Annotated in this window: 96 protein-coding genes, 1 pseudogene and 2 riboswitches (2 of these 99 cut by a window edge); of the genes and pseudogenes, 51 read left to right on the forward strand and 46 right to left on the reverse strand. The window is 72.6% G+C overall.

The genetic code is table 11. The annotated features are described in order from the left end of the window. From ACIRJT_RS24865 to ACIRJT_RS24875, 3 genes are all read right to left on the reverse strand, one after another. A protein-coding gene (locus tag ACIRJT_RS24865) for an FAD binding domain-containing protein (protein ID WP_403912787.1) crosses the window boundary here: on the reverse strand, positions 1-361 show its beginning. It extends 641 nt beyond the left edge of the window; 361 of the gene's 1,002 nt are visible here — the first part of the coding sequence; its start codon is at positions 359-361; its stop codon lies beyond the left edge, outside the window. After that, positions 358-927 (reverse strand): 2Fe-2S iron-sulfur cluster-binding protein, encoded by a 570-nt coding sequence (locus tag ACIRJT_RS24870; RefSeq protein ID WP_403912789.1) that lies wholly within the window; start codon positions 925-927, stop codon positions 358-360. The genes ACIRJT_RS24865 and ACIRJT_RS24870 overlap by 4 nt, the downstream gene beginning before the upstream one ends. A gap of 61 nt (positions 928-988) precedes the next feature. Then, a complete protein-coding gene (locus ACIRJT_RS24875) occupies positions 989-1,378 on the reverse strand; it encodes a hypothetical protein (protein WP_403912792.1) in 390 nt (129 codons plus the stop codon). A gap of 232 nt (positions 1,379-1,610) precedes the next feature. Here ACIRJT_RS24875 and ACIRJT_RS24880 point away from each other — a divergent pair, with 232 nt between their 5' ends. Both ACIRJT_RS24880 and ACIRJT_RS24885 read left to right on the forward strand, forming a co-directional pair. Continuing rightward, positions 1,611-1,952, forward strand: coding sequence for a DUF6479 family protein (locus ACIRJT_RS24880; RefSeq protein ID WP_403912795.1), 342 nt, complete (start codon positions 1,611-1,613; stop codon positions 1,950-1,952). Between the two features lie 108 nt (positions 1,953-2,060). Further along, complete coding sequence (locus tag ACIRJT_RS24885) at positions 2,061-2,870, forward strand: VOC family protein (RefSeq protein WP_403912798.1); 810 nt, start codon at positions 2,061-2,063, stop codon at positions 2,868-2,870. A 6-nt stretch (positions 2,871-2,876) separates the two neighbouring features. Here ACIRJT_RS24885 and ACIRJT_RS24890 read toward each other — a convergent pair whose 3' ends face one another. Next, positions 2,877-3,470: a DUF6328 family protein gene (locus tag ACIRJT_RS24890; protein ID WP_403912800.1), complete on the reverse strand. Its 594-nt coding sequence runs from the start codon at positions 3,468-3,470 to the stop codon at positions 2,877-2,879. 203 nt (positions 3,471-3,673) lie between these two features. Between ACIRJT_RS24890 and ACIRJT_RS24895 the strand changes: the two genes are divergently transcribed. Then, positions 3,674-4,054: a VOC family protein gene (locus ACIRJT_RS24895; RefSeq protein ID WP_403912803.1), complete on the forward strand. Its 381-nt coding sequence runs from the start codon at positions 3,674-3,676 to the stop codon at positions 4,052-4,054. 83 nt (positions 4,055-4,137) lie between these two features. Here the strand turns inward: ACIRJT_RS24895 and ACIRJT_RS24900 are convergent, their stop codons facing one another. Continuing rightward, a complete protein-coding gene (locus ACIRJT_RS24900; protein ID WP_403912806.1) occupies positions 4,138-4,635 on the reverse strand; it encodes a GNAT family N-acetyltransferase in 498 nt (165 codons plus the stop codon). A gap of 32 nt (positions 4,636-4,667) precedes the next feature. Further along, entirely contained in the window at positions 4,668-5,072 is a 405-nt protein-coding gene (locus ACIRJT_RS24905; RefSeq protein WP_403912808.1) for a DUF1992 domain-containing protein, read from the reverse strand. 220 nt (positions 5,073-5,292) lie between these two features. On the opposite strand from ACIRJT_RS24905, the gene ACIRJT_RS24910 reads away from it, so the two are divergent. Beyond that, entirely contained in the window at positions 5,293-5,871 is a 579-nt protein-coding gene (locus tag ACIRJT_RS24910) for a hypothetical protein (RefSeq protein ID WP_403912811.1), read from the forward strand. Between the two features lie 86 nt (positions 5,872-5,957). Then, positions 5,958-6,395 carry a hypothetical protein gene (locus tag ACIRJT_RS24915; RefSeq protein ID WP_403912813.1) on the forward strand — a complete coding sequence of 146 codons (438 nt, stop codon included), beginning with the start codon at positions 5,958-5,960 and terminating at the stop codon, positions 6,393-6,395. Positions 6,396-6,463: 68 nt separating this feature from the next. Here the strand turns inward: ACIRJT_RS24915 and ACIRJT_RS24920 are convergent, their stop codons facing one another. Together ACIRJT_RS24920 and ACIRJT_RS24925 are read right to left on the reverse strand one after the other, a co-directional pair. Then, entirely contained in the window at positions 6,464-7,261 is a 798-nt protein-coding gene (locus ACIRJT_RS24920; RefSeq protein ID WP_403912815.1) for a tyrosine-protein phosphatase, read from the reverse strand. Between the two features lie 121 nt (positions 7,262-7,382). Beyond that, complete coding sequence (locus ACIRJT_RS24925) at positions 7,383-7,910, reverse strand: DUF6325 family protein (RefSeq protein ID WP_403912817.1); 528 nt, start codon at positions 7,908-7,910, stop codon at positions 7,383-7,385. 268 nt (positions 7,911-8,178) lie between these two features. On the opposite strand from ACIRJT_RS24925, the gene ACIRJT_RS24930 reads away from it, so the two are divergent. Genes ACIRJT_RS24930 through meaB form a run of 3 tightly spaced genes read left to right on the forward strand, consistent with a single transcriptional unit; the run spans position 8,179 to position 13,316 of the window. Next, the gene (locus tag ACIRJT_RS24930; RefSeq protein ID WP_403912820.1) at positions 8,179-10,041 is read left to right on the forward strand and encodes a methylmalonyl-CoA mutase family protein; all 1,863 of its coding nucleotides are present in this window, start codon (positions 8,179-8,181) and stop codon (positions 10,039-10,041) included. After that, complete coding sequence (gene scpA / locus ACIRJT_RS24935) at positions 10,041-12,266, forward strand: methylmalonyl-CoA mutase (RefSeq protein WP_403912823.1); 2,226 nt, start codon at positions 10,041-10,043, stop codon at positions 12,264-12,266. The genes ACIRJT_RS24930 and scpA overlap by 1 nt, the downstream gene beginning before the upstream one ends. Positions 12,267-12,278: 12 nt before the next feature. Further along, on the forward strand, positions 12,279-13,316 hold the full coding sequence (gene meaB / locus ACIRJT_RS24940) for a methylmalonyl Co-A mutase-associated GTPase MeaB (RefSeq protein ID WP_403912824.1): 1,038 nt from the start codon (positions 12,279-12,281) through the stop codon (positions 13,314-13,316). Between the two features lie 416 nt (positions 13,317-13,732). Here meaB and ACIRJT_RS24945 read toward each other — a convergent pair whose 3' ends face one another. After that, positions 13,733-14,518, reverse strand: coding sequence for an ABC transporter ATP-binding protein (locus ACIRJT_RS24945; protein WP_403912827.1), 786 nt, complete (start codon positions 14,516-14,518; stop codon positions 13,733-13,735). A 150-nt stretch (positions 14,519-14,668) separates the two neighbouring features. Between ACIRJT_RS24945 and ACIRJT_RS24950 the strand changes: the two genes are divergently transcribed. Continuing rightward, positions 14,669-15,676: an ABC transporter substrate-binding protein gene (locus tag ACIRJT_RS24950; RefSeq protein WP_403912830.1), complete on the forward strand. Its 1,008-nt coding sequence runs from the start codon at positions 14,669-14,671 to the stop codon at positions 15,674-15,676. A 105-nt stretch (positions 15,677-15,781) separates the two neighbouring features. On the opposite strand, the gene ACIRJT_RS24955 is transcribed toward ACIRJT_RS24950, so the two are convergent. Further along, positions 15,782-17,005 carry a M20 family metallopeptidase gene (locus ACIRJT_RS24955; RefSeq protein WP_403912833.1) on the reverse strand — a complete coding sequence of 408 codons (1,224 nt, stop codon included), beginning with the start codon at positions 17,003-17,005 and terminating at the stop codon, positions 15,782-15,784. A 136-nt stretch (positions 17,006-17,141) separates the two neighbouring features. Between ACIRJT_RS24955 and ACIRJT_RS24960 the strand changes: the two genes are divergently transcribed. From ACIRJT_RS24960 to ACIRJT_RS24970, 3 genes are read left to right on the forward strand one after another with little or no spacing between them, the layout of a single operon-like run. Then, complete coding sequence (locus ACIRJT_RS24960; protein ID WP_403912835.1) at positions 17,142-24,566, forward strand: amino acid adenylation domain-containing protein; 7,425 nt, start codon at positions 17,142-17,144, stop codon at positions 24,564-24,566. A gap of 5 nt (positions 24,567-24,571) precedes the next feature. Next, a complete protein-coding gene (locus ACIRJT_RS24965; protein ID WP_403912838.1) occupies positions 24,572-24,775 on the forward strand; it encodes an MbtH family protein in 204 nt (67 codons plus the stop codon). Continuing rightward, positions 24,772-26,247 carry a DHA2 family efflux MFS transporter permease subunit gene (locus ACIRJT_RS24970; RefSeq protein ID WP_403912840.1) on the forward strand — a complete coding sequence of 492 codons (1,476 nt, stop codon included), beginning with the start codon at positions 24,772-24,774 and terminating at the stop codon, positions 26,245-26,247. Before ACIRJT_RS24965 ends, ACIRJT_RS24970 begins: the two co-directional genes overlap by 4 nt. 87 nt (positions 26,248-26,334) lie before the next feature. Here ACIRJT_RS24970 and fes read toward each other — a convergent pair whose 3' ends face one another. Both fes and fhuB read right to left on the reverse strand, forming a co-directional pair. Next, a complete protein-coding gene (gene fes, locus ACIRJT_RS24975) occupies positions 26,335-27,639 on the reverse strand; it encodes an enterochelin esterase (protein WP_403912843.1) in 1,305 nt (434 codons plus the stop codon). 14 nt (positions 27,640-27,653) lie between these two features. Then, positions 27,654-30,032 (reverse strand): Fe(3+)-hydroxamate ABC transporter permease FhuB, encoded by a 2,379-nt coding sequence (fhuB, locus tag ACIRJT_RS24980; protein ID WP_403912844.1) that lies wholly within the window; start codon positions 30,030-30,032, stop codon positions 27,654-27,656. A gap of 99 nt (positions 30,033-30,131) precedes the next feature. Here fhuB and ACIRJT_RS24985 point away from each other — a divergent pair, with 99 nt between their 5' ends. From ACIRJT_RS24985 to ACIRJT_RS25010, 6 genes are all read left to right on the forward strand, one after another. Then, positions 30,132-30,962: a 2,3-dihydro-2,3-dihydroxybenzoate dehydrogenase gene (locus tag ACIRJT_RS24985; RefSeq protein WP_403912847.1), complete on the forward strand. Its 831-nt coding sequence runs from the start codon at positions 30,132-30,134 to the stop codon at positions 30,960-30,962. Positions 30,963-31,047: 85 nt separating this feature from the next. Continuing rightward, positions 31,048-32,253 (forward strand): isochorismate synthase DhbC, encoded by a 1,206-nt coding sequence (gene dhbC, locus ACIRJT_RS24990; protein WP_403912849.1) that lies wholly within the window; start codon positions 31,048-31,050, stop codon positions 32,251-32,253. Then, entirely contained in the window at positions 32,250-33,893 is a 1,644-nt protein-coding gene (locus ACIRJT_RS24995) for a (2,3-dihydroxybenzoyl)adenylate synthase (protein ID WP_403912851.1), read from the forward strand. The genes dhbC and ACIRJT_RS24995 overlap by 4 nt, the downstream gene beginning before the upstream one ends. Before the next feature lie 29 nt (positions 33,894-33,922). Beyond that, positions 33,923-34,555, forward strand: a complete 633-nt coding sequence (locus tag ACIRJT_RS25000; protein ID WP_403912853.1) for an isochorismatase family protein — start codon at positions 33,923-33,925, stop codon at positions 34,553-34,555. 5 nt (positions 34,556-34,560) lie between these two features. Continuing rightward, positions 34,561-34,791 (forward strand): phosphopantetheine-binding protein, encoded by a 231-nt coding sequence (locus ACIRJT_RS25005; protein ID WP_403912856.1) that lies wholly within the window; start codon positions 34,561-34,563, stop codon positions 34,789-34,791. Positions 34,792-34,889: 98 nt separating this feature from the next. Next, positions 34,890-35,342 (forward strand): hemerythrin domain-containing protein, encoded by a 453-nt coding sequence (locus ACIRJT_RS25010; RefSeq protein WP_403912859.1) that lies wholly within the window; start codon positions 34,890-34,892, stop codon positions 35,340-35,342. 66 nt (positions 35,343-35,408) lie between these two features. On the opposite strand, the gene pgm is transcribed toward ACIRJT_RS25010, so the two are convergent. From pgm to ACIRJT_RS25025, 3 genes are all read right to left on the reverse strand, one after another. Beyond that, positions 35,409-37,052 (reverse strand): phosphoglucomutase (alpha-D-glucose-1,6-bisphosphate-dependent), encoded by a 1,644-nt coding sequence (gene pgm / locus ACIRJT_RS25015; protein WP_403912862.1) that lies wholly within the window; start codon positions 37,050-37,052, stop codon positions 35,409-35,411. Between the two features lie 217 nt (positions 37,053-37,269). Further along, entirely contained in the window at positions 37,270-38,337 is a 1,068-nt protein-coding gene (locus ACIRJT_RS25020) for a chitinase (RefSeq protein ID WP_403912864.1), read from the reverse strand. A 199-nt stretch (positions 38,338-38,536) separates the two neighbouring features. Continuing rightward, complete coding sequence (locus ACIRJT_RS25025; protein WP_403913168.1) at positions 38,537-39,994, reverse strand: prenyltransferase/squalene oxidase repeat-containing protein; 1,458 nt, start codon at positions 39,992-39,994, stop codon at positions 38,537-38,539. Positions 39,995-40,149: 155 nt separating this feature from the next. After that, a riboswitch (cobalamin riboswitch) is annotated at positions 40,150-40,226 on the reverse strand. A gap of 149 nt (positions 40,227-40,375) precedes the next feature. Further along, a riboswitch (cobalamin riboswitch) is annotated at positions 40,376-40,449 on the forward strand. A 144-nt stretch (positions 40,450-40,593) separates the two neighbouring features. On the opposite strand from ACIRJT_RS25025, the gene ACIRJT_RS25030 reads away from it, so the two are divergent. Genes ACIRJT_RS25030 through ACIRJT_RS25055 form a run of 6 tightly spaced genes read left to right on the forward strand, consistent with a single transcriptional unit; the run spans position 40,594 to position 48,667 of the window. Beyond that, positions 40,594-43,389, forward strand: coding sequence for a prenyltransferase/squalene oxidase repeat-containing protein (locus tag ACIRJT_RS25030; RefSeq protein WP_403912866.1), 2,796 nt, complete (start codon positions 40,594-40,596; stop codon positions 43,387-43,389). Beyond that, positions 43,386-44,306, forward strand: a complete 921-nt coding sequence (locus ACIRJT_RS25035; protein ID WP_403912869.1) for a hypothetical protein — start codon at positions 43,386-43,388, stop codon at positions 44,304-44,306. Before ACIRJT_RS25030 ends, ACIRJT_RS25035 begins: the two co-directional genes overlap by 4 nt. 7 nt (positions 44,307-44,313) lie before the next feature. Then, positions 44,314-45,492, forward strand: coding sequence for an energy-coupling factor transporter transmembrane component T (locus ACIRJT_RS25040; protein WP_403913171.1), 1,179 nt, complete (start codon positions 44,314-44,316; stop codon positions 45,490-45,492). Further along, positions 45,489-47,240 (forward strand): ABC transporter ATP-binding protein, encoded by a 1,752-nt coding sequence (locus ACIRJT_RS25045; protein WP_403912872.1) that lies wholly within the window; start codon positions 45,489-45,491, stop codon positions 47,238-47,240. The genes ACIRJT_RS25040 and ACIRJT_RS25045 overlap by 4 nt, the downstream gene beginning before the upstream one ends. After that, positions 47,237-48,088: an ECF transporter S component gene (locus tag ACIRJT_RS25050; protein WP_403912875.1), complete on the forward strand. Its 852-nt coding sequence runs from the start codon at positions 47,237-47,239 to the stop codon at positions 48,086-48,088. The genes ACIRJT_RS25045 and ACIRJT_RS25050 overlap by 4 nt, the downstream gene beginning before the upstream one ends. A gap of 30 nt (positions 48,089-48,118) precedes the next feature. Continuing rightward, positions 48,119-48,667 (forward strand): hypothetical protein, encoded by a 549-nt coding sequence (locus ACIRJT_RS25055; protein ID WP_403912878.1) that lies wholly within the window; start codon positions 48,119-48,121, stop codon positions 48,665-48,667. 94 nt (positions 48,668-48,761) lie between these two features. Here ACIRJT_RS25055 and ACIRJT_RS25060 read toward each other — a convergent pair whose 3' ends face one another. Next, positions 48,762-49,178: a DUF6069 family protein gene (locus ACIRJT_RS25060; RefSeq protein WP_403912881.1), complete on the reverse strand. Its 417-nt coding sequence runs from the start codon at positions 49,176-49,178 to the stop codon at positions 48,762-48,764. After that, positions 49,175-49,801 carry a TetR/AcrR family transcriptional regulator gene (locus ACIRJT_RS25065; protein WP_403912884.1) on the reverse strand — a complete coding sequence of 209 codons (627 nt, stop codon included), beginning with the start codon at positions 49,799-49,801 and terminating at the stop codon, positions 49,175-49,177. The genes ACIRJT_RS25060 and ACIRJT_RS25065 overlap by 4 nt, the downstream gene beginning before the upstream one ends. A 175-nt stretch (positions 49,802-49,976) precedes the next feature. On the opposite strand from ACIRJT_RS25065, the gene ACIRJT_RS25070 reads away from it, so the two are divergent. Next, positions 49,977-50,951: a DUF3048 domain-containing protein gene (locus tag ACIRJT_RS25070; protein WP_403912886.1), complete on the forward strand. Its 975-nt coding sequence runs from the start codon at positions 49,977-49,979 to the stop codon at positions 50,949-50,951. A gap of 60 nt (positions 50,952-51,011) precedes the next feature. Here ACIRJT_RS25070 and eno read toward each other — a convergent pair whose 3' ends face one another. Continuing rightward, positions 51,012-52,316 (reverse strand): phosphopyruvate hydratase, encoded by a 1,305-nt coding sequence (eno, locus tag ACIRJT_RS25075; protein ID WP_403912889.1) that lies wholly within the window; start codon positions 52,314-52,316, stop codon positions 51,012-51,014. Between the two features lie 200 nt (positions 52,317-52,516). Here eno and ACIRJT_RS25080 point away from each other — a divergent pair, with 200 nt between their 5' ends. Together ACIRJT_RS25080 and ACIRJT_RS25085 are read left to right on the forward strand one after the other, a co-directional pair. Beyond that, positions 52,517-52,939 carry a MarR family winged helix-turn-helix transcriptional regulator gene (locus ACIRJT_RS25080; protein ID WP_403912891.1) on the forward strand — a complete coding sequence of 141 codons (423 nt, stop codon included), beginning with the start codon at positions 52,517-52,519 and terminating at the stop codon, positions 52,937-52,939. A gap of 390 nt (positions 52,940-53,329) precedes the next feature. Beyond that, complete coding sequence (locus tag ACIRJT_RS25085) at positions 53,330-53,857, forward strand: DinB family protein (RefSeq protein ID WP_403912893.1); 528 nt, start codon at positions 53,330-53,332, stop codon at positions 53,855-53,857. A gap of 33 nt (positions 53,858-53,890) precedes the next feature. Here the strand turns inward: ACIRJT_RS25085 and ACIRJT_RS25090 are convergent, their stop codons facing one another. From ACIRJT_RS25090 to ACIRJT_RS25130, 9 genes and pseudogenes are all read right to left on the reverse strand, one after another. Beyond that, positions 53,891-55,591 (reverse strand): ABC transporter ATP-binding protein, encoded by a 1,701-nt coding sequence (locus ACIRJT_RS25090; RefSeq protein ID WP_403913174.1) that lies wholly within the window; start codon positions 55,589-55,591, stop codon positions 53,891-53,893. A 211-nt stretch (positions 55,592-55,802) separates the two neighbouring features. Further along, complete coding sequence (locus tag ACIRJT_RS25095) at positions 55,803-57,596, reverse strand: ABC transporter ATP-binding protein (protein WP_403912894.1); 1,794 nt, start codon at positions 57,594-57,596, stop codon at positions 55,803-55,805. 97 nt (positions 57,597-57,693) lie between these two features. After that, a complete protein-coding gene (locus ACIRJT_RS25100) occupies positions 57,694-58,743 on the reverse strand; it encodes an iron-siderophore ABC transporter substrate-binding protein (protein WP_403912896.1) in 1,050 nt (349 codons plus the stop codon). Positions 58,744-58,851: 108 nt separating this feature from the next. After that, on the reverse strand, positions 58,852-59,745 hold the full coding sequence (locus ACIRJT_RS25105) for an ABC transporter ATP-binding protein (RefSeq protein WP_403912899.1): 894 nt from the start codon (positions 59,743-59,745) through the stop codon (positions 58,852-58,854). 36 nt (positions 59,746-59,781) lie between these two features. Then, positions 59,782-60,843: a FecCD family ABC transporter permease gene (locus ACIRJT_RS25110; RefSeq protein ID WP_403912902.1), complete on the reverse strand. Its 1,062-nt coding sequence runs from the start codon at positions 60,841-60,843 to the stop codon at positions 59,782-59,784. Further along, a complete protein-coding gene (locus tag ACIRJT_RS25115; protein WP_403912905.1) occupies positions 60,840-61,898 on the reverse strand; it encodes a FecCD family ABC transporter permease in 1,059 nt (352 codons plus the stop codon). Before ACIRJT_RS25115 ends, ACIRJT_RS25110 begins: the two co-directional genes overlap by 4 nt. A gap of 78 nt (positions 61,899-61,976) precedes the next feature. Beyond that, the gene (locus ACIRJT_RS25120) at positions 61,977-63,344 is read right to left on the reverse strand and encodes a lysine N(6)-hydroxylase/L-ornithine N(5)-oxygenase family protein (protein ID WP_403912908.1); all 1,368 of its coding nucleotides are present in this window, start codon (positions 63,342-63,344) and stop codon (positions 61,977-61,979) included. 230 nt (positions 63,345-63,574) lie between these two features. Continuing rightward, positions 63,575-63,787, reverse strand: a pseudogene (locus ACIRJT_RS25125) (hypothetical protein); the annotation flags it as partial. Positions 63,788-63,958: 171 nt separating this feature from the next. Next, positions 63,959-64,483 (reverse strand): MarR family winged helix-turn-helix transcriptional regulator, encoded by a 525-nt coding sequence (locus tag ACIRJT_RS25130; protein WP_403912911.1) that lies wholly within the window; start codon positions 64,481-64,483, stop codon positions 63,959-63,961. A gap of 165 nt (positions 64,484-64,648) precedes the next feature. Between ACIRJT_RS25130 and ACIRJT_RS25135 the strand changes: the two genes are divergently transcribed. Together ACIRJT_RS25135 and ACIRJT_RS25140 are read left to right on the forward strand one after the other, a co-directional pair. Continuing rightward, a complete protein-coding gene (locus ACIRJT_RS25135) occupies positions 64,649-65,161 on the forward strand; it encodes a nitroreductase family deazaflavin-dependent oxidoreductase (protein WP_403912914.1) in 513 nt (170 codons plus the stop codon). A gap of 90 nt (positions 65,162-65,251) precedes the next feature. Then, entirely contained in the window at positions 65,252-66,349 is a 1,098-nt protein-coding gene (locus ACIRJT_RS25140) for an NAD-dependent epimerase/dehydratase family protein (protein WP_403912917.1), read from the forward strand. 11 nt (positions 66,350-66,360) lie between these two features. Here the strand turns inward: ACIRJT_RS25140 and ACIRJT_RS25145 are convergent, their stop codons facing one another. Continuing rightward, positions 66,361-67,467 (reverse strand): sensor histidine kinase, encoded by a 1,107-nt coding sequence (locus ACIRJT_RS25145; protein WP_403912920.1) that lies wholly within the window; start codon positions 67,465-67,467, stop codon positions 66,361-66,363. Then, positions 67,464-68,261, reverse strand: a complete 798-nt coding sequence (locus ACIRJT_RS25150; protein ID WP_403912923.1) for a response regulator transcription factor — start codon at positions 68,259-68,261, stop codon at positions 67,464-67,466. Before ACIRJT_RS25150 ends, ACIRJT_RS25145 begins: the two co-directional genes overlap by 4 nt. A 118-nt stretch (positions 68,262-68,379) precedes the next feature. Between ACIRJT_RS25150 and ACIRJT_RS25155 the strand changes: the two genes are divergently transcribed. Genes ACIRJT_RS25155 through ACIRJT_RS25165 form a run of 3 tightly spaced genes read left to right on the forward strand, consistent with a single transcriptional unit; the run spans position 68,380 to position 70,723 of the window. Then, complete coding sequence (locus ACIRJT_RS25155; protein ID WP_403912925.1) at positions 68,380-69,147, forward strand: glycosyltransferase family 2 protein; 768 nt, start codon at positions 68,380-68,382, stop codon at positions 69,145-69,147. Next, positions 69,144-69,821: a DUF2064 domain-containing protein gene (locus tag ACIRJT_RS25160; protein WP_403912927.1), complete on the forward strand. Its 678-nt coding sequence runs from the start codon at positions 69,144-69,146 to the stop codon at positions 69,819-69,821. Before ACIRJT_RS25155 ends, ACIRJT_RS25160 begins: the two co-directional genes overlap by 4 nt. Beyond that, positions 69,818-70,723, forward strand: coding sequence for a class I SAM-dependent methyltransferase (locus ACIRJT_RS25165; RefSeq protein ID WP_403912929.1), 906 nt, complete (start codon positions 69,818-69,820; stop codon positions 70,721-70,723). Before ACIRJT_RS25160 ends, ACIRJT_RS25165 begins: the two co-directional genes overlap by 4 nt. A gap of 394 nt (positions 70,724-71,117) precedes the next feature. On the opposite strand, the gene ACIRJT_RS25170 is transcribed toward ACIRJT_RS25165, so the two are convergent. Then, positions 71,118-72,389 (reverse strand): molybdopterin-dependent oxidoreductase, encoded by a 1,272-nt coding sequence (locus ACIRJT_RS25170; RefSeq protein ID WP_403912932.1) that lies wholly within the window; start codon positions 72,387-72,389, stop codon positions 71,118-71,120. Positions 72,390-72,583: 194 nt separating this feature from the next. On the opposite strand from ACIRJT_RS25170, the gene ACIRJT_RS25175 reads away from it, so the two are divergent. After that, on the forward strand, positions 72,584-74,023 hold the full coding sequence (locus tag ACIRJT_RS25175) for a hypothetical protein (protein WP_403912934.1): 1,440 nt from the start codon (positions 72,584-72,586) through the stop codon (positions 74,021-74,023). A 271-nt stretch (positions 74,024-74,294) separates the two neighbouring features. On the opposite strand, the gene ACIRJT_RS25180 is transcribed toward ACIRJT_RS25175, so the two are convergent. From ACIRJT_RS25180 to ACIRJT_RS25190, 3 genes are all read right to left on the reverse strand, one after another. Then, the gene (locus ACIRJT_RS25180) at positions 74,295-74,711 is read right to left on the reverse strand and encodes a hypothetical protein (protein WP_403912937.1); all 417 of its coding nucleotides are present in this window, start codon (positions 74,709-74,711) and stop codon (positions 74,295-74,297) included. Between the two features lie 162 nt (positions 74,712-74,873). Then, positions 74,874-76,538: an ABC transporter permease gene (locus ACIRJT_RS25185; RefSeq protein WP_403912939.1), complete on the reverse strand. Its 1,665-nt coding sequence runs from the start codon at positions 76,536-76,538 to the stop codon at positions 74,874-74,876. After that, positions 76,535-77,533, reverse strand: coding sequence for an ATP-binding cassette domain-containing protein (locus ACIRJT_RS25190; protein WP_403912941.1), 999 nt, complete (start codon positions 77,531-77,533; stop codon positions 76,535-76,537). Before ACIRJT_RS25190 ends, ACIRJT_RS25185 begins: the two co-directional genes overlap by 4 nt. Positions 77,534-77,654: 121 nt before the next feature. On the opposite strand from ACIRJT_RS25190, the gene ACIRJT_RS25195 reads away from it, so the two are divergent. Continuing rightward, positions 77,655-78,161, forward strand: coding sequence for a GbsR/MarR family transcriptional regulator (locus ACIRJT_RS25195; RefSeq protein ID WP_403912944.1), 507 nt, complete (start codon positions 77,655-77,657; stop codon positions 78,159-78,161). 37 nt (positions 78,162-78,198) lie between these two features. On the opposite strand, the gene ACIRJT_RS25200 is transcribed toward ACIRJT_RS25195, so the two are convergent. From ACIRJT_RS25200 to ACIRJT_RS25210, 3 genes are all read right to left on the reverse strand, one after another. Beyond that, a complete protein-coding gene (locus ACIRJT_RS25200) occupies positions 78,199-79,077 on the reverse strand; it encodes a phosphotransferase (protein ID WP_403912947.1) in 879 nt (292 codons plus the stop codon). 156 nt (positions 79,078-79,233) lie between these two features. Continuing rightward, on the reverse strand, positions 79,234-80,442 hold the full coding sequence (locus ACIRJT_RS25205) for an esterase/lipase family protein (protein WP_403912949.1): 1,209 nt from the start codon (positions 80,440-80,442) through the stop codon (positions 79,234-79,236). 139 nt (positions 80,443-80,581) lie between these two features. Next, on the reverse strand, positions 80,582-80,800 hold the full coding sequence (locus ACIRJT_RS25210) for an OB-fold nucleic acid binding domain-containing protein (protein ID WP_403912952.1): 219 nt from the start codon (positions 80,798-80,800) through the stop codon (positions 80,582-80,584). Positions 80,801-80,858: 58 nt separating this feature from the next. Here ACIRJT_RS25210 and ACIRJT_RS25215 point away from each other — a divergent pair, with 58 nt between their 5' ends. After that, positions 80,859-81,320: a hypothetical protein gene (locus ACIRJT_RS25215; RefSeq protein WP_403912955.1), complete on the forward strand. Its 462-nt coding sequence runs from the start codon at positions 80,859-80,861 to the stop codon at positions 81,318-81,320. 643 nt (positions 81,321-81,963) lie between these two features. Then, a complete protein-coding gene (locus tag ACIRJT_RS25220) occupies positions 81,964-82,437 on the forward strand; it encodes a hypothetical protein (protein ID WP_403912958.1) in 474 nt (157 codons plus the stop codon). A gap of 879 nt (positions 82,438-83,316) precedes the next feature. On the opposite strand, the gene ACIRJT_RS25225 is transcribed toward ACIRJT_RS25220, so the two are convergent. The 4 genes from ACIRJT_RS25225 to ACIRJT_RS25240 form a co-directional block, all read right to left on the reverse strand. After that, complete coding sequence (locus ACIRJT_RS25225; RefSeq protein ID WP_403912961.1) at positions 83,317-84,324, reverse strand: DNA polymerase thumb domain-containing protein; 1,008 nt, start codon at positions 84,322-84,324, stop codon at positions 83,317-83,319. Then, complete coding sequence (locus ACIRJT_RS25230; RefSeq protein WP_403913177.1) at positions 84,321-87,812, reverse strand: DNA polymerase III subunit alpha; 3,492 nt, start codon at positions 87,810-87,812, stop codon at positions 84,321-84,323. Before ACIRJT_RS25230 ends, ACIRJT_RS25225 begins: the two co-directional genes overlap by 4 nt. A 283-nt stretch (positions 87,813-88,095) precedes the next feature. After that, the gene (locus tag ACIRJT_RS25235; protein ID WP_403912963.1) at positions 88,096-89,670 is read right to left on the reverse strand and encodes a DNA polymerase Y family protein; all 1,575 of its coding nucleotides are present in this window, start codon (positions 89,668-89,670) and stop codon (positions 88,096-88,098) included. Then, the gene (locus tag ACIRJT_RS25240; protein ID WP_403912966.1) at positions 89,667-90,326 is read right to left on the reverse strand and encodes a hypothetical protein; all 660 of its coding nucleotides are present in this window, start codon (positions 90,324-90,326) and stop codon (positions 89,667-89,669) included. Before ACIRJT_RS25240 ends, ACIRJT_RS25235 begins: the two co-directional genes overlap by 4 nt. Positions 90,327-90,824: 498 nt before the next feature. Between ACIRJT_RS25240 and ACIRJT_RS25245 the strand changes: the two genes are divergently transcribed. From ACIRJT_RS25245 to ACIRJT_RS25275, 7 genes are all read left to right on the forward strand, one after another. Beyond that, a complete protein-coding gene (locus ACIRJT_RS25245) occupies positions 90,825-91,673 on the forward strand; it encodes a phytanoyl-CoA dioxygenase family protein (RefSeq protein ID WP_403912969.1) in 849 nt (282 codons plus the stop codon). Between the two features lie 20 nt (positions 91,674-91,693). Next, on the forward strand, positions 91,694-92,254 hold the full coding sequence (locus ACIRJT_RS25250) for a DUF6309 family protein (protein ID WP_403912971.1): 561 nt from the start codon (positions 91,694-91,696) through the stop codon (positions 92,252-92,254). Next, positions 92,251-96,666, forward strand: coding sequence for an AMP-binding protein (locus ACIRJT_RS25255; protein ID WP_403912974.1), 4,416 nt, complete (start codon positions 92,251-92,253; stop codon positions 96,664-96,666). The genes ACIRJT_RS25250 and ACIRJT_RS25255 overlap by 4 nt, the downstream gene beginning before the upstream one ends. Positions 96,667-96,730: 64 nt before the next feature. Next, positions 96,731-97,999, forward strand: coding sequence for an aspartate aminotransferase family protein (locus tag ACIRJT_RS25260; RefSeq protein WP_403912977.1), 1,269 nt, complete (start codon positions 96,731-96,733; stop codon positions 97,997-97,999). Positions 98,000-98,094: 95 nt separating this feature from the next. Continuing rightward, positions 98,095-98,979 carry a TauD/TfdA family dioxygenase gene (locus ACIRJT_RS25265; RefSeq protein ID WP_403912980.1) on the forward strand — a complete coding sequence of 295 codons (885 nt, stop codon included), beginning with the start codon at positions 98,095-98,097 and terminating at the stop codon, positions 98,977-98,979. Continuing rightward, on the forward strand, positions 98,976-99,746 hold the full coding sequence (locus ACIRJT_RS25270) for an SDR family oxidoreductase (protein WP_403912982.1): 771 nt from the start codon (positions 98,976-98,978) through the stop codon (positions 99,744-99,746). Before ACIRJT_RS25265 ends, ACIRJT_RS25270 begins: the two co-directional genes overlap by 4 nt. A gap of 109 nt (positions 99,747-99,855) precedes the next feature. Next, positions 99,856-100,626: a class I SAM-dependent methyltransferase gene (locus ACIRJT_RS25275; protein WP_403912985.1), complete on the forward strand. Its 771-nt coding sequence runs from the start codon at positions 99,856-99,858 to the stop codon at positions 100,624-100,626. A 104-nt stretch (positions 100,627-100,730) separates the two neighbouring features. Here the strand turns inward: ACIRJT_RS25275 and ligD are convergent, their stop codons facing one another. The 3 genes from ligD to ACIRJT_RS25290 all read right to left on the reverse strand — a co-directional run bounded on the left by ligD (position 100,731) and on the right by ACIRJT_RS25290 (position 104,598). After that, positions 100,731-101,693: a non-homologous end-joining DNA ligase gene (gene ligD, locus ACIRJT_RS25280; RefSeq protein ID WP_403912988.1), complete on the reverse strand. Its 963-nt coding sequence runs from the start codon at positions 101,691-101,693 to the stop codon at positions 100,731-100,733. Positions 101,694-101,713: 20 nt separating this feature from the next. Beyond that, complete coding sequence (locus ACIRJT_RS25285; RefSeq protein ID WP_403912990.1) at positions 101,714-102,760, reverse strand: Ku protein; 1,047 nt, start codon at positions 102,758-102,760, stop codon at positions 101,714-101,716. Between the two features lie 242 nt (positions 102,761-103,002). Next, complete coding sequence (locus ACIRJT_RS25290) at positions 103,003-104,598, reverse strand: MFS transporter (RefSeq protein ID WP_403912993.1); 1,596 nt, start codon at positions 104,596-104,598, stop codon at positions 103,003-103,005. 112 nt (positions 104,599-104,710) lie between these two features. On the opposite strand from ACIRJT_RS25290, the gene ACIRJT_RS25295 reads away from it, so the two are divergent. The 3 genes from ACIRJT_RS25295 to ACIRJT_RS25305 all read left to right on the forward strand — a co-directional run bounded on the left by ACIRJT_RS25295 (position 104,711) and on the right by ACIRJT_RS25305 (position 107,962). After that, positions 104,711-105,205: a MarR family winged helix-turn-helix transcriptional regulator gene (locus ACIRJT_RS25295; protein WP_403913180.1), complete on the forward strand. Its 495-nt coding sequence runs from the start codon at positions 104,711-104,713 to the stop codon at positions 105,203-105,205. A gap of 483 nt (positions 105,206-105,688) precedes the next feature. Next, positions 105,689-106,903: a S8 family peptidase gene (locus tag ACIRJT_RS25300; RefSeq protein WP_403912996.1), complete on the forward strand. Its 1,215-nt coding sequence runs from the start codon at positions 105,689-105,691 to the stop codon at positions 106,901-106,903. Positions 106,904-107,158: 255 nt separating this feature from the next. Beyond that, a complete protein-coding gene (locus ACIRJT_RS25305; RefSeq protein WP_403912998.1) occupies positions 107,159-107,962 on the forward strand; it encodes a hypothetical protein in 804 nt (267 codons plus the stop codon). 126 nt (positions 107,963-108,088) lie between these two features. On the opposite strand, the gene ACIRJT_RS25310 is transcribed toward ACIRJT_RS25305, so the two are convergent. Next, positions 108,089-108,994: a type II CAAX prenyl endopeptidase Rce1 family protein gene (locus ACIRJT_RS25310; protein WP_403913000.1), complete on the reverse strand. Its 906-nt coding sequence runs from the start codon at positions 108,992-108,994 to the stop codon at positions 108,089-108,091. Between the two features lie 359 nt (positions 108,995-109,353). On the opposite strand from ACIRJT_RS25310, the gene ACIRJT_RS25315 reads away from it, so the two are divergent. The 5 genes from ACIRJT_RS25315 (at position 109,354) to ACIRJT_RS25335 (ending at position 112,466) form a co-directional block, all read left to right on the forward strand. After that, positions 109,354-109,500 carry a hypothetical protein gene (locus ACIRJT_RS25315; protein ID WP_371621870.1) on the forward strand — a complete coding sequence of 49 codons (147 nt, stop codon included), beginning with the start codon at positions 109,354-109,356 and terminating at the stop codon, positions 109,498-109,500. Between the two features lie 259 nt (positions 109,501-109,759). After that, positions 109,760-110,752 (forward strand): dihydroxyacetone kinase subunit DhaK, encoded by a 993-nt coding sequence (gene dhaK / locus ACIRJT_RS25320; RefSeq protein WP_403913003.1) that lies wholly within the window; start codon positions 109,760-109,762, stop codon positions 110,750-110,752. A 125-nt stretch (positions 110,753-110,877) separates the two neighbouring features. Continuing rightward, the gene (dhaL, locus tag ACIRJT_RS25325; RefSeq protein WP_403913006.1) at positions 110,878-111,489 is read left to right on the forward strand and encodes a dihydroxyacetone kinase subunit DhaL; all 612 of its coding nucleotides are present in this window, start codon (positions 110,878-110,880) and stop codon (positions 111,487-111,489) included. Further along, complete coding sequence (locus ACIRJT_RS25330) at positions 111,486-111,896, forward strand: PTS-dependent dihydroxyacetone kinase phosphotransferase subunit DhaM (protein WP_403913009.1); 411 nt, start codon at positions 111,486-111,488, stop codon at positions 111,894-111,896. Before dhaL ends, ACIRJT_RS25330 begins: the two co-directional genes overlap by 4 nt. A 66-nt stretch (positions 111,897-111,962) precedes the next feature. After that, positions 111,963-112,466, forward strand: a complete 504-nt coding sequence (locus ACIRJT_RS25335) for an NUDIX domain-containing protein (RefSeq protein WP_403913012.1) — start codon at positions 111,963-111,965, stop codon at positions 112,464-112,466. Here ACIRJT_RS25335 and ACIRJT_RS25340 read toward each other — a convergent pair. Both ACIRJT_RS25340 and ACIRJT_RS25345 read right to left on the reverse strand, forming a co-directional pair. Then, the gene (locus ACIRJT_RS25340) at positions 112,430-114,199 is read right to left on the reverse strand and encodes an ABC-F family ATP-binding cassette domain-containing protein (protein WP_403913014.1); all 1,770 of its coding nucleotides are present in this window, start codon (positions 114,197-114,199) and stop codon (positions 112,430-112,432) included. The two genes, ACIRJT_RS25335 and ACIRJT_RS25340, sit on opposite strands and share 37 nt — an antisense overlap. A 349-nt stretch (positions 114,200-114,548) precedes the next feature. After that, positions 114,549-115,343, reverse strand: partial view of an NAD(P)-dependent alcohol dehydrogenase gene (locus ACIRJT_RS25345; RefSeq protein WP_403913017.1) — the 3' portion only. 246 nt of this gene lie beyond the right edge of the window; the window shows 795 of its 1,041 coding nt (coding positions 247-1,041); its start codon lies beyond the right edge, outside the window; it ends in the stop codon at positions 114,549-114,551.

Genomic DNA, 115,343 nt, shown 5'->3' on the forward strand with positions numbered 1-115,343 from the left:
AGCGGCACCGGGTGCGCTGGAGCAGGTTGCCGCCGGTGGTGGCCAAGTTGCGGAGCTGGCCGGAGGCCCCGGCCAGCAGCGCCTGGGACAGCACGGGGTAGCTCTCCGTGACGTCGGGGTGGGCGGCGAGGTCGCTGTTGCGCACGGTGGCGCCGATGGCGAGGCCGCCGTCGGCCGTCCGGGTCACCCGGTCCAGCGGCAGCCCGGCGACGTCGATGAGGACCCGGGGCGCCTCCACGCCGAGCTTCATCAGGTCCACCAGATTGGTGCCGCCGCCCAGGAAACGGGCGCCGGCGCCTTCCGCGCAGAGCCGGACGGCCTCGTCGGTGGAGGCGGGGCGCACATAGCCGAACGGTTTCACTCGATCACGTCCTCGATGGCTTCGACGATCCTGGGGTAGGCCCCGCACCGGCAGAGGTTGCCGCTCATCCGTTCCCGGATCTCGTCCGCGGCGAGTGCGACGGGTCCGCCCGGTCCGGTGGCGGCGTCCGGGTCGGTGACGTGCGAGCGGTGGCCGTCCGCGGCCTCGCGGAGCATGCCCACGACGGAGCAGATCTGGCCCGGGGTGCAGAAGCCGCACTGAAGGGCGTCGCGCTCGACGAACGCCCGCTGCACCGGATGCAGGTTCCCGCCGTCGGCGAGCCCTTCCACGGTGGTGATCGTGGCGCCGTCCTGGGCGACGGCGAGCAGCAGGCAGCTGTTGACCCGCCGCCCGTCGACGAGGACCGTGCAGGCCCCGCACTGGCCGTGGTCGCAGCCCTTCTTGGCCCCGGTGAGCCCGAAGCTCTCGCGCAGCGTCTCCAGGACCGTGGTGCGGTGGTCGACGGTCAGCGTCGTCGGGTCGCCGTTGACGTTCAGGGTCACGGTGGAGTGTTCGTCGACGACCGGTTCCGGTTCGAGGTCGGCTCCCAGAGCGAGGGAATCCATACGTGCGCCTTTCGCTTCGCCGCGGGGCAGGGTCGCCCCGGTCGTGTTCTCCTCCGGGCCGTCAGCGGCTCTCCAGCCGCAGCCTGACCTCCTGCTCCTGGTCGCCGGCGGCCGTTCCGACGACGCTCACCGCGAAGGCCCCGGTGAGATGGCTACGCAGCCGGTCGACGGCCCAGTAGCCGCCCTGGGCGTCCACCGTGACCGGCGCGGTGAGGCGGGCGGGGGTGGCGTCCGCCCTCGGTTCCGACACGTCCACGGTGGTGACCCAGACGGTCGGGCGGGGGCCCGAGGCCGACGTGGGCGTCTCGCCCATCGGGTGGTCGGACGCGAAGGCGGTGGCGAGCACGTCGAACACGGTCCGCGCGTCCTGGGTGTCGCAGCGGCTGAGCGAGACCACCACCTCCCGGTCCGCCGGGTGATCCTCGCCGCTCTGCTCGGGGGTGCTGTTCACCGTGGTTCCTTCCGCTCGGGTGCCGCCGGCCTTCGGGACCACTCCAGGCTGACCCCGCATCCGGCCGACGGCGACACGGGAAGCGTCCGAAAGAGGACTTGAGCTCCCGGAGGCCGGGCAGGAGGGCGGTCCTGGCCCCCGGTCCTGAAACGCGTTTCCCCTGAGATACCCATAAAACATGAATTGCTGTGAATAGCTGACTGATGCACTTCTCCTGGGGTATGCGCATTACATGGATGTTCTGAATGCAGTCAATGCGGTCGACGTGTCGGCCGAGGTCCCGCTCGCGGCGAGCGCGGGGGCCCTCGGGGTCGTCATGCCCATCGTGGCGCTGGCCGTCGTCGCCCTGCTCATCGGCGGCTTCATCCTCAGCAAGCGCAAGCACGACGCCGAGCCGCCGCCGCCCCAGCCCCATGAGCAGCCGCGGCAGCCGGAAGGGCGCACCCACATCGACCAGCACGACCCGCACGCCTCCGACCACTTCCCCACGGACGGCCACGCCCTGTCCCCGTACGAGCTCAAGGACCACGGAAACGGTCCGCTGCCGCCCGACGAGGAGCAGCCGCGCGGCTGAGCGGAGCTCGGCCCGGCCCGCGTTGCGGGACCGGGCGGGCCGGTCGACGCTGGTTGCTGGACCGCAGCGGCCGAGCAGGGCGCCGCTCCCCGAAGAAGGCAGTGGACCATGACCGGAAGCGACCCCCGTACGGCCTCGGCAGCACCGCTGACGGGGCCGGCCGCGCCGTGCTGGGTCACCCTGATGACCCGGAACCTGGAGACCGCCGAGCGGTTCTACGCACAGGTCCTCGGCTGGTCGTTCCGCCCCGGGCGGCTCGGGGCCGACTTCTCCGTGGCCTACCGCGGCGATATTCCGGTCGCCGGAGTCTTCGCCGTCTCCTCGGCCTACCAGGTCGCGGTGGCCTGGACGCCGTACTTCGCGGTGGAGGACGCGGATGTGGCCGCCGCCCGGGTCCGCGAGCGCAGTGGGACCGTGGCGGTGGGACCGCTGACGCTCGGCAAGGGGCGCGGCGTGCTGGCGTCGGACCGGGACGGGGCGTCCTTCGGCCTCTGGGAGCGCACCGAGGCCTCCGCCTCGCCGCCGGCCCCGGCCGACCACGCACACGCCTGGCTGCGGCTGCGGACCCGTAACGCCTTCGACGCCGCGATCTTCTACGGCGAGGTACTCGACTGGGCGAGCGGGCGGCCGGGCTGCTGCGATGTCGCGTACGAAGGTGACGAAGTCATCGTGCGGTGCGAGGGGCATCCGCTGGCCCGGATCAGCTCCGGTGCCGTGGAGGCGGCTGTCGACCCTGTGGTGCGCCCGCACTGGCAGGTGCAGTTCCCGGTGGCGGACCTCGCGGCGACGGTCTCCGCGGCCGGACGGCACGGCGGCGCCCTCGTCGAGGAGCGCACAGGCTTCGGGGGCACCGAGGTCACCCTGCGGGATCCGGACGGCGCGCTGTTCGCGGTGACCGACGTGCGCAGCCCGGCCTGACACGCTTCAGGTGGCACCGCTCCCCCGGTCGGAGGACTCGCCCCCGGCCCCGTCCCTGTCACCGTCGGACTCTTTCCCTCCGTCACCGTCTCCCTCGGCCCCGTCCTCGACCTCGGTCTCGCGTCGGCCGGAGCGCCCCCGGGCCAGGGCCCATACCGGGAAGACGAACCAGCAGGCCAGGAACCACAGGGCCATCGCGCCGACCAGCCAGAGGGCGAGCTGGTTGTGCAGGGCGACGCGCAGGATCAGCAGGAGCGCGGAGCACATCGTGCAGAACAGCAGCACCAGGCCGAGCACGGTCATCCGGGAGGCCCAGATGACCGTCTCGGGCTTCATCCGGCGGCCGGTGAGCAGACGGTGATAGGACACAGGGCCGATGAGTGCCGCCGCGGTCGCCGAGCCCAGCATCACCGTGACGACGTAGATGTTCCGGTCGATGTCCCCCAGGTCCTCGAACCGCGACTGGAAGACCACCGCGAGCAGAAAACCGAAAAGGATCTGCACCCCGGTCTGGGCGACGCGCAGTTCCTGGAGCAGTTCGGACCACTGCCGGTCCGCCCGCTCCTCCCGGGTCTCCCGACGGCCTCTGCTGGATGTCACGTGGCGTCCCTTTCCCTGATGGGCCCGGCGAGGACGGCGGCGTGCCGATGGCCGGATCTCACGGGTTCCCCACGGGCACGGGCGTAACCCCGTGGACCGGTGTGCGCGGCACGCCTATGATCACGGCAGGGCATCGCGCGTCGGTCACCGGCCGGGTGAGGCGTGGAGGTAGCCCGTGAGATGCCCGTTGGAGGCATTCCACCGTGCCAGTCGAGTTGAACCACACCATCATCCATTGCCGGGACAACCGCGAGTCCGCCGAATTCCTGGCGGATCTGCTGGGCCTGACGGCCGGAGAGGAGTGGGGTCCGTTCGTCCCGGTCGTTCTCGCGAACAGCGTCACGCTGGATTTCGCGACGATTCCCGCCGCTTCGATCACCCCGCAGCACTACGCCTTCCTCATTTCGGAGGCGGAGTTCGACACGGCGTTCGCGAAGATCCAGGCTCTGGGGATCGACTTCTTCGCCGATCCCCATCAGAAGATTCCTGGCGAGATCAACCACAACGACGGCGGACGGGGCGTCTACTTCCCCGATCCGAGCGGTCATGGCATGGAGCTGATCACCCGCCCGTACGGCGGTTGATCGCCGCTTGAGGCACCCGTCCCGGAGCCCGGCCGCGCACCGCGGCCGGGCTCCGGTCGTCCCCGGCCCCGGCGGGGCACGCCTCAGCCGATGCGGAGCAGGAGTTCGGGGCGGTCCCACATCACCGCGGGCGGATCGGCCCGTACCGTGCCGACGGGTTCGGCGCCGATGCTCCGGTAGAAACCCTCCGCGGGAGGGTGGGACACGATCCGGATGTCCGCGAGCCCGGCGCTCCGGGCCTCCTCGCGCAGATGGGCGGCGAGCAGTCTGCCGATGCCGAGCCCCTGGGCGGAGTCGGCGACGAACATCAGGTCCAGTTCCGGCGGGTCGAGGAGCAGTGCGTAGAAGCCGATGATCCGGCCCGTGTCGCCATCGGCGGCGACGAAGACCCGGTGCGCCTCGATGTAGTCCGGCCCGACCCGGTAGCCCTCGACCATCGGGGCGTACGGCCCCTCGTAGGCGCCTGATGTGCGGATCAGCCGTGTCAGCCGGCCGGCGTCGCCCGCCGCGGCCCGGCGGACCGTCACGTCGGCACGCTGTGGAGCGCGCCCGCGCCGCCGCCCTGCCCTGCCCGATCCCATACGGCGAGTATGCGGCACCGTGGGTGGCGGTTTCAGGCCGGGCGTCGTGCCTCGCGCCAGCCGCGGACGGTCCCGTCCACGTCGAAGGGGACCAGCCGCAGCGGCGGGCCCTCGGGAGGCATCCGGACCGCCCGCTCGATCTTCTCGTTCACCTCGGTCAGGATGCGCCGCACCTCGGCCTCGGTGCGGGCCGCGGACACCGCGCGGGGGACGTCCTCCGCCTCCTTGCGCAGGGCCAACGCGGGCGGCAGCATCGACACGCCCTCCCGCTGCATCTTCTGCTTGATCCACCAGGCCTCGTCGTACGGGCGTTCCAGGCCGGCGATCGGCTTGCCGAAGCCCGGAAGCGCGGAGAAGTCGCCGCGCTGTTCCGCCTCGTGGATCTGCCGGTCGACCCAGGACTCGAAATTGACTCCGGGTGGTTTGCGCTCCGTCATCGCGTGTCCCTCCGACCTGCCGCCGATCCGACGCTTTCACCCTACACGGAGCGGTGTGCCGAACCCTTCGTCGGAGAGCCGCTGCCTCGAACGGGATTCCGGGGGTACACGAACCCCTGCACACCGCCCGGCGGTTGCCGCCGGGCTCGTACCGAAAGGGGTTGACCACTGTGCGACAGCAGAGCTACGTACCGGCCGATGAACGTCGGGGGCGGTAGCCATGACGACAGCGATCATCATCATCGCCGTGGTCGCCGTGGCGGCCATCGCCGCGTTCTTCCTTCTTCGTGGACGCACGGCCGGCGGCAGGAGCCTGCGTGGCCGCTTCGGGCCGGAGTACGACCGCGTGGTCGCCCGGCACGGCGGCGACACCGCGGCGGCCGAGCAGGAGCTCGGCGATCGGGTGAAGCGGCACGGACACCTCGACGAGCGCCCGCTGACCGAGGAGGCGCGCGCTCGGTACGCCGCCCGCTGGGCGAGCGCCCAGGAACTGTTCGTGGAATCGCCGGAGCGGGCGCTCACCGAGGCCGACGCGCTGCTGGCCGATCTGACGCGCGAGCGCGGCTTCCCGGGCGGCGAGGACTTCGAGGACCGTACGGACGCGCTCTCCGTCCACCACGCCGCGCACGTCGACGGCTACCGCCGGGTGCACGCCGCTCGCCACGGGAACGCGAGCACCGAGGAGATGCGCGAGGCCCTGATCGAGGCCCGCGGGCTCTTCGACGGGCTGCTCGCCGGCGGCCCGTCGGGGCGTGAGCACGGCAACAGGCATCTGGTGAAGGGAAACGGTACGTCATGACGCGGACACCGAACGGAAAGACAGGCCTGCCCGAGGGTGCGGGACCCATCGACATGGGTACGCCCGTGAGGGGGTCGGACACGCCCGTGACGCCTCCGAGGACGGTCACGGGCGAGGAGCCGGCCGGCCGCACCGGGGCGGACTCCCGTACCGCCCCCGGCCCAGCGGTCTCCGAAACCCCGGGTCACACGGCCCCCCGAGACGGATCGGACGCCGCCCGGGGAGGCGGGGGCGATCCGCACCCCGGCAGGCCGCTGTTCGCCCCCGAGGAGCAGGAGGCGTTCGCCGCCCGGATCCAGCAGGCGGTGACCGGCTTCGTGGAGGACCCGCACCGGGCGGTGCGGGAGGCCGACGCCACCTTCGACGAGGTCGTCGCGAGCCTCGGGGCCGCCCTGGAGGAACGCGGGCGGCGCCTGCGCGCGGGGAAGGACGGGAGCGACCCTGCCACCGGGGCGGAGACCGAGGATCTGCGGATCGCGCTCCAGCACTACCGCGACCTGACGGAACGCCTCGTACGCCTGTAGCCCCCGGCCCGACCGGCCCCCCTTTCCGCGTCCTCGCCCTTACGTCTCGGCACCGCGCTCCGACCGGTTCAGCCGCGGACCACCAGGCCGTCGCGCAGCCGCTCCAGTGCGGCGGCGGGCACGCGCAGCCCGTCGCGCACATAGCCGTCGAGGCCGCCCCAGCGCTCGTCCATGGCGTCGAGCGCCACGTCCAGGTAGCGGGGGCGGACCTCGATGATCGCCGTGGCGACGGCGGGGTCGCCGCCGCCGTCCAGGAACTTCGTCACGTACGGGGCGAAGGCGGCCCGTACGGCGGGGTTGACCGCGAGGAAGTCCGACCGCACCGTCGCGCGGGCCGCTCCCAGGAGCATCAGCAGCACGGCTGCCGCCCAGCCGGTACGGTCCTTGCCCGCCGTGCAGTGGAAGAGCAGCGGGCGCGCGGCGGGGTCGGCGGCCGTCTCCAGGAAGGCCCGGTAGGCGGCCGCGGCGCCCGGCGAGAGGACCATCTTCCGGTAGGTCTCGGCGAACAACTCCTCGGCCCGGCCGCCCCCCAGCGCCCGTTCCGCCTCGACCGGGTCGGCGAGCAGGGACCTCAGCCGGGCGGGCGCCACGCCCGGGTGGTCTCCCAGCACGTCGGCGACGAAGAGCCTGGCCCGGTCCGGCAGCCGGTCCGGGGCCCACTGGCGCTCGTCGGCTGTCCGCAGGTCCACGACGGTGCGGATGCCGAGCGCGGACACCGCCCGGTCGCTCGTGGGGTCGAGCTCGCTCAGCTGACCCGAGCGGAAGAGGACGCCCTGCCGCACCCGGCGGTCACGGCCCAGGGCGATGCCGCCCAGGTCGCGCAGATTGACAACGGTGGCGGCCGGAACGGTCCGGGCGGTCTGCACGATGAACTGCCTCTTTCCCTGATGAATTCCAGGAATTCCACATATCGGGATCAATGTCGTATGCAGCAAGGAAAGCACCACCGGAGAACGTCGGCCGGCACCCCGGGGCGCCGGCCGGACATCAGTCCGACAGAAGCTTCGCCTTCTGGTCCACGAACTCGGCGTCGGTGAGGACGTCCCGCTTCCACAGCTCGGCAAGCCGCTCCAGCCGGGTGATGATGTCGTCCCCCGCGACCTCCTGGTCAGCGGAATTACCGGGCCCACCGGCCCCGAGGCGCTCGTGTGCGACGAACGTGCCGCCGGCCTCGCGGGCCGCACGGGCGAGCCGCGTGGTCCACAGGTCCTCCCGGACGACGATCGCCACGACATCACGGACCGGCAGTCCGCGGTCGAGCCTTTCGAGGTCCTCCGCACCCAGCACCGCCGCCTCCCCGCCCTCCGCCGTATCGGCGGGAACCACTCCCCCGGGGTCCAGCTCCCGCAGTTCCACCGAGGCCGGCGCGCCGCCCTCGGCCCTACGGACGAAGGCCAGGTCTCCGGGGCGTACGGCTCCGGACGACGCGGCTTCGGCGAGCACGGGGGCGACCGACCCGGCGAAACGACTGCCGGGGAAGGCGATGACGAGGTACTCCACAGGTCCGACGGCCACGGTCGCGTCCTCTCCGTATCCCGGCGGCCACAGGGGCGCCGGGGTGGATACGGCATTCCAGGGATGGCATCAAGAAATCAGGAAACTTCACACATAATATGCATCTCTGTCCTGATTCATACCGATGTCGAGAACCGTCGTGTTGCCGCCGCCCGCCCGCCCGGCCGGTTACGCGACCGTATGTAGAGGATCAAGTACATCTCCGCGAGGGCAAGGTCACAGCCTGTGCCCCTGCTGCTGGTTCGACGCACTGGCCTAGCATCTGAGCATGACGGTCCAGCCTGCTGACGGGCTCTCTCCGGCCGCCGCGTTCCCCGACCCCTCCCATGACCAGTGGCAGACCCTCGTCGAAGGCGTACTGCGCAAGTCGGGCAAGGAAGTCTCGGGATCGGCCGCCGAGGAAGCGCTGTCCACCACACTGGAGGACGGGCTCACCACCCGCCCCCTCTACACCGCACAAGACGAGTCGCCGGACACCGGCTTTCCCGGCTTCGCCCCCTTCACCCGGGGCAGCAGGGCCGAGGGGAACGCGGCCGGCGGCTGGGACGTGCGCCAACGCCACACCCTGACCGACCCCGCCCGGCTCAACGAGGCGGTGCTCGGCGATCTGGAGAACGGGGTCACCTCCCTCTGGCTCACCGTGGGCGGCCCGGTGGGCGTCCCCGTCGACGGGCTCGCCCGGGCGCTGGAAAACGTGTACCTCGACCTCGCGCCCATCGCGCTCGACGCCCCGGCCGACCTGGACGCCGCCGCGACGGAGCTGCTGCGGCTGTACGGGGAACGCGGCGTCGCCAAGGACGAGGCGCGCGGCACGCTGGGCGCCGACCCGCTCGGCCACGAGGCCCGGACGGGCGTCGAGGCGGACCTCGCTCCCGCCGTACGCTGGGCGCGGGTGTGCGACGCGGAGTACCCGCGACTGCGGGCCGTCGCCGTGGACGCGCTGCCCTACCACGAGGCGGGCGGTTCGGCCGGCGAGGAGCTGGGGCTCTCCCTGGCCGCCGGCGTCGCGTATCTGCGGGCCCTGACCGGTGCCGGGATGAGCGTGGAAGCGGCTTGCGGGCAGTTGGAGTTCCGCTACGCGGCGACCGCCGACCAGTTCCTGACGATCGCCAAACTGCGCGCGGCACGCCGGCTGTGGGCGCGGGTCGCCGAGGCCTCCGGGGCCCCTGCCGCCGGGGCCCAGCGGCAGCACGCCGTCAGCTCGCCGGTGATGATGACGCGCCGCGACCCGTGGGTGAACATGCTGCGCACCACGTTGGCCACGCTGGGCGCGGGGGTGGGCGGCGCGGACTCCGTGACCGTGCTGCCGTTCGATCACGCGCTGGGGCTGCCCGACGCGTTCGCGCGGCGCATCGCCCGTAACACCTCGACGATCCTCATGGAGGAGTCGCACCTGGCGCGGGTCGTCGACCCGGCGGGCGGCTCCTGGTACGTGGAGCGGCTGACCGGCGAACTCGCCTCGGCCGCGTGGGCGTTCTTCCAGGAGACCGAGCGGGCGGGAGGGCTGCCCGCCGCCCTGCGCTCCGGGATGGTGGCGGAGCGGCTCGCCGCCACCTGGGCCGCGCGCAGTGCGAAGCTGGCCCGTCGCAAGGAGCCGATCACCGGGGTGAGCGAGTTCCCGCAGCCGGGCGAGCGCCCGGTGGAGCGCGAGCCCGCGCCCGACGCGTACGCCGGGGCTCCGGGCGGTCTGCCCCGGGTCCGGCGCGACGAGGCGTTCGAGGCGCTGCGTGCCCGCTCCGACGCGCACCTCGCGGCGACCGGGAGCCGCCCGAAGGTGTTCGTCGCCGCTCTCGGGCCGGCCGCCGCGCACACGGCGCGGGTCTCCTTCGCCGTCAACCTCTTCGGTGCGGGCGGGATCGAGGCGGTCCACGATCCGGTGTCGGTGGAGGCGGACACCGCCGCCGACGCGCTGACCGCCGCCGGGGCGACGGTCGCCGTGCTGTGCTCGTCGGACGCGCTGTACGCCGAGCGGGCGGAGCAGGTGGCCGCCGCGCTGAAGTCGGCAGGAGCGGCGCGGGTGTTCCTGGCCGGCCGGCCGGGCGAGTACGCCGAGGTCGACGCATACATCTTCGCGGGCTGCGACGCGGTCGCCGTTCTCACCTCCGTACTCGACCGCATGGGAGTGGCGTGATGACGACATCGCCCACGGATCGCCAACCCTCCGTTCCGGACTTCTCCGACGTGCCGCTCACGTCCACCGCGCCGCCCGCCGGCTCCGCCGGGGAGTGGCAGGCTGCCGTGACCAAGGCGGCCGAGGGCGCCGAGGCCCCGCTCTGGGAGACGCCCGAGGGCATCACGGTCAAGCCGCTCTACACCGGTGAGGACCTGGAGGGCCTGGACGCGCTGCACTCGTATCCGGGGATCGCCCCGTATCTGCGCGGGCCCTACCCGACGATGTACGTCAACCAGCCCTGGACGATCCGTCAGTACGCCGGGTTCTCCACGGCCGAGGAGTCCAACGCCTTCTACCGGCGCAACCTCGCCGCCGGGCAGAAAGGCCTCTCCGTCGCCTTCGACCTGCCGACCCACCGGGGTTACGACAGCGACCACCCGCGCGTGACGGGTGACGTCGGCATGGCCGGGGTGGCGATCGACTCCATCTACGACATGCGCCAGTTGTTCGACGGCATTCCGCTGGACCGGATGTCGGTGTCGATGACGATGAACGGCGCGGTCCTTCCGGTGCTGGCGCTGTACATCGTGGCGGCCGAGGAACAGGGCGTGCCGCCCGAGAAGCTGACCGGGACCATTCAGAACGACATTCTGAAGGAGTTCATGGTCCGCAACACCTACATCTATCCGCCCTCGCCCTCGATGCGGATCATCTCCGACATCTTCGCGTTCACCTCGCAGAGGATGCCGCGCTACAACTCCATCTCGATCTCCGGCTATCACATCCAGGAGGCCGGGGCGACGGCCGACCTGGAGCTCGCCTACACCCTGGCCGACGGAGTGGAGTATCTGCGCGCCGGTCGTGAGGCCGGGCTGGACGTCGACGCGTTCGCGCCGCGGCTCTCGTTCTTCTGGGCGATCGGCATGAACTTCTTCATGGAGGTCGCGAAGCTGCGGGCGGCCCGCCTCCTGTGGGCGCGTCTGGTGCGGCAGTTCGACCCGAAGAACCCCAAGTCCCTTTCCCTGCGCACCCATTCGCAGACTTCGGGCTGGTCGCTGACGGCACAGGACGTGTTCAACAACGTGACACGCACGTGCGTGGAGGCGATGGCGGCGACCCAGGGGCACACCCAGTCGCTGCACACCAACGCCCTGGACGAGGCGCTGGCGCTGCCCACCGACTTCTCCGCCCGCATCGCCCGTAACACGCAGCTCCTGTTGCAGCAGGAGTCCGGCACCTGTCGGGTCATCGACCCGTGGGGCGGCAGCGCGTACGTGGAGAAGCTGACGCGGGACCTGGCGGACCGGGCCTGGAGCCACATCGAGGAGGTCGAGGCGGCCGGCGGGATGGCGAAGGCCATCGACGCGGGCATCCCCAAGCTCCGGGTGGAGGAGGCCGCCGCGCGCACGCAGGCGCGGATCGACTCCGGGCGACAGCCGGTGATCGGGGTGAACAAGTACCGGGTGGAGACCGACGAGAAGATCGACGTCCTCAAGGTCGACAACTCCTCGGTGCGCACCCAGCAGATCGAGAAGCTGCGCCGACTGCGCGCGGAGCGCGACGAGGTGGCGTGCCAGGAGGCGCTGCGCGCGCTGACGGCCGCCGCCGAGCGCGACCCGGGCCCGGGCCTGGAGGGCAACCTGCTGGCGCTGGCGGTCGACGCGGCGCGCGCGATGGCGACGGTCGGGGAGATCTCGGACGCGCTGGAGAAGGTGTACGGGCGGCACGCCGGGCAGATCCGTACGATCTCCGGTGTGTACCGCAAAGAGGCAGGAGAGTCCCCTTCGGTGGACCGCACCCGTGCGCTGGTCGAGGCCTTCGAGGAGGCCGAGGGCCGTCGTCCGCGCATCCTGGTCGCCAAGATGGGGCAGGACGGCCACGACCGGGGGCAGAAGGTGATCGCCACGGCCTTCGCCGACCTGGGCTTCGACGTGGACGTCGGCCCGCTGTTCCAGACGCCCGGCGAGGTGGCGCGGCAGGCCGTCGAGGCCGATGTGCACATCGTGGGCGTCTCCTCGCTGGCGGCGGGGCACCTGACCCTGGTGCCCGCGCTGCGTGAGGAGTTGGCCGCCGAGGGACGCGAGGACATCATGATCGTGGTGGGCGGGGTGATTCCGCCGCAGGACATCGAGGCGCTGCACGAGGCGGGCGCCGCCTCGGTCTTCCCGCCGGGGACGGTGATCCCGGACGCGGCCCACGACCTGGTGACGCGGCTCGGCGCCGCGCTCGGCCACGAGCTGTGAGCCGCTGACCGGATGGCTGCGAAGATCGACATCGACGATTATGTACGGGGAGTACTCGACGGGAAGCGGGCGTTCGTGGCGCGCGCGATCACGCTCGTCGAGTCGACCCGCGCCGAACACCGGGTGCTGGCACAGCAGTTGCTGAGCCGGCTGCTGCCGCACGCGGGGGCGGCCCGGCGGATCGGGGTCAGCGGGGTTCCGGGCGTGGGCAAGTCCACGTTCATCGACGCGCTCGGCACGATGCTCACGGGGCTCGGGCACCGGGTGGCCGTACTGGCGGTCGACCCGTCCTCCAGCCGTACGGGCGGCTCCATCCTGGGCGACAAGACCCGGATGGAACGCCTGGCGGTGGACCCGGCCGCCTTCGTCCGCCCCTCCCCCACGGCGGGCACGCTGGGCGGGGTGGCCAAGGCGACCCGGGAGTCCATCGTGGTGATGGAGGCGGCGGGTTACGACGTGGTGCTGGTGGAGACGGTGGGCGTCGGGCAGTCGGAGACGGCGGTGGCCAACATGGTCGACACGTTCCTGCTGCTGACGCTGGCCCGTACCGGCGACCAGTTGCAGGGCATCAAGAAGGGCGTCCTGGAGCTGGCGGACGCCATCGCGGTGAACAAGGCCGACGGACCGCACGAACGTGACGCCCGCTCGGCCGCGCGCGAACTGGCGGGCGCGCTACGGCTGATGCATCCGGCGGACGCGGCCTGGACACCACCGGTGCTCACGTGCAGCGCACGCGAGTCGCTCGGCCTCGACACCCTGTGGGAGCGGCTGGAGCAGCACCGGGCGCTCCTGGAGTCGACCGGTCGGCTGGCGGCCAAGCGCCGCGACCAGCAGGTGGACTGGACGTGGACGATGGTCCGCGACGATCTGCTGGACAGTCTGCACAGCCACCCGGCGGTGCGGAAGCTCGCACCGGAGCTCGAACAGCGGGTCCGGGACGGCACGTTGACGGCGACGCTGGCCGCCGAGGAGATCCTCGGAGTGTTCCGCGGCGGCGATCCCGGTGCGGGCGGGTCGCGGCGCGGGGGCGGCGCGGGAGGGACCGGCTGAACGCGTCGGCGTCGCGTGCCGAGGCGGATGCCCACTGAGGGGCCCTGGAGTTCGCCACGGGCCCCTCGGTGTTTCCGGATATCGGCGCGCTTCCGCGGGCGGCGCGCGGGGGGCTCCTCAGAAGGGTTCGGCGGCCCGGAGGAGTTGCCGGGGCAGGCCAGTGCGCGTGCGTCATCGACTGCCACTCGCAGGTGGCCGTCCGGATGTTCTTCGACATGGACCGCACCCGACCCACGATCCGGCTGACGACGTCCTCCCGGGCCCTCGATACGACGGCCCCGGACACCTGATGACGGTCCATTCGCACGGCCACCGCCTCCGCCCCGGTCCTTGACCGCGTCTGGCCACGGACCGGGCGCCCCCTCCGACAGCCCGGCAGTCGTCGATCCAGGAGCGGGGGTGTCGCTCCGTCGGGGTCAGGCGACCGGTACGCGCACGGTCGGTACGACGACGGGCGCCCCGTCGGAGGTCGCGGTGAGGATCTCCGCCTCGATGCCGTAGAGCTCGTGGACCAGTGCGGTGTCCACGGTCTCGCGGGGCGGCCCCGAGGCGACGATCCGCCCGTCGCGCATGGCGACCAGCGTGTCGGCGTACCGTGCGGCGGCGGCGAGGTCGTGCAGCACCATCACGATGGTGCGGCCCTGCGCGGCGACTTCGCGGACCAGGTCCAGGACCTCCACGGCGTGGCCGATGTCGAGGGCGCTGGTGGGTTCGTCGAGCAGGACGACGGGAGTCTCCTGGGCGAGGGACATGGCGAGCCAGCAGCGCTGGCGCTGGCCGCCGGAGAGCTGGTCGAGCCGGCGTCCGGCCAGAGCGGCGGTACCGGTGGCCTCCAGGGCGCGGGTGACGGCACTCTCGTCCTCCTGCGACCACTGGCGGAACAGCCCCTGGTGCGGATGGCGTCCGTAGCGCACGAGTCCGGCGACGGTGACCGCCTCGGGTGCCTGCGGGGCCTGGGGCAGCAGGGCGATGCGGTGGGCGGCGTCGCGCTGGCGCAGTCGCCAGACGTCGGCGTCGCCGACGAACACCCGGCCGGAGCTGGGCTGGTGGAGGCGGGCCATGGAGCGCAGAAGGGTCGATTTGCCGCACCCGTTGGGGCCGACGATCGCCACGACCTGTCCGGAGGGGACCGTCAGGTCGACCTGATCCACGGCGGTATGCCCGGCGTATCCAGCGGTGAGCTGTTCGACTCGGATTTCCACGGGGACCGGCCTTTCCGAAGGACAGGGGCATCACTTTGCCCGCTGCCGCTAAAGTAAGGCTAACCTTAGCTCGCTCACGAGCCGACGTCCGCATCCGCGTGACCGTGCGGCCGTCGCCCGCTTCATGTCCCGTTGAACCCGGAGCCCTTGATGATCCTGCACCGCCGCCCCGCCCTGACCGCCGCCCGAAGAGCGGCGCAAGCCGTCGCCGTGCTCGGGGCTGCCACCCTGCTGCTGACGGCCTGCGGTTCGGACTCCGCACCGGGCAAGTCCGCCGGGAACAAAGCCGGGAAGGCGGACTCCGCCTCCTCCGCGACCCGTACGGTCAAGGACGCCACCGGCAGGGCCGTGGAGATCCCGGCGCAGCCGAAGCGCATCGTCACCCTGACCCAGGAAGACCTGGACGCGGTACTGGCGTTGGACATCAAGCCGGTCGGTATCACCAACGGGCAGGGGCTGGACAAGCCGCCGGCCTACCTCGCCGACAAGGTCGCGGGCATCGACGTCGTGGGCAACCTGCTCCAGCCGGTCATGGACAAGGTCGTCGCCGCGAAGCCCGACCTGATCCTCGCCGGTGACATGCAGGACGAGCAGGTACTGAAGCAGCTGCGGGAGATCACCCCGGCCACGCTGGTGACGATGGCGCCGACCGACGACTGGAAGCTGTTCTTCCGAGGTGTCGGCAACGCCGTCAACAAGCTGGACGACGCGAACAAGTTCATCACCGGCCACGAGGCCGCCGCCAAGGCCGCCGGTGAGAAGCTGGGCGCGAACAAGGGCGCCGAGATCTCCATCGTCCGCTGGAACCCGGACGGGCCGAGCTGGATGGAGAACAAGCAGTTCGCCAGCGGCGTCGCCCTGGAGATGGGGCTGAAGCGGCCCGCGTCCCAGAACAAGGACGGCAACGCGCACACGCCGTCGCTGAGCCTGGAGAAGATCAACGAGATCGACGGCGACTGGCTGTTCCTGTCGACGCTGACCTCGGACGGCGAGAAGGCGCTCAAGGACGTCCAGTCCAAGCCCGCCTACAAGGAGCTGGGCGCCGTCAGGAACGACCACGCGGTGACCGTCGACGGCTCGGTGTGGTCCACCCGCGGTGGCCCGCTCGCGGCGGACGCCGTCCTGAACGACTACGTCGAGGCGCTCTCGGCCAAGTGACCTCCGGGTGACTTCCACGCCGTGCGGCTCCGAGCTGCAGTTGCCGGTCGGAGCCGCACGGCGTCGGACGCCCCGGCAGATCCCACCGGGCCCCATAGGACTCTGTCAGGCCACGCCGGACGGACCGCCTGCTCCGGAGAGCCGGGAAGCCGCGAAGTCCGCGGCCGTCCACGCCATGCCCACCGCCCCGTCGAGCAGGGCCTGTTCGGCCGCCGGGGAGATGGCGGCCTCGGCGAACGCCGCCTCGTGCGGGCCGCAGGCCCCGCCAGTGATGTCGAGCACCGGGTGGATGGACGGCACCACGTGCGAGACGTTGCCCATGTCGGTGCAGGCGAACGGCGGACGCTCGACCGGTTCGGCGCGGCCCAACTCGCGGGCGTTGGCCGTCCAGAGCCGGATCAGCTCCGGGTCGCCCCGGAAGTCGAGGTAGTCGGGCTCGGGCCGCTCCAGCGTCACCTCGCAGCCGGTGGCGAGCGCCCCGGCACGGAAGCAGTCCTCGACCCGCTGCCGCAGCTCCCGCAGATCCTCGGCGGCCAGCGCCCGTATCTCGTAGGTGGCGGTGGCCCGCTCGGGTATCGCGTTGGGCGCGGTTCCGGCGGCGGTGGTGATGCCGTGCACCCGCCACTGCGGCGGCAGTTGCTGACGCAGGAGGCCCAGGGCGACCTGGGCGACGGTCAGCGCGTCGGCGGCGTTGCGGCCCTCGTGCGGGTTGAGGCTGGGGTGTGCGGCGCGGCCGGTGTAGACGACGTCGAGGGTGCCGAGCGCGAAGGAGCGGAAGTCGGCCATCTCGAAGGGGCAGGGGTGCACCATCATCGCGGCGTCGACCCCGTCGAACGCTCCGGCCTCCAGCAGCAGGGCCTTGCCCGCGCCCCGCTCCTCGGCGGGAGTGCCGACGACACGGACGGTCAGGCCGAGTTCGTCGGCGTACGGAGCGAGGCCGAGGGCCGCGCCGACTCCGGCGGCCGCGATGAGGTTGTGCCCGCAGGCGTGGCCGAGTCCCGGCAGGGCGTCGTACTCGCAGGCGATGGCCACGGTGACGGGGCCGGAGCCGATCGTGGCGCGGAACGCCGTGTCCAGGCCGTGGGCGGGCGCGGTGACCTCGAAGCCGTGCGCTGCCAGGAGTTCATGACAGCGGGCGGCGGCCCTGTGCTCCTCGAACGCGGTCTCGGGCTCGGCGTGCAGACGCCGGCTCAGGTCGAGCAGGGCCGGGGCGCTGGAGCCGATCGCCTCCCGCACGGCGGTCCTGAGGGCACGGATCCGCGCACCGGCCGCCTCGTCGGCCCCTGTACCGGCCCGCGTCTCGGGGCGTGGGGCTGCGGGGACGGTCATGGGCTCTCCTTGCGTTCCGGACCGCCCCGGGGCGGTCGCCTGCACTGTCGGAAATAGGTTAACTTAGCCTTACCTAAGTGTGCGCCGAGAGTCCGTGGCCCGGTGTCCGTTGTCCTTCAGGGGAGTCGTCACACACATGCATGAGCGTCCGCACCGCCCGACCAGCTCTTCGGCAGCACGCTCCGGCGGCGCGCCTCCCTCCGAACTCCCCCTCCTGGCAGCCCAGTCGGGGATCTACTACGCGCACCAGATGGCCCCTCTCGGCAGCGAGCTGAACACGGCCGACTGCGTGGAGATCGACGGACCGCTGGACGCGGAGCTGTTCGTGGAGGCCTTGAGACGGACGGTCGGCGAGGCGGAGACCCTCGCCCTGCGCGTGTCCGAGGCCGACGGCGTACCGACGCAGCGGGTCGTTCCCGCCGCCGAACCCGTGGTGCACCGGCTGGAGTTGGCGGCGGACCGGGCCGAGGCGTGGATGCGGGAGGACCTGGCCCGGCCGGTGGACCTCGCCGCCGACGGTGCGCTGATGACGCAGGCGCTGATCCGGGTCGGCGAAGGGCGCCACCGGTGGTACCAGCGCGTGCACCACATAGCCGTCGACGCCTACGCCCTGTCCCTCATCGGGCAGCGCGTCGCCGAGCGCTACCGGGCGCTGGTCGCCGAAGAGCCGCCGCCCCGGAGCCGGTTCGCCCCGCTGGGCGAGCTGACCGGGCAGGAGGCGGCGTACTTGGAAGGTGATGAGTACGCGGCGGACCGGGCGTTCTGGGCCACGCGCATGGCGGGCTCCTCGGTCACCGCCCCCCACCGCTCCCCCGACCCCTCGGACACACCGGACGACGCCCCGCTCCATCGGACCACCGACCTTCCCGCCGAGGCCCTGGAGCGGCTGTCCGGGGCGGCGCGTGCGGCGAAGGCGACCTGGGCCGAGCTGGTCGTGGCGGCGACCGCCGGGCATCTGCACCGGCTCACCGGCGCCGAGGACGTCGTGCTGGGACTGCCGTTGACCAACCGGCGGGGGCCTGCGGCGCTGCGGACCCCGGCCATGACCGTGAACGTGCTGCCGCTGCGGATCTCCGTGCGCCCGGGCGACACCGGAGCCGAACTGCTGCGCCGTGTGGTGCTGGAGATCCGCGAGGTCCGCCGTCATCAGCGCTATCCGCAGGCCGACCTCCGCCGCGACCTGGCCCTGGAGTCGGCCGACACCCCGCTGACCGGTCCGATGGTCAACGTCAAGCCGTTCGACGGCGCCCTGGACTTCGCCGGGGCCACGGGCACCGTGCGCAACCTCGCGGCCGGACCGGTGGAAGGCCTCGCGGTCGGCGCCGCTCCCGGCCCGGACGGGGGCCTGCGGCTCTCTCTCGACGCCAACCCCGCCGCGTACGGGCCGAAGGGCCTCGCCGCCCACGAGGAGACCTGGCTGCGCTATCTGGACGGCCTGACCGAGCTGCTGCTGACCGACCCCGAACGCCCGATCGGCACGCTGGATCTGCTCAGCGGCGACCAGGTACGCGAGGCCGTGACGTACGGTCGCTCCGAGCCCGCCGCCCCGCTGACCCTTCCCCGGTCGTTCACCGCGCAGGCGGCCCGGACACCGCACGCCGTCGCCGTGCGCTCCACCGTGGCGGGCACGTTCCGAGGGGCGACGTCCGACACGGACTCACGGGCGGGCACGGACGCCGCCGCCGGGCCCGGGGCCCGGCTCACCTTCGCCGAGTTGGACGCCGCCTCCGACCGACTGGCCCACCTGCTGGCCGGCCTCGGCGCTTCCGCCGCGGGCGGAGGGAGCCTCGGCACGGTGGCCCTGGCGCTCCCCCGGACCGCCGACATGGTCGTCGCGCTGCTGGCCGTGCTCAAGGCGGGCCGGGTCTGCCAGCCGCTGGACCTCGGCCACCCCGCCGCCCGGACCCTGGCTGTCCTCGGGGACGCGCGGCCGCTGTGCGTGATCGGCACGGCCGCGACGCTCGCCTCGCTGCCCGACCACGGGCTGCCGACCGTCGCGCTCGACGCTCCCGCCACCGCCGACGCCCTCGCCGCCTGCCCCGACGGGCCGCCGCCCACCGGGCCGTCGCTCGCGGACCCCGCCTACCTCATCCACACCTCCGGTTCCACGGGCCGCCCCAAGGGCGTCCTCGTCGGCCACGCCTCGCTCGCCAACCTCTGCGCCGGGCACGGCACGGACCACATCGCCCCGGCCGTCGCCCGGACCGGCCGGGAACGCCTCCGGGTCGCGCACAGCGCCTCGTTCGCCTTCGACGCGTCCTGGGACCCGCTGCTGTGGATGGTCCACGGTCACGAGCTGCACCTGCTGGACGACGCCGCCTACCGGGACCCCGCGGCGCTCACCGCGTACGTCGGCACGCACCTGGTCGACTGTCTCGACGTCACGCCTTCCTACGCCGAGGCGCTCATCTCCGAAGGCCTGCTGGACGAGGGCCGCCACCACCCGGCCCATCTGGTGGTCGGCGGGGAGACCGTCCCCGCACCGTTGTGGGAGCGGCTGACCGAGGCCGGGGCCGTGCACGCGGTCAACCTCTACGGGCCGACCGAGACGACGGTCGACGCCTACTACTGGGTGCCCGGGACCTCGGCCGCCCGGCCCGACGGCCGCCCCGTGCGCGGCTCACGCGTCTACGTCCTGGACTCCTCCCTGCGTCCGGTGCCCGCCGGTGCCACGGGCGAGCTGTACGTCGCGGGGGCCTGTCTGGCCCTGGGCTATCTGGGTCGCCCCGACCTGACGGCCGAGCGGTTCGTCGCGGACCCGTTCGGCGCGCCGAACGGCGCTCCCGGGAGCCGGATGTACCGCACCGGGGACCTGGTGCGGCGCCGCGAGGACCACACGCTGGAGTTCCTGGGGCGCGGCGACGACCAGGTGAAGATCCGCGGCTTCCGGATCGAACTCGGTGAGATCCAGGCCCGGCTGGCCGCACACCCGCGGGTCGCGGCGGCCGCGGTCATCGCCCGCGACACCGGCCACGGCAAGCGGCTGCTGGCCTACGCGGTCCCGGTGACGGAGCGTTCCTCTCCCGCACCGGGACCCGGGGGCGACGCCCTTACCGCAGACAGCGCGCCGCCCACCCCCGCCGAGCTCCGCGACCACCTGGCCGGGGCCCTGCCCGAGCACATGGTCCCCGCGACCGTGACGCTCCTGGACGCGCTGCCCCGTACCGCGAACGACAAGCTCGACCACCGTGCGCTGCCCGATCCCGAACCGCTCCCGCCCGCGGCGGGCGGCCCGGACGGCGCCGGCGACGGACCGCACGCCGAGATCGTGCGCGGGCTCTTCGCCGACGTGCTCGGTATCGCCGAACCCCCGGCCGCCGACGCGGGCTTCCTCGACCTCGGCGGGCATTCGCTGCTCGCCGCCCGACTGGCCGCCCGCGTCCGGGAGCACTTCGGCGTGCCGATGGGCATCGCCGACGTCTTCCGCAACACCACGCCCGCCGCCCTGGCGGCGCTGGTCCGCACGCGCGGCGACACCACCGCCTCCGTCCCGCTCTCCCCCGTGTCGCGCACCGGTCCGCTCCCCCTGTCCCCGGCCCAGCAGCGGCTGTGGTTCCTCCATCGCCTCGAAGGCCCCAGCCCCACCTACAACATCCCGCTCGTCCTGAACGTCAACGGCCCGCTCGACCGCGACGCGCTCCAGCTCGCCCTGCACGACCTGGCGGAGCGTCACGAGACACTACGAACGGTATATCCGCCCACTGACAACGCCACCGACAACGCCACCGACGCCACCGCAGACGGCGTGCGCGTGCGCGTGGGCGGCGGCGCCACGGACGACACCCCCCACCAGCGAATCCTCGCCCCCGACGACCCGGCCGCCCGTCCGGTGCTGCACCTGGCGGAGCCGGGCAGCGATCTGACGGAGGCCGTGCGCCACTGCTTCGACCTCGCAGGCGAACCCCCGCTGCGCACGGTCCTGTTCACCGACTCGCCGGACCACCACACCGTTCTCCTCCTGCTGCACCACATAGCGGGGGACGGCGCCTCCACCACTCCCCTGGTCCAGGACCTGGCCACCGCCTACACCGCCCGCACCGAGGGCCGCACGCCGGACTTCACCCCCCTGAGCGGCCAGTACGTGGACCACGCGGCCCGGCTCCAGCGGCTCCTGGGCACCCCCGCCGATCCGACCCCGCTCGCCGAGGCCCAGCTCGCGCACTGGCGCGACGCGCTCGCCGGGCTGCCGGACCAGCTGGAGCTGCCCACCGACCGGCCCCGGCCGCCCGTGGCGACCTCGGCGGGCGACACCGTGCCCTTCGCCCTGGACGCCACCGCGCACGAGGCGCTGCGCCGGCTCGCGCGGGCGCACGGGGCGACCGTGTTCATGACTGTGCAGGCCGGCCTCGCGGCCCTGCTGACCCGGCACGGCTGCGGCACCGACATTCCCCTCGGCACCCCCGTCGCGGGACGCGACGACGAGGCCACGGCCGGGCTCGTCGGCTTCTTCACCAACACCGTGGTCCTGCGCACCGACACCTCCGGCGACCCTGCCTTCGGTGATCTGTTGGACCGGGTACGGACGGCCACGCTCGCCGCGTACGAGCACGACGCGCTGCCCTTCGACCACCTCGTCGAGGCCCTGAACCCGCCACGCTCGCTGGCCCGGCATCCGCTGTTCCACGTCATGCTGGCCTGGCAGTCGCTCGCCGACGGACCCGTCTCCCTCGGCCCGGACACCACCGCGCGGCTGACCGCCGTGCCGTCCGGCACCGCGAAGTTCGACCTGACCCTGAACGCGGGCGAACTGCCCGGCGGCGGGATCGGGGGCTTCCTGGAGTTCCGCACCGACCTTTTCGACCGGTCGACCGCGCAGGCGCTCGCGGACCGGCTGTCCCGGCTGCTCACCGCGGCGGCCGAGCGGCCCGGCACCCCGGTCGGCCTGCTGCCCGTCCTCGGCGAGGACGAGGTCCACCGTGCCGTGGTCGAGGCCAACGGCCTCAACCACGACCGGCCGGTGCCGCTCACCCTCGCCGAGGTCTACGAGGTGGCGGCGCGACGGCACCCCGGCCGGGTGGCGGTCAGCTGCGAGGGCGCGTCGCTGACGTACGCCCAACTGTCGTCCCGGGCCCGGTCGCTGGCCCGGCTGCTGGCGGCCCGGGGGATCGGCCCCGGTTCGATCGTGGCGCTCGCGCTGCCGCGCTCCACGGACCTGGTGGCCGGGCTGCTCGCGGTGTCGCTGGCGGGGGCCGCGTATCTGCCGATGGACCCCGACTACCCGGCGGACCGGCTCGCCTACATGCTGGACGACGCCCGTCCGGCCGCTCTGATCACCGACATCGCGACTGCCGGGCGGCTGCCCGCGCACGATCTGCCGCTGATCACCGTGGACGGGGCGGCGGGCCTCCCGGACGGACCCCTCGGCCAGGCGGACCGCACCCGGCCGCTGAGCCCGGGTGACCCGGCGTACGTCATCTACACCTCGGGGTCCACCGGCCGCCCGAAGGGGGTCGTGGTCACCCAGCACAACGTGACACGGCTGCTGACGGCGACCGAGCACTGGTTCTCGTTCGGGCCGGACGACGTGTGGACGCTGTTCCACTCCTACGCTTTCGACTTCTCGGTGTGGGAACTGTGGGGTGCGCTGCTGTACGGCGGGCGGGTCGTCGTCGTCCCGTACGCGACCAGCCGTGACCCGCACGCGTTCCTGCGGCTGCTGGCGGACGAGGGGGTGACCGTCCTCAACCAGACGCCGTCCGCCTTCTACCAGCTGGCCGCCGCCGACCGGGATGCTCCGGGAAACGAACTGGCTCTGCGGTACGTGGTGTTCGGCGGCGAGGCGCTGGAGCTCGGGCGGCTGGCGGACTGGTACACGCGCCACCAGGAGAACGCGCCGACGCTGGTCAACATGTACGGCATCACCGAGACGACCGTCCATGTCTCGTATCTGGCGCTGGACCGGGCGACTGCCGCCTCCGCGGTCTCCAGCACCATCGGCGTGAACATTCCCGATCTGCGCGTCTATGTGCTGGACGACCGGTTGCAGCCGGTGCCGCCCGGGGTGACCGGCGAGATGTACGTGGCCGGCGAGGGGGTGGCGCTCGGTTATCTGGGCCGCCCGGACCTGACGGCGGGGCGCTTCGTCGCCGACCCGTTCGCGCATCTCTTCGGGGAGAGCGGCAGGCGGATGTACCGCTCGGGCGACCTCGCCCGGCGGCGCCCGGACGGCACGCTGGAGTATTTCGGCCGGGGCGACCAGCAGGTGAAGATCCGCGGCTTCCGCATCGAACTCGGTGAGATCGAAGCGGTGTTGGCCGCGCACCCGGAGGTCGCGGATGTGGCGGTCGTGGTCCGCGAGGACACACCCGGCGACAGGCGTCTGGTCGGTTACGTCGTCCCCGCGCCCGGCACGGACCCGGTCCCGGCAGCCCTGCGCGAGCACGCCGCCGCCAGGCTTCCGGCGCACATGGTGCCCTCGGCGGTGGTGGCCCTGGAGCGGCTGCCGCTGACCGGTAACGGCAAGCTGGACCGCAAGGCGCTGCCCGCTCCGGGCGTCCCGGTGAACGCCGGTGGGCGCGCACCACGCACGGTCCGCGAGGAGCAGCTCTGCGCGGTCTTCGCGGAGGTGCTGGGGCTGCCGTCCGCGGGAGTGGAGGACAACTTCTTCGACCTGGGCGGTCATTCGCTGCTCGCGGTGCGCCTCGCCGGGCGGATCAGGTCCGCGTTCGGCATCGAGGTGTCGATCGGCACGGTGTTCCAGGCGCCGACGCCCGCCGCGCTGGACGTGGCGCTGGACGTCTCGCGCGAGGAGGACCCGCTCGATGTGCTGCTGCCGCTGCGGCCCGCCCGCCCCGGCGACCGCGCCCCGGTCCACTGCGTGCACCCGGCGGGTGGTCTGAGCTGGTGCTACGCCGGTCTGATCCGCCACCTGCCGTCCGACGTGCCGATCTACGGTCTCCAGGCGCAGGGCGTCGGCGGGGCGACGGCGGACGATCCGCTGCCGACCACGCTGGAGGAGCTGGCCGCGCACTACGCCTCCCGCATCCGCGAGGTCCAGCCGGAAGGCCCCTACCGGCTGCTCGGCTGGTCGACCGGCGGAATCATCGCGCACGCGATCGCGGCGGTCCTCCAAGAGGCGTGCCAGGAGGTCGAGTTGCTGGCGATCCTGGACGCGTATCCCGCCGAGGGCTTCCGCGGCCTGCCGGTGCCCGACCGGGCCGAGGCTCTCGAATCGCTGCTCACCATGGGCGGTTACGGCCCCGAGAGCCTCGGGGACCAGGAGCTGAACACGGCGAACGTGGTGGAGGTGCTGCGCCGCGAGGGCTCCCCACTGGCGACGCTCTCCGCCGCGAGGATCGAGGCGCTCGGCGAGGTGTACCTCAACACCAACGACCTCGTACGGGCCTACGACCACCGGGTGTTCCGGGGCGATGTGCTGTTCTTCCGGGCCACGGTGGACACCATCGACGACACCCTGACGCCGGAGACCTGGACCCCGTACGTGAGCGGGCGCGTCGACAACACGAACGTCGCCTGCTCGCACAAGGACATGACCCTGCCCGAGCCGATCGCGCACATCGCACGCGTGGTCGCCGACCGACTGACCGAGCTGGAGAAGTGACACCGATGAGCGACGCATCCGCCAACCCCTTCGACGCGGACGGGGAGTTCCTCGTCCTGGCCAACGCGGAGGGACAGCACTCGCTGTGGCCGCTGTTCGCGGCGGTGCCCGAGGGCTGGTCGACGGTTCACGGCCCGTGCGCCCGCCAGGACGCGCTGGACCGGATCACCACGCACCGGTCCGGCCCCGTCCCCGTCTCCGCGCGGTGAGCGGGCTGCTGATCCGGCCCCGGATACGTCCGCGGGTCGCGGTCGTCCTCGTCTACACGGCCGCGATGTGCATGAACGGCCTGGACTCGACGATCGTGAACCCGGCGCTCTACACGATCGCGGGCGACTTCGGGCGACCGCTGTCGGCGGCGAACACCGTGGAGACGGCCTTTCTGGTCGCGCTCGCTGTGGGGCTGCCGGTGGCTGGCTGGCTGGGCGACCGCTTCGGCACGAAGCGGGTGTTCCTCGGCGCTCTGACCGCGTTCACGATCGCCTCCGCGGTCTGCGGTCTGGCCCCGGACCTCACCACGCTGGTGGTCGCCCGTGCCGTACAGGGCCTGGCGGGCGGGTTGCTGACCCCGGTCGGGATGACGCTGCTGTTCCGGGCGTTCCCGCCGCACGAGCGGATGAAGCTGGCCAAGGTGCTGATCGTGCCGACGGCCCTGATGCCGGCGCTCGGTCCGCCGCTGGGCGGGCTGCTCACCGAACACCTCTCCTGGCACTGGCTGTTCTTCGTGAACGTGCCGATCGGGGCGGCGGCGGTTCTGCTGGGCCTCTTCGGTCTGCGGGAGCATGTCGAGGGGCCGGAGGGGAAGTTCGACACGGTCGGCTTCTGGCTGGCCACTCCGGCGCTGGGTCTGCTGACGTACGCGCTCGGCTTCGGTCCCTCGCAGGGCTGGACGCGACCGGCCGTCGCCATGAGCGCCGCCCTGGGGTCCGTCCTGCTGGTGGCCGCCGTCCTGCACCAGGTGCGTGCCGGGACGCCGTTGCTGAGACTGCGGCTGCTCGCCGACCGGGTGTACGGGCCCGCCTCCGCGCTGGCCGGTGTGACGGCCGCCGGGCTGATGGGCGTGCTGTTCGTCTTCCCGCTGCTCTACCAGGCGAGCCTGGGCGCCTCGGCGCTGGACGCCGGGCTGAGCGTGTTTCCGGAGGCGGTGGGGCTGATGCTCGCCTCGCAGGTGGTGGACCGCCTGCTGCCGCGGCTCGGCCCCCGACTGCTGACCGTGCCGGCCCTGCTGGTGGCCGCCGCGGTCTTCGCGACGCTCGCCGTGCCCGGGGTGGCGGAGAACGCGTGGAGCGTGCGCGGGTTGATGTTCCTGATCGGCCTGGTGCTCGGCACGGCGGTGCTGACCGTGCAGATCTCCGGATTCGCGACGATCGCACCGTCCGACATGGGTCGGGCGATGGGCCTGTTCCAGATCGTCCGCACACTGGGCGGCGCGGTGGGCATCGCCGCCTGTGCGGCGGTGATCGGCGGCGGTCATGTGACGGAGGCCGCCGCCGATCCGGGTCCGTACCGCACCGCGGTCTGGGTGACCGCGGCGCTCGTCGCGGCCGGGGCCCTGATCGCTCTGCGGCTGCCGCGCGACGCCCCGCAACCGCCGCCGTTCGACGACCACGAGGGGGCGGACGGGCCGCCCGGCTCCGGCGAGAGCCTGGCGCAGGACGAGACTGGGGCCGTCAAGGGCTGAGGGCGCGAAGAGGGGGCGGGGACGGCATCCGGAGGGGGATGCCGCCCCCGCCCCCCTTCCTGTCGGGGCGTGGCGGGGTGGAACCGCTCAGCGTCCGCCGAGCAGTTCCGCCAGGCCGTCGGCGAGGCCGCCGCGCCAGCAGGCGTAGTCGTGGCCACCGTTGAACTCCCGGTAGCGGACGTCGTATCCGCGGGCGCGCAGCACATTGCGGAACCTGCGGTTCTCCGCGAGGAGCATCCATTCCTGGAGGCCGACCTCCAGGTGGAGCGTCACCGGCCTGCGTTCGGCCCGGGCGTACTGCCCGGTGAGCCACTCGCTGCCGCGTGCGTCGTCGGGCCACCAGAAGGAGCCGGACTGGGAGAGCGCGAGGCCGAAGCGGTCGGGGCGTCGGAAAGCGGCGAACGCGGCGGTGAGGCCGCCCGCGCTCTGTCCGGCGACGACGGTCCGTGCGGCGTCGGCCCCGGCCCCGTACTCCCGTCCGGCCCAGGGCAGCAGGGTGTCCGCCAGCCAGTCGACGAACGGGGCGCTGCAGGCCAGGTCCTCCATGCGCCGGCCCATGGTGTCGACCAGGACCGCGACGGTGGGGGGCAGGCCCCCGTCGGCGTGCAGGTTGTCGAGGATGTCGCCGACGCCGAGGACAGGGCCCCACATCTCGCCGTCGAGGAGCACGGCGAGCGCGTACGGGCCGCCCTCGGGGCGGTGGCCGTGCGGCAGGTGGACCGTGATCCGGCGGCCGTCCACCTCGGCGTCGAGCGTGCGCCCCCGGTCCACGTCGTCGCGCCGCCGGGTCCGCGACTGGGGCGGGGCTTCGGGGAGTTCGAGTACGGAGGCGGGGTTGCGGCCGTCCCGGGAGGGCAGTGGGGCGCGGTCGTTGAGCGGGTCGGGTTCGGCGTGGTCGAGGACCTGGAGCCAGGCGGCCCGGTCGGCGCGCAGCGCGTCCTCGCGGGTTCCGTCGGTGGCGTGGAACTGGTACGAGGCGCGGTGGTCGGCGCGCAGCCGGTGGCTGATCGCCCAGACGCCGGTGCCTTCGACGCGCTCCATCAGGTGCGGGGCGAGGTCGCCCGCGTGCCGGTCCTGGTCGGTGACCGTGTGGAGGAGGGCCAGGACGTGGGTGGCGGGGCGCTCGGGGTCCTCCCGGCGGACGAAGGTGACGAGCCGGTGGCCGGGGTCGCCCTCGGGGTCGGGCTCGACGAGCGGTGCGCCGGTGGTGCTCACGTAGCTCCAGAACGCCTCCTCGGCGTCGGGGCTGCCCGTGGTCACGTCCTTGAGGAGTGTGCGCAGGAGGGGGCTTCGCACGGTGTGGGCCTCGGTTCCGGTCGGTCCCGCGGGTGCGGGAGGGGCAGGGGCGGGTGCGGGAGGGGATGGCGGTTCGCGGCGCTGTGAGTTGGTCACGTGCGGGCGGCTCCTCAGACGCGGGTGGCGGCGGAGCGGCCGAGCAGCACCCAGAGCAGGAACGGGCCGCCGAGGACGGTGGTGACGATGCCGACGGGGAGTTCGACGCCGTCGAAGGCGATGCGGCCGAGGGTGTCGGCGGCGACCACGAGGACGGCTCCGGTGAGCATCGAGCCGACGAGCGGGACGCGCAGGGGTCCGGCGAGCCGGGAGGCGATGACCGGGGAGGCCAGCGCCACGAAGCCGACGGGGCCGCAGATGCCGACGGCGAGGCCCGCGAGGGCGACGGCCAGGAGCAGGGAGAGGGCCCGGACCCGGCCGGGGGCGGAGCCGAGCGAGGAGGCGGTCGCGTCGTCGAAGCGCAGGACGCCCAGGTGGCGGGCGACGGCGAGGGCGACGGGGACGAGGACGGCGAGGCCGATGAGGACGGGGACGGCGACGGAGTAGCTGCGTCCGTTGAGGCTGCCCGAGGTCCATACGTACAGCGAACTCGCCGAGGAGAGGGACCTGCGGGACAGGACGACCTGGGTGATCGCGGAGGCCAGCGCGGACATGGCGAGGCCGACGACGAGGACGCGGTAGCCGCGTTGGCCGAGTCCGCCGGAGACGGTGGTGACGACGATGACGGCGGCGAGCGCGCCGAGCGGCCCGGCCCACCAGGCGCCGAAGGAGCCGGTGGCGCTGATGGTGACGGAGAGCAGGACGGCGGCGGTGGCCCCGTCGTTGACGCCGAGGAGTTCGGGGGTGGCCAGGCGGTTGCGGGCCAGGGTCTGGGTGAGGCAGCCCGCGAGGCCGAGGGCGGCGCCCGCGGTGAGTCCGGCGACGATCCGGCCGAGGCGGAACCTCTGCACGAGCAGGACGTCGAAGCGGTCGCCCTGGCCGAACACCGCGCGGAAGGTGCGGCCGACGCCCATGTCGCTCTGGCCCGCGTAAGCGGAGAGGACGACGGCGAGCAGGAGGGCCCCGGTGAGGGCGAGGGCGGCGAGGGCGGCGCGCCGGGTGACGAGCAGGGACAGCGGGCCGCGCCGCAGGACGAGCGTGTCGGCCGGGCGGACCGGGAGCGTCTTCGGCGCGCGGCGGGCGGGGCGGGGCAGCGCGATCCGGAAGCGGCGGGGGCGGTCGGGGGAACGCTCCTCGGTGGCCGGTTCCGTCATGCCCATCGAGGCCAGTTGCCTGGAGCGGACGATGGCGATGAGGACGGGCGCGCCGATGAGGGCGACGATGACGGAGACGGGCGCCTCGAAGGGCCGGGAGACGACGCGTGCGGCGATGTCGGACACCGTCAGGACGCAGGCCCCGATGAGCCCGGCGAGCAGCAGCCGCGCCGCGAGCCGGGTGCCGGCCAGGGCCCGGGCGAGAAAGCCGGCGAGCAGGCCGAGGAAGGAGATGGGGCCGGCGAGCGCCACGGCGGCGGCGGTCAGGAGGGTGACTCCCACCGCGACGACCGTACGGATCAGGGGTGGCCGGTGGCCGAGGCTCCGGGCCAGGTCGTCGCCGAGGGCGAGGGCGGAGAGCGGGCGGGCGACCAGGAGGGCGACGACGAAGCCGAGGGCCAGCACCGGGGCGAGGCGGCCGAGTTCACCGAAGCCCTCGACCCCGGCGAGGGAGCCGAGGACCCAGAAGCGGAATCTGTCGTAGGTTTCCGCAGAGTTGACGACGATGACGCTGGTGAGCCCGCCGAAGGTCGCGCCGAGCGCCGCGCCGGCGAGGACCAGGCGCATGGGAGAGCCGCCGCCGCGTCTTCCGGAGATGAGGAGGACGAGGCCGCTGGCGACCACCGCGCCGACGAACGCGCAGACGAGGTAGGCGTAACCGGAGTCGAAGCCGAGGAGTGCGATGCCGGCGACGACACCGAGCGAGGCACCCGCGTTGACACCGAGCAGTCCGGTCTCGGCCAGCGGGTTGCGGGTGACCGCCTGGAGCAGGCACCCGGCGACACCCAGGGCGGCTCCGACGAGCAGCGCGGTGAGGGTGCGCGGGAGGCGCAGGTCGCCGACGACGAGGGCGAGCCGGGCGTTGTCGCGCGCGCCGTCCCGGCCCAGCAGGTAGTCCAGGACGCCGCCGGGGCCGACCTCGCCCGCGCCGATCGAGAGGGAGAGCGCCGTCAACAGCAGTACGGCGAGGGCCAGTCCGGCGACGGCCGCCACGACGGTCCGTCGGCGCGGGTCGGCCGTGGAGCGGGGATCCCCGGGTCCGGCAATGGACCGTCCGGATTCCGGGGTTGCTCCGTTCCCGGTTCCCGAAATTATTCCGTTCCCGGCTCCCGGGGACGCCTCCTCGCGTCCGGCGGGCACGGACTCCACCGTCCGGTCGACTTCGCCTCCATCCAACTGAACGGTCGTGGAGTCATGTTCGGGAGCCGAGGCCGTGGTCCCCGTGCGCGGCGTTTGCATAAGGTGAGGCTAGCCTAAGTAGATATCGGCGGCTCGACACCTTCTGGGCGGTCGGTTCAATTTAGGTTACCCTTACCTAACACCCGGAGGAGGTTGCTCATGCCTGAGCACATACCGGGCAGAAGCGGCGAGTTCATCGGCCGCACTGCTCTGGTCACCGGTGCCGCACAAGGCATCGGCGCGGCAGTCGCCGACCTGCTCGCCACCCTCGGCGCCCGCGTGGCCGCCACCGACCGCGCCCGGCCGGGCGTCGAGGCACTGGCCGCCGAGTGGGCCCTGACCCAGGAGAAGCTGCCCGGCGGCGAGCGCTCGGGAGGCAGCCTGTCCCCGTACGTGATGGACGTCACCGACCGCGCTTCGGTGGAGAGCACCGTGGCCCGGGTGGAGCGCCAACTGGGCCCGGTCGACGTCCTGGTGAACGTGGCGGGCATTCTGCGCTCCGGCCCGGCGGCCGTGCTCTCCGCGCAGGACTGGGCGGACACCTTCGCGGTGAACGCCACCGGCGTCTTCCATGTCTCCCAGGCCCTCGCCCCGCTCATGGCGGCCCGCGGATCCGGCGCGGTCGTCACCGTCGGCTCCAACGCCGCCGGGATCCCCCGTACCGGCATGGCCGCCTACGCCGCCTCCAAGGCGGCCGCCGCGATGTTCACCAAGTGCCTGGGCCTCGAACTCGCCCGCAGCGGCGTTCGCTGCAACGTCGTCGCACCCGGCTCCACCGACACACCGATGCAACGCGCGCTGTGGAACGGTCCGGGCGCCGAACAGCGCGTCATCGACGGGGACCCCTCGACCTACCGCACCGGCATCCCGCTCGGCCGGATCGCCGACCCCGGGGACATCGCGGAGACGGTGGCTTTTCTCGCGTCGGACCGCGCCCGCCACATCACCATGCAGGAGCTGTACGTCGACGGCGGCGCGACCCTGCGCTGACCGCCCCGGCCGCCCCTCGTTCTTTCCCTCACCTCCCATCCAGCCCCCCGCACCCGCTGACGGGACCATCGAGAATGGAGTCCCCGTGTCGACGGCATCCCAGGTCGCCACGCACACCGCCCCGGCCGATCCGGCCCATCCGGCCGTAGGAGCGGCCACTTCGCTGCTGGACGCCTACACGCCGGGCGACCACTTTCTCGCCACCCCCGCACGCACACTGCTCGCACGGGGTCCGGCCCTCCCTGTCCCGCACGACGAGAGACCGTTGACCGCACGGGTGGGCGCCACGCTTGCCGCGGCGGTCGCAGCCGGCCAACCGTCGCCGGTGGTCATGGGCGCCATCCCCTTCGACCACACAGCCCCGGCGGCCCTGAGCGTCCCGGAGTCGGTGCGCTGTGCGCCGCCGCTCGCCTCGGACCCGCTCATCGCCCTGCCCGCGAGCGCGTCCGCCGCGGGGAGCTGGCGGATACGCCCGGTGCCCGAGCCGGAGATATACGGCAAGGGCGTCGCAGCGGCCGTGGAGCGCATGTGGCGCGGCGAGTTCAGCAAGGTCGTCCTGGCCCGCACCCTCGAACTCACCTCCGAGGCTCCGCTCGACCTGCCCGCGATGCTCCAGCGCCTCGCCCGCCGCGACCCCTCCGGCTACACCTTCGCGCTGCCGACCGGCCCCGGGCGCACCCTCATCGGCGCCAGCCCCGAACTGCTCGTCTCCCGCCGCGGAAAGCGGGTCGTGGCCAATCCGCTCGCCGGGTCGACCCCCCGCAGCGCCGACCTCGCCGAGGACGTACGCCGGGCGGCCACGCTGCTGGAGTCCGTCAAGGACCTCCACGAGCACGCCGTCGTCGTCGACGCCGTCCACCAGGCCCTCGCCCCGTACTGCACGGAACTGACCGTGCCGCCCCGCCCGACGCTCATCCGCACCGCCACCATGTGGCACCTGTCCACCACGGTCACCGGCACCCTCGCCTCCTCCGACGCCTCGGCGCTGGAGCTGGCCTGCGCGCTGCACCCGACGCCCGCCGTGTGCGGGACGCCCACGCCGACGGCCCGTCAGGTCATCGCGGAGACCGAGCCGTTCGACCGCGGCTTCTTCACCGGAGTGGTCGGCTGGGGCGACGCCGAGGGCGACGGCGAGTGGGTTGTCACGATCCGCTGCGCCGACGCCGAGGAGCGCACGCTGCGCCTGTACGCGGGGGCGGGGATCGTCGCCGCCTCCGAGCCCGAGGCGGAGACCGCCGAGACCGCGGCCAAGTTCCGCACCTTCCTGAGCGCCGTGGGAGCAGAGCTGTGAGTACGCAAGCGGCGCCGGCCTGGCCCGCCGAGTTCGCGGAGAGGTACCGGGCGGCCGGCTGGTGGCGCGGGGAGACCTTCGGGGAGATGCTGCGGCAGCGCGCCGAGGACCATCCGGACCGGGTCGCGATCGTCGACCCGGTGGCGGGAAGCCGGTGGACGTACGCCGACCTCGACCGGCGCGCCGACCGGCTGGCCGCGGGTTTCCTCGCCCGCGACATCGCCAAGGGCGACAAGGTGGTGGTGCAACTCCCCAACATCGCCGAGTTCTTCGAGGTGATCTTCGCGCTGTTCCGGATCGGCGCGCTGCCCGTCTTCGCGCTGCCCGCGCACCGCGAGAGCGAGATCACCTACTTCTGCGAGTTCACCGGGGCGGTGGCGTACGTCGTCGCGGCCGAGCACGGCGGCTACAACTACCGCGAGCTGGCGTCGAAGACCCGCGCCAACGTGGGCACCCTGCGCCACGTGTTCGTCGCCCAGGGAGATCCCGGCGAGTTCGAGGCGCTCGCCGAGGTCGCCGAGGAGCCGGTCGGCTACGGCGGCCCGCGCCCGGACGACCTGGCCTTCCTCCAGCTCTCCGGCGGCAGCACCGGCGTACCGAAACTGATCCCGCGCACCCACGACGACTACATCTACTCGCTGCGGGGCTCCAACGAGATCTGCGCCGTCGACGAGCGGAGCGTCTATCTGTGCGTCCTGCCGGCGGCCCACAACTTCCCTCTCTCCTCCCCCGGTTCGCTCGGCACGCTGTACGCCGGCGGCCGTGTGGTGCTGTGCCCGGGGCCCTCTCCGGAGGTGGCCTTCCCGCTGATCGAGCGTGAGGGCGTCACCATCACCGGGCTCGTGCCACCGCTGGCCCTGCTGTGGACGGAGGCCGCGCCGGGCACCGCGCACGACCTCGGCAGCCTGGACGTCCTGCTCGTGGGGGGCGCCAAGTTCAGCGAGGAGGCGGCCCGCCGGGTGCGGCCCGCTCTCGGCTGCACGCTCCAGCAGGTCTTCGGCATGGCCGAGGGACTGGTCAACTACACCCGGCTGGACGACCCGGTCGAGACCATCGTCACGACGCAGGGGCGGCCGATCTCGCCCGACGACGAGATCCTGGTCGTCGACGACGAGGACCAGGAGGTGCCAACGGGTGAGACCGGCCACCTGCTCACCCGGGGGCCGTACACCATCCGGGGCTACTGGAACGCCCCCGAGCACAACGCCCGTTCCTTCACCGAGGACGGCTTCTACCGCACCGGCGACATCGTGCGGGTCACCGACACCGGGCACATCGTGGTCGAGGGGCGCGCCAAGGACCAGATCAACCGGGGCGGCGAGAAGATCGCCGCCGAGGAGGTCGAGAACCACATCCTCGCCCACCCGGCCGTCCACGACGCCAACGTGGTGGCCGAGCCGGACCCGTATCTGGGCGAACGCGTCTGCGCCTACGTGATCCTGCGCTCGGGCGCGGGTCCGCTCAAGGCGGTGGCCGTCAAACGGTTCGTGCGCGAACGGGGTCTGGCCGCCTACAAGGTGCCGGACCGGGTCGAGTTCGTCGACGCCTTCCCGCAGACCGGCGTGGGCAAGGTCTCCAAGAAGGACCTGCGCACGGCCGCCGCCCGCACCACTTCTCCCTCCCCGTCCCCGTCCCACTGAACGACTCCCCGAACGGAACCCTCCCCACCATGGCACTGCCCGCCATCGCCCCCTATCCCATGCCGGCCGCCGACGAGCTGCCCGCCAACCGGGTCGACTGGACCGTCGACCCCGCGCGCGCGGTGCTCCTCGTCCACGACCTGCAGAACTACTTCCTCACGGCGTACGACCGCCGGTCCGCACCGGTGCCCGAACTCCTCTCCCACGTGGCCGGGTTGAAAAAGGACGCGGCGCGGCTCGGCGTGCCGGTGCTCTACACCGCGCAGCCCGGCGGCCAGAGCGCCGAGGAGCGCGGGCTCCAGCAGGACTTCTGGGGCCCCGGACTCCCGGCCGACGAGCACCTGGCGGCCATCGCGGACGAGGTCGCGCCCGAAGCGGGCGACACCGTCCTCACCAAGTGGAAGTACAGCGGCTTCGTCCGCACCGATCTGCTGGAGCGCCTGCGCGAGCAGGGCCGCGACCAGATCGTCATCACCGGCGTCTACGCCCACATCGGCGTGCTCATGACCGCGTGCGACGCCTGGATGCAGGACATCCAGGCCTTCGTGGTGGCCGACGCGGTCGCGGACTTCTCGGCCGAGGACCACGCGATGGCGCTGCGCTGGGCCGCGGGCAAGTGCGCCGTTGTCACGACCGCCCGAACCGTCTTCGAAGGGAAGTGACCGTTGTGGCGCTCACGCTCGAACAGCTCCGTGCCGATGTCGCCGACGTCCTCGGCGAGGACCCCGAGGAGATCTCCCTCGACGAGAACCTGGTCGACTACGGCCTCGACTCCGTCCGCCTCATGTCGCTGGCCGCCGCCTGGCGCCGCGACCACGGCATCGAGGTGGCCTTCGCCGACCTCGCCGAGCGGCCCGCGCTGGAGTCCTGGGCCCCGCTGCTCGGAGTGACCGGCTGACGCTGGGGCCGGTGCTCCCCGCGGCGGCGCCGCCACTGGCGCGTCGCCGGGATACGGAGTCGGCGGGTGGCACGATCTCAGGGACGAGAGGACCGGGAATGAGCCACTACTGCGGGTGCCGCGATATCCCCCTGATCAGGGAGTTCATCGCCGAGCACGAGTCGGTCACCGATCTGGCCGGGGCGGCCGTGCGGGCGCTGGACGCCGGTGACCGCGACGGCGCGCGGAGCCTCGTGGGGCGCGTCGCCGTCGAGCTGCGGTCCCACTGGGCCGGGGAGGAGCGGGGGCTGTTCGCCGAGATGCGCGAGAACGAGGAGTACACGGCGTACGTCGACGCCCTCACCGTCGAGCACCGGGAGCCGGCGGACTTCCTCGACGCCCTCGACCTGGAATCGGCCCAGCAGCGGACCGCGTTCGTCCGGGCCGTGGAGGAGCGCCACACCCATATCGCCAAGGAGGAGGACGGCCTCTTCCCGGCGTCGCTCACCGAGTTGACCGGTGATCAGTGGGACCGGTCCATGGCGGCCTGGCGCGCGGCCCACCCGGGCTGAGCCGCGTACCAGGCCGTCCGGGGGCGGGGCGGACCGTCCAGGCCCCCGGGCGGCTTCCCGATCGGCTCAGGCGTCGCCCAGCGCCTCGGAGACCAGGGCCCGGGCCTCCTCCTGGACCCGGGCGAGGTGGCCGGGGCCCTGGAAGCTCTCCGCGTACACCTTGTAGACGTCCTCGGTGCCCGAGGGGCGGGCTGCGAACCAGGCGCTGTCGGTGCAGACCTTCAGGCCGCCGATCGGCGCTCCGTTGCCGGGGGCCTCGGTGAGCACGGCGGTGACGGGTTCTCCGGCCAGGGTGTCGGCCTTGACCTGCTGCGGGGAGAGCCGGGCCAGGACGGCCTTCTCCTCGCGGGTGGCGGGTGCGTCGACGCGGGCGTACGCCGGGTCGCCGAAGCGGTCGGTGAGCCGCGCGTAGTGCTGGGAGGGGGTGGAGCCGGTGACGGCGGTGATCTCGGAGGCGAGGAGGGCCAGCAGGATGCCGTCCTTGTCCGTGGTCCAGACGCGTCCGTCGCGGCGCAGGAAGGAGGCCCCGGCGGACTCCTCGCCGCCGAAGCCGAGGCTGCCGTCGTAGAGGCCGTCGACGAACCACTTGAAGCCGACCGGGACCTCCACCAGGGTGCGGCCGAGGTCGTGGGCGACCCGGTCGATCATGGACGAGGAGACCAGGGTCTTGCCGATGCCGGTCCCGGCGGCCCAGCCGTCGCGGTGGGTGTACAGGTAGTCGATGGCGACGGCCAGGTAGTGGTTGGGGTTCATCAGGCCGCCGTCGGGGGTGACGATGCCGTGCCGGTCGGCGTCGGCGTCGTTCCCGGTGGCGATGGCGTACGCGTCGCGCTGGGCGATCAGCGAGGCCATGGCGTGCGGCGACGAGCAGTCCATGCGGATCCTGCCGTCCCAGTCCAGCGTCATGAACCGCCAGGTGGGGTCGGCGAGCGGGTTGACGACGGTGAGGTCGATCCGGTGGCGCTCCGCGATCCGCCCCCAGTAGGCGACGGACGCGCCGCCGAGCGGGTCGGCGCCGATGCGGATGCCCGCGTCCCGTACGGCGTCGAGGTCGAGGACGGCGGGCAGGTCGTCGACGTACGCGGTCAGGAAGTCGTACCGGCGGGTGGTGTCGGCGGCCAGGGCCTGGGCGTACGGCGTCCGGCGGACGACTCCGAGTCCGGCCTCGATCAGGGCGTTGGCCCGGTCCTGGATCCAGGAGGTGGCGTCGGAGGCGGCCGGTCCCCCGTTCGGCGGGTTGTACTTGAAGCCGCCGTCGGCGGGCGGGTTGTGCGAGGGGGTGACCACGATGCCGTCGGCCAGGTGCTCGGTGCGGCCCCGGTTGTACGTGAGGATGGCGTGCGAGACGGCGGGGGTCGGGGTGTAGCCGTCCTCGCTGTCGATGAGGACGGTGGCCCCGTTGGCGGCGAGCACCTCCAGGGCGGTGACCCGGGCGGGCTCGGACAGCGCGTGGGTGTCCGCGCCGAGGAAGAGGGGCCCGTCGGTGCCCTGGCGGGCGCGGTAGTCGCAGATCGCCTGGGTGGTCGCGGCGATGTGGTCCTCGTTGAACGCGGCGGCGAACGCGGAGCCGCGGTGGCCGGAGGTCCCGAAGGCCACCCGCTGGGCGGGGTCGGCCGGATCGGGGTGGAGGGCGTAATAGGCCGTCACCAGCCGTGCCACGTCGACCAGGTCTGCGGACTGCGCCGGATGACCGGCCCGTTCGTGCACCATCGGGGCTCCTCGTACGTCTTCGTCGTCGGCCGGCCCGTGGGGGGACGGGCCCGGCGCACCGGGGAAACGATCACCCCGGTCCGTACCCGATTCTGCTCCCCCGACCGCCCGTGTGCGCGACCGGTTCACGCCTTCCTCGTGTCGCTCCCCGGCCGGAGCGGCGCCGCGCCCCCGGTCCGGAGCGGACCGGGGGCGCGGAAGCGCTACGGACGGGGGCTCAACGGCCCTGGAGGGACTTCACGTTGTCGCCGAAGGTCCAGCCCCGGGAGCCGTCCCAGTTCAGCGACCAGGTCATCAGCCCCTTGAGGGAGCCGTTGTAGTGCTTCCAGGCCTGCGAGACGAGTCCGGTGGACATGTGGCCGCCGCCGGCGCCGGGCTGGGCGGGCAGGCCCGGGACCTGCTTGTCGTAGGGCACCTTGATGGTGGTGCCCTGGATGACCAGCCCCTTGTTCAGGCAGTCGGTCTGGGCGGTGAAGCCCGCGACGGTGCCGGCGGAGTAGGAGTCGCCGGAGCAGCCGTACATGCTGCCGTTGTAGTACTGCATGTTCAGCCACCACAGGCGGCCGTTGTCGGCGTACTTCTTGATGATGGGCAGGTACGAGCCCCAGATCGAGCCGTAGACGACGCTGCCTCCGGTGACGTACGCCGTCTCGGGGGCCATGGTGAGGCCGAAGTTCGGCGGCATCGCGGCGAGGACGCCGTCGATGATGCGGATGAGGTTGGACTGCGACGCGGACAGCTGGTTGATGTTGCCGCTGCCGACGAGGCCGGTCTCGATGTCGATGTCGATGCCGTCGAAGTTGTACTTCTTCAGGATCGGGACGATCGTCTGGACGAACCGGTCGGCCACCTTGCTGGAGCTGAGGTCGATCCCTGCCGCGGCTCCGCCGATCGACATGAGGGTGGTGAGGCCGGAGGCCTTGGCCTGACACATCTCGGCGGGGGTGGCGACCTTGACGGTGTTGTCCATGCCGTCCTCCCAGAGGACGGTGCCGTCGGAGCGGATGACGGGGAAGGCCGCGTTGATGACGTTGTAGCCGTGCTGGGTGATGCGGGAGTCGGTGATCGGGATCCAGCCGAGCGGCGGGTGCACGCCGTTGGCCGCCCCGTCCCAGTTCTCCCAGTACCCCTGGAGCACCTTGCCGGTGGGCTTCGACTTGACCGCGCAGGTCTCGGCGGCGGCGGTGTTCGTCTCCGCGGTCCTCGGCGGCGCGGCTCCGACCAGCATCGGTACGACGAGTGCCGCCGCCAGGCCGAGGCCCAGCAGCCGTGATGTACGCCCCATGATCCGTACGTCCTTCCAGCCCGGGTCCGCCGCCGACGGGACGAAAGGTTCGCCCCGCCCCGCCCTATGTCGTGACCCTGCCAAACCGTAGAATGGTCCAGACCTTCGGTCAAGAGGTCTGGACCAGACCGCCCGTACCCGGTGAAGGGGGAAACGTCCGCGCAGGCGGTGCGCGCCCCCCTTCACCGGGCGTCGCGGATCAGGAGAAGCGCAGGGCGATGGTGTCGCCGACGCCGATCACCTTGTTGCGGGCGGCCCCGGCGAAGGCCGAACCGTCGACGGACACCTTCCAGGTCGCCGGGCCGGTGTTGGCCTTGCCGCTGACGGAGGTGATGGTTCCGGTGCCGGATGCGGGTACCACGGAGGTGACGCAGCCGGCCGGGGTGGACGCGCTCGTCGCCGCGGTCAGGACGTCGCCGAGGGTGGTGGTCGTGCCGGTCGGGGTGAACGCCACCGAGCAGACCTTCAGGGTGCCGGTGCCGTCGTCCACGGTGAGCGCCAGCTTCGTCGCCGTACCGGCCGTGAAGCCGCCCGACGCGACCCACTTGGGCGCGCCCGCGGTGACCGGGGTGGGCGGCGCCGCGGTGAAGCCGCCGCCCGCGACGGCGCGCAGGGCGTCGAGGGAGGAGTAGGCGGACGGGGCGGTGTCGGAGGGCTGGTACTTGAAGCCGCCGCCCGGGGTGAACTGCTGGGCGATCAGGAAGTCGACCGGGGTCCTGCCCGCCGGGGTGAGGAAGTCGCCGGTCTGCGGGTTGATGCCGCAGGCGTTGAGCCCGGAGACGGCCCAGCCGTTGGAGCTGGTGTTGATGCCGTACATGGCGTTGAAGGCGCCGGAGGTGTTGACCAGCTTGCTCTTGAGGAACGCCTTGGCCTGGAGGATGTCGGGGTCGGTGTTCGGGACGCCGGAGGCGCAGAGCGCGGCCATCGAGGCGCCGGTCATGTCGACGTCGCCCGGCTTGTTCAGCTCGGTCGCGTTGCCCTCGGCCTTGGCGTAGGTCCAGCCGCCGTCGTTGTGCTGGTTGGCCCGGAGGCGGGTGACGACCTTGTCGACGAGCGCCTGCGGAACCCGCTGGGCGCCCGTCTGGGTTCTGGCGCCGCCGAGGGCGAGGGCGGCGAAGACGGTGCCGTTGTAGTTGGCGGACGGGCCGAAGTAGCCGGCTTCCGCGTTCTGCCAGTAGCCGTAGATCTCGGCGATCAGGTTGCGCGAGGCGGAGACCCGGGCGGGGTCGATCCCGGCGGCGTACGCGTTGAGCGTGCCGCGCTGGTAGTCGGTGACGACGGGGGTGGCGGAGGGCCAGCCGGGGGTGGCGAGGAGGTTGCGGTAGACGGTGCGGGCGTTTTTGGTGGCGTCGCCGCCCGGTGTCACGTCCACGGCGGCCGTACCGGCGGCGGCGAGCGCGCTGAACGCCCACTCGTTGGAGAGGCCGGAGCCGGCGTACGAACCGTCGGCCCCCTGGAGGGACTTGACGTACGTCACACCATTGGTCTTCGAGGTGGCGATCTGGGCGGGCGTGGACGTCGCGGCGGCGGGCAGCACCGTGAGGGCGAACGCCCCGAGGGCGGCGGGTGCCACGAGCGCGAGGCGGCGGAGCGTACGGGGGTCGGGGGCGGTGGTGGACGTACGGATCGTGCCGGCGGTACGGGAGGTACCGGACATGCGGAACGTGAGAGAACGGGGCATGTGCCTGCTCCTGGGATGAGGGGCGTACGGCACCACAGCGCCTCCCGGGCCGCACGGGGCGGGGCAGGGCAGGCCGGGGTGGCCGACGCCCGGACGCGTGGGTACGGCTTCTCCTGGGACAACCACCGTCTGGGCATTCGGGCTCGGGAACGGCCCCCAGCCGTCCCACACCGCTGCGCGTCAGCCCCGGATTCGCACCGGGTTCCCCCCTACGGCAGGCCAGGACGCTACCCGAGGCGGCACGGCGGCGCCAGGGACGGTCCGGGCGTGTGCCGGAGCGGTCGCGGAGGAGACACAGGCCACCTTGACGGTCTCTTCGAGAGCGTGTTCCAATCCGCCTGATACGCACTCAGCCCCAGGGGAAGCCGGTCGGAATCCGGCGCTGACCCGCAACCGTAGGCCCGCCACCGCGCGGGCGAGCCGGAATGCCTGGGGCCAGGATTTTCAGCGAGAAACGCCGTCGCGGACTACGGCGTGGTTCGAACAGCTCCCTGCGGGCGGCCCTTTTCGCGGCCGTGCCCCGCCGGTGAGCCGTCTGCCACGCACGGCCCGCCCGGACGAGTCGAGGGGCCGTGGTGGGGACCGCACAGCAACAGCACCGGCACGTGGGGAAGAAGAGACTTCTGTCGCTGGTCTCGGCGGCCGCGGTGACCTTCGCCGCGAGCGTGGCGTTCGTCACCGGTGCGGGACCGGCGGTCGCCGACCCCGTCGAGAAGTGCACGGCCACCAGGGGCGCGATCGTCGCGGTGGACTTCGGACCGTTCGGCGGCGGTGTCGTGCGCGGCTGCGACACCACCCCGACCACCGGCTACGAACTCCTCCGCGACGGCGGCTTCACCACCGAGGGCACCCGGCACGACGGCGACGGCTTCATCTGCCGGATCGGCACCGGCTCGTTCAACTCCGGTAAGCAGTACCCGACTCCGGCCACCGAGGACTGTGTGCTGACTCCGCAGGCCACCGCCTACTGGTCGTACTGGATCGCCTCCCCCGGCCAGAAGACCTGGTCCTACAGCCCGCTCGGCGCGATGAGCCGCACGCCCGGGGCGGGCGATGTGGACGCCTGGGTGTTCGGCGGCACCGACGTGGGCGGCTCCACCGGCCGCCCCACCTTCACCCCCGACGAGGTCCGTGCGGGCGGCGGGGCGACGCCCGGTCCGACCGAAGGCCCGACCGACGGCCCGACCGACGGCCCGGGCGTCCCCGCCGGGGAGATCGACGTGCCGGCCGCCGCCCGCTGGGTGAGCGGTCAACTGCGCGACGGCACCCACGTGGTGGACGAAGGGGCCGAGGCGCCGAACGACTTCCTCACCACCGAGGCCGCGTACGCGCTCGCGGCGGCGAACGGCAAGGGCCCGGCCCTGGACAAGGTGACGGCCCATCTCGCCGGCCGCACCGGCGCGTACGCCTACCCGAACGGCACGGACGCGGCGCCCGACGCCCCGGCGGCCGCGCGGCTGGCGCTCGCCGCGGAGATCGCGGACGGCGACCCGCGTGACTTCGGCGGGCACGACCTGCTCGGCGACCTCAGGAAGCACGTGTGCCCGGCGGGCCCCGACGCGGGCAGCCCCACCCCCGGCTGTACCGCCAAGGGCGACTTCAACGGCGCGACCTATGCGGACGGGCAGGCGCTGGCCGTGCTGGCGCTGCTGCGCGGCGGGGTGGAGCCACCCGTCGAAGCCGTCACCCGGCTGACCCAACTGGTCTGCCAGGACGGCTCGGTGACCAGCATCCTCATCCGCCCCGGCGAACACTGCGACGGCGATCCGATGACCACGGGGCTGGTCGCGACGGTGCTGAGGGAGGCGGGCGGGCAGGACGCCGTCGTCGCCGGGGCGCGGACGTATCTGAGGAAGGCGCAGCTGGAATCCGGCGCGTTCCCGCCGGCCAACGGGGTGGCCACCGGCTCCGTGGCCGCCACCGCGTACGCGGCCCAGGCGCTGCGCGCGCTCGGTGACGGCGGCGCGGCGGACGCGGCCGTCGCCTGGCTGTCGCGGGAGCAACTGGACGGCGGGGGCTTCGGGTTCGACGAGGGCGCCACCGACCCCGCGCTGTACGCGACCGGCCCCGCCGTGCTCGCGGGTGCGGGCGTCGACCTGGTCACGCTGGTCGCGAAGGCCCCCGAACCCACGGACCCGCCGACCACTCCCCCGGCGACCATTGGCCCCACTCCCCGGCCGACGACCCGCCCGCCGGGGGCCGGCCCGGACCTGAAGAAGGGCATCGCCTACCTCACGCGCCCGTCCAACCTCCATCAGGGGCGCTACTACAAGGGCGACGAGAAGACGGGACGCGCCGATTTCGGCCTGACCATCGACGGCGCTTTCGCGCTGGCGGCGACCGGTCATGAAGACAACGCGCTGCGCACGATCGTGGACTTCCTGGAACAGGGCGGCGGGGACGGCGAGGGCCGGACCCTGGACGACTGGACCGGGCTGGGCGGCACGTACGCGCTCGGCGGATCGATGGGCAAGGCGGCCGTCCTCGCCCAGGTCGTCGAACGCGATCCGCGGGACTTCGGCGGCCGGGACCTGATCGCCGGCCTGGCCGACGCGGTCTGCGAGAAGCCGAGCACCGCACCGAACCGCAGCTGCCCGGCCGCGGGCGCCTACACCTACGCGCCGTCCGTCTTCGCCCACTCCCTCGGGGTCATGGCGCAGGTGCGCGCGGGCGAGGAGAAGGCCGCCGAGGCCCCGATCGCGTATCTCGCGGGGCTCCAGCACGCCTCCGGAGCCTGGCCGAGCCTGATCCCGGCGACGGGCGACTCGGAGGTGGACTCGACGGCGATGGCCGCCATGACGCTGGACCTGGTCCCGGGCGACGCGCACGCCGCCGCCGTGGACAGGGCGCTGGCCTGGCTGGCTTCCCGGCAGCTGGCGGACGGCGGCTTCCCCGGGGCGTCCGGCAACTCGGTCAACTCCGCGGGGCTCGCCGTGCAGGGTCTCTCCCTGGACGCGGAGAAGTACGACGCCCAGATCACGAAGGCGCTGAAGTTCCTCGCCTCGCAGCAGAACAAGGACGGCGGCTTCAACGTCGCGAAGGAGGGCCAGCGGGGCTCGGACATCCGCGCCTCGGCACAGGCCGTCGGCGGGGCCACCGGTGTCTCCTTCGGCATCCTGACCCGCGACCTGGCGGGCACCACGCCGAACCCGGTGCCGTCCTCCTCCGCCCCGGTGATCGTCACTCCCGGCGACAGCGCGGGCGACGGCGTCGTGAACGCCGACGGTCCCGGCGGCGGGGGCGCCCTCGCGTCGACCGGCGCCCAGGTGTTCGGCCTGGCTGCGGCCGCCGCGGCGCTGGTGCTGGCAGGCCGGCTCACGGTCGTGGCCGCCCGGAGACGGCGTACGGCGGCAGCGGGTGGTGAGCGGTGAGCCCGCGCCTCCTCCGCAGCGTCGCCAGGGCCCTGGGCGCCCTCGGACTGACCGGCGCGGCGCTGCTGGCCCCGGCCGGTCAGGCGTCGGCGGGCCCGCAGCCCATCGGCAGGTGCACCACGTCGTCGGGGGTGGTGCTGGCCGTGGACTTCAGCCACTGGGGCGGCCCCGTCTACCGTTCCTGCGGCACGACGCCGACGACCGGCTACGAGCTGCTCAACCAGGGCGGCTGGCGGACCACCGGCACCGGGCACGACGGCCCGGCGTTCATCTGCCGGATCGGCTACAGCGGACACCGGGGCGGCAAGCAGTACCCGACGTCCCAGCAGGAGGACTGCGTCCTCACCCCGCCGGCCTCGGCCTACTGGTCGTACTGGCACGCCGGCCCCGGGGAGGACACCTGGGAGTACAGCCAGCTCGGCGCGATGAGCTACCGGCCCCGGCCGGGCAGCGTGGACCTGTGGATCTTCGGCGGGACGAACATCGAGGGCACCAAGGGCCGCCCGACCGTCACCCCGGGCCAGTTGCGCGCCCACAACTCCCGCCCCGCAGAGGGTGGTAAGGCACCGGATCCGAAGCCCGATCCCGTGCGGACGACACAGCCGCCGGCGGACGGCGAGCAGCCTCCGTCTCCGCCGACCGCCTCACCGGAGGCCTCGGAGTCCGCGTCGCCCTCCGCTCCCGCGAGCGCGTCCCCGTTGGCCTCCCCCACCCGCTCCCCCGGCCCCTCCGCCTCGACGACGGGGGCTGCGGTGGCCGCGCCGGAGAAGCCGTCGAAGGTGGTGGACGCCGCCCCGGCGGCCGACGCGGAGCACGACTCCGGGTCCGTCGTGCCGGTGGCGGCGACGGCGGGCCTCGTGGTGGTCATCGGCGGAGCGGCCGTGTTCGCCGCGAAACGCCGTCGCCGTGAGCAGTAGTCACCGCGTGGCCCGGGCGCCGTCGCAGCCGGGCGCGCCGGTGTCCGCCGCCGGGCCGGACACCGGGGGCCGGCGGCTGCCGCGCACCCTACACCCGGTCGCCTGGTGGATCTGGGCGCTCGCCCTGGCCACGGCGGTCAGCCGGACCAACAACCCGCTGCTGCTCTTCCTGGTCCTCGCGGTGCTCGGCTTCGTCATCACCACACGCCGCACCGAGGCCCCGTGGGCCCGGGGCTTCACGTACTACCTCTACCTGGCGCTGGTGGTGGTGGCGATCCGGGTGGTCTTCCGGGCGGTCTTCGCCAGCGGAATCCGGCCGACCGACCACTACCTCTTCTCCCTGCCGCACATCCCGACACCCGACTGGTACGCGGGCATCCAGCTCGGCGGCCCGGTCTCGCTGGAGGCGCTGCTGTCCGCCGCGACCGACGGGTTGCGCCTCGCCTGCATGCTGTGCTGCATCGGCGCGGCGAACACCCTCGCCAACCCGAAGCGGGCGCTGCGCGTCCTGCCGGGCGCACTCTACGAACTGGGCGTCGCCGTGACCGTGTCGATCAGCGTCGCCCCCCAGCTGGTGCAGAGCGTCCAGCGAGTGGCCCGCGCCCGCCGGCTGCGGGCCGGCCGCAACAAGGGGCTGCGAGCGCTGCGAGGGATCGTGGTCCCGGTGCTGGAGGACGCGCTGGAGCGGTCGCTGCGGCTGGCCGCGGCGATGGACTCGCGCGGCTACGGCCGGGCCGGCTCGGCGACGCGCGGCTCACGCCGGCTGACCGGGACGCTGATGCTGCTGGGCATGTGCGGGCTGTGCGCCGGGGCGTACGGCCTCCTCGACGCGACCGCGCCCACGCTGCTGGGGCTGCCCGCGCTCGCGGCCGGTTCGGTGCTCTGCCTGGCCGGGCTGCGGCTGGGCGGGCGCCGGGTGACGCGGACGACGTACCGGCCGGATCCGTGGCGGTTCGCGGAGTCGGCGGTGGCGTCCTGCGGGGTGCTCTCCGCCGTGCTGCTGTTCGTCAACGTCGGCTACGACCCCGCCGAGCTGAACCCGTCCATCTATCCGCTGAGCTGGCCGACGCTGCCGCTCGTCCCGGCCGCCGCGATCCTGCTCGCGGGAGCGGCCGGGTTCCTGGCGCCGCCGCCCGCTCCGCCCACTCCGCACATCCCCGCGCAGCGCACCGAGGAAGCCGCATGATCACCTTCGACCAGGTGTCCGTCGTGTACGACGGCGCCGACGAGCCGGTCCTGCGGGACGTCGACCTGAAGGTCGACGAGGGCGAACTGTGCCTCGTGGTGGGGCATACGGGAGTCGGCAAGTCGACCCTGCTGGGCGCGGTCAACGGGCTCGTCCCGCACTTCACCGGCGGCACGCTGTACGGCACGGTCACGGTCGACGGCCGCGACACCGCCGACCACCCGCCGCGCGAACTCGCCGATGTCGTGGGAGTGGTGGGCCAGGATCCGCTGGACGGCTTCGTCACGGACACGGTCGAGGAGGAACTCGCCTACGCGATGGAGCAGTTGGCCATCGCGCCGGCCGTCATGCGCAAGCGCGTCGAGGAGACGCTCGACCTGCTGGGGCTTGCCGACCTGCGCCACCGGGCGCTGCACGAGCTGTCCGGGGGACAACAGCAGCGCGTCGCGATCGGTTCCGTGCTGACCTCCCACCCACGTGTGCTGGTGCTGGACGAGCCGACGTCCGCCCTCGATCCGACGGCGGCCGAGGAGGTGCTGGCGGCGGTGACCCGGCTGGTCCACGACCTGGGGGTGACGGTGCTGCTGGCCGAGCACCGGCTGGAGCGGGTGGTGCAGTACGCGGATCGCGTCATCCAGCTGCCGGGGGACGGCCGGGTGGTGTCGGGGGCGCCGACGGAGATCTTCACGGCGTCGTCGATCGCCCCGCCCATCGTCGAGCTGGGCCGGGCGGCGGGCTGGTCACCCCTGCCCCTGTCCGTACGCGACGCCCGCCGGGCTGCCCGCCCGCTGCGTACGGCGCTGGAGGGCACGGCGCCCCCGCCGGTGCGCGCCGCCCGGGGCGCCCCGGGCACGGAACTCCTCAGGGCCCGGGGGATCACGGTCGCGTACCGGGGCGCCCCGGCGGTCCGCGATGTCGACCTCGAACTGCGGGCCGGGGAGGTCACGGCGCTGATGGGCCGCAACGGCTCGGGCAAGTCGTCGCTGCTGTGGGCGCTCCAGGGATCGGGGCACCGCACGTCCGGGACGGTGCGAGTCGGCCGGGGCGGGTCCGGAGAAGCGGGCCCGGCACGCACGGACGGGAGCGGGCCCGGCGCACCGGGTTCGGTACGCCGGGGCGGCGGCGGGTCCGGCGCACCGGGCCGGGACCGACCGGCCGAGGGCGGGGATCCGAAAAGCCTGTCCGCCGCCGAGGCCCGGCGGCTGGTCGGACTCGTACCGCAGACCCCGACCGACCTGCTCTATCTGGAGAGCGTCGAGCAGGAACTCGACCAGGCCGACGCCGAGTCCCGGGCGGAAGGCGCCGGGCATCCCGCCCGGAGGATCCTGGACCGCCTGGCCCCGGGCATCGACGGTGCGACGCATCCGCGTGACCTCTCCGAGGGCCAGAAGCTGGCGCTGGTCCTCGCGATCCAGCTGACGGCCGCGCCCCGGGTCCTGCTGCTGGACGAGCCGACACGCGGTCTCGACTACCGCGCGAAGACCCAGTTGATCGCCATGGTGGACGAACTGGCGGCCGAGGGACGCTCGGTGGTCGTCTCCACTCACGACGTCGAGTTCGCCGCGCGGGCCGCGGACCGGGTCGTGGTGCTGGCCGAGGGAGACATCGTCGCGGACGGGCCGACCGGCGAAGTGATCGTCGCCTCCCCCGTCTTCGCCCCGCAGGTGGCGAAGATCCTGTCGCCGCTCCCGTACCTGACGGTGGACCAGGTGACGGCGGTGCTCCCGCACGAGGAGGCGGGAGCATGAAGGACCTCGCCGGCCGCTCCGCCGGGGCCATCCGCATCGCGCCGCGCGCCGGGATCGTGATCGCCATGGCGGCCTTCCTCGGCCTCGTCGCCTTCTTCTGGCCGTTCGTCGTCGCTCCGGGACGGTTGGGCGCGAACTACGCGCCGCCGCTGATCTTCGGCGTGCTGCTGGTCCTCGTCCTGTGCGTGGTGATCTCCGAGATAGCCGAGGGCGGCATCAACTCCAAGGCGCTGGCGATGCTCGGGGTGCTCTCCGCCGTGAACGCGGCGCTGCGCCCGCTCGGTGCGGGAACGGCGGGCATCGAGACGGTCTTCTTCGTCCTCGTCCTGGCGGGTCGCGTGTACGGTCCGGGCTTCGGCTTCACCCTGGGCTGCACCTCGCTGTTCGCCTCCGCGCTGATCACCGGCGGGGTCGGCCCGTGGATGCCGTACCAGATGTTCGGCTGCGCCTTCGTCGGCATGCTCGCGGGAATGCTGCCCCGGGCCACGGGACGCCTGGAGGTCATGATGCTCGCGGTCTACGGATCGCTCTCCGGCTATCTCTTCGGCTTTCTGCTGAACCTGTCCTTCTGGCCGTTCTCGGTGGACCCGAACAGCTCCATCGCCTACCTTCCCGGTCTTCCCTTCACCGAACAGTGGCAGCGCTACCTGGCGTTCGACGTCGCCACCTCCCTGGGCTGGGACACCGGACGCGCGGTCACGAACTTCGTCTGCGTCACGCTGGCGGGCCCCGCGGTGCTCACCACCTTCCGCCGGGCGGCCCGAAAGGCCCGCTTCCGGGCCCCGGTCCGCTTCGCTTCCCGGAATCAGGGCGGCGGGGCTCCGGCGGGGATGGATTCGGGGCCGTAGGGACCGTGATCGTTTCCGGGGGGAAGAAGCATGGACGGGGGCACGCTCGTCGCGACGGTGAGCGGCGTTTTCATCGCCGTATCGGGAACCGTGCTGGCCGATCGTCTGCGGCAACGGCATGAGAAGGACCGCGGGGCGCAGGAGCGACGACGCGCGGTGTACATCGAGTTCATCGCCGCCGCAGGGAGATGCCACACCCGGCTGCGCGGCATAGCCCAGGCGCAGGGCCCGGCCGTCGACCCGGACCTGCCCGCCCGTGCGGCATTCGACGAAGCGGCCGTCCACGAGGTGCGCGAGCGGTTCTTCATCGACGCCTCCGCCGACGTGGCCGGCGCCGGACAGGCGATGTTCCAGCAGTTGCGCCCCGTCCAGCGCGTCGTGGGCACGGGCGCCACGCACCACCTCACCGGCCTTCCACGACGCCTACCACCCCTATTTCGACATGGTGTGGGCTTACCGGGTGGCGGTGCGCGGCGAACTGAAGGACCGGACCTTCTCGCCCGCGTCCTTCGGGTGGGGCGCCTGGGACGGCAAGGAACGGTGCCCGGTGTGCCGGGGAAGCTCACTACGGGAGCGTGAGGCGGCGTGCGCGCCTCACGTCCCCGTCGGTGCCGGTGCCGGTGCCGGACGGTGACGTCCCGGGCTCCGTCGCCGGAACCCGGGTCTGCCCCAGCTACGACGCCCGGCGCTCCGGCGCCTCGGGCCCGGCCGGCAGTCCGGCCACCAGTACCGCTCCCACGATGACGTGCATCAGCGCCAGGACCGCCCGCGTTCCCCCGGCCATTTCGGATCCGGTCAACGGCAGGAACGACAGCAGGAGCACCGCGGCGGCGACCACGGTCCACAGGAGGCGCGGTCGGCGCGTGAAGCGTTCGAGAACGGCCAGCAGTCCCCAGCCCGCGAGGGACACCAGCAGCGCGAGGAGGACGACCGGGAACAGGCCGATGTCCAGCGTCTCCTGCGCCGCCGGGTCGGTGATGCGCAGCCGGTGCCCGAGGACCGGGTCGGTGACGAGCCAGACGAGAACGGGCACGAGCACGGCGACGAGGACCGTGGCCGCCCGGCGGCGTCGGTTCGAAGGTGCGGTCATCGGTCCGCTCCCCGGGTCGCGGCGAGTGCGCCGTGGAGGAAGACATCCGCCAACTGGCCCCCGGTGAGGCGTGACGGGTCGTCGGGGTGTGGGCGGGTGAACAGCAGGCCCAGGAAGAGTGCGGCGGCCTGTTCGACCGGCAGGCGAAGGGATGCGCTGTCGGGTGCCAGGAGTTCGGCGACGGCGCTCCGGATCGCACTCATCGACTCCTCGCGGCCCATGCCGCGGGCCTGTTCGCCGGCCGGGGTGTCACGGCGGCGGTGGCCCGAGGCGTGCAGGGATCCCGCGATGGCGCCCATCCGGTCCAGGTGCGCCTCCAGGGCGTCGGCCGCCTCGGCCAGGCGGTCGACCGTCGGGAGGTCGGCCGGAATGGACATCAGCTCGCGTACGGCGTGGTCGTGGCGCATCGCCTCGGCCATACAGGCGTCCAGAAGCTCCTCCTTGTCGGCGAAGACGCGGAAGATCGTCGCCTCGCCGATGCCGGCCGCGCGCGCGACCTTGGCGGTGGTGACACCGGCGCCGTACTCGGCGATCAGCGGAATGGCCGACCTGACGATCATTTCGCGGCGCTGTTCGGGGCTCATGCCCGCCGCACGCCGACGGGTCGCTGGCTTCTCGGTCATGGGCAGTACGGTACGGAGTGAGCACTCACTCCGTCAAGGTCCGGCGCTCTTCCCGCCCGAGGCCTCCTTCCGGCGCAACCACCGGAGCGCGGGACGCGTGATGATGGATGAGGGGCCGCGACACGACGGCGCTCCGCCGACACCGCCGGCCGGCGTTCCCGGAAGGGCGTTCACCATGTCCGCAGCCGGAGTGAAGACATCGATCGCAGCGCTGTTCACCGCGCTCGTACTGGCCGTGACCGCGGGATGCGCCGACGGCGACGGTTCGCCCCCCTCGCCCAGCAGCTCTCCCTCCGGTACGGGCGGGGCCTCCGGCGTACTCGCCGTGAAGATCGACAACGTGGCGCCCGCCCGCCCCCACACCGGTCTCGAACAGGCCGACATCGTCTACGTGGAGCAGGTGGAGGCCGGGCTGAGCCGGATCCTCGCCGTCTACTCCTCCGATCTGCCGCCGATCATCGGCCCGGTGCGCAGCGCTCGGGAGACCGACCTGGAGCTGCTGCGGCAGTTCGACCGGCCGACGCTGGCCTTCTCGGGGGCCCAGAGCAGGCTGCTGCCGGTCATCGACCGCGCGCCACTGGAGCCCGTGCCGCCCTCGAAGGCGCCGGGGGCGTACTTCCGGGGTCCGGACCGGGCCGCGCCGCACAATCTCTATCTGCGGCCGGAGCAAATCCCGTTCGAGGCCTCCGGTGTGAACGCCGTCGGGGAGCTGGGACTCGAAGTCGGCGCGCCGCCGCCCGGAGGCGATCGGGAGAACAGCCGTACGGTTCGCTATCCGTCCGCTTCCGTGACGTTCACGTGGTCCGCCGAACGCGAGCGCTGGCTCGTCTCCCTGGACGGCTCCCCCGCCCGCACCTCCGAGGGCGGGCGGCTCGGGGCCGGTACGGTCGTCGTCCAGGACGTGACCGTACGACCGTCGGACTTCAGCGACCGGTCCGGAAACGTCACTCCGTTCACCGAGACCGTGGGAGCGGGGAGCGCGGTCGTTCTCCGCGACGGCAGGGCGTACGAGGCCCGGTGGGCACGGGCCTCGGCCGACGCCGACACCGTGTTCAGCACCCCCGACGGACAGCGCGTCGATCTCGCCGAAGGGCCGCTCTGGATCCTGTACGCGCCGCGCGGGGGCACCGGGTCCGCGACGGCTCGCTGAAACACGGGAAGGGGCGTCCGGGCGCAGGAGGGGTCGCGCCGGGAGCCGCCCCCCGTTCGGTCAGCGGGAGCGGGACAGCAGCGCCCCGCCCGCGTACTGTGCCGAAGCTCCCAGCTCCTCTTCGATCCGGATGAGTTGGTTGTACTTGGCCGTGCGGTCGGAGCGGGACAGCGAGCCGGTCTTGATCTGGCCGCAGCCCGTCGCGACCGCCAGGTCCGCGATCGTGGTGTCCTCCGTCTCGCCGGAGCGGTGGGACATCACGGCGCTCCAGCCCGCACGACGCGCGGTGGCGACCGTGGCGAGGGCTTCGGTCAGAGTGCCGATCTGGTTGACCTTCACCAGGACCGAGTTGCCGACGCCCAAACGGATCCCCTCGCGCACCTGCGCCTCGTCGGTGCAGAACACGTCGTCGCCGGTGAGCTGGCAGCGGTGGCCGACGCGGGTGGTCAACTCACGCCAGCCGTCCATGTCGTCCTCGGCCATCGGGTCCTCGATGGAGACGATCGGGTACGCGTCGATCAGTTCGACCAGGTAGTCGACCTGTTCGGAGGGGGCGCGGCGCACGCCCTCGCCCGTGTACACGTACGCGCCGTCGCGGAAGAACTCCGACGAGGCCGGGTCCATGATCAGGCCGATGTCCGCGCCGGGACGGTAACCGGTGCGCTCCACAGCGCTCATGACGAAGTCGAGCGCCTCCTCCGCCGTACGCAGCGCGGGCGCGAAACCGCCCTCGTCGCCGACGCCGGTGGCGTGTCCGGCGGCGAGCAGGTCGCGTCGCAGGGTGTGGAAGATCTCGGAGCCCATGCGGACGGCTTCCGCGAAGGACCGCGCGCCCACCGGCGCGATCATGAACTCCTGGAAGTCCAGCGGATTGTCGGCGTGCGCGCCGCCGTTGATGATGTTCATCATCGGCAGCGGGAGAAGGCGGGCGTCGGCGCCGCCGAGATAGCGGTAGAGCGGCTGGCGGTGGGCCGCCGCGGCGGCCTTCGCGGCGGCGAGGGAGACCCCGAGGATCGCGTTCGCGCCGAGGCGCGACTTACCGGGCGTGCCGTCGAGCGCGACGAGCGCGGCGTCCAGGCCCGCCTGGTCGTCCGCGTCGCGGCCCACGACCGCGGCGGCGATCTCCTCGTTGACGTGGGCGACCGCACGGTCGACGCCCTTGCCGTGCCACTGCCCGGCGTCCCCGTCGCGCAGTTCCACGGCCTCCCGGGCGCCGGTGGACGCGCCGGAGGGCACCGCCGCACGGCCGAGGGAGCCGTCGACGAGGCGGACGTCGGCCTCGACGGTGGGGTTTCCCCGGCTGTCGATGATCCGGCGGGCGGTGACGGACTGGATGACGGTGGGCTCAACTGCCATGGGGGCCATGCGAGGTCCTTCCGAAGTCACACGCCGCGGCGATCTTGCGACAACGCCGGCGCGAGCCGCGACGGACGCAACTCTACAGCAATGCTGTTCAGCTGCACTGTTCAGATTGACTGTTCAGCCTCGCTGTTCAGCTGTGCTGCCCATTTCCGCTCCTCAGCCACCTGCGGGAACCCGCTGACGATCACGGGTTAAAGTGCCCTATGCCCACCCCGGATCCCGCCACCGCCGCCGCCGATCTGCGTATCGCCATGGGCAAACTCGCGCGGCGCGTGAAGCAGGAGGACCGGATCCCGCACGGCCAGGTCGCCGTTCTGGGCGTCCTCGACCGGGACGGCGCCATGACCACCAGCGATCTCGCGGTGGACCAGCGCGTGCGCCCCCAGTCGATGGCCCGCGCGGTGGGACTCCTCATGGACCAGGGCCTCGTCGTCCGCCGGGCGCACCCGACGGACGGCCGCAAGTCTCTCGTCGACCTCTCCGAGGTGGGACGGGCGGCGCTGGAGGCGGAGCGCGACCGCCGCGCCGACTGGCTCGCCCGGGCCATCGACCTCGAACTCGACGAGGACGAACAGGAGACACTCGCACGGAGCGCCGCCCTGATGGAACGGCTCGCCGCGTACTGAAAGTTGTTGCGGGAGGGTGGGCGCGGGCTGTCGGCCCGCAACACCCCACCCCGTCAGCCGGGCGGGACGAGCGAGTGAGCACGATGTGGCGCTCGATCCGAGTAGTCCACCTCATGCTCGGGCGGCATGGAACTGGCGAGGATCCTGGCCTGCCCGATCCCACTGGGCCTGGCGATTGCCGTGTGGTTCTCCATCATGTGACCTCTTCCGCTCGCGGCCGGGCGGGCGCGGTTACCGCGAGGATCTGCCGGTCCACGCCCGGCGGTGAGGACGATTTCCGCAGATCGATCACGACGCGATGCGTGCCCTGGTCCCACCGCTCGGCCGCGGTGGGACCGGACCGCGGGAAAGTGCGTTGTCGGGGGCGTTCGGGTGTGCCAGGGTCGCCCGGTGAAAGCTTCGCGATGTGACCTTCTGCGCCGCCAGTTCGACCTGACCTGGTCGCTGTTCGAGTACCACCTGGAGCGGCTCGACACCGAGGACTTCCTCTGGCAGCCGACGCCGTTGTGCTGGACGGTGCACCTGAGGGCCGACGGGCGGTGGACGCCGGACTGGGCGGAGACGGAGCCCGACCCCGTTCCGGTGCCGACGATCGGCTGGCTCAGCTGGCACATCGGCTGGTGGTGGAGCACGACGGTCGAGCACTCCCTGGGGCGCACCCCCCGGGACCGGGAGGACGTCACGTGGCCGGGCGACGCCGAGAGGGCCATCGGCCGGCTGCGTGAGCTCCGGGAGCAGTGGCTGGGGGTGCTGGACGGCCTTGACGACGCGGCTCTCGACGCCGCCGCTCCGTCTCCCTGGGGGCAGGGGCCGGACCACACCGTCGCGGACATGGCCGCCTGGGTGAACGCCGAGCTGATGAAGAACGTCGCGGAGATCGGACAGCTCCGGATGTTGCGCGCGGCGTCCTCGGGCTGACCGGGCAGCCGCGGCGCCGGCCGCCGTCCGGGTTCACCTGGCCACGGCCCGGCAGTAGGCCTCGTCGCCGGCGAGGAGGTTGCGGTGGGTGTCCTCGGCCGTGACGACACCGCCGTCCAGGACGAGCACCCGGTCCGCGGCGTCCAGGAGCGCCGGACTGCTGGTCATCACCAGAGTGGTGCGGCCTCTGCGCAACTTCGCGACGTTGCGCGCGATGAGCTGCTCGGTGACCGCGTCGACGGCCGTCGTGGGGTCGTGCAGGACCAGCATCTCGCTGTCGGCGGCCAGCGCACGGGCCAGGGAGAGCCGTTGGCGCTGACCGCCCGAGAGGTTCGCGCCCCGGTCGCGTACCACGTGGTCGAGCCCCTCGCGGTGCAGGGCGACCACATCGGTGAGCATGGACGCCTCGACGGCCTCCGTGATCGTCCGGCCGGTGCCCGCCGGGTCGATGTTCGTGCGGAGCGTGCCGGCGAAGATCTCCCCGTCGTACGGGTTCACCAGCAGGTGTTCGCGGACGGCCTCGATCGACAGTTCGGCGATCTCCCGGCCGCCGACCCGCACCACTCCCCCGTACGTGTGGGGAGCGGCGTTCACCGCGAGGACGGAGGCGAGGTCGGCCGCCGCGCGCGGCTGATAGGCGGCGATCGCCACGAACTCACCGGCCGCCACCGAGAACGTGACCCCCTGGAGCGTCCCGTGGCGTACGCCTTCGACCTCCAGGCTCCCGCCGGGCTCCGGGCGCCCGGTCCCCGCTGTCGTCACCGGCCGCGCGGAGAGGACCAGAGCCATGCGCTCGGCCGAAGCACGGGCCGTCATCACGTACTTGGGCATCTCGGCGAACAGTCTGAGCGGTTCCATGATGAACTGCGCGAGGCCCACGGCCATGACGAGTTCGCCGATGGTGATCCGGCCCTCGAACGCCAGCAGGCCGGCCGTCAGGGAGACGGCCGCGGCGAGGACCGCGTTGAGGGCCAGCGCGGTGCCCGCGTAGGCGCCGTTCACTCGGGCGACGGTGATCGCCTGGTGCTTGGCGTCCGTGCTGACCTCGCGGTAGGCCCCGAAGGCGGCGTGGTTGCCGCCGAACCCGTGCAGCGGGCGCAGCCCGTTGATCAGGTCGGCGACCTTGGCGCCCGCCCGGGCCACCTTGGCCTGCTGTTCCCGCGTACTGGCCCCGATCCGCTTGGACATCACGGCGAGTACCGACAGGATCGCGACGGTCCCCACGATCACCAGCAGACCGAGCCGGAGGTCGGCGAGGCCCAGGGCGATCGAGGCGACGACCACCGCGACCAGCGAGCTGATCAGCAGCGGCACCACCTCGATGATGTCGGCGGTCTGGTCGGCGTCCTCGGTGGCGATGGTCAGGATCTCGCCGGACTTGAGGTCCACGTCCCTGGCCACCGGCTGGAGCCCGCAGGCGGCCACCCGCACCCGCCAGTGGTGCGCTTCGGTGGTGTTGGCCTTCTGCAGCACGCGCATGCCGAACCGCCATGACAGGGACACCGTGGTGATGATCACGGCGAGCGATCCGATCGAGACGCCGAGCGAGCCGAGGCCGCGGTCCCGCATCGTGTGCTCGACGATGAGTCCGAGCGCGATGGGGAACGCGGTCTCCGCCGCCTGGTACAGGCTCATGAGCACGGTGCCCGCGATCATGGCGCCCTTGTTGCGGCGCAGGGCCGTCAGCAGGATGGCGGCCCCCGGGCGGGGCCGGGTGGTGTCGGAGGTCTTCATCAAGGTGGCGGGCGTTCGCTTCCGGGGTTCGCGGGGTGAACGGACAGATCGGGGATGGTGCTGACAGGACCGTACCCGCGGACCCGGCCCCGGTGTCCGGGCGGTGCCGGCCCACCGCGGCCGACGCACCGGCCGGTCCGGATGGTCCGGATGGTCCGGATGGTCCGGATGGTCTGGATGGTCCGGCCTGTGTCGACAACCCTGCGAGGCACTACACCTGACTGCCTTCTCGCCACGCGCGCCACAGTCGGGCGTACTGGCCGCCCAGCTCGACCAGTTCGCCGTGCGTTCCCTCCTCCACCACGCGTCCCGCCGACAGCACGGCGATCCGGTCCGCGGTCATCGCCTGGGTCAGCCGGTGGGCGACGAACAGCGTGGTCCGGCCGGAGCAGGCGGCCAGCACGGCGCGTTCCAGCTCGGCGGCGCCCTCGCTGCCCGCCTCCGCGGTCGACTCGTCGAGCACGACCACCGGTGAGCGGCTGAGCACCAGCCGGGCCAGGGCGATCTGGGCGACCTTGGTGACGTCCAGGCGCTCGCCGCCCTCGCCGACCACGGCGTCCAGACCACCGGGCAGAGATGCGGCCCACCCTCCGGCGCCGACCGTGCGCAGTGCGGCCCTGAGCTCGTCGTCGCTCGCGTCCGGCGCGGCGAGCCGCAGGTCGTCGACGAGCGGACCGGAGAACACGTGGGTCTCCTGGGTCAGGATGGTCACCAGGGCGCGTGCCCCCGCCTCGTCCGTGTCCGCGAGGTCGTGCGTCCCGATGCGCACGGACCCGGCCCGCGGTCTCCCGATGCCGGCGATGAGCGCGGCCAGGGTCGACTTGCCGGCGCCCGTCGCCCCGACCAGGGCGAGCGAACCGCCGGCGGGGATGGACAGGGACACCTCCCGCAGCACCGGTTCCTCCGCCCCGGGATAGCTGAAGGTCAGCCCCTCCACCGTGACCGGGTAGGGCGCGACGTCGGCGGGCGGTACGGATCCGTCGCCCACCAGCCGCTCCTCGGACGGCTCCTGGAACACGCCGACGAGGCGGGCGAGGCTCGCTCCGGACTTCTGCGCCTCGTCGAAGGTGAACATGATGGCGCCCAGCGGGGTGAACAGGCGGTGGAACATCAGCGGGGCGGCCGACACCTCACCCAGGGTGGCCGCGTCCGCCTCCAGGAGGGCGTATCCGACGAGCAGGATGAGGACGAGTCCGATGAACTCGGCCCGGTTCTCCCGGCCGACGAACCGCCCGAAGAAGCGGAAGACCTCCACGCCGAGATCGCGCACCCGCCACGACTCGCCGGTGACCCTGTCGCGTACGGCGTCCTCCAGGCGGTACGCCCGGACCGTGTCGATGCCGTTCAGCCCGCTGATCAGCGCCTGGGCACGGTCGGCCTGGGCCACCCGCTGCCTCCGGTAGAGGGGCGCCGAGCGGGGCAGGTACCAGCGCAGCGCGAGCGCGTACGCGGGCAGGGCGCAGGCCCCGGCCAGGCCGAGCCGCCAGTCGAGACCGAACATGCCGATCGTCGCGATGCCGACCAGGACGCCCGCCGAGAACACGGTGGGGACGGCGGTCCTGATTCCCTTGGAGATCACGGCCACGTCGTCGCCGACGCGGGACAGCACATCCCCCCGGCCGACCTCTTCGACGCGGGCGCTGGGCATCCCGAGCACGGCGCGGACGGCTTCCTCGCGGAGGCGCGCGAGCAGTTCGGCCCCGAGCTTCCCGGTCAGGAACGTGGAGGCCGCGGTGGCCGCCGCGCCGAACAGCGCGGCGGCCACCATCAGGACTCCGACGGTGAGGAGTATCGAGCGCGATCCGCCGCCGACCACCCCGTCGACGACCCGGCCGAGCAGCAGCACCGGGAGTACCTGGAGCGCGGCCCCGACCACCGTGGTGAGGACGGTGGAGGCCGTCAGCCACGGGGCCCGCCGGCAGTGCCCGGACACCCAGCGGGCGGCCTCACCCCCGCTCGCCGTGTGCAGGGTCACCGGGGCGGCGGGAGCGTCGGTGGCCGTCACCCGGAGACCGGATCTCGTCGGGGCACGGGGTGGTGGGTCGTCATCTCTGCCTGGTCTTCATCTCTGCCTGGTCTTCATCTCTGCTTGGTCTTCGTCTCTACTCGACCGAGGCGACGAGCTCGTCGATCGCGTACGGCAGGGAGAGCAGGGTGCCCTGGGACATCGCCGCCCCGACCGCCGGGCCCTCGCTGTCCAGCAGGTAGGAGACGTTGCCGTTCTTGACGGCCGGCAGGTTGGTGAACAGCTCGAACCTCTTGAGCGCGTCCGTGTCCGCCTTGTCGTTGATGACGAAGATGTGGTCGACGTCCACCAGATCGACGCGCTCGGGGGAGAGTTCGGTGGAGAAGCCGCCGTCGGCGATCTTGTCGATCTCGGTCTGGTAGGTGAATCCGGTGCCGGTGACGAGCCGTCCGCGTACGTCGGTGGAGGTGAAGGCCGAGATCGAGTCCTTGTACCAGGACAGCGCGACGGCCTTCTGCCCGCCGAACTCGGGGTGGGCCTTCTTCGCGGCGTCCAGCTTGCCCTGAATGCCCTTCACCAGTGCGGCGCCCTCCTTCTCCTTGCCGAGCGCCTTGGCGATGTGCACCGCGTTGTCCTGCCACGGGGCGCTGAAGAGTTCCTTCTCGGCCTTGGTGCGGCCCACGGTCGGCGCGATCCTGGAGAGCTTCTCGTAGGCCGCCTCGTCGACCTCGGAGTAGACCGCGATGATCAGGTCGGGGCGCAGGGAGGCGATCTTCTCGAAGTTGGGACCCGCGTCGCCGTTCTTCATGACGACCTCGGGACGTGTGTCGCCCCACTGGTCCTTCACCCAGGGCCACTGCGTGTTGATGTCGGGCGTCCGGCCCGCCGGGTTCGGGTACTGGTCGACCATGCCGACCGGCTTGACGCCGAACGCCAGGACGGCCTGGTCGTCGGTGTAGCCGACGGTGACCACCCGCTTGGGGGCCTCGGCGACCTCGGTGGATCCGAACGCGTGCTCCACGGTGACCGGGAACGCGCCGCCGGCCGCGGCCGGGGCGCCGTCGCTCTTCTCGTCCGCCGCGTCGTTGCCGCATCCCGCGAGGAGACCGATGCCGAGGGCGGCCGCGGACACCGCGGCGGCCAGCCGTCGCCACGGCTTCACATGCGTCGTTCGATGGAGAGGCATCCAAGATCCCTTGCTTTCGCGCTGTTCACTGCGCCCCGGTACGAGGGCAGCCAGACTGTACCGTGGCACGTGAGGCCAGCCTAGCCTTACCCGGTAACCTTCCACTGGTCAGGACGAGTTGAGCCGCCCCTCGGAGGTCGGCGGTCGGCCGGACGCCCCCTGGGACCCGGGCCGGACGTGCGCCCGGCCGATCGGCACGATGAGCGGCCGGTCGCCCACCGGGTCGTCGATCACCATGGCCCGCAGCCCGAACGCCTCGTGCAGCAGCTCGGCGGTGATCACGTCCCGCGGGTGCCCCTGCGCCAGGACGGCTCCCTCCCGCATGACGACGAGGTTGTCGCTGTAGCGCGTGGCCAGATTGAGGTCGTGCAGCACCATGACCACGGTGCGGCCCGACTCGTGCAGATCGTCGACCAGGTCGAGTACGTCGATCGCGTGGGCCAGGTCCAGATAGGTGGTCGGCTCGTCCAGCAGCAGCAGATCGGTGCCCTGGGCCAGGGTCATCGATATCCATACGCGCTGGCGTTGTCCGCCGGACAGCGAGTCGACGGACCGGTCGGCCAGGTCCGCCACCCCGGTCATGGCCAGCGCGCGCCGCACCACGTCGGCGTCGTCCGACGACCACTGCCGCAGCCAGCTCTGGTGCGGATGGCGTCCGCGGGCGACCAGGTCGGCGACGGTCAGCCCGTCCGGGGCGACCGGCGCCTGCGGCAGCAGACCGAGCTTCTTCGCCACGTCCCTGGTCCGGAGCCTGCCGATGTCCTCTCCGTCCAGCACGACGGTGCCGCCGGCCGGCTTGAGCAGCCGGGTCAGGGTCCGCAGCAGGGTGGACTTCCCGCAGCCGTTGGGGCCGATGATCGTCGTGATGACCCCGGGCGGAATGGCGACGTCGAGCTGGTCGATGACCGGCCGGTCGCCGTAGCCGACGGTGATGCCCCTGGCGGCCAGCCGTGGGACGTCCCCGACGTCGGCATCGGTCCGGGCGGTGAACTGAGCGGCCACAGGCCCCCCTTGTCGAGGTTCGCTTACTTCTACCATCTAGCGGAGGTTCGCCCGTACCAGCAGATACACCAGGAAGGGGCCGCCGATCAGGGCGGTGACCACGCCGACCGGCAGGCCGACCGGCAGGGCCGCACGGGCCACCAGGTCCGAGCCGATCAGCAGCAGCGCGCCCACCAGACCGGAGGCGATGACCGGCGGCGTCGGCCACCTGGCCAGGCGCATCGCCACCTGGGGCGCCACCAGCGCGACGAACGGGACCGGCCCCGCCGCGCTCACCCCCACGGCGGCCAGCAGGACCGCGCAGAGCAGCAGGACGGCCCGCACCCGGCCGAACCGTACGCCGAGCCCGGCGGCGACGTCGTCGCCGAGGTGCATCGGCTTGAACGGGAAGGCGACGACGGCCACGACGGCCAGCAGGACGAGCGTGCACCAGAACGCCACCCGCACCTCGTCCCAGGACCGGTTGTCCAGCGAGCCGACCAGCCACACCTGGGCGCGCGCCACGTCCCGTATGTCGGCCGAGGCCAGCAGCCAGGTCGTGACCGCCTGCATCATCGCGGTCACCGAGATGCCGATGAGGATCAGCCGGAAGCCGTCGACCCCGCGCCGCCAGGCGAGGAAGTACACCAGCAGCCCCGTGCCGAGACCGCCCAGGAGGGCCGCCGCGGGCAGTCCGACGGAGCCGGCCGCCGCGGCGGCGGTCCCGCCCGTCGCCGTCACCAGGAACACCGCGACGGCGCCCGCCCCGGCGGTGATCCCGAGGATGTCCGGGCTGGCGAGCGGGTTGCGTGCCACGGACTGGGTGATCGCCCCGGACACGCCCAGGGCGATCCCCACCACGAGGCCGGCCAGCGCCCGGGGCATCCGGAGGTCCATGACCACGAAGACGTCGACCTGCTCGCCCCGGCCGAAGATGGTGGCGATCACCCGGGAGAGGCCGATCGGGAAGTCGCCGATGCTGATGGAGAGGCAGAAGACCAGGAAGACCGCCGCCGCGAGCACCAGCGTGACCAGGACGAGCCAGGGCCGCCAGACGAACGACACCCGGCCGAGCCGCACACCCGGCGGCATCGACGCGTTCACTTCGGTCCCGTTCATGCGCTCCTGAACTTCCCTCGCCACACCAGGGCCGCGAAGAAGGGCGCCCCGAGGAGGGCGACCACGATGCCCGATTCCAGCTCACCCGGCCGCACGACCAGGCGGCCCACGATGTCGCAGACCAGCAGGACACCTGACCCGAGCAGACCCGCGTACGGCACCAGCCAGCGGTAGTCGGGGCCGGTCAGATACCGGGCCACGTGGGCCACCATCAGTCCGAGGAAGGCGATGGGGCCGCAGGCCGCCGTGGCGGCCCCCGCCAGCAGGGTGACGGCGACGATGCCGATCGTGCGGCTCACCGCGAGGTTCACCCCCAGCGCCCGCGCCACGTCGTCGCCCAGGTTGAGCAGGTTGAGGGCGGGCAGCGTGATCAGCGCCAGGATCAGGCCGACGGCCATGAATCCCGTCACCGGCCAGATGACGTCGAATCCGACGCCGGCCACGGAGCCGGCGTTCCAGAACCGCAGCGCGTTCAGGGACTTCTGGTCGGACAGCGCCACCGCCGCGGTCATCGCGGCGAGGAACACGGTGACGCCCTGCCCGGCCAGGGCGAGGGTCAGCGGGTTGCCCGCGCCCCTGCCGAGGCTCGCCAGGCCGAAGACGACGACGCCGGCGGCACCCGCGCCCAGGAAGGCGAACCAGACGTACTGGAACGGGTCGGTGAACCCGAACAGGGCGATGACCGACACCACCGCGAAGGAGGCCCCGGCGTTCACCCCCAGCAGTCCGGTGTCGGCGACGGGGTTGCGCGTGTACCCCTGGATCAGCGCCCCGCCGACCCCCAGGGCCAGGCCCGCCACGATCGCGAGGACCGTCCGGGGCAGGCGCACGGTCTGCACGATGAGCCGGATCTCGGTGAGCTTCTGGTCGGGGTCGGGATCCGCGAACAACCCGTGCCAGACCTCGCCGGGGCTCAACGCGCGCGCCCCGACGGCCAACGAGACCGTCGCCGCGATCACCAGCGTCACCGTGAGGAGGCCCAGCCCCACGACCCGCCGTCGCCGGGTGTCCGTCGTCCCCCCCGGCGCGGGGCGCTCCACTGCGGTGGTGAACATGTCGAGGAACGATATCCCTACGATCGGATCACTTGCGCTCGGCCCGTCCCGCGGGCCGAGCGCCGAACCCGCCGCGGGTCAGCGGTCGCCCGTCGCTCCGGGCGTCGCCCCGGCGACCGGCCGGGACTCGTCGGAGGTGGATTTGACCCGGCGGTCGAGCAGCGAGTCCAGGATCTCGCCGACCCGTATCGCGGTGTTGGAGAGCAGCGACGTGGTGATGCCGTGGGTGTGCTCCGTACCGCCCTGGAGGTAGATGCCGCACCGCAGGCCGGGCTCGGTCGCGATCCGGTAGTCACGCTCCACGCGGACGCGGCCCGCGTCGTCGCGCAGACAGTGCTCGCCGACCTCGCCGAGGATGCCGATCGGATCGGCGGGGCTGTAGCCGGTGGCGAACACCACGACGTCGGCGTCCAGTTCCGACTCCTCGTCGGTCACCAGGGATCTCACGGTGGCACGGACGCCGTCGGGCTTCTCCTCCACTCCGGTGACCCGGGACACGTTGAGGAAGCGCAGCCGTTCGGTGCCCAGCACCTTCTCCCGGTACATCTGGCGGTAGAGGTCGTCGATCAGGTCGATGTCCACGACGGAGTAGTTGGTGTTGCCGTGGTAGGCCATCAGCTGGTTCTTGACCTCCTCGGGGGCGGCGAAGTAGTCGTCGACCGCGTCGGGGTCGAAGATCCGGTTGGCGAAGCTGCTGTCGTCGGCGGGGCTGTAGCCGTATCGCGAGAAGACCGCGCAGACCTCGGCTTCGGGGAACCGTCGGTGCAGGTAGGCGACGTTCTCGGCGGCGCTCTGGCCGGCGCCGACGACGACGAACCGGGAGGGCGGGGGCGAGGCGCTCTCCAGTCCGTCGACCTTGCGCAACAGGTCGCAGTTGTGCCAGACGCGGTCGCCGCGCCGCACGCCGTCCGGCATGAGGGGGCGCAGGCCGGTTCCGACGACGAGGTTGCGGGCCCGGTGGACCGTGAGCACCCCGCCGGAGCGGACGGTCACGTCCAGGTGTTCCACGGTGCCGTCGTGGACGTACGGCGTGACGGCGACGACCTCGTGGCCGTAGGAGACCAGGTCGTCGACCTTGGCCGCGGCCCACTCGAAGTAGTCGTGGAACTCCACGCGCAACGGGAAGAGGTTCTTGTGGTTGATGAAGTCGACCAGGCGGCCCTTGCTCTGCAGGTAGCACAGGAAGCTGAACTCGCTGGCCGGGTTCCGGAGCGTCACCAGGTCCTTGAGGAAGGACACCTGCATGGTGGCGTCGTCGATGAGCATGCCGCGGTGCCAGCCGAAGCTCGACTGCTGCTCGAAGAAGTGGGCGGTGACCGAATCCTGCCTGCCGACTTTGCTGTTGTGCTCGCTCAACGCGATCGCCATGGCCACGTTGGACGGGCCGAAGCCGATGCCGATGAGGTCGTGGACCAGTGGTGTGTCGCCAGGAAGAACCTGTGACATGTCACTCCCATCGTCTGGGAAAGCCGCCTGTCAGGCGTGAGGGGAAGGGCTCGAAAGGCGGGCACGCCGACGGGCCGCCCACCAGAACTTAGGTGAGCCTAAGCTCACTAACTCGCCTTGTCGATAGTGCACATGAGGCGACACATCGCTGGTGGACCGTCACTTCTGGCTCAAAATAGGCGATGCTCGCGCCTCGCGAACGGCGCACCCCGGCCACGCCACCGCGGCCATCACATGTCCACGACCGGCCGGGGTGGGAGTGCGACCGAATGTGCGCCACCGGTCCGCGGCGAAGGACGGCGGTCTCGGCGGTCGCCCGCCGCCGGGGCGAACGGCCCGTCCAGAGCTATGCATTGCAGCAGCAAAAAGGGCTTGCCGTCGGCGATGCGCCCGTCGCGGGTCATGGCGAGGGCCTCGTCGAAGGGCAACTCCAGGACTCCGATGCCCACCGACACCGACACCCACGCCCACGCCCACGCCCACGCCCACAACACAATCCTCGAACAGCTCAGGGCCCTCGGTGGGGAGATCCCGCCGGCCCGTGACCGGTGACCGGTGACCGCGCCGCGCCTTCCCGACCGCTGTGCGGCGGCGGAGCGTCCCGGCCACCGCGGTCAGGCCGTCGCGTCGCCCCAGCCGAGGGGGTGCGGTCCGGCGCCTTCGTCCGGCTGCGGGGCCGACGGCTCGCCACCCGCCCGGTTGAAGTCGGTGAGCGCTTCGATGAGCGCCGTCCGCTGGTGCGGAGTCAGGCGCTCGACGATCGACGCGATCTCCTGACGCCGGCGGGCGGTGACGTTCCCGACCGCGCGACGCCCCTCCTCCGTGAGCCGGAGCAGCGTCTCCCGGCGGTTGTCCGGGTTGGTCTGCCGGTCCGCCAGCCCCGCCGCGATCAGCCGGTCGACCATGCGCATCGCCGTCGAGGGCGCCACCCCCAGCAGCTCCGCCAGCGTCACGAGCTTGGTGGCCCCACGCGAGGAGAGCACCACCAGCATCCGGAACTGCGGCAGCGTCACCCGGTCCTCGACCTCCGCCAGCGAGCGCGCCGACACCGCGACCAGCAACCGCGAGGCCGTCAGCACCGCCCCGGTCACCGCGTCCACATCGTCCATGCGCTCCGCAGGAGTCGCCTTCCTGGCCATGGCACCTTTCTACCCTGCTCCCGGCGCGGCGCGCCCCGCCCCCCGGTCTTCCGGGTTCCGAGCCGAGGAAGGGGATTTAGACTGTGCAAAGATTGCACAGACTAAGCTTCGAGTCGGCACCCGCTGTGCCGTCGGCCCCCGTTCGCGTCCAGAGGAGGCGTTGTGATGGCGTCACGACAACACGCCGGGCGCAGCCGCCCGCCCCTGCCGCGCGGCTGGCGTCGCCGCCTCGCCCGCCTGCCCATAGCCCTCTACCGCGTGGGCCTCGGCCCGGTCTTCGGCCGACGCCTGCTGCTCCTGCACCACACCGGCCGGAACAGCGGCCTGGACCGGCGGGTGGCCCTGGAGGTCGTCGCGCACGACCGCGAGGAGGGGGCCTGGTTCCTGGCCTCCGGTTTCGGCCCCGAGGCCGACTGGTACCGCAACCTGCGCGCCTCGCCGAAGACCACGATCCAGGTCGGCAACCGCCACTACGCCGTCACCGCCCTCTTCCCGAGCGCCGACGAGGGCGGCGAGATCATGGCCCGCTACGCACCCGCACACCCCCGCACCGCGCGTCGGCTGTGCGCCTTCATGGGCTTCGATGTCGCCGACGGCAGCACGGACGCCTATCGGCGGGCCGGCCGCCGCATCCCCTTCGTACGTCTCGAAGCCGCCCCCGGACAGCGCGTTCGGTGACCGGCCGCCCCCCGGACACGTCCTTACGGACCCGTGACGTGTGCGCGCCGTGCCCGGCACCGCGCGGCGCCGGGCCCTAGCGTTACGGTCATGCGCGTACTGGTCACCGGCGGAGCCGGGTTCATCGGGTCACATGTCGTCGCCGCACTCACCGCGGCCGGGCACGAGAGCGTGGTACTGGACGCCCTGCTGCCCTCGGCCCATCCCGGCGGCACGCCTCCGGAGCTGCCGGGCGACCGGGTCGTCGTCGGGGACGTCCGGGACCGGGAGGCGGTGGCGGACGCGCTGGCCGGGGTGGACGCCGTGTGCCACCAGGCGGCCATGGTCGGCCTCGGCAAGGACTTCGCGGACGCGCCGCTGTACGTGGGGTGCAACGACCTCGGTACGGCGGTGCTGCTGGCGGAGATGGAAGCGGCCGGGGTCCGGGACCTGGTGCTGGCCGGGTCGATGGTGGTCTACGGAGAGGGTCGCTACGCCTGCCCCCGGCACGGCACGGTCCGCCCCGGGCCGCGCGCGGAGGCCGATCTGCGGGCGGGGGACTTCGAGCCGCGCTGCCCGGACTGCGGAGCGGAACTGACGCCCGGCCTGGTCGCCGAGGACGCCCCCGTGGACCCGCGGAACGTGTACGCCTCGACCAAGCTGGCCCAGGAGCACCTGGCCGCCGCGTGGGCACGGGCGACGGGCGGCCGGGCGATGTCGCTGCGCTACCACAACGTGTACGGGCCGGGGATGCCGCGCGACACCCCGTACGCCGGTGTCGCCTCGTTCTTCCGCTCGGCCCTGGCGCGCGGCGAGGCGCCCCGGGTCTACGAGGACGGGGGCCAGCGGCGCGACTTCGTCCACGTCCACGATGTGGCGGCGGCCAACGCCGCGGCCCTGGAGGCGGTACGGGAGCGGGGAGACGCGTCCTTCGCGGCGTACAACACGGGCAGCGGCGAGCCGCACACCATCGGGGAGATGGCCGCCGCCCTGGCCGGCCCGTACGGCGGGCCGGACCCGGTGGTGACCGGGGAGTACCGCCTCGGGGACGTCCGCCATGTCACGGCGGACTCGCGGGCGCTGCGCGAGGAGCTGGGCTGGCGGCCCCGGGTCCCGTTCGCCGAGGGGATGCGCGACTTCGCGGCGGCCCCGCTGCGCGGTTCACATGACCGCCGGGAGGAGAACGCCGTCACACTGTCGGGAGCGTGACCGGGACGACGTCACACTGTCGGGAGCGTGACCGAGAAGCAACAGCCGCCCCGTACGTTGCGGACCTCGGCGCGCCCGGCGTGCGCCTCGACGATGCCGCGCACGATGGCGAGCCCGAGGCCCGCCCCGGCCGGCGGGGTGCGGGCGTGGCTGCCGCGCCAGCCGGTGTCGAAGACCCGGGGCAGGTCGTCCTCCGGGATACCGCCGCAGCTGTCGGTCACCGACAGCACGACGCCGCCGTCGGAGCGGTGCGCGGCGACGGCCACGGTGCCGTCCGGCGGGGTGCGGCGGATGGCGTTGATCAGGAGATTGCCCAGGACCCGGCTCATCTCCTTGCCGTCGACCTCCACCGGCACCTCGTCGATCCGGTCGCCGATCAGCCGCACCCCGTGCTCCCGGGCCAGCGGATCGACCCCGGCCAGCGCGTCGCCGACCAGGTCGTAGAGGGAGATCCGGGCCGTCGTCAGGGTGAGCGAACCGGCCTGGATCCGGGAGAGTTCGAAGAGGTCGCCGACCATGCCGTTCATCCGCTCGACCTCGGTCCTTATCTGCCGCAGATAGCGCCCGGAGTCGGCGGCCATGCCGTCCTCCAGCGCCTCGGCCATCGCCCGCAGCCCGGCGAGCGGGGTGCGCAGATCGTGCGAGATCCACGCGACGAGTTCGCGCCGCGAGGCTTCCAATGCGCGTTCCCGCTCCCGCGAGCTGTCCAGTTTGGCGCTGGTGGCGGCCAGTTCGCGGGCGAGTGCCGCCAGCTCGGCGGTGGACTGCCCGGCGGGCGCGGCGAAGGTGCCGCCGTCGCCGAACGACCGCGTGGCCAGGGTCAGTTCACGGCTGTGGGCAGCCACCCAGCGGCCCAGCAGGATGGCGGTGGCCAAGGAGACCAGGGCGGCCATGGCGACGACGGTCGTGACGACGTAGAGGTCGTGGGACGAGAGGAACATCGCCCAGGCGACCGTCAGCGTCCCGGCGAGCATCGCCGTGACGGCGACCCCGGCGACGACGCTCAGCGAGACCACCAGCGAACGGTGCCGCAGGAGGCGCAGGACGCCCGCGCCGAGAAGCCCGGCGGCCGCCGCTCCCAGAAAGGCGAAGAGCGCCATGAGCAGGACGTCGTTCACCGCGAACGGCCCCCGGCCGACGGCACGGGGGCGGTCGTCACGTCCGCCTCCGTACGGTGCGCTTCGGCGTCCAGGCGGTACCCCACGCCCCACACGGTGCGGATCAGCCGGGGGCGGGCCGGATCCGTCTCGACCTTGCCGCGCAGTCTGCGGATGTGGACGGTGACCGTCGAGAGGTCGCCGAAGTCCCACCCCCACACCTCCCGCATCAACTCCTCCCGCCCGAACGCCTTCCCCGGGTGCCGGAGGAGGAAGGCGAGCAGGTCGAACTCCCGCAGTGTCAGGGCCAGTCCACGCCCGTCGCGGTAGGCCTGCCGGGCCACCGGGTCGAGGCTCAGCCCGCCCCCGGAGAGCGGGGCGGCCCCGTCCGGCGGTACGACGGCCCGGGCGCGGCGCAGCACGGAGTCGACCCGCAGGACCAGTTCGCGCGGGCTGAACGGCTTGGTGACGTAGTCGTCGGCTCCGGTCTCCAGGCCGAGGACGCGGTCCTCCTCGTCACCGCGGGCGGTGAGCATGATGACGGGGACCGGCGCGTGCTCACGCATCCGGCGGCAGACCTCGAACCCGTCCATGGCGGGGAGCATCAGGTCCAGGACGACGAGGTCGGGGCGGTGTGCCGCGAACCGTGCCAGTGCGGCGGGCCCGTCGCCGGCCTGCTCGACGGTGTAGCCGGCGCGGTGCAGATAGCCCACGACGACCTCGGCGACGGTCGGGTCGTCGTCCACGACGAGGACCCGACCGCGCGCCCCCCGCGGAACGGGCGCCGGATGCCGGGCTGGCGAGGTGTTCTCCATGGCCTCCACTGTGGCACTTCCGTCCCGGAACACCCGGAGCCGACGGCCCCCATCCGGCCGATGTCCATGTTTCGTAAGAACCTGATGCCCAGAATGCCGGACTTGTCTCCGTAGGGTGATGCGGGTGACCGATTCTTCTGCCGCTCTTCCGACTCCGCCCGCCCCGCACACCGGCCTCCCCGGGGCCGACATCGTGCTGCCCTGCCTCGACGAGGCGGCCGCGTTGCCCTGGGTGCTCGATCGCATCCCCGACGGCTGGCGCGCGATCGTCGTCGACAACGGCTCGACCGACGGTTCGGCCGAGCTCGCCCGCTCCCTCGGCGCACACGTCGTCACGGAGGAACGACGCGGGTTCGGCGCGGCCTGCCACGCCGGACTGCTCGCCGCCGAGGCCGATTTCGTCTGCTTCTGCGACTGCGACGGCTCGCTGGACCCCGCGCTGCTGACCGGCTTCGTGCGGCGGATCGCGGACGGCGAGTGCGATCTGCTGCTCGGCCGCCGCCGCCCCGAGGGCCGGGGCGCCTGGCCGCCGCACGCGCGCGCCGGCAACCTGGCGCTGGCCCGGATGCTGCGCCGCCGCACCGGTCTGCGCCTGCACGACCTCGGCCCGCTGCGGGCGGCCCGCCGGAGCGATCTGCTCGCGCTGGACCTCACCGACCGGCGCAGCGGCTATCCGCTCCAGATGGTGGTCCGGGCCTCCGACGCCGGGCTGCGGGTCGCCGAGAGCGACGTCCCCTACCGGCCGCGCACCGGGAAGTCGAAGGTGACCGGCACCTGGCGCGGAACCTGGCAGGCGGTGCGCGACATGCGCGGCGTGCTGCGGGAACCACCGGCGGACCGCGCGTCCGGACAGGTTTCACGCCCGGAGACGGGGGCGGTCCGATGAGCGCGTCCGCGCACGAGGGCCGCTCGACGGGCGCGTACGGGCCCACCGAGCTGCTGGTCATCGCGAAGGAGCCGGTGGCGGGGCGGGTCAAGACCCGGCTCTGCCCGCCCTTCTCCCCCGCCGAGGCCGCCGAGCTCGCCGCCGCGGCGCTCGCGGACACGCTGGACGCCGTGCTCGCGCTTCCCGCCCGGCGGCGCGTGCTGGTCCTCGACGGGCGGCCGGGCCCCTGGGTGCCCGCGGGCTTCGAGGTGGTGGCGCAGAGCACGGGCGGTCTCGACGAACGTCTCGCCGCGGCCTTCGGCGGGTGTACGGGGCCGGCCCTCCTGGTCGGCATGGACACCCCGCAGATCACGGCCGCGCTGCTCGCTCCCGCTCTCGGCCCAAACGCCTGGGACGGTGTGGGGGCCTGGTTCGGTCCGGCCGAGGACGGCGGCTTCTGGGCGCTCGGTCTGGCGGATCCCGATCCGGCACTGCTGCGCGGGGTACCGATGTCCGTCCCCGAGACGGGTGCGGTACAGCGGCGCAGGCTGGTGGAGGCGGGGCTCGCCGTGCGCGATCTTCCGGTGCTGGTCGACGTGGACACCGCGGCCGACGCCCGCCGGGTCGCGTCGGCCGTGCCGGGCGGCCGGTTCGCCGCGGCGCTCGGCCGGCTGACCGGGGCGGGAGTGCGATGAGCACGACCGTGCCCTCGTCCGGGCTCGCCTCCCCGGTCCCGGCCGACCACGTCGAGCCCTCGGAGGCCCGCGCGGCGGCCGTCGGCGCCGTGGATGTCCACGAAGCGGCCGTCGGCGGAACGGATGCGCCCGGAGCCCCGCCGGTCCGCGCCGCTCCTTGGGAAGCCGACCCGTACGCCAACGCCCTCCGCACCGGCCGAGGTCCGCTGTACCTGCGCCGCAGCGACGGCTGGCTGCTGCCGCTGGACGTGGAGCGCTGGTGCTCCGACGCGGGCTCCGCCGACCTGTCCGCGCTGCACCGGTGCGAGGGGCCGGTGCTGGACATCGGCTGCGGGCCGGGGCGGCTGGTGGCGGAGCTGGCCTCGCTCGGACACCGGGCGCTCGGCATCGACGTCAGCGAGGCGGCGGTGGCCCGTACGCGCGGGCTCGGCGGCGCCGCTCTGCTCCGCAGCGTGTTCGACCCGCTGCCCGGGGAGGGCCGTTGGGGCACCCTCCTGCTCCTCGACGGCAACATCGGCATCGGGGGCGACCCGGCCGCTCTGCTGGGCCGGGCGGCCGATCTGCTCGGCGTCGGCGGGCTGCTGATCGCCGAGACCGCCCCCGTCGACGTGGACGAACGGGTCCGGGTCCGTCTGGACGACGGCCGGGACGGAACGGACGGGAGGACCGTCGCCGCCTCCGCGCGCGACGCCGAGCCGTTCCCGTGGGCGCGGATCGGGACGCCGGCCCTGCTGCGGCACGCCCGAGCGGGCGGCTGGCTCACGGCCGATCAGTGGGGCGCGGAGGGGCGGACCTTCGTCGCGCTGCGCCGTCCCGTACGGGAGCGGAGCGCCCGGACCAGCAGCCAGAGCGCGGAGAGCGCGAACAGCGCGCCGGTGATCAGCAGCCAGTTGCCGAAGTAGACGTCCGGGGAGGTGCCGGCGGCGGCCTCGTACCGCCGTTCGGTCCGCCGGGCGATCAGCGGGAACCAGATCAGCAGGAGCAGTCCGGAGAGGAACGCCGGCACCCGGACGAAGTTCACCAGGGCCTGCCGGGGGCCGAGCGCGGCGCGCAGCGCCCGGTCGGCCCCCGCGTACACCGGCAGCAGCACCAGGTCGTGCAGGACGGCCGACCCGGCGAACCAGAGCAGTACGCCGGCGGTGTCCCCGTCCAGCAGCCGTACGCCCGCGTAGCCGGCCAGGCAGAACGTGGCGGCGAGCAGCAGCAGGTGGAGCGGGCCCTCGCCGTACAGGCGGCGCGGCGAGAAACGCGAGCGGCGGGAGGCGGCGGACGCGGGCGGTACGGCTCGGGTGGACATCACAGCTCTCCGAACGTCAGGGTCTCGACCCACTTGGTGTTCAGCACCCCGGGCGCGGCGGGGACGATGATCCTGGCCGGGTAGCCGTGGTCGGGCGACAGCGGTGCGCCGTTCACCTCCAGCGCGAGCAGCGAGCGGCCGTCGCGGACCTGGTTGTCGCGGAGCGCGGCCTTGCGGAACGAGCCGCTGCGCTGGAGCGACTCGACGAACACGCCCGGCGGCCGGTCCGGGTATCCGGCGAGCGCCGCCAGGTAGGAGAGCCGCACTCCGCGCCACCGCTGGTCCGAGGTCGACCAGCCCTCCACGCAGGCGATCGGGAGCGCGGCGCCGTGCTGTTCCATGGCCAGCAGCTCGGCCCGGGAGAAGCGGAACTCCCCGGCCGGCCCCCGTACCGTCAGCCGCCAGCGCTCATCGGTGTCGGCGGGCCTGATCCGTACGGCGGCGGCGGTCTTGTTGATCTGGAAGGCGTTCGGGCCGGGCCCCGGGTCGGTGCCGCCGCGCGGGGTGAGGAGGGCGATGCGGCGCAGCGGCCCGTCGAAGCTGCGACCGGCCGAGGTGATCAGCAGAAGGAGTGAACCGGCCCCCACGAGGGCCAGCGCGCCGCGCCGGGACAGGGTGGCGGGCAGCGGGTCCGGGGCGGTGAGGGTGTCCGGTTCGCCGCGCGGGATGCCGCCCCGCAACACCCGTACGGCCTGCGGCGCTTTGAGGGCCACATGGGTGACGAACCCGGCGAGGAAGACCCAGGCCCCGTAGAAGTGCAGGGTGTAGAAGGACCCGGGGAAGAGGTAGTCCAGCTGGATGTTGAGCAGTCCGGTGATGAACTGGAACAGCGCCCCGCCCACGAGCAGCAGCAGCGAGATCCGTTCCAGGGCGTGGCCAACGGAGCGGGCGGGCGGCAGCGCGAAGAGCCGGGGAACCACCGACCAGAGCTTGGCGAGCAGGACGGGCACGAGCACGATGCCGACGGTGACGTGCAGGCCCTGGGTCAGCCGGTAGAGCCAGTGCGGGCCGGTCGGCCAGGAGAACAGGTAGAAGCCGAGCCACCCCTTGCCCGGGGTCTTGTCGTTGACCCGGTTCAGGTCGGGGTTGTAGGCCGCGTACGAGAGCAGACCCGTGACGAACAGCAGGGTGAGTCCGACGAGCAGGATGACGCCGAGCACGGCGGTGAAGCGCGCTCCGCGCACGGGGCTGCGCCAGAATTGCGGGTCGGCAGGGGTGCGCAGGGCGCGGAGGGAGTCGGGGAGGGAGCGGATGCGACGGCGTTCGGGCATGGGGCCGACGCTAGGCGGGGAACAGCGCCGACGGGCGGACGCGACTCCTGACGGAATTCTGACGTCGCGGCGGCAGGGCGGGGGAACGGGCATCGCCGCAACAGGCATCACCGCCTGAAGAGCGAATCTGACGGATCCGTGACGCGGCCCTGCCGTACCGCCCGATCGCCGCCCGGTGTGCATAGCGTGCCAGCGTGAAGACCGAGGACGCCACCCCCACGAACACCGTCGGCGGCACCGGGCACGGCCCACCCGCGCCGCCGGACCGCGACCACGACCGCGCCCGGCGCGCGGTGCGGGCCGACCTGGTCGCCGCCGCCGCGGGCGTGCTGCTGGTCACGGCCGCGGTGGTCGTCGGCCATGTCATCCAGAACCGGGACGGAAGTCTGCGCGCCCAGTGGCCGCCGCTGCTGGCCTCCTGGGACCCGCACCTGGGGCCGGGCACTCCGGCCGCTGTGATCATGGCGGTCCTGGTGGTGGCCTACGGCCCGGCGCTCGCGGCCCGGCTGCCCTGGCGCGGGCTGCTGGCAGCGGCCTGGGCCGGGTCGATGGCCTGGGTCTTCTCGATGGCGCTGATCGACGGCTGGCACCGGGGCGTCGCGAAGCGGCTCACCACGAAGCACGAGTACCTGCGGGTCATCGACCGCTTCGAGGACATTCCCGCCACCCTGCGCGACTTCACGAACCACATCGTGATCGGAGAGCCCGGCAACTGGCCCGCGCATATCGCCGGGCATCCGCCGGGCGCGACGCTGACCTTCGTGTGGCTGGACCGCATCGGTCTCGGTGGCGGCGCCTGGGCGGCCGTCCTCTGCGTCGTGGTGGGCGGTTCGGGGGTGCTGGCCGCCCTGATCACCGTGCGCCTGCTGGCCGAGGAGCGTCTGGCCCGGCGCGCCGCGCCCTTCCTCGTCCTCGCCCCGGCCGCCGTCTGGGCGGGCGTCTCCGCCGACGGCTACTTCACGGCCGTGGCCGCCTGGTCGGTGGCGCTGCTCGCGCTGGCCGCCACCCGCCGGGTCCGCTTCCCTGCCGTGGCGGCGGTGGGCGGGGGTCTGCTGTTCGGGTGGACCTGCTACCTCAGTTACGGGCTGGGGCTGATGGCGGCAGTCCTGCTGGCCGTACTGGTGCTCGCCCGGACCGCGCGCCCGGTGCCGTGGTTCCTGCTCGGCGCCCTCGTGGTCCCGGTGGCCTTCACCCTCGCCGGGTTCAACTGGTGGACCGCCTATCACCTGTTGGTGGAGCGCTACTACCAGGGCGCGGGCGGCGTCCGCCCGTACGGCTACTGGGTCTGGGCCAACCTGGCCTGCGCGACCCTCGCGGCCGGGCTCGCCGCCGTCGCCGGGCTGCGCCGGAGCGCCGTGGCCGCGAGCGGCGCCGTACGGGCGCTGCGGGGCGGTTCCGCGACAGCCTCCCCGGAAGCGAGACTGGCGCTGCTCGTCCTGGCGGCGCTGGCGGCGCTGCTGGCCGCGGACCTCTCCGGCATGAGCAAGGCGGAGACCGAGCGCATCTGGCAGCCGTTCCTGCTGTGGCTGCTGCCGGCGACGGCGCTGCTCCCCCACCGGGGTGTGCGGTGGTGGCTGGCCGCGTCGGCGATCCCGGCTCTGCTGATCAACCACCTGCTGTGGACGGGATGGTGATGGAACCTCCAAGAGCGTCTTGTCCTGGCAGGAGCGTTCGGCGACGCGGCACTGCCAGGACAGAACGCTCTTCACGGAGGGGGCTCGGGCGTGTTCGAAAGTCCCGCCTGCTCGGCGACGCCTGGCACTTCCCCAAGCTCTCGGCTTCGCTCGAGCAGGGGAGGCCCCATCCCTCGCCGCGTTGCCGGGATCACCCCGATACAGCCGGTATCGGGGCGACCCTCCGCCTTGCGATCGCACGCACCGGACGCCGCTGCTTTCGCAACACGCCCTAGATCTCCGTGCAGCCGTACGTACCCACCCGGACGAGGGTCCCGGTGCTCGCGTTGTACACCTCCGGCCGCCAGCAGACCGTGTACGTCTCCTTCATATCGAACTTGCACTCGTGCCACGTCCCGGCACCCTTGCTGTTCGTGCAGTGCGGCGTGTCGCGGTCGTAGTTCACGTACCAGTTGGCCCGCGCCGACGCGCCGTCGGTGTCCGTGTCCTTGACGTGGAAGTCGTCACCGGAGGTCTCGAAACAGGCAGTGGCCCCGGTGATCGCCAGACACGGCGAGCCGTTCGGCGGTTCGGCCTGGGCCGTGGGCGCCCCCGCCGCCATGGCTCCCACCACCAGCACGCCGGTGAACAGCCCCGCGCGGACCTTGCCGGCCCGTCCCCGGCCCGTGCTCTTCTCGTTCCCCACCATCGCAGTCTCCTCGGAAGAGTCGAACGGATCTCGTCGACGGCAGGAAGAGGACACCGAAACGCCTCCCCCCGGCGCGAACGGACTGAAAGTCTGGTTCGCCCGAGCGCATGTCACAAGACGCCGTTTCAGCCCTTTCCGTCGCACCACTCACCGGTTCTTACGTCATTTGGTCTCCAGGTCCCGGCGGCGGAAGCCCGTCAGGCCCAGCAGGATCAGGCCGGCGGCTACGGCGGTCAGGGCGAGCAGCGGGGTCCAGTTCACCCCGGCGGCCGGGAGTTGGGGGACATGGCCGAAGGGCGACAGGTTCTTCATCCAGTCCGGGAGCTGGAGGATCGGCCCCAGGTACCCGATGAGGAACGCGTACACGGGCACGATCCAGGCCACCGCCCCCGCACGCGGGAACCAGCCGAAGAGCAGGACGGCCACGCCGACGGTCACCCACAGGGCGGGGGCGTACGCGACGGCCGCTCCGACCAGGTCGAGGACCAGGCCTCCGTCCCCCGCCGACGCCGCGCCCGATAGGCCGAAGCACAGCCCGGCGAGGACCAGAAGCGCCGTGCCGCCGGCCAGGGCGACGGCCACATGGCTACCGAGCCAGCGGTTCCGGGAGAGGCCGGTGGCCAGGAGCGGTTCGGCACGGCCGGCGCTCTCCTCGGCCCGCGGTCGCAGCGCGGCCATCACCACGTACACGGCGGCGACGACCGCGACGACGACCATCACCATGGACGCGAACGCCTCGGCCACGGTGCTGCCGCCGATCCTCGACAGTGCCTCCCGCACCTGCTCGACGTCCTTCACCATGTCGGCGGCCTCGCCGAGGATGGAGCCGTACATGACGCCCATCAGGCACAGTCCGGCGCCGAAGCCCAGCAGGGTCGCCCGGTGCAGCCGCAGGGCGAAGCCGAAGGGCCGGGTGAGCGCGTCGGACGCCGTACGCCGGCCGAGCCGCGCGGCGCGCAGGCCCGCGCCGACATCGCGTCGGGTGCTCAGCACGAAGCCGTACGCCGCGGTCAGCGCGGCGAGGGCCAGGCAGAGCGCCAACGGCCACCACCGGTCGTCGACGAAGACGTAGGTGCGCTGGATCCAGCCGATCGGGCTCAGCCAGGACAGGGCGTCGTTGCCCACGTCGCCGGAGGCCCGCAGCACGTAGGCGGTGCCGATCGCCGCGAGCGCCATGCCCGTGGCGCCCCGGGTGTGCGCCGTGATCTGTGCGGTGACCGCGGCGGCCCCGGCGAAGACGAGCCCGATCGCGGCATGCGTGAGGCCGTACAGCAGCGCCCCGCCGGGGCTGATTCCGTCGATACCCGTCGCGGTGAGCCCCAGGGCCAGCAGCAGGGCGAGCGCGAGGTTGGCCAGGGCGGCGAGCACGAGGGCGGCGGCGAGGTGCGCGTGGTGTCCGACGACGGTGGAGCGGACCAGTTCGGCGCGGCCGGTCTCCTCCTCGTGGCGCGTGTGGCGGGTGACGATCAGGACGCTCATCAGACCCACCAGGACGGCCATGAAGCCGAGCAGCTGGTGACCGAGCATCGCCCCGGCGGTGTAGTCGGAGAGATAGTGACGAGGGCCGGTCATGGCGAGCGCGGCCGGGCTGTCCATGGAGCCGACGGCGGTGGCGCGCTGCTCGGGAGTGGAGTACAGCGCCTTGTACTCGGCCCCTGTGGCCAGCGTGCCCAGGGTAAGGGCGAGCAGCCATACGGACATGCGGACGCGGTCCCGGCGCAGGCCGAAGCGGACCAGGGTCCCGGTGCCGGTGAAGGCGGCGGAAGCGGCGGTCCCGGCGGGCGCGGACCTTTCGGAGGCGTCGAGCGGCGCGACGGTGCCGGTCATCGGGGAACGCCGTCCTTTCCGCCGGTGGGGGCGGAGGCGTCGGCCGCGCCGGAGGACGTCGGGGCGTCCGAGGACGCGGGGTCCCCGTTCCCCGTACGGCCGTTGGACACGAGCTCGTCGCCGTAATGGCGCAGCATCAGCTCTTCGAGCGTCGGCGGGTGGCTGGTCAGGCTCCGGATGCCGAACTCGCCGAGCCTGCGGATCGCGGCGTCGAGGTGTGCTCCGTCCACGGCGAAGTTCACCCGCCGGTCCATTGCCTTCAGGTCGTGCACACCGGGCAGCGCGTCGAGTCCGGTGGCCGGGCGCTCGGTCTCGGCCTCGACGGTCGTGCGCGTGAGGTGGCGCATCTCGCCGAGCGTGCCCGACTGCACGGTGCGGCCCTGGCGGACGATGCTGACGCGGTCGCAGAGCTTCTCGACCTGGGCCAGGATGTGGCTGGAGAGCAGCACGGTCTTCCCCGCCGCCTTCGCCTGGAGGATGACGTCCTGGAAGACGACCTCCATCAGGGGGTCGAGGCCGGCCGTGGGCTCGTCGAGGAGGAGCAGTTCGGCGTCGGAGGCGAGCGCGGCGACGATGGCGACCTTCTGCCGGTTGCCCTTGGAGTAGGCACGGCCCTTCTTGACCGGATCGAGGTCGAACCGTTCGATGAGTTCGTCGCGCCGCCGCCGGTCGAGGCCGCCGCGCAGCTTCGCCAGCAGGTCGATGGCCTCTCCTCCGGTGAGGCCCGGCCACAGTTCCACGTCCCCGGGGACGTAGGCGAGCCGCCGGTGCAGCTCGACCGCGTCCTTCCACGGGTCCTTGCCGAGGAGTTGGGCCCCGCCGGAGTCGGCGCGCAGCAGCCCCAGCAGGATGCGGATCGTCGTGGACTTCCCCGCGCCGTTGGGTCCGAGGAAGCCGTGGACCTCGCCTGCTTCGACGGCGAGGTCCAGGCCCGCGAGGGCGTGCGTCCGACCGAACGACTTGTGCAGTCCGGTGACAGTGATGGCCTTCTTCATGTTCCGAAAGTACGCTTCTTTCAGAAGTGTGTGAAGTTAAGAAACTGTATGAATCGCTCGATAGACTGGCTGGAAGCACAGGCGCACACGTGCCAGGAACCACAGGGACCGAGGTCGGAGCATGGACGAGCGGCAGAAAAAGGGCCGCGTGGCCGGCGACGACGAGGCGGCCGTCTCCCGGTTCGTGGAGCGCTTCGCCGCCCAGTTGTGCCAGGCGGGCATGGCGCGCATGCCCGCCAGGGTCTTCGCCGCCCTGCTCTCGTCGGAGGAGGGCGCACTCACCTCCGCCGAGCTGAGCGAGCAGCTGAAGATCAGTCCGGCGGCCGTGTCGGGAGCCGTCCGCTATCTCGCCCAGGTCAATATGGTCAGCCGCGAGCGGGAGCCGGGGTCCCGGCGTGAGCGCTATCGCGTGCAGGGCAACCAGTGGTACGAAGCGTTGCTGAAGCGGGACACCATCCTGAAGAACTGGCAGGCCACGATGCGGGAGGGCGTGGACCAGTTCGGCCTCGACAGCCCGCAGGGAAGCCGGATCGACGACACCCTGGAGTTCTTCCGGTTCCTGGAGAAAGAACTCGGCTCGATGATGGAGCGTTGGGCGGCGCACCGGGCCGAACGCCTCGGCGGCTGAGAGGGCACCGCCCGGCCGGGCGCTTCCTCGGCGCCCGTCAGCTCACGCGCTGTTCGGCGAGGTCGAGCCAGTGCTCCACGTCGGACGGGGCGAAGTGTCTGATGGCCCAGTCGACCATGCGGAGGCCCATGTGGGCCCATGCGGGCCGCAGGACGTCCTCGGGGACCGCGTCGAGGACGTCGTCGAGGTGTCGTGCCACCCCCGGGTCCACTCCCCCGCCGTGGATGCCGAAGCGCAGGGTGACCAGGTCGAACCGGTGGTCACCGCGGGCGGCTCCGTCCCAGTCGACGACGCCGGTGATCGAGCCGCCGGTCGCCAGGAGGTTCCCGGGGTGGAAGTCCATGTGCACGGCATCGTCGCCGGCCAGTCGGCCGGGATGGTCCGCTCCGATCGCGGCGACCCGGCGCTCCAACCCGGCGCTGCGGCGGCTGTGCCGGCGCAGGGGCTCGTGCAGGCAGTAGCCGGGGCCGTCCTGACGCAGGAACAGCTCCGCGGCGGGGACGTCGGGGTGGTCGGCGAGCCGGCCCGCCTGCAACCGGTTGAGTCCGAGGGCCTGGACCAGGACCTCGTGGTCGAGGTGGTCGACCTTCGTGCCGGGCAGGAACTCCTGGACCATGACGACCGCGTGGCCGACCTGCGCCGCCAGTTCGGTGGCCGGGGCCGGGCAGCCCGCGTGCCGTAGCACCCGGCTGACGGTGAGCGGCCCTGCCTCCAGGTCCGCCACGCGGCTGTGCGGCCGCCACTTGAGCACGGACCGGCGATGGTCCGGCCAGCGCACATAGGCGGTGCCGACCTGCCCGCCAGGGCAGAGGCCGTCGAGGGTCAGCCGGATTCCGGTCCGGGCCTCAAGGGCGTCGAGCGTCCTGGCGGCGTCGAGTCGCTCGGCCCGCGCCCAGCGTTGTGGCGGAGAAGTCATGGGTTCCATGATGACCGCGCGGTACGGGCGTGGCTCCGGCCCCCGTGCCGCCCGGTACGTGCATCCGTGTCCGTGTCCCTGTCCGTATGTCTGGCGAAAGGGCCGCCGTCCGCCGGGTATGGGCGGACGGCAGCCCCGTAGGACGCGGGACGAGGATCAGTCGGGAAGCCGGTCCATGATCCAGGTGCACAGCTCCTCGGTGATGCCCGTGTGCGCGGTGGTCGTGGACGAGCAGAGGAAGTCGTCGACTTCGCTCTCCTGCGGCTCCAGGTCACCGACGTTCGCGTACAGGTCGTCCTGCTTCTCGATGTCGCGGATCGCGACCGCGCTGACCGTGGGGACGAAACAGACGTCCTCGTGACGCAGGTCGATCTTGCCGCCGAGCTTCTCCATCGCCCCGGAGAGGATCTTGTACGTGTGCAGGGTTCCGCCCGGCGCGCCGTCCAGCTCCGGGAAGCCGTTGGTCGCGACGGTCTGCTCGGCCTTGGGGAACCTGCGGTTCAGGTACGCGGCCGTCACGTCGTCGCCCTGGGCCTGGGTGTAGAAGGTGGTGCCCGGGTAGATCCGGTCGATCCGCAGCGCGACCTCGCCGGGCTTCACGTCCGGCAGACCGATGCCATCGGCGCGGCCGTTGGCCACGGCGATCTTCATCGGGATCTGCGGCCAGTCGCCGACCCGCTCCAGCGCGTCGAGGAACTCCGTGCGCTCCGGGGCGACCGTGACCTTCTCGGTGTCCTTGTCGTAGTGCTGCCACAGCATCTGACGCGCGGCCGGGCTGTTCATCTGCCTCGCGAAGTCGTTCGGGAAGGGGATGAAGTGGGAGAACGCCTGCACGCCGACGGGGATGGAAGCACCGCGGTGCGGGCTGTCGTAGGAGAAGTACAGCGCGGTCCGGTGGTCCATCCGCTGCCTCTCCATCTTGGCGAGTGCGTAGCGGGTGACGATGCCTCCCATGCTGAAGCCGCCGACGACCAGGCGGGCGTCGCCGAGCTGCTCGGCGGACGTCCGCAGGATGGCGGCCACCGCCGCTTCCGCGTTGTCCAGGATCGACGCGCTGCGCTCCTCGAAGCCGAGGAGGATCACGTCCCTGCCGCGCCGGCGCAGCTCGCTGATGAACGGGAAGCTGCCGCTCTCCAGCCCGTGGTAGAGCACGTCGAGCTTGCTCCGGCCGAGGCTGAAGCCGTCGGCCAGGATCACGGGCCGGACGAGGTTGCCGTTGTTGCCCTCGCCGGGGAAGACCCACGCGAAGCCGTTCGGCAGGGGCCACTCCTCGTGGTCCGGCACCTCGATGGAACCGGCCGGTTCCAGGGTGAGCGGGCCGCCGAGGGTGAAGGCACCGACGTTCGGCTCGGACGTCTCTGACATCGTCGTACTCCTGTGGGGAGGTGGGCGGGACGACCTCATCATGGTGGGCGATACGGGCGTATCACTCCTGGGAGCTGGGGAGTTCACCACATGTGATGATCACGAGCGGAAATCGCGTGCGGTACGTCCGGCAGATGCTCTAGCGCCGCCCGACGTGGCGTCGGGGGACGGGCGCGGCCACGGTGATCGCCTCCACCCGGTCGACGGCGACGTTGACGGTGCCGTCGGAGCGCTCGACCCGGCCGGTGACGATGACGGCGGGGGCGTCGAGGAGGGTGCGGTGGCAGCGGTCCCAGACGTGCGGGGCGAAGACGAGGTTGACGGTGCCGGTCTCGTCCTCGATCGCACCGAAGGCCACGCCGCGGGCGGTCGGGGGCGTTGGAGGTACTTCGGCAACCCGCCGATCCGGACCGGGGATGGCCGCCGATGCGGCAGCCCCGGCAAGCCGCGGCGACGCCGCAGAGATCCGGGCGATCACCGACGCCATGGTCCGCCTCTTGATCGGAACCCTCCCGCACTCCGACGGGCGGGTGACGATCAAGTCCGTGGCCGAGGAAGCCGGGCTGAAACGCAACAAGCTCACCCACAAGCACACGGGGTTTAAGGACCTCTTCTACGCCCCGGTGCGCATGCAGGACTCACGACCCAAGGCATTCGACGGCCTCAAGCGGCAGAACGACGAGCTCAAGACAAAGCTCTCGGACCTGCGCGACGAGTACAACCAACTGCGTTCGTACGTGAGACAGATGGCGCGTGTGGTCCACGTGCTGGAGGTCGAGAATCAGCAGCTGAGGCAGTCGGCCGGGAAGGATGGCGTGGTCCGGGCATTCCCAGTTCAGCAACGGCCTCCCGCCGGTGACAGGGGAAGCAGGTCGTAGGAGCAAAACAGCGTGAACTCCCGCGCGGCAGGTAGGCCGTGTATCGAAAGTGGATCTTGGGCTGTGAATATTCACGGTTGGTGGCGCGAGGAGATCTCACAGACGGCCCGTGGGCGATGTTGGAGCCGTTGTTGCCGAAGAGGAGAAAGGATTCGACGATGTGCCGTGCACACAGCATGCGGCCGGGGCGCGGACTCGCGACGACCTGCAGAAAGAACCACCGGCGGCGTGTTTGCCGATCCCGGTGATCGCGGTCTGGGGTGGTCGCGCGGCGGGTTCACTATCAAGCTGCACCTGGCCCTCGATCAGGGTCAGACGCCCGTATCGATCGTGGTGCCAGCAGGGCAGCGCGGGAGACTCGTCGCGATTCGCCGTACTGAGAAGGTCCGCGTGCCCCGCATCGGACCGGGCCGACACGCATCCGCCCGGATCGCGTGCGGGCCGACAAGGCGTACCCCTCCCGCAAGAAACGCGCTGACCTGCGTCGACGCGGAATCCGCTGCATCATCCCGGACAAGGCCGACCAGGCTCGCAACCGCCGGAAGCGGGGCTCCCGCGGCGGCCGTCGTACTTCGACCAGGCCGACGCTTTGGGCACCGTACCGTGCGTCGCCCCAGCCCCCTCGAAGTGAGTAGTAGTACTGATGGCGGATGAGCAATCCGCCGAGATGATGGTGCACATGGACTATCCGGTGCGAGCCGTGAAGACAGCCGCCGTGGCTGTGGCAGCCACTCTTGCTGCATGGTGGCTGTTCCACAGCTTGTATGCCCTGATCGACAGCGCCATGGAGGCTGATAGTGCGCGCGGCCCCCTCGCGGGGTTGCTGCACTACCTTGCTGCCAACGCGGCGGTCCTGGCTTTCCAGCCTCTCACTCTATGGGTGGGTCTCAGACTTGTCGGCGTCCGCGGAAACCATCTGGCAGTCGTCACCAGTGCCCTTGTGTGGTGCACGATGACCGCAGGACATCTTCTGGACTCGCTCCCCAGCCCGGGGGAAGCGTTCTGGTGGTTCTCTGTGCAATGCGCTGCCGCGACTCTTCCCTCGCTCCTGCAGCCCCAGCTCATGCCAGTGAGCACACAGCCCAAGAAGCGGCCCTCGAAACATGACGCCACGTGAAGCTCCTCATACTGCGCGCTGCGTGGTGGCCTTTCCTTGCCGTGTTCTCAGTCGTGGCCCGTGTCTGGACCTTTTTCGGGTCGACCAGCCACCGCAGAGCATGGCGCTTGGCGAGCAGTGACACCGCCCGGCAGGCAGGACAGGCTGCTGAGACTCGGCTGCGCGGCATCGTGGAAACTTACGCGGAGAGCACGCCGCTGGTATGGCGCCTCCTGGTAGTCAGGGACCACTACATACGGGGAATGGCCGACTGGGATTTTCTTCGTCCGACGAGGGCCGCTTACCGAGTGTCGTGTGAGATGCATGTGACGGCCTACTTCAGTTCACCGCTGCCGCCGGCCCAAACACTCGCCAGGATCCTCGACGCAGGGGAGCCTGGTCTGTCCGGCATCCCCTTCGCTCGCGACACTGCCTGCCAAAACCGGCCCGGTGAACTAACTCATTCCGGACACACTCTCAGCTGGGACCAGCCGACTCTTCTCGTTGCCGACTCCAGCCGGCCACTCAATACTTTCCGGTGCTTGTACGAGCCCTCCGCCGTGGGCGGTGTGGATAGCGTCCGGAGCCGGCACGGCACTGTGTTCTCGCTGGCCCTTCCACCCACCACATATTTTCGGATGCCTCGGTGAGTTCTGCAGAGTTTTCGATACACGGCCCAATCGTGCACGAGCTCGTAGTGCCCAAGAGCTGGGCGGTCCCGTCAGCGGATGGAACCCGTGCCCGCGCCGTCGCGTCCGCGCCGCTGTGGTCTGACGGGTGCCCGGGTCACGAGATGGTACACAGGCGTGCCGGTTGGCTGGGCAACGACGATGCCCCGGCCGTCGTCCAAGTAGGCGGCCGGTTTCCCTTCGGCCCACCAGATCAGATGGAGGGCCGCGGTCACCACCGCAGCTGGGCGAGGGTGCCCGGGCGGATCACCTGATCGCCGAAGCGGGCCCGCGCCCGGTCGGCGGCTTGCTCGATGCGGCGCCGTTTGCCGTCCGCCGGGTCCAGGAGCAACTGCTGGACGGCGTAGTGGGCCTCGGTGAGGTCCGCGCGAACGGTGATCGTGCGGACACGGGCGCGCTGCAGCCCGAAGCGGGCATACAGGTCGTACGCGACGGCGCTGAGTGCCGGTGTGTGAGCGGTGTACTCCTCCAGCGTGCGCGATCGCTGCGTCGCGGCGCCGTCGGCGTACGAGATGCTCAGCGCGAGCCGCGCGGCGACCTGGCCGGTGGTGCGCAGCCGCAGCCCGAGACGTTCGCAGAGGTCGAGCAGGGCCCGGCGGTGTGCGGCGGGGTCGAGCTCGTCGTGGCTGAACTCGTAGGAGAAACCGGTGGACTTGGGCGCTGCCTCGGAGGTGACCGGGCGCGGGTCCAGGCCGCGGGCCCGTTGCGACAGCGTCACGGCAGTGGCCTTGCCGAGGATGCGCTGCAGCGTCAGCAGCGGAACGTCGAGAAGGTCGCCGATGCGGTGGAGGCCGTACTCCCCGAGCGTACGGGCGGTGGCCGGGCCGACCCCGTAGAGCGCGCCGACAGGCTTGGGATGGAGAAACGCGGCGACTGCCTCGGGGTCCGGGGCGACGACGGTGACCTGACCAGGAGCGGTCGTGTCGGCCGCCATCGCGGCCAGCATCCGATTCGGGCCGGCGCCGATCGTCGCGCGTAGCCCGAGGTGTGCGGCCAGGCGGAGTGCGGCCATGGCCGCCAGACCACCCGTGTCCCGGTCGAAGAACCGCAGGGCACCGGTGACATCGAGGTCGGCGGCGTCCGGCGGGAGGGCCTGCACCAGCGGAGTGAGATCACGCAGCAGCGTGAGGGCCTGCTCGTACGTCTCCTGGCCGGCCGGGCCGAGGTCGTGGAGCTGAATGCGCAGGATGCTTCGGGCTCGGGTGGTCATGGCGCTCACCCCGCCGATCCGGGAGATCGGTGTCCCAGGCGTCGCAGGTCGGCGGAGCGGGACCCGGCGGGCCGCAGATCGCTCCAGGCGTTGAGCTTTGCCCCGGCCGTTCCGTCTTCGAGTGTCCGGCCCGCACCCGGCGTGCTGTCACCGCGGGCAGGTGTGGGGGCGGGTGTGGGGGCGGGTGTGGGGGCGGGTGTGGTGCGGCCGAGCAGGCCGAGAGCGGCTTCGGGGCCCAGGTCGCGGCGGGTGGTGGCGACTTCCTCGAGGTCCCAGGCGGCCTGCCCGACCACGGTGCGCCGAGGGCCGCGTTCCTCGACGACTCCGCGGACCAAAAGCAGGCCGGAGTGGAAGACTGTGTGCGCGCAGGTGTCGTGGGAGTCCTCGAAGAACGCGAGGTCCACGAGGCCGGAGCCGTCCTCCAGGGTCACGAAGATGACCCTCTTGCCGGACGGGATCGGCGGCGTCTGGGTCGATGCCCGCACGCCGGCGACCAGCACCTGCTGTCCCCGGTGCATCGCCTGCAAGTGGTGGGCGTCGGTCGCGCCGAGCTCGGCGAGCAGGCGGTGGTGGTGTTCGAGCAGATGACGGCTGACGTCGATGGAGAGCACGTCGATTTCAGCACTCATCACGTCGCGGCCGGTCATCTCGGGCAGCCCGGCCGGCTCGCCCGCGTGCGTCTCGTCGCCGAGCGGCAGTTGGCCGTCGATCGCGGTCCGGTTGCGTGCGGAGCGGTGCAGCTCGGTGGCCTGCAACAGCAGATCCCGCCGGGTCAGCCCGCCTTGCAGCGGAGCGAGAGCTCCGATCTTGATGAGGCGCTGGGCGAGAGGCAGGGACGGGCGGGCGCGCAGCCACAGATCCTGCAGTCCGGCATACGGCTGCCCGGCTTCGATGCGGGCGCTCTCCGCCTCGGTGATCCCGCGCACCGTGGACAACGCGAGCCGTACGCCCCAGCCGTTCGGGGTCGGCTCGACGCTGTGTGTGCTGCGGGAGGTGTTGACGTCGACCGGCAGGATCGCCACTCCGAACTGCTTCGCGTCCTGGACCAGGACGCGGGGCGCCCACATGCCGGGGTCGTGCTGGAGCAGCCCGGCGAAGAACGCGGCGGGGTAGTGCGTTTTGAGCCACGCCGACTGGACGGCCGGGATCGCGAAGGCCACGGCGTGCGCGCGGCAGAATCCGTAGGCCCCGAACTCCTTGACGATGTCCCAGACTTCGCCGATCACGTCCGGGGTGTAGCCGCGCTCGTCGGCGCAGCGGCGAAACCACGCCTCCACCTTCGGCAGCCGCTCGGCGTCGGCGAGGGCGCGGCGTCCGACATCTGCGGCGGCACGGTCGCAGCCGGTCATCATGACCAGGATCATCATGATCTGCTCGTGCCAGATCACCACCCCGTACGTGTCATCCATGATCGGCACAAGGTCGGGGTGGGGATATCGAGGTTCCTCGACCCCGTGCCGGGCGGCGATGAATTTCGCGGGCATGCCCCCGGCGACCGGGCCGGGCCTGAAGAGGCTGATGTCGGCGATCACATCCTGCATGTGCCGTGGCTGGAGCCTCGCGATGAGATCTTGCTGGCCTGAGCTCTCGAGCTGGAAGCAGCCCAGCACCTTGGTGCTGCGGATCAGTTCGAAGGTGGGCTCATCGGCGAGGTCGACGTGGTCGGGACTGTCGAGGTCGATGTGCCGGCCTGTGGTGCGGCGGATCTCGGCGACCGAGTGCGCCATCGCCGACTGCATGCGCACGCCGAGGACATCGAGCTTCAGCAGGCCGAGGGCTTCGACATCGTGCTTGTCCGCCTGCACCGTCGGATATGCGCCTCCCGGAGCGGGCTGCACCGGAAGGCGACCGAGCAGGCTCGCGTCGGAAAGGATCACGCCGCACGGGTGCATGGCGAAGCCGCGCGGCAGGGCGTCCAGGCCCTCGGCCAGCTCCCACAGCGGACCGTACTGGTCGGCCTCGGCCGCGAGCTGCCGCAGTTCGGGCAGCTCGGACAGTGCGGAGCCGATGTCGCACGCGCGGATGTGCGGAAAGCTTTTCGCGATCCTGTCGACGGTCTGCGGGCGGATCCCGAGCGCGAGCCCCGTATCGCGCAGGGCGTGACGGGCCCGGTAGGTCTCCGGCATCCCGGTAACCGCCACGCGCTCGGAGCCGAACCGTTCGAAGATCCGGTCGTAGACCTCCAGGCGCCGGTCCGACTCGACATCGAGGTCGATGTCCGGCAAGGCGGTGCGGCGCTCGCTGAGAAAGCGTTCGAACAGGAGCCGGTGCGAGAGCGGGTTAGCTGTGGCGATGAAAAGGCTGTGGTTGACCATGGACCCGGCACCGGAGCCGCGGGCGGCGACCCGGATCCCCATGGCCCGCACGTCCGCGACGACCTGGGCCACCGCCAGGAAGTACGCCTCGTATCCGAGGCGCTCGATCACCCCGAGCTCGTAGCCGAGCCGATCCATCGCCCGCACGTCCCGGTCGAGGCCGCGGGCGGTCATCCCGGCCTCGCTGCGCTGCCGCAGCAACCGCATCCCGTCCCCCGGCCGGGTGCCGGCTCCCACCACGTGCGGTTCGGGGAAGTGCGCTCGCCCCAGGCCGAGGTCGCGCACCGGGTCCACCGTGCACTGCTCGGCGGTGGCTGCCGTCTCCTCGATCAGACGCCGCCCTCGACCGGCCGGGGCGCTCGCGGCCGCGGCCACCCGCTCTGCCACCTCGGCCATCTCGGCCCCGGACTTCAGATACCGCTCGCCCGGGTCGAGCGATCCACGCTGCGGAATCGGACGCAGCAGCCGGGCGGCGTCCAGCACGTCGGCCAGGCGGTGCTGCTCACGCCGCTCGTAACGCACCGCGTTGGTGAGCACCGTCGGGATGCCGAGCCGGTCGCCCAGAGCAAGGGTGTGCGCGGCCAGCCGCACCGATCCCGCGCCCAGCCCGGACAGGCCGTAGGCGACCGCCTCCAGCCGAAGAAGTCCCTGACCCGCGATCTCCCGCCACGGGACGAGCAGCCTTTCCGCGATGTCCGGCCGCCCGGCGGCCAGCGCACGTACAGGCTCGGAGGTCGGCCCGAGGATCGCCACCACATCCTCACCCAAGCCCTCCTGCAGCGCCTCCCACGAAGCGACCGGAAAGCCGTCGACCGGATGCGCGTAGGCCGCGGAGACGAGGCGGCAGATACGCGCCCACCCGCTCACGGAGCCTGCCAGCAGCGTGACTCTCAGGCGCGGCTCCGCCACGTGCCCACCACCGCGGACCGGTGTGCGCGAGCGGCGAGGAGCCTTTGCTGTGTCGAACGCCGGGACGGCGAGATCCACCCCGAAGATCGGGCGTACCCCGGCGCTCAGGCACGCCTTCGCGTGCCGCACGACGCCGGTGACACTGTCCCGATCAGTCAGCGCGAGCGCACCCATGCCGAGCTCCGCCGCCCGGCCCACCAGGTCTTGCGGATGCGAGGCGCCGTAGCGGGCGGAGAACCCGGAAGCGACGTGGAGATGTGTGAAAACGCCCATCGCGCACCTCCGAATCTGCTCTGGCACCCCCTGCTCGTCTGGCGTCCTGCTGTCAGAACGCTGCATCCGATCTATTCGTACAATAGTTCGATAGAACAGTTTCAGCCAACCGATCTTGACGTGGCGAGAAGTCGATCTCCCGTGAGAGTGCACCTGGAGCGCATAGAGCTGACGTGGTGGGACGTCGGCACGGGCACACCGGTCCACCGCCGGCCGCGCGCTGTGCGCGTGCAGTTCGGCCCGGTCCTCCGCCGGGCGGTCGGCGGTGGGGAGGCGCAGGAGGTCACCCATAGTGGGCCTCCACCCACCACCGGCTCCGGTCGACGAGCAGCAGCCAGGCGTGCCCGTCGTCGGTGGTGACCTGCATCCGGGCGACCCGTCGGCCGTCGGCCCGCGCCCACCACCGCTCCAGCACCGGCCACGGCCCGGCCCATCCGTTCACCCCGGCCGGGCGCCGCCCGTCGACCGAGAGGAGCGCGGGCTCGACCGAGAGGAACGCGCGCTCGGCCGACAGCTCCAGCCGGCCGGCCACACCGACCGACGCGCCGTCGGCCCCGGTCAGCCGCGCCGGACGCCGCACCGGGTAGACCGCTGCCGGGTGCGGGGCGGGCAGCAGTCCCGGCCACGGACCGCCCTCGGTACCCGCACCGTCGTCGGGGACGTCGCCGACCGGGACCAGCCGGATCCGGTCGCCCGGCCCCCGGCCGCCGACCTCGACGATCCGCGTGACCGCGCGGTGCCCGAGCACCGCCTGCACCCGGGCGGCGGCCCGCTCCACCTCCACCGGGGTGTCCCGCTCCCCGTCGAACGCGCCCTGCGAGCCGCTGTCCGGAACGATCCCGTCGGGGCACAGGGACAGGCGGCGGATTCCCGGCTCCCCGTCGCCGGCGTCCAGCAGGCCCGTCTCGGACCGGGCGGCCAGCACGCCGCGCACCCGCTCGGCGACCGCCCGGGAGGGCAGCCGCCCCTCGTGCCGGAAGATCCGCGTCAGAATCCGGCCGTCGGCCGTCTCGACCGCGGCCTCCACCCGCCCGCACACCACCCCCGCCGCCGCCAGGCGCTCGTGCAGCTCGTCCGCGAGGGCGACCGCCACGAACACGACCGCCTCCAGCTGCTCCTCGGCCACCTCGAACAGCCGCCGCACCGTGTGGTGCTGGACGGCGGTCGTCGCGGACACCGGCCGGGCCGCCTCTCCGCGGGCGACACGGTGCGCGCCGATCCCCTCCGTGCCGAGCCGCTCGGCGACCCGGCCCGCCGGCAGTCGCGCGAAGTCCCCGACCGTACGCATACCGAGCTGCCGCAGAAGCTCGGACAGGCGGGGCACGCCCAGCACGCCCACCGGATACGGGGACAGGAACGCGGCATCCCCGCCCGCCGGGGCGACGACCACTCCGTCGCCCCGGCGGGCCGCGAGCGCCGCCACGAACGTGCTGTCGGCGATCCCGGCACGGGCGGGCAGCCCCAGTTCGGCGACGGTGCCCACCAGCCGTACGGACAGCTGCCGCTCACCGCCCCAGTACCGCGCGGCCCCGCGCGCCGGCGCCGCGAGCAGCCCGGGACGGATCACCTCCAGCCTCGGCACCACCTCCGCCTCCACGCGGTGCACCACCTGCTCGAACAGCCTCACCTCGGCGGCGAGGTCCCGCTCGACGACCCGCAGCCCGGGGCACCGGGCCTGCGCGGTCCGCAGCCGCATGTGCCGCCGGACCCCGGCCGCCCGCGCGGACGCGGAGCAGGCCACCACCGCGCCCCGGTGCGCCACCGCCACCGGCCCACCGTCCTGCGCACCGCACGCCAGCACCGGGAAATCGGGCACCCAGACCACGGCCACCCGTACGGAATCGGCCGCCCCGGTCATCCGACGACGCGGAGATCCGCCCGCGCCCCGCTCCGTACGGCCTCCGCCGTCCCCCGCTCCACCACGCCCAACAGACCGTCCGGACCGGGCAGCCACAGCTCCGCGCTCCGCGGCGCGGCGGCCGCGCCGCGCCCGCCCGCCGTCACCGTCACCCGGCGGCCGCGCAACAGCCCGTGCCCCCGGCCCACTCCGGCCCAGCCCACCGGCGCCACCCGGAGCTGGACATCCGCTCCCGGCCACCGGCCCGCCGCCAGCAGCACCGCTCCGCTGCGCCGCATCACCGCCCACAGCCGCCGTACCGCCCGCTCCGGCACCCGCGCCGAGGCGCCGACTAGCACCACCGGCACCGACTCCAGCAGCACGGCGAGCACGTGGGCCGCGCGCGGTCCCGGATCGCTCACCACCAGGCCGATGGCCAGATCCAGACCTGCCTGCGCCGCAGCCAGTCCGCCCAGCTCCGGTACTCCCACCGCCGCCCACGCCACCGAATCCGCTGCCGCCAGAGCGGCCAGCGCCAGCAGCAGCGGCAGGTCCCCGCCCGCAGCAACTGCGGTACCAGGGCGAATGCCTCCTCCTGGGAGCAGTCCGGAAAGCGGCGACGCCACCGCACCGGCTCCCGCGTCCCGCTCCTCGACTACCTGCTGACCTGTCCACACCCTTCGATATTCGCTCGAACGTTCGAATAATTCAAGCCAGACACCTGGCGGCGCGGGCGCGGCGAGCAGGGGAGGCGTCCGGGGCGGTGAACCAGCCACCGAGGCCCGAGGCCGAAGCACACGCCGCCGCGCGCCACACACCGCCACACACCGCACCCGGAGCAGGAGCCCGGAGCAGGAGCGGAGTCGGAGCCGACAGCGGAATTCCTCGGCATTCCCTCGTACCGGGCAGCGGGTGACCAGCAGTCACGATGATCGAATTCGGTGACCGAAAATCATTGCTTGTGGTCCGGGTCACCTCGGGATAGCGTCGCATCCCGTTCCACGCTCTGGGCCGCCCGGCCCGAACTCCGACGCCGGCATCGAGCAGTTCTCGGCAAAAGTCGAACAATCCTCGGCCAAGAACGCGAAGAGCGCACCGAGCACACCGAGCACACCGGAAAACCCAGGCACACGAAGAGAAATGTACTCAACCTCTGGAGCGGAGGACTGTACATCTTGCGATCATCCTTCAGTGCCGCCGAAACGGAATTCGGCGGAAATGCGGACTCCCGGGCCAGGCCCCGCGCCGACACCACCGAAGAGCGGAAGAGCTTCGAGGAACGCGGCTACCTGATCCTCCCCGCACTCCTGCCCCCTCCACTCCTGGCACGTCTGGTGCCCGAGGTGGACCGGTGGATGGACGAGGGGCTGCGCGACCGCTCCATCGCCTGCAGTACCGGCCCGGAGGCGGGATCCCGCCCGCCGGTGCTGGAGCTGGAGCTCCTTGCCCACGGCGAACTGCTGACGCACCCGCCCCTGATGACCGTCCTGGCCGACGTCATGGGCGGCGCGTTCGCCCACCATCACCTGCACAGCCAGCGGCAGGGGGCCGCGGACGCCGGCAAACCATGGCATCACGACCACGAGCCCAACGACCTCGGGGACAGATCGTTACCGATGGTGCACGCGCTGCACTACCTGGGCGGGCTGGACGAGGCGGTGGGCAGCCTCGCCGTGCTGCCCGGATCGCACCGGGAGGACGTGCCCAAGGACTTCCGCGCCGCACTCGGCACGACCGCCCTGCCCGGGGAGGTGGTGATCGACCGGCTGCCCCGCGGTTCGACGGTTCTGATCAACTCGGCGGTCTTCCACGCCCGCCGCCCCGCGCGGTCACCCGTGGCCGGACGCAACCGGTACTTCGTCGACGCCTCCTACTGCCGCACCGGTGCTCGGTGGCAACCGGTGAAGCCGTATTGGCGATACATGCTCGCCCGGGCCAGGGAACTCGGCCTCGATCGCGGGAAATGGCCGGAACTTTTCGACGAACGGCACTTCACGGAGTTCCCGGGAGCGGTGGGCCGATGACGACTGTGGGAAGATCTTCCATGAGCGCTGTGGAAGCCGTCGCATTCTCCGAAGTTCTGCGTGTTTATGGGCGGGACCATCCGGCGGACCGCCCGCACAGGGCGAATACCAACGAGGACGGCGAGGAGAATCTGCGCCGTGCGCATTCCCTGTTCGGTTCCTGGTATCGGATCGAACTCGGCCGGGCCGATATTCTCCGCGTGGTTCTGCCCTGGCACACGAGCGAAGGCGGTGCGCGTGAGCTGGTGCCGCGAACGGGTTTGACGGTCGGTCGCGCCGCGGATCTGATCCGTGCCGATCCGGCCGGATACACCGAGGCCAATCCGGTCTGCGCGGCGAAGCTCGACCGGTTCTCCCGTGCCGCGTTCACGACGGTCTACCTCAGCGCCCGCCCGGTGGATCACCCGGACTACTCCGACGTACGGGTCCGGGAGGGACTCATCCACCTCGACGGGCTGCACCGCCTGGTCGGTTGGGAGGTCGCGGGCCGGCTGGGCGTTGGCGCCCCCGTGACGGCCTACCTGGCAGCCGAGAGCCTTCCCGCCTACCTGGGGACCCCCATCGAAGGGAAACCGGTATGACGACGTCCGCCACCAGCCCCCGGTCCTTGACGCCGATACCCGCCGACACGTCGCCGGGCCGCGCAGCCGTACCGGCCACGGACACCTCCACCCTGTCCGGACTCCTCCACCGGGCCGAGCGGCTCCACCCGCACCGCCCGGCCGTCACGGACCACACCCGGGTGATCACGTACGCGGAACTGGGTGCCGCGGCCGGCCGGGTCGCCACCGGGCTCCGGCAGGCGGGCATCGGACCGGGCGACCGGGTGGCGATCCTGGGCCGCCGGGACAGCCGGCTGTTCGTGCTGCTGCACGGAGTGCTCCGCGCGGGTGCGGCCGTGGTGACGCTCGACACGGCCTGGAGCGCGGAGGACCGGCTGCGCCGGCTGGCGACCGTACGCGCCGCCGGGTTGCTCACCACCACCGCGCTGTCGGACGAGGAAGTCCGGGCCCTGTCGGCGACCGGGGTCCGGTACGTCGAACACGCCGAGGTCGACATTCTCCTGGCCGCACCGTTCGCCCCGTCCCCACCGGACCGTCCCGCTCCTCGCGCCGGAAGCGACGATCCCGCCTATCTCTCCTTCACCTCGGGCTCGGGCGGCGAGCCCAAGGCCGTCGTCGTCACCCACGGCAACGCGGTGCACTACGCGTCGGCCCTGCGCGGCAGGCTGGATCTCACCGAGGCGGACGCGCCGTGCGTCGCCCACCTCACCACGCTCGCCGCCGACCTGGGGCACACCAGCTGGCTGCTGGCCCTCGCCACGGCCGGGCGCACCCATGTGGTCGGTGACGAGCACGCCAGGGACGCCCCCGCCTGCTGGGCGGCGCTGCGCGAGGCGGGCTGTTCGGTCGTGAAGACGACCCCCTCCCACATGGCGGAGCTCTGGAGGGACCGCCCGGATCCGCGGCCCGGGACGATCCCCTACCGCCCGAGGACGCTGATCCTCGGCGGCGAGGCCCTCCCCCGGTCCCTGGGCGCCGCCCTGCTGCACGACGAGGGTGTCCACCGCCTCCTCAACCACTACGGACCCACCGAGACGACGGTCGGGGCGGCCTGCTTCCTCGCCACCTCGGCCGGGGAACTGCCCGAGGACGAGGAGACGGTCCCGATCGGCACACCGCTGGGCGAGGTGACCCTCGACCTGCTCGACAGCACCGGGGCCCCCGTCGCCGACGGCGAGTCGGGCCACCTCCACATCGGGGGGTGCGGCGTCAGCGCCGGGTATTTCGGCCGGCCCGAGCAGACCGCACGGCGCTTCGTCCCGCACGCAGGGGCCCGTACGTACCGCACCGGCGACCTCTGCCGGCGGCGTCCCGACGGGCAGCTCGTCTTCCTCGGCCGGCTGGACCGGCAGACCAAGGTCCGGGGCTATCTGGTCGACCCCACCGAGGTCGAGCACCTCGTCCGGCAGGTCCCCGGAGTCGAGCGCTGCGCCGTCGTCGTACGGAGCACCGCCACCGGCAACCGGCTGCTGGCCGCCGTCCGGCCCGTCGACGGTGCGGTGGAGGAGCCCCGGCTGCTCGACGCCGTGCGCGCACACCTGAACGGCCGCCTGCCCGCGTACTCCGTGCCCCAGCCGCTCATCGTGCTCAGGGAGTTCCCCCTCGGCCCCAACGGGAAGCTGGACACCGCACGGCTGGAGGCCGCCCTCGACTCCGTGCTGGCCGGACGGGCCGGGGATCCGCCGTCTCCCGGAACCGAAGTGCCGCCGCTGGCACAGGAGATAGCGAAGCTCTGGGCCGAGGCCCTGGGCCTGCCCGCGGTGGATCCGGATGCCGATGTCCTGGAGTTGGGCGGCGACTCCATACTCGCCATGCGCACGGTCTCCCAGCTCCGCCGCCACGGACACCGCGCCGCCTACGCGGACTTCTACCGCCATCCCACCTCCCGTCGCCTGGCGTCCGCCGTACGCGCGACGGCGCCGCGGGCCGCTGCCGAGGACCCCGCCACGGACCTGCCCGTCGGACCCGGCGCGCTCGCCCCCGCCCAGCGCTGGTTCTTCGGCCAGGGGGTCGACCACCCCCGTCACTGGAACCAGTCGGTGCTGCTCCGCTGTACGGAGAACGTCGACCCGGCCGCCCTCACCACCGCGGCGGCGGCCGTGGTGGAACGCCACCCGGCGCTGCGCCGCGCCGTCGGCCCGCACGGGCCGGGGGCTCCGCGTCCGGTGGGCGACCTGGATCCCGTCAGCTTCTCCAGGATCCAGCACCCCGGAAACGTCGCGGAGGAGATCGCGGCCCTGGGAACCGAACTGCAGCGGAGCCTCGATCCCGAGGCCGGCCGCCTCATCCGCTTCCATCTCTTCTCGGGCGGTCCGGACACCGACGACCGGCTGGCGCTGATCGCCCATCACCTCGTCGTCGACGGACTCTCGTGGCGCGTCGTCCTCGACGACCTGGCCCACGCCTACCGCGCCGCGCTGTCGGGCCGACCGCCCGCTCTGCCGCCGGCGGCCGACTTCTACCGGTGGGCCGCGGGCAGGCCCGGGCCGGCGCGGGCGGTGCCCCCCTTCCCCGGCAGTGGCCCGGACGCCCCGCCGCCCGGGCTCCGATCCGACTCCCCTCCCCCGCCGGGGACGGTGGGCTGGGGCCTCGACGAGGAGGCCACCGCCCGGCTCGTCGAACGGTACGGAGGGTCCCGGCGGCTGGAGGCACTGCTGTTCACCGCGTTCGCGGACGCGGTCGCCCACGACGCGGACCGGAGCGGGTCACGGGGTTCCAGCCGGGCCCCCGCCGCACGGACTCTCGTCGAGGTGGAGACGCACGGCCGGGACACCACCGGCGAACACCTCGACACCGTCGGCTGGTTCACGGCGATCACCCGGGTGAGCGCGGGCCCCCCGGCCACGGCGACCGGCGCGGAGCCCGGCACCGAAGCCGCGGAGCCCGACGCCGAGACCGCGGCGCGCGTCTCCATGATGGCGGCGCGGGTCTCCGGGGCGGAGAGCCGGCTGCGCCGTGCGCGCCTGCTCCCGATGGACACAGGAGGACCGCGTCCCGACGTGGCGTTCAACTTCCTGGGCACGTTCCGGTTGCCGGCCGAGCCGACTCTGGGCTGGTATCCCGCGGCGGAGCAGGTGGGCATCGCACGGTGCCCCAGCGGTGATCCGGTGTACCGGCTGCGGCTGACGGCCCGCATCGTCGAGGGCAGGCTGGTGACCGACCTCGTACACGCCCGGCCGGACGTCCCCGACGCCGAGGCCGACGAGGTCATGGCCCGGTTCGCCCAGGTGGTCGCGGTCACCGCCACCACCACGGCGCCCCGCCCGGCCCGGCTCGCCCGCTCCACCTCCGGGCAGCCCCTGCACCTGGGGGCGCCCCTCGCCCCGCCCCCCGCGGTCCGTGTGGTGCGCGAACCGGCCCGCGTCCTGCTGACCGGGGCCACGGGCTACGTGGGCGGGCACCTCCTCGACTCCCTGCTGGAACGCGGCGCGCACGTCACCTGCCTGGTACGCGGGGAGCGCGACCACGACGCCGCGGGCCGGCTGCGCCGCGGCTCACCCGGACTGCGTGTGGTGGCCGGGGACATCAACCGCGAGGGGCTGGGCCTCTCGACTGCCGGGCGTGCCCTCGCCCGGGACGCCCAGGTCGTGGTCCACGCCGCCGCCGACGTCCGTCTGGTCGCCCCGCCCGAGGAACTGGAGCGCACCAACCACGACGGGGTGCGACGGCTGCTGGCCTGGATCGACGCCGAGGCCATGGGCGGGGTCCGGTTCCACCACGTCTCGACCCTCGCCGTGGCCGGCGGGATCGACCCCGCGGCCCCCAACCGCCGGTTCAGCGAGGCCGATCTGCGCATCGGCCAGCACTTCCGCACCCCGTACGAGCGGTCCAAGTTCCTCGCCGAGGAGGCGGTCCGCGCCTGGGCCGCCTCCGGCCGCCGCTGCCACATCCACCGGAGCGGCCACGTCGCCGCCCACAGCCGAACCGGCGCGTTCCACGGGGGCATCGCCACCAACCGCGTCTACCAGACCCTGCGCGGCTATCTGCTGGCCGGAGCCGCCCCGCGCCTGGAGGGGGCGACGTTCGCCTTCAGCCACGTGGACACGGTGGCCGCCGGGATCGCGGCTCTGGCCCTGTACGCGGACGCGGCCCCCGGGGCCCACCATGTCGAGACGCCGCACCAGGTCGCCCATGACGAACTGGTGGGCTGGATCAGGCGATCCGGCCACCGGATCGAGCTGTGCGAGGCGAAGGACTTCGAAGCCGCGCTGGACCGGGCGGAAGGCGCTCACCCCGAAGAGGTCCGGCTGGCCGCGGCCTGGAGTCTGCTGGAGGACCGCAACGTCCGTACCGACTCCTCCCACACCCTTGCCGTACTCGACCGGCTGGGGGTGCGGTTCACCGCCCCGACGCCCCGGTGGTGGTCCTCCGCACTGACCTGGGCCGCCGAGTCCGGCTTCCTGCCCCGGCCGGACTCCGCCGGCCACTGAGCGCACGCACTCCCGCCCAGGGCCGCAGGCTCCCGCCGCAGGTCCCCGAACCGTGAGGTGAACCATGCCCCGGCTGTCACCCGTACTGAAGCAGGCCACTCCCGTCACCGCCGTCCGAGGGGAAGGGCTGTACCTCTACGACGCGGAGGGGCGACGCCACCTCGACTTCACCTCGGGCGTCGGTGTGACCAGCACCGGCCACTGCCATCCGCGGGTCGTCGAGGCGGTCCGCGAACAGGCGGGCCGGCTGATCCACGGCCAGTACACGACCGTCCTGCACGAACCGCTGCTCGCCCTGACCGAACGCCTGGGCGAGGTCCTGCCCGAGGGCCTGGACACCCTCTTCTACGTCAACTCCGGGAGCGAGGCCGTGGAGGCGGCGCTGCGCCTCGCCCGGCAGGCCACCGGGCGAGCGGGCGCCGTCGTCTTCGACGGGGGTTTCCACGGCCGGACCATGGGCGCCGCCTCCCTGACCACGGCCGGCTCCCGCTTCCGGGCCCGCACCGGCCCGTTGATGCCGGGCGTCGCGGTCGCGCCCTTCCCGCACGCCTTCGACCTCGGCCTGGACGAATCCGCCGCGGTGGAGTACGCCCTGCGGGGCCTCGACCGGGTCCTGGCCACCACCAGCGCCCCGGACGAGACCGCGGCGTTCATCGTGGAGCCCGTGCTGGGCGAAGGCGGTTACGTCCCCGCCCCCGACGGCTTCCTCGCCGGACTGCGCGAACGCGCCGACCGGTACGGCATCGTCCTCGTCCTCGACGAGGTGCAGTGCGGGTTCGGCCGCACCGGGCGGTTCTGGGCGCACGCGTACGAGACCGGGGCCGCGACCCCCGACATCCTCGTGACGGCCAAGGGCCTGGCGAGCGGCTTTCCGCTCTCGGCGATCGCCGCGCGCGCCGACCTGATGAGCCTCGCCCGCCCCGGCTCGCACGGCGGTACGTACGGCGGGAACGCCGTCGCCTGCGCGGCCGCCCTCGCGACCCTCGACGTCATCCGCGACGAGAAGCTGGTCGCCAACGCGGCCGAGCAGGGCATGCGGCTGGCCCGCGGCCTGCACACCGTCGCGGCGCGGACCGCGGCCGTCGCCGATGTCCGCGGGCGTGGGCTGATGCTGGGCAGCGAGTTCCGCCGGCCCGACGGGTCACCCGACCCGGACACCGCGGGCAGGGCCCAGCAGGCCGCCGCCGAACTCGGCCTGTTGCTGCTGACCTGCGGGGTCTGGGGGAACACCGTCCGGATGATCCCCGCCCTGACCGTCACCGGCGAGCAGGTCGACGAGGCGCTCGCCCTCTGGTCGAAGGCCGTGACGGCCGCGGTACGGGAAGAGGACTGAGCACCCGCCGCCGCGTCGGGCCGATCCTTCACCCCGTGCGGGACCGGGCCGGGCCGAGCCGACTCAACGTACCCAGAACAGCGGAAGGGACCCCGATGGAGAACGCTTCGCGAAACAACGCGCCCACCCTCTCCGGGGCTTGGGACACCAACCGGCTCAAGGCCGGGCATGAGGTGTGGCGTCTGGAGCCGACCGAGCAGGACCGCGTCCGGCTGTGGTCGGCCGCCGGCGGCCCGGGAAGGGAGCCCGACCCGGACTGGGAAGCCCTGCGCTCCCGTATCCGCGCGGGGCTCGACGCCTTCGGGTTCGCCCTCGTGCGGCAGCTCTTCCCCGCCGACCTCGTCGCGGACGTCCACCGGGAGGCGGACGCCACCGAGCGGGTCTCCCGTCTCGTCCGGGACTTCGGCGAGATCGTGCCGCAGAACGGCGCGGGCGAGCGGACGCAAGTGCTGCGGCGCAGGGAAGGGGACCCGGACGAGATCGCCTTCCACTGCGACACCTGCGACCTCCTCGTCCTGCTCTGTCTGCGGCCTGCGGCCCGGGGCGGCGCGACACGCGTGGCCGGAGCGCCGTACATCCATGACGTCCTCGCCGCCGAACGCCCCGACGTGCTGGAACTCCTGGGCGAGAAGTGGCACTTCGACCGCACCGGCCGCGCGGGCAGCCAGCTCGTCGTCACCCCGATCCTCACCACCGGACCCGACGGCGCGGTGACCTGCTACTACCAGTCACGAACGGTACGGGCCTCCGCCGGGCGCGACGGGCGGCCCCCGCTCGACGCCGCACGCGCCGAGGCCCTGGACGTCCTGGACGAGGTCCTCAACCGCCCGGAGACCGCCTACCCGGTCACCCTGACCTCCGGAGACCTGTTGATCATCCGCAACAGCCGTGTCATGCACGGGCGTTCCCCGTTCACCGACGGTCCGGAACCGCACCATCGACGGGTCCTGCGCCTGTGGCTGGACGAGGTGGCGGCGTGAGCGACGCCGTAAGTGACGCCGTGATCGGCACGGCGGTCGTCACCGGCGCGGGAAGCGGACTGGGCCGTGCCGCCGCCCTCGCCCTGCTCGGCCGCGGCTGGAACGTGGTGCTGGCCGGCCGGCGCCCCGACGCCCTGGACGGGACCGCGGCCCTCTCCCCGGCCGGGGCCGAACACGCTCTCGCCGTCCCCACCGACATCACCCGCCCCGACGAGGTCACGGCGCTGTTCCGTGCCGCCCGCGACCGGTACGGCAGGATCGATCTGCTCTTCAACAACGCCGGGGCCCCGGCGCCCCGCGTCCCCGTGGCCGAGGTGGCCCTCGACGACTGGAACCGGGTGCTGGGCACGATCGTCACCGGCACCTTCCTGTGCTCGCGGGAGGCGTTCCGCGTCATGCGCGAGCAGAACCCCCGCGGCGGACGGATCATCAACAACGGCGCGCCGTCCGCGTACACACCCCGCCCGCACTCCGCCGCCTACACCGCGGCCAAGCACGCGGTCCTCGGCCTGACCCGCTCGCTCTCCCTCGACGGCCGCGCCCACGACATCGCCTGCGGCCAGATCGACGTCGGCAACGTGGAGCCGCCGGAGGGCGCCCCGCAGCCCCCCGCGCGCCAGGCCGACGGCAGCAAGGCGGTGGAGGCGACGCTGCCGGTGTCCCACTTCACCGACGCCCTCCTGCTGATGGCCTCCCTGCCCGTCACCTCCACCGTGCAGTCCCTCACCCTCCTCCCCACCACGATGCCCTTCGTCGGCCGTGGCTGAGCACCCTGCGGCAGGCGGACGGACCCGCCGCACCAGTACCCGTACCGCCCCTCGCTCCTCCCGCCGTACGACGTACCCCTCCCCCTTCCCTCGACCGAAAGAGGCGAACATGCTCGGCGAGACCGCCCGCACCTGGCTGCGACGCTGGGACCAGCAGCAGGAGCGCTACAGCCCGGACCGGGAGGAACGCTTCCAGGTCGTCATCGACATCGTCGGCCGGTCCCTCGACCGGAGCGGGACGGCCGCCCGGCCGCTCCTGGTGGACCTGGGCTGCGGCACCGGCTCGCTCACCACCCGGCTCGCCGGCGCCTTCCCGCGGGCCGACACCGTCGGCGTCGACGCGGACCCGCTCCTCCTCGGCCTCGCCGAGGAGGCCGTCACGGGCACGGACCTCCGCCTTCTGGCACGCGATCTCGCCGCCCCCGGCTGGGCCGACGACATCGGCCCGGCGCCCTGGGACGCGGCCGTCTCGTCCACCGCGCTCCACTGGCTCGCCCCCGACGAACTCGCCGCGCTCTACCGCACCCTGGCCGGCCGACTACGCCCCGGAGGTGTCTTCGTCGACGCCGACAACCGCAGGCCCGCCGACGACCCGGAGCTGGTCGACATCGCCCGTCACGTCCGGGCCCGCCGCGCCCACCGGACGGGCCGTCAGGGCAGCGAGGCCTGGGCGGGCTGGTGGAAGACCTTCCTCTCCGCCCCGGAACTCGCCCCGCTCGCCGAGGCCCGTGCCCGCTCGCCCATCGCGCACCGCACCTTCAGGGAACCCCACGGCCTGACGACCGCCGACCAGATCACGCTGCTCCGCGAGGCCGGTTTCAGCGGCGCCGCCACCGTCTGGCAGTGCGGCGACGACAGTGTTCTGGTGGCCGTCCGCTGAACCGGTGAACGGCCACCGGGCCGGCCGACGGGGTCCCGGGTGGCCGGCCGCGGAGGCAGCCGTACGGCGCTCGCCCGACCGAGCACGGACGCCTCTTCCGCGGCTCATCGGAGGTCATCGGGAGCGAGGTCGGGCCGCAGGCGGTGCCAGGAGGGCTGGCGCAGGCGTCCGGCCCTGGTGCGGGTCGTGTAGCGGACCTCTCCGACCAGCCGGGGCACCACCCACCGGGCCCCGGTCACCGCGGGCCGCTCGGTGAACGGGCAGGTGTCGGTCGCCGCGGCGTGGAGGAGGGCTGCGAGGGTGGCGCGTTCGGCGTCGCTCCAGCCGGTGCCGACCCCGCCGACATAGCGGAGTCCCCCGCCGGGGTCCGGCCGGCCCATGAGGAGGGCGCCGGGCAGGGAGGTGAGACGGCCGTGGCCGGGCAGCCAGCCGCCGACGACGACGTCCTCGGTCCGCACGTGCCGGATCTTGATCCACGCCCGGGAGCGGACACCCGGCTCGTAGAGGGAGGTGCGCCGCTTGGCGACGAGGCCTTCGAAGCCGGCGGTGCGCGTCATCTCCAGCGCCCGCCGCCCGTGCCCGACGACCGCTGCCGGGGTCGACCACGCGGGCCCGCCCAGGTCCAGGGACTCCAGGGCGGCGCGGCGCTCGGAGTACGGGGTGCGGGTGATACGGCTCGTGTCGAGGAACACGACGTCGAAGAGCATCAGGTGTACGGGCGCCTTCGCGGCCATGCGGGCCGCCCTGGCCCGGGAGCCTGCCAGCCCCATCCGGGGCTGCAGCCGCTGGAAGTCGCCGCGCCCCTCGTCGTCCAGGGCGACGATCTCCCCGTCCAGCACGGCGGGGCGCGAGCCCAGCGCCGCTCCCAGGCCCGCGAGCTCGGGATAGGCGGGGGTGATGTCGGCGCCGGACCGGGAGCGCAGCCGTAGCGAACCGTCGCCGGGCAGGTAGACCATGCACCGCTGCCCGTCCTGCTTCACCTCGTACGCGTACGAGGTGTCCTCCGAGGGCGGAGGCAGCCGCCCGGAGGTCGCGAGCATCGGGGCGATGCGGGGCAGCGGCGCCACGGAATCCTCCCGGCCCCCGGTCAGGAGGCGCTCCGCTTCCTCGCCGTGCGTTTGGTGCCGGTCGTCTTCTTCGCCGCGGTCGTCTTCTTGGCGCCCGCCTGCCGGCCGGTGGCCTTCCTGGACGCCGCGGCCTCTCGGCCGGCGGCCGGCTTCCCGGACGAGGCCGTCTTCTTCGCCGCGGTCCTCGATTTCGATGCGGTCTTCTTCGCCACGGTCCTCGATTTCGATGCGGTCTTCTTCCGGGGCCGCATCTCGTGCACGGTGGCCTCGCCTCCCCCGTCCTCCCCGCGGCTCTCCTTGGCCGCCTCGACCGACGCGTTCAGCGCGGCCATCAGGTCCACGACCTTGCCCTCCTCCTGCTTCTCGCCCTCGGCGGGCTCCGGAAGCTCCTTGCCCTCCGACTTCGCCGTGAGCAGCTCCTCCAGGGCGTCCCGGTAGGTGTCGCGGAACCCGTCGATGCTGTCCAGAGCCATGGAGTCGGTCAGCTGGACAGCCCGTTCGATCTCGTCGTCGTCCAGCTCCACCTCCCTCGGGGCCAGGGATCGAGGGCTGCGGATCTCGTCCGGCCAGCGCATCGCGTGCAGCACGATCGCCCCTTCCCTGACCCGCAGCAGCCCCAGCCGCTCACGGTTGTGCCAGGCGAACTTCGCCACGGCCACCTTGTCCGAGCGCTCCAGTGCCCGGCGCAGCAGTGTGTAGGGCTTCTCGGCCACCTTGCCGTCGATCGCGAGGTAGTAGGAGTCGCTGATCCGGATCGGATCGACGCTGCCGGCGTCCACGAAGGCGACGATCTCGATGGCTTTCGCGGTCGGCAGCGGCATCCGGTCCAGTTCCTCGTCCGTGATCGGAACCGTCCGGTCCTTGGAGAGCTCGTAGCCCTTGCCGATCTCGTCCTGCGACAGTGCTTCGCCGTCCAGCTCGCAGACCTTCCGGGTACGCACCCGCCCGAGATCCTCCAGGTGGACCTGGCGGAAGTGGATCGCGTGGTCCTGGGTCGCGGAGACGACCTTCACCGGGATGGTGACCAGGCCGAAACTGATCGCACCGGTCCACAAAGGCCTCGGCATACCTACCTCCATGCCCGCCCAGGGCTGGGTCACCGTACGGTCCACGTCGCGTGTGCCGACGCCGGGCCGACTCGGGGCCCGGCAGATCGTCTTTCGCACAACGCTATGAGGGGGAGGCGATACGTGCCACCCACGACGGTCACGGCAAGCTTCCGCACACCGTGCCGGACCCGGACGGATGAGCGCCGGGGCTGCCCGTGATCCAACAGTGGTCGTCGCCCCCGGCTCTTCCCAGCGGTGTCTCACACCGTGAGGTGCTGCTTGGCGTCGGTGCCGGGGGCGGGCTCGGGGGCGGTGCCGTGCTGCTCGTCGTCGGGGCGGCCCTTCTTGGGCAGCAGGAAGGTGATCGCGAGGAACGCCGTCAGCAGGCACGCCTGGACGATCAGGGCGCGGTGGAATCCGCCGGTGAAGTCACCGGTCTTGGCCTGGGCGAAGAAGACCGAGCCGAAGACCGCGACGCCGATGGAGCCGCCGATGGCCTGCACGGCCGACAGGACGCCGGAGGCGGAGCCGATCTCGTCGTCGTCGACCGCGGCGAGGATGAAGCTGAACAGGGCGGCGATCACCATGCCGGCGCCGACGCCCGCCACCGCCGTGCCGGGCACGATGTCCCAGATCGAGAACGAGGCGGTGTCGAGGCCGTCGACCTCGACCCACAGCACGGCCGCGCCGACCAGTTGGACGAGCGGTCCGATCTGGAGCACCTTGCGGCCGATCCTGTCGGCGAGGAACGCGCCGCTGATGGCGCCGCCGATCGCGGTTCCCACGGCGAGGGGAAGGTTGCCCAGTCCCGCCTCGCCCGCGGTGAAGTGCTGGCCGATCTGGAGGAACAGCGTCAGGACGAGCTGGGTGCCGATCAGGCCGCCGAAGAACAGGGCGATGCCGCCGAGGCCGACGGTGAAGGCCGGCTTGCGGAGCAGGCCCGGGGTCACCAGCGGATCGCGACCCGCGGCGGCCGTGCGGCGCTGCTGGAGGGCGAAGAGGGCGAAACCGATCGCCGAGGCGGCCATGGAGAGCCATATCCACAGCGGCCAGCCGTTCTCCTGTCCCTGGTTGAGCGGCAGCACGAGCAGGGCGCAGGAAGCCACGACCAGTGCGGCGCCGGTCATGTCGACCCGTACCGTGCGGTCGCCCGCCTTCTTGGGCACGAACTTCGCGGCGACGATCAGCGCCGCGACTCCGACGGGCAGGTTGATCAGGAACACCGACCGCCAGCCCAGGCCGAAGAAGTCGCCCTCGATGAGGAAGCCGCCCAGAACCGGGCCGATGATGCCGCCCAGGCCCAGGACGGGGCCGAAGATCGCGAAGACCTTGGTGAGCTCGGGGCCGGAGAAGTTCTCCCGCAGCAGTCCCAGCCCCTGGGGCAGCAGCATCGCTCCGGCGGTGCCCTGCAAGAGGCGGAAGGCGATCAGGGACTCGATGCTCGGCGCGATCGCGCACAGCAGCGAACTCGCGGTGAAGGCCGCCAGGCCGATCAGGAACATCCGGCGCCGGCCGTAGCGGTCGCCGAGCCGGCCGCCGAGCACGAGCCCGGCGCCCAGGGTGAGGGCGTAGCCGCCGATCACCCACTGCAGTCCGACGGAACCGGCACCGAGGGAGTCCTCCAGGGCCGGCCCGGCGACGTTGACGATCGAGGCGTCGAGGAGATCCATGATCTCCGCGACGATCATCACCGCCAGGATCAGCCACCGCCACCGGTAGGGCTCGGTTGTCTCGCCTGTCCTGGCCGTCTCGCCTGTCCTGGCCGTCTCGCCTGTCCTGGCCGTCTCGCCGGCCTCGTCCGTCTCATCTGTCTCGTCAGGGGTGGGGGACGGGTCACGCACGTCAGATACCTCCATGGTGAAGTAATTCCATGGTGAAGGTAAAGCGGTGAGGGTAGGTTGTCAAAGCGGGCTGCCCACCTGGACGCCCGGCAGGAGAGAAGAGGTGGCAGGCCCGGTGGAGGAAGCGATGGGCGACGGTGTCGCGGCGCGGCGCGAGCGACTCATGGAAGGGCTACGGACCTACGGCGGCCACTACGCCGAGCTCAGTCGGCGCTTCGCGGCGTGGCTGGGCCTGCACTCCACCGACGCGACCGCGGTGCTGGAGATCGCCGCCGCCGAAGAACGCGGGACCCTGCTGTCACCGGCCCGGCTGAGCGAGCGCATCGCCCTGTCCACGGGCGCCACCACCGCGCTCCTGAACCGTCTCGAAGCGGCCGGACACATCACCCGCACCCGCGAGCACTCCGACCGGCGCATCGTCACCCTGCGCGGCGGCCCGCACATCCAGGAGCGGGCGGACGAGTTCTTCGGTCCGCTCGCCGGCCGGCTCGACGCCGCGATGTCCCCGTACCCGCCACAACTCCTGGAACAGTTCGATCAGTTCATGACCGATCTGAACGCCACCATGGACGCCCACCTCGCCGAGCGGAACCCGGCGACACCGTGCTCCCCGGCGCCCTGAACCCACCGCACAGCGGTTACGCGACGCCCCCCGCCGAGGGAGCGGCGCCGGGTCGCCGAGGACAGGGGCACGGGCCGAGCGGGCGGCAACCGCCCGGTCCAGGCGTCGGCGTGAAGGCATGCCGCCCGGAGCGCGGCTGCCCGGAGCGCGGGAGTCACAGGACAGCCGGGCACGCACGGCCCGCATCGCTTCGCGGAGCTCGCCAGCGGACCGGTCGGGGTCAAGACCGCGATCCTCGTCGGTTCACGGCGCGGGCCGGGTGGGGACCGATCCACTGTGGACGTCATGCGACAACCTCGTTGCGTTGCGTGTAGAGGGAGTTGACGGAGGGTCAACTTTGTGGCGTATGCATGACATCACCTTGTTCGTGCTTGCTCGGCCGGAACACGCGGCGGCATCGTCGGATGCGGCGCACGGGACCCCGTACGCCGCATCCCCCGACGCGTGAACCTCCGACGCGTCACCGTTCGAGGAGACTTCTTCATGACAGCAGTGCGCACCACCAAGCGACGGATCGCCGGAGCGATCGCCGCGGCCTCCACACTCGCACTCGCCGTCGGAGCAGGCACGGCCTTACCGGCGCAGGCGGCTCCCGCGCCCGAGGGCAGAGTCCTGCACGCCGGTGCGGCCGGGGCGGTTCCCGGCAGCTACATCGTCACGCTGAAGGAGACGGCCGGCTTCCGTGCGTCCGCGGCCCAGGGCAAGAAGCTGATAGCGGGCTACGGCGGCCGGATCGAGCGCACCTACACGTCGGCGTTGAACGGTTACGCCGCCCAGCTCAGCAGCACCGGAGCCAAGCGGCTCGCCGCCGACCCGGCGGTCGCCTCGGTCGAGCAGAACCAGAAGGTCCACTCGACCGCCACCCAGACCAACGCGCCCTGGGGCCTCGACCGGATCGACCAGCCGAACCTGCCGCTGAACGGCACCTTCACCTACCCGGACTCGGCCGGCGTCAACACCACCGTCTACGTCCTGGACACCGGCGTGCGCATCACCCACCAGGACATCGTCGGCCGGGCTTCGAACGGCTACGACTTCGTCGACAACGACAATGTCGCCCAGGACGGCAACGGCCACGGCACCCACGTCGCCACGACCGCCGCCGGAACCGTCTACGGCGTGGCCAAGAAGGCCAAGATCGTCGCCGTGCGGGTCCTCAACAACAGTGGTTCCGGCACCACCGCCGGAGTCATCGCGGGCGTCGACTGGATCACCGCCAACCACGTCGCCTCCTCCGTCGCCAACGTCTCGCTCGGCGGCGGCCCCAGCACCACCCTGGACAACGCGGTGCGCCGGTCGATCGCGTCCGGAGTGACGTACTCGATCGCGGCCGGCAATTCCAACGCGCCCGCGTCCGGCTTCTCGCCCGCCCGGGTGGAGACCGCGCTCACCGTAGGCGCCACGACCAGGACCGACGCCCGTGCCACCTACTCCAACCACGGCCCCCTCGTGGACCTCTTCGCACCGGGGTCCGACATCACGGCCGGCTGGGCGACCTCGGACACCGCCACCTACACCGGAAACGGCACGTCCTTCGCCGCCCCGCACGTCGCCGGCGCGGCCGCTGTCTACCTGACGAACCACCCCGGCTCCTCCCCGGCCGCCGTGGGCACGGCCCTCGTGAACGGCGCGACCTCCAACGTCCTCACCGGCGTCGGAACAGGCTCCCCGAACAAGCTGCTGCGGCTCGTCCCGTAACCACGGGAACGACCTGACGCGGCGCTCGACGGCCGGGCACGGACACGGCGAACTCCCCGTGTCCGTGCCCGGCCCGAGGAGTTCGACGCCCGAGGCAGTGGGCACGCGCAAGGCGCTCACCCAGGAGAACCGGCCCAGCCATCGAGACGCGTCCGTCAGGCCTTTGACCGGGCGCTGCTTCGACGGAGGATGGTGGTCGATCGGGTCTACGTCGTGACCCTCCGGCAACTCCGACAACTGGGAGCGTTCCTTCCGATGACCGTACAGGCCGCACGCCGTGAGCACGGCGGCACCGAGACCGCCTCGACCATGGCCGACTCGCCGTTCAAGCCCTCTCTCGTCAAAGCGGTGTTCAGAAACGTGACCTCGATGCACGTCTCCCGGTCGGCCACGTGGGCCGCCTCGTCGGTGACGCGGACAGTGCTGACGGAAATCATCCGGGGCGCGAGGAGAGCGGCGGAGGCGGAGGCCCGGACGAAGCTGTTTCCCGAGGACCTCGTCGCGGCGATCGACCGGAACGTCGAGCTTGAGGTAGGGAGCAAATGGTACGACCACAGCCCGGCCTTCAAAGGCCTGACCGGTGTCATGTACGACGCCGACGGTGTCATCGTGCCTTCTCTTAAGCGCAGCAGGTCACGCAAACCGAGTGCTGTGGTCGGCGCCCACAGGTTCGAGGCCGGGGTCAAGAAGCTGCTGCGGAGCCAGGGAGTGACGGCCGCCCCGGCGATGGCTCGCGACCTGAACGGAATCGCGAGCATGTTCCTGACGGACCTGGCCCGGGACGCCGCCATGGTCGTCCGCGAGGGCGGGCTCCAGCGTTTCGGCACGGTCACCCTGGTGACGTCGGGCGAACCGGCCCCGCCCCCGCTCCCCACCGATTCCCTCCGGGTCCCGTACGCCCGCAGAGGGAACGGGCGGACCATCGGCGGCGACGACGTCCTGGCCGCCACCACCATTCAGCTGTTCGGCGTCGACCTCAGGCAGCAAGCGCTCACCGAGGCACACGAGGCGACACAGAACACGCGGCCGGCTGAGCAGATCACCGAGGCCGGAAGATGAGAAGCCGGCGCTGAGGGCGAGAGGCCGGCGTGGGCGCCGGTCACGTGAGCCATTCGAGCGTCATGTCCGCCGGCACGACGTGTCCGGGGTGCTCCTCTCCCGGGGTGCTCCTCTCTCGGGGTGCGCCTACTCTTCGCCGGTCGTGTGCCCGCGCGTGACCCGACGGCACACCAGGAACCCGATCGCGACGACCACCAGGTACAGCGGTACGAGCAGCACCGTGTCACCGGACGCCTGCTCCACCGTCACGCCCGTGTCGCGGTCCTCGCCCTGCAGCATGATGCGGTTCACGGTCAGGACGGTCAGGTGTGTGCCGATCGCCGCCCACAGCGGGGCGTGAGCCAAGGCCGTACGGGCGGCTACAAGGGTGAGGCCGAAGACCGTCAGGAGGATGAGGTAGTCGACCGGGTGCTGCCCCTCCGGGGCGATGCCGATGTGGCCCGCATCGTCACCGGCCAACCGGGCGATGCCGGCCGTCACCAGCATCGATGCGCCCGGTACGAGCAAGAAGACCGCAGTGGTGCCGAACATCGCCGGTGCGGACCCGAATCGTCCGCGCAGCGATGTCCAGGTGTAGCCGCGCAGCGTCGTCTCCTCGGGCAGGGCTTCGAGCAGGAACGCGACGGCGGCGTTGGTGACGAGAAAGCCGACCAGGGTGTCGAGGTCCAACTGCCGCCACACGAGTAGCCCCATGGCCGTGCCCGCACCCAGCACCACGACCGCTCCGGCGGCCGTCACTCCGACGCCGGTGAGGAACGCCCGTATGCTCGCGCCGGGACTGCCGAAGCCGACCGCCCGGGGGTGTGACAGACGCAGGACGAAGGGCACGGCCACGACGGTGACGAGGGCCGCAGCGATCAGCCGGGCGGCCGGACCACCGACTCCGGCGACGTCCGCCAGCACGGGTCCGAGGCCGTTGCCGACACCGAGAGCCACCGCCATGATCAAGCCGCCGGCCAATGCGCGGCCCATGGCCCCGGCGGCCGTGGGCGTGGGCGTGGTCGCGGGGTGTCCTGCGTGCAGCTCGGTCACAGCGCTCCTGATGACGGCAGGGCCGGCTCCCATCGACAACCCCGTGTGCCTTCCAGGCTCGCCCGGCCACCGGTCAGGAACGTCGTGCGCGCGGACGATCTCCCGCTACACCCTTCGGCGCAGCGGACCGCAGGAGTCGCATGAGGGGGCGCCCCAGGGCGTCCGGGCCGCCCTTGTCGGTGCCCCCTGCTCCCCGTACCCATGAGGAAGCTCCCCGTCGCGACCCGGAACGGCGCTTCGGCTTCTGATCCGTTCCGTGCGGCGACGGGCTCCGTGCGGCGACAGGCCTCGCGAAGACGCGCGAACATCCTCGCGTCCTCGCGGGGTAGACGGATGGCACACCACCCCGAGGAGGAACCATGTCCGGACTGATCGCCCGTCTCACGCAGTTCACCCGCAGCCCCCAGGGCCGGCGGACCATCGCGTCGGCACGGCGTGCCGCTGCCGACCCGCGCAAGCGCGCCCAGGCCCGCAGCCTGTTCGGCCGGCTGCGCGGACGCCGGTGACATCGACGCTTCGGCGAACGACCGGACAGAGGACCGGCCGCACGTCACCCTGCCGTGGAGCTGGAGCCCCGGACGTCCTCTCCTGGCAGAGCGAAAGGCCCGCACGCGACTCGCTCAGCGGATGACACCGAACACGGCTTGACGGCAGGATCGTGTGAGGAAGCCAGTGGCTCCGCCGCAACCGCACCGGAGCCCAGCCGGCCCACCAGGAAGAACCAGGTCGGCAAGCCCCTCTCTTTTCGCTCGCCAGGAGACAGCCGTGAAGATGCTCATCAACGTTCCCGAGACCGTGGTCGCCGATGCTCTGCGTGGCATGGCGGCCGCGCATCCCGAGCTGACCGTCGATGTGGAGAACCGGGTCGTCATGCGGCGGGACGCGCCCGTGGCGGGGAAGGTCGGCCTCGTCTCCGGGGGCGGTTCCGGGCATGAGCCGCTGCACGCCGGGTTCGTCGGGCCCGGAATGCTGTCGGCCGCCTGCCCCGGTGAGGTGTTCACCTCCCCCGTGCCCGACCAGATGCTGCGGGCGGCGGCAGCCGTCGACAGTGGGGCGGGAGTGCTGTTCGTCGTCAAGAACTACACCGGTGACGTGCTCAACTTCGAGATGGCCGCCGAGCTCGCCGACGACGAGGGGATTCAGGTCGCCCAGGTGGTGGTGGACGACGACGTGGCCGTGAGCGAGAGTACGTTCACCGCCGGGCGGCGCGGTACGGGAGCGACGCTGTTCGTCGAGAAGATCGCCGGAGCCCTGGCGGACGAGGGCGCTCCGCTGGAGCGGGTGGCCGCCGTCGCGCGGCAGGTGAACGGGGCCTCGCGCAGCTTCGGGGTGGCGCTGGGCGCGGTGACCACTCCGGCCAAGGGCAGCCCCACCTTCGATCTGCCCGCCGGAGAGCTGGAGTTGGGCATCGGCATCCACGGGGAGCCGGGACGTGAGCGGCGGCCGATGATGACGTCCGGGGAGATCGCCGACTTCGCCGTGAACGCGGTGCTGGAGGACCTGCGGCCCACCGGTCCGGTGCTCGCGCTGGTGAACGGCATGGGGGCGACACCTCTGTTGGAGCTGTACGGGTTCCATGCCGAGGTCCACCGGGTCCTGTCCCAGCGGGGCGTCCCGGTGGCTCGTACGCTCGTGGGGAACTACGTGACCTCGCTCGACATGGCAGGCTGTTCGGTGACGCTGTGCCAGGTCGACGAGGAGCTGCTGCGCCTGTGGGACGCGCCCGTGCGGACGGCCGCGCTCCGCTGGGGCCGCTGAGCGCCGACGGGATCCCGTGACCGGGTGCGGCCCCGGTGCGGGTTCGCCGTACGGGTCGCCCGTACGGCCACCGTGCCGCCGCCGGGACGATCCGTTCCGGGCGGGACCGAGGAACAGGAGATCATGTGCTCGACACCGACTTCTTCCGCCGCTGGATGGCCGCTGTCGCGACGTCCGTGGAGCGTGAGGCGAACCATCTGACCGAGCTGGACTCGGCGATCGGGGACGCCGATCACGGCAGCAACCTCCGGCGCGGCTTCACGGCGGTGACGGCGGTGCTGGAGGAGGACGCCCCCGCCACTCCCGGTGCGGTGCTCACCCTGGCCGGACGGCAGCTCATCTCGACCGTGGGCGGCGCGTCCGGACCGCTGTACGGGACGCTGCTGCGCCGTACGGGCAAGGCTCTCGGGGACGACGAGGAGGTGACACAGGACCAGTTGGCCCAGGCGTTCGCGGCCGGGGTCGCCGCGGTGGGGCAGCTGGGCGGCGCCCAGGCCGGGGACAAGACGATGCTCGACGCGCTGCTGCCCGCGGCGGAGGCCCTGGCCACCTCGTTCGACGGCGCCGCGAACGCGGCTCGTGCGGGGGCCGAGGCGACGGTGCCGTTGCAGGCGCGCAAGGGCCGGGCCAGCTATCTCGGCGAGCGCAGCGTCGGCCATCAGGATCCGGGCGCGACCTCGTCCGCGCTGCTGGTCGAGGCCCTGGCGGCGACGGCGGCGGACGGAGCGGGCGCATGAGCGGCGGACGGCAGGTGGGCATCGTGCTGGTCTCCCACAGCGGTCCCGTCGCCGAGTCGGTCGCCGAGCTGGCCCGTGGTCTCGCCGCCGGAGGGGTGACCGCGCCGGTCGCCCCGGCGGGTGGGCTGCCCGACGGTGGGCTCGGGACGAGCGCGGAGCTGATCGGCCGGGCCGCCGCCTCGGTGGACCGGGGTGCGGGTGTCGCGGTTCTGGTGGACCTGGGAAGCGCGGTCCTCACGGTGAAGGCCATGCTCGCCGAGGGCGACGAGCTGCCCGAGGGCACGCGGCTGGTGGACGCGCCGTTCGTGGAGGGCGCGGTGGCCGCCGTGGTGACCGCCTCGGCGGGCGGCGACCTCGCGGCGGTGGAGGCCGCGGCCTCGGAGGCGTACGGCTACCGCAAGACGTAGCGCCGTCCGCAGGATCGGGCTGGGCCCGCGTGGCGCCCCGCACCGCACCGCCGCAGACTTGACGACATGTCGACAGGCAGGCGCAGTGCGGGGCTCCTTCTCTTCCGGGTCGTGGAGGGCGTGGACGGGCGGGATGTCGAGGTGCTGATCGGGCACATGGGCGGGCCGTTCTGGGCGGGCCGGGAGGCGGCCGCCTGGTCGGTGCCCAAGGGCGAGTACGGACCGGAGGAGGACGCGGAGGCCGCCGCCCGCCGGGAGTTCGTGGAGGAGTTGGGCGTGCCGGTCCCGCCGGGCGAGTGGATCGCGCTGGGCGAGTCACGGCAGCGCAGCGGCAAGACGGTGACCGCCTGGGCCCTGGAGGCGGATCTCGACGTGGGGTCCGTCGTGCCCGGGACCTTCACGATGGAGTGGCCGCGCGGGTCCGGCGTGCAGCAGGAGTTCCCGGAGATGGACCGGTTCGCCTGGTGCACGCCGGAGCAGGCCGCCGATCGGCTGATCGTCGGCCAGCGGGTGTTCGTCGACCGGCTGCGCGCTCAGGTGCGCGGGACGGCCGCCTCCCCCGACGCGTAGGCCGGCGCCGCGCCCGCCGGGCGGCCTGCCCGCAGTTCCAGTACGTCGCCGGTGAAGCGGGCCCGGAAGCTGCGGTCGTGGGAGACGACGACGACCGCGCCCCGGTACTGGTCGAGGGCCTGTTCCAGCTCCTCCACCAGGCTCAGCGCGATGTGGTTCGTCGGCTCGTCCAGGACCAGCAGATCGGCCGGCCTGGTCACCAGGCGGGCCAGGGCCAGCCTGCGTTGCTGGCCGACGGAGAGGGACGCGACGGACACGTCGAGGTCCTCGGAGCGGAACAGGCCGAGGGCCAGGAGTTCGTCGGCGTACTCGTCGGGGAAGCCGGGGCGGCCCGCCGCGAAGGTGGCGAGCAGGGTACGCCGGGTCGGGCGCGCCGGCAGTTCCTGCGGGAGGTAGCCGATGCGGGCCCGGCGGGTGACCGTGCCCGCGTCGGGGGTCAGGTCACCCGCGAGGACCCGCAGCAGGGTGGTCTTCCCGGCCCCGTTCTCACCGGTCACCAGGAGGCGGGCGCCCGATTCCACGCGCAGGGAGGGGAGGCGGAGGCGGTCCCCGACGGAGACAGCGTCCAGCTCCACGAGCGTCCTCGCACGGTTCGCGGTGTCGGTGCCGTCCGCGGTGCCGGTGCCCTCCGCTGTGCCGGTGCCCTCCGCTGTGCCGGCCCCGTCCGCCGTGCCGGTCTCGACGACGGCCGGGCGGCCGGTGAAGGCGAGCGGGCGGGGCGGGGGCGGCACGGGCGACCTGCGCAGGGCGTCCCGTCGGGTCCGGGCGGCCCTGACCTGGCCGGACAGTTTGGCCTCGTGCGAGCGGCGGTGCTTGCCGAAGCCCTGTTTCGGGTCTCCTCCGGTGGCCGCGAGCCGCGCTCCGGCCGCTTCGACGAGCTCCTCGGTGCGGGCCAGGTCCGCCAGGTACTCCTCGTGCGCCTGGGCCCAGCGGCGGCGGGCAGCGGCCTTGGCGGTGCGGTAGCCGTCCCAGCCGTCGCCGTATCGGGCGACCGTGCGCAAATCCCGGTCGACCTCCAGGATCACCGAGGTGACGCGCTCCAGGAAGGCCCGGTCGTGGGTGATCGCCACGACGGTGCCCCGGTGGGCGCGCAGGTGCTCCTCCAGCCAGCCGACGGCGCGGGCGTCGAGGTGGTTGGTCGGCTCGTCGAGCAGGAGCAGTTCGGGGGCGGCTGCCAGGACGCAGGCGAGGGCGAGCCGGGACTGCTCGCCACCGGAGAGCGTGGCGAGGGCGCGATCGCGGGTGAGGTGGGCGAGGCCGAGGCCGTGCAGGGCCGCTTCGGTGCGGGCGTCCGCCCGGTAGCCGTCGCGGTCCTCGTAGGCGGTGAGGAGGTCTCCGTACGCGGCGAGCTCCGCGTCGGTGGGCCCCGGGTCGTCGGGCTTCCGCTCCGAGAGACCGGCCTCCGCCTCGCGGATACGGCGTTCGAGGTCGCGCAGCTCGGCGAGGGCCGTGTCGACGGCGTCCTGCACGGTGTCGGTCGGGTCGAGATCGAGGGTCTGGGCGAGATAGCCGGCGCCGCCGGGGAAGCGGACGGTGACCTCACCGGTGTCCGGTTGTTCCGCTCCGGCCAGCAGCCGGAGCAGGGTGGACTTTCCGGAGCCGTTCTCGCCGATGACGGCGGTCTTCTCACCGGGCCGGACGGTGAGGGTCACCTGGTCGAGTACGGAGCGGTCCCCGTACGCCTTGGAGACGTCCTTCATGGCCAGTTGAGCGCGGTCGCGCTGGGGGTGCATGGGTGCCTTTTCCCTGGGTGACGGCCCGCGAAGGCGCGCGCGGGGGCGCGGCGGCGGGGCGTGGATGCCGGACGGCGAAGGGGACGGCGGCGGGCGCGCGGGGTGACGTCGACGTCACCGGGGCGTCTCGGAGAGACGCGCGGTGCGCACGCTGCGGCCGTCCGGGCCGGGAATCAGCGGAAGAAGTAGTAGCTGTACGAACCCATGTCGGCCAGTCTAACGGCGGTCGGCCTCCCGGCTCCGGGAATTGTTCTCCGCCCGCGTCCGCCCCGGCGGTTGCCGCCGGGAAGGATCCGGGGGCAACCGCCGGGGCGGACGCGGACACGTCGGGCGACGGGAGCCGGGAGGTTCAGCCGCCGGGGAGGATGACGGCCCGGCCGTTGATCCGGCCGTCGTGGAGGCGCTCGTAGGCGAGCGGGGCCTCGTCGAGGGAGTACGTCTCCACGTGGACGTCCACGGCTCCGGCGTGGGCCAGATCGAGGACCTCGGCGAGCTCCTTGCGCGAGCCCCAGTAGGGCGCGCAGACATTGGCGCCGTACGGAAGCGTCCCGAAGCCGACCGGGAGCGCGCCGCCGCCGATGCCGACGATGGTGACGTCGCCGTCGACGCGGGCGACGGCTCCGGCGGTCGCCACGGTCGGCGGCGCTCCGACGAAGTCGAGGACCACATGGGCGCCGAGTCCGCCGGTCAGTTCCATGACGCGGGCGGCCGCCCTCTCGTCGGAGAGGACGGCTTCGTGCGCGCCGACGGTCCTGGCCAGGGCGAGCTTGTCCTCGGTGACGTCGAGGGCGATCACCCGGGCGGCGGTCATGGCGCGCAGCAGCTGGATCGCGACGTGGCCGAGGCCGCCGGTGCCGATGACGACGGCGGTGGAGCCGGGAACGAGCTTCGCCCGGGAGCGCACGATCGCGTGGTACGGGGTCAGTCCGGCGTCGGTGAGGGGCACTGTCTTCACCGGGTCGAGGTCGCCGATCGGGACCAGGTGGCGGGGATCGTCGACGATCATGTACTCGGCCATCGCGCCGGGTGCCCCGAGCCCGGGCGGCATGATGCCGAGCTCCTTGGCGCGCAGGCAGTAGTTCTCCTTGCCTTCGGCGCAGTTCACACAGGTGCCGCAGCCCCAGGGCCCGTACACCGCGACGGA

Source organism: Streptomyces sp. NPDC102283 (assembly GCF_044766265.1).
Classification (GTDB): Bacteria; Actinomycetota; Actinomycetes; order Streptomycetales; family Streptomycetaceae; genus Streptomyces.

Coding starts and splice junctions, on each gene's coding strand:
- ACIRJT_RS24870 (WP_403912789.1), bottom strand. CDS start 927: ATGGATTCCCTCGCTCTGGGAGCCGACCTCGAACCGGAACCGGTCGTC.
- ACIRJT_RS24880 (WP_403912795.1), top strand. CDS start 1,611: ATGGATGTTCTGAATGCAGTCAATGCGGTCGACGTGTCGGCCGAGGTC.
- ACIRJT_RS24885 (WP_403912798.1), top strand. CDS start 2,061: ATGACCGGAAGCGACCCCCGTACGGCCTCGGCAGCACCGCTGACGGGG.
- ACIRJT_RS24900 (WP_403912806.1), bottom strand. CDS start 4,635: ATGGGATCGGGCAGGGCAGGGCGGCGGCGCGGGCGCGCTCCACAGCGT.
- ACIRJT_RS24905 (WP_403912808.1), bottom strand. CDS start 5,072: ATGACGGAGCGCAAACCACCCGGAGTCAATTTCGAGTCCTGGGTCGAC.
- ACIRJT_RS24910 (WP_403912811.1), top strand. CDS start 5,293: ATGACGACAGCGATCATCATCATCGCCGTGGTCGCCGTGGCGGCCATC.
- ACIRJT_RS24930 (WP_403912820.1), top strand. CDS start 8,179: ATGACGGTCCAGCCTGCTGACGGGCTCTCTCCGGCCGCCGCGTTCCCC.
- scpA (WP_403912823.1), top strand. CDS start 10,041: ATGACGACATCGCCCACGGATCGCCAACCCTCCGTTCCGGACTTCTCC.
- meaB (WP_403912824.1), top strand. CDS start 12,279: ATGGCTGCGAAGATCGACATCGACGATTATGTACGGGGAGTACTCGAC.
- ACIRJT_RS24950 (WP_403912830.1), top strand. CDS start 14,669: ATGATCCTGCACCGCCGCCCCGCCCTGACCGCCGCCCGAAGAGCGGCG.
- ACIRJT_RS24955 (WP_403912833.1), bottom strand. CDS start 17,005: ATGACCGTCCCCGCAGCCCCACGCCCCGAGACGCGGGCCGGTACAGGG.
- ACIRJT_RS24960 (WP_403912835.1), top strand. CDS start 17,142: ATGCATGAGCGTCCGCACCGCCCGACCAGCTCTTCGGCAGCACGCTCC.
- ACIRJT_RS24965 (WP_403912838.1), top strand. CDS start 24,572: ATGAGCGACGCATCCGCCAACCCCTTCGACGCGGACGGGGAGTTCCTC.
- fhuB (WP_403912844.1), bottom strand. CDS start 30,032: ATGCAAACGCCGCGCACGGGGACCACGGCCTCGGCTCCCGAACATGAC.
- ACIRJT_RS24985 (WP_403912847.1), top strand. CDS start 30,132: ATGCCTGAGCACATACCGGGCAGAAGCGGCGAGTTCATCGGCCGCACT.
- ACIRJT_RS25000 (WP_403912853.1), top strand. CDS start 33,923: ATGGCACTGCCCGCCATCGCCCCCTATCCCATGCCGGCCGCCGACGAG.
- ACIRJT_RS25010 (WP_403912859.1), top strand. CDS start 34,890: ATGAGCCACTACTGCGGGTGCCGCGATATCCCCCTGATCAGGGAGTTC.
- pgm (WP_403912862.1), bottom strand. CDS start 37,052: ATGGTGCACGAACGGGCCGGTCATCCGGCGCAGTCCGCAGACCTGGTC.
- ACIRJT_RS25020 (WP_403912864.1), bottom strand. CDS start 38,337: ATGGGGCGTACATCACGGCTGCTGGGCCTCGGCCTGGCGGCGGCACTC.
- ACIRJT_RS25025 (WP_403913168.1), bottom strand. CDS start 39,994: ATGTCCGGTACCTCCCGTACCGCCGGCACGATCCGTACGTCCACCACC.
- ACIRJT_RS25045 (WP_403912872.1), top strand. CDS start 45,489: ATGATCACCTTCGACCAGGTGTCCGTCGTGTACGACGGCGCCGACGAG.
- ACIRJT_RS25050 (WP_403912875.1), top strand. CDS start 47,237: ATGAAGGACCTCGCCGGCCGCTCCGCCGGGGCCATCCGCATCGCGCCG.
- ACIRJT_RS25055 (WP_403912878.1), top strand. CDS start 48,119: ATGGACGGGGGCACGCTCGTCGCGACGGTGAGCGGCGTTTTCATCGCC.
- ACIRJT_RS25060 (WP_403912881.1), bottom strand. CDS start 49,178: ATGACCGCACCTTCGAACCGACGCCGCCGGGCGGCCACGGTCCTCGTC.
- ACIRJT_RS25065 (WP_403912884.1), bottom strand. CDS start 49,801: ATGACCGAGAAGCCAGCGACCCGTCGGCGTGCGGCGGGCATGAGCCCC.
- ACIRJT_RS25070 (WP_403912886.1), top strand. CDS start 49,977: ATGTCCGCAGCCGGAGTGAAGACATCGATCGCAGCGCTGTTCACCGCG.
- eno (WP_403912889.1), bottom strand. CDS start 52,316: ATGGCCCCCATGGCAGTTGAGCCCACCGTCATCCAGTCCGTCACCGCC.
- ACIRJT_RS25080 (WP_403912891.1), top strand. CDS start 52,517: ATGCCCACCCCGGATCCCGCCACCGCCGCCGCCGATCTGCGTATCGCC.
- ACIRJT_RS25090 (WP_403913174.1), bottom strand. CDS start 55,591: ATGAAGACCTCCGACACCACCCGGCCCCGCCCGGGGGCCGCCATCCTG.
- ACIRJT_RS25100 (WP_403912896.1), bottom strand. CDS start 58,743: ATGCCTCTCCATCGAACGACGCATGTGAAGCCGTGGCGACGGCTGGCC.
- ACIRJT_RS25110 (WP_403912902.1), bottom strand. CDS start 60,843: ATGAACGGGACCGAAGTGAACGCGTCGATGCCGCCGGGTGTGCGGCTC.
- ACIRJT_RS25115 (WP_403912905.1), bottom strand. CDS start 61,898: ATGTTCACCACCGCAGTGGAGCGCCCCGCGCCGGGGGGGACGACGGAC.
- ACIRJT_RS25120 (WP_403912908.1), bottom strand. CDS start 63,344: ATGTCACAGGTTCTTCCTGGCGACACACCACTGGTCCACGACCTCATC.
- ACIRJT_RS25130 (WP_403912911.1), bottom strand. CDS start 64,483: ATGGCCAGGAAGGCGACTCCTGCGGAGCGCATGGACGATGTGGACGCG.
- ACIRJT_RS25135 (WP_403912914.1), top strand. CDS start 64,649: ATGGCGTCACGACAACACGCCGGGCGCAGCCGCCCGCCCCTGCCGCGC.
- ACIRJT_RS25140 (WP_403912917.1), top strand. CDS start 65,252: ATGCGCGTACTGGTCACCGGCGGAGCCGGGTTCATCGGGTCACATGTC.
- ACIRJT_RS25150 (WP_403912923.1), bottom strand. CDS start 68,261: ATGGAGAACACCTCGCCAGCCCGGCATCCGGCGCCCGTTCCGCGGGGG.
- ACIRJT_RS25155 (WP_403912925.1), top strand. CDS start 68,380: ATGCGGGTGACCGATTCTTCTGCCGCTCTTCCGACTCCGCCCGCCCCG.
- ACIRJT_RS25160 (WP_403912927.1), top strand. CDS start 69,144: ATGAGCGCGTCCGCGCACGAGGGCCGCTCGACGGGCGCGTACGGGCCC.
- ACIRJT_RS25165 (WP_403912929.1), top strand. CDS start 69,818: ATGAGCACGACCGTGCCCTCGTCCGGGCTCGCCTCCCCGGTCCCGGCC.
- ACIRJT_RS25170 (WP_403912932.1), bottom strand. CDS start 72,389: ATGCCCGAACGCCGTCGCATCCGCTCCCTCCCCGACTCCCTCCGCGCC.
- ACIRJT_RS25180 (WP_403912937.1), bottom strand. CDS start 74,711: ATGGTGGGGAACGAGAAGAGCACGGGCCGGGGACGGGCCGGCAAGGTC.
- ACIRJT_RS25185 (WP_403912939.1), bottom strand. CDS start 76,538: ATGACCGGCACCGTCGCGCCGCTCGACGCCTCCGAAAGGTCCGCGCCC.
- ACIRJT_RS25190 (WP_403912941.1), bottom strand. CDS start 77,533: ATGAAGAAGGCCATCACTGTCACCGGACTGCACAAGTCGTTCGGTCGG.
- ACIRJT_RS25195 (WP_403912944.1), top strand. CDS start 77,655: ATGGACGAGCGGCAGAAAAAGGGCCGCGTGGCCGGCGACGACGAGGCG.
- ACIRJT_RS25200 (WP_403912947.1), bottom strand. CDS start 79,077: ATGACTTCTCCGCCACAACGCTGGGCGCGGGCCGAGCGACTCGACGCC.
- ACIRJT_RS25205 (WP_403912949.1), bottom strand. CDS start 80,442: ATGTCAGAGACGTCCGAGCCGAACGTCGGTGCCTTCACCCTCGGCGGC.
- ACIRJT_RS25215 (WP_403912955.1), top strand. CDS start 80,859: ATGGCCGCCGATGCGGCAGCCCCGGCAAGCCGCGGCGACGCCGCAGAG.
- ACIRJT_RS25220 (WP_403912958.1), top strand. CDS start 81,964: ATGGCGGATGAGCAATCCGCCGAGATGATGGTGCACATGGACTATCCG.
- ACIRJT_RS25230 (WP_403913177.1), bottom strand. CDS start 87,812: ATGGGCGTTTTCACACATCTCCACGTCGCTTCCGGGTTCTCCGCCCGC.
- ACIRJT_RS25235 (WP_403912963.1), bottom strand. CDS start 89,670: ATGACCGGGGCGGCCGATTCCGTACGGGTGGCCGTGGTCTGGGTGCCC.
- ACIRJT_RS25250 (WP_403912971.1), top strand. CDS start 91,694: ATGAGCGCTGTGGAAGCCGTCGCATTCTCCGAAGTTCTGCGTGTTTAT.
- ACIRJT_RS25255 (WP_403912974.1), top strand. CDS start 92,251: ATGACGACGTCCGCCACCAGCCCCCGGTCCTTGACGCCGATACCCGCC.
- ACIRJT_RS25260 (WP_403912977.1), top strand. CDS start 96,731: ATGCCCCGGCTGTCACCCGTACTGAAGCAGGCCACTCCCGTCACCGCC.
- ACIRJT_RS25265 (WP_403912980.1), top strand. CDS start 98,095: ATGGAGAACGCTTCGCGAAACAACGCGCCCACCCTCTCCGGGGCTTGG.
- ACIRJT_RS25275 (WP_403912985.1), top strand. CDS start 99,856: ATGCTCGGCGAGACCGCCCGCACCTGGCTGCGACGCTGGGACCAGCAG.
- ACIRJT_RS25285 (WP_403912990.1), bottom strand. CDS start 102,760: ATGCCGAGGCCTTTGTGGACCGGTGCGATCAGTTTCGGCCTGGTCACC.
- ACIRJT_RS25290 (WP_403912993.1), bottom strand. CDS start 104,598: ATGGAGGTATCTGACGTGCGTGACCCGTCCCCCACCCCTGACGAGACA.
- ACIRJT_RS25295 (WP_403913180.1), top strand. CDS start 104,711: ATGGGCGACGGTGTCGCGGCGCGGCGCGAGCGACTCATGGAAGGGCTA.
- ACIRJT_RS25300 (WP_403912996.1), top strand. CDS start 105,689: ATGACAGCAGTGCGCACCACCAAGCGACGGATCGCCGGAGCGATCGCC.
- ACIRJT_RS25305 (WP_403912998.1), top strand. CDS start 107,159: ATGACCGTACAGGCCGCACGCCGTGAGCACGGCGGCACCGAGACCGCC.
- ACIRJT_RS25315 (WP_371621870.1), top strand. CDS start 109,354: ATGTCCGGACTGATCGCCCGTCTCACGCAGTTCACCCGCAGCCCCCAG.
- ACIRJT_RS25330 (WP_403913009.1), top strand. CDS start 111,486: ATGAGCGGCGGACGGCAGGTGGGCATCGTGCTGGTCTCCCACAGCGGT.
- ACIRJT_RS25335 (WP_403913012.1), top strand. CDS start 111,963: ATGTCGACAGGCAGGCGCAGTGCGGGGCTCCTTCTCTTCCGGGTCGTG.
- ACIRJT_RS25340 (WP_403913014.1), bottom strand. CDS start 114,199: ATGCACCCCCAGCGCGACCGCGCTCAACTGGCCATGAAGGACGTCTCC.